This window comes from Clavibacter capsici, assembly GCF_001280205.1.
Taxonomy (GTDB): Bacteria; Actinomycetota; Actinomycetes; order Actinomycetales; family Microbacteriaceae; genus Clavibacter; species Clavibacter capsici.
Window position 1 is genome coordinate 1,929,290 of the sequence record NZ_CP012573.1, and the last position, 111,672, is coordinate 2,040,961.

110 protein-coding genes, 1 tRNA gene and 1 pseudogene (2 of these 112 only partly in view) are annotated in these 111,672 nt (G+C 73.9%); 49 read left to right on the top strand and 63 right to left on the bottom strand.

All coding sequences use genetic code 11. The features are described 5' to 3' along the window. The 7 genes from AES38_RS09050 to AES38_RS09080 form a co-directional block, all read right to left on the bottom strand. Positions 1-721: the 5' portion of a UDP-N-acetylmuramoyl-tripeptide--D-alanyl-D-alanine ligase gene (locus AES38_RS09050; protein WP_053774685.1), read on the bottom strand. The gene continues 689 nt to the left of window position 1, outside the view; only the first 721 of its 1,410 coding nucleotides appear in the window; its start codon is at positions 719-721; its stop codon lies off the left edge, out of view. Between the two features lies 1 nt (position 722). Next, positions 723-2,267, bottom strand: coding sequence for a Mur ligase family protein (locus AES38_RS09055; protein ID WP_053774686.1), 1,545 nt, complete (start codon positions 2,265-2,267; stop codon positions 723-725). A gap of 12 nt (positions 2,268-2,279) precedes the next feature. Beyond that, positions 2,280-4,061, bottom strand: a complete 1,782-nt coding sequence (locus AES38_RS09060; protein WP_053774687.1) for a peptidoglycan D,D-transpeptidase FtsI family protein — start codon at positions 4,059-4,061, stop codon at positions 2,280-2,282. A gap of 91 nt (positions 4,062-4,152) precedes the next feature. Further along, positions 4,153-4,827, bottom strand: a complete 675-nt coding sequence (gene ftsL, locus AES38_RS09065; protein WP_053774688.1) for a cell division protein FtsL — start codon at positions 4,825-4,827, stop codon at positions 4,153-4,155. Then, a complete protein-coding gene (gene rsmH, locus AES38_RS09070) occupies positions 4,824-5,780 on the bottom strand; it encodes a 16S rRNA (cytosine(1402)-N(4))-methyltransferase RsmH (protein WP_053774689.1) in 957 nt (318 codons plus the stop codon). The genes ftsL and rsmH overlap by 4 nt, the downstream gene beginning before the upstream one ends. A 103-nt stretch (positions 5,781-5,883) precedes the next feature. Beyond that, positions 5,884-6,315 (bottom strand): division/cell wall cluster transcriptional repressor MraZ, encoded by a 432-nt coding sequence (mraZ, locus tag AES38_RS09075; RefSeq protein WP_012038555.1) that lies wholly within the window; start codon positions 6,313-6,315, stop codon positions 5,884-5,886. A gap of 339 nt (positions 6,316-6,654) precedes the next feature. Beyond that, positions 6,655-7,050 carry an SCO2097 family morphological protein gene (locus tag AES38_RS09080; RefSeq protein WP_053774690.1) on the bottom strand — a complete coding sequence of 132 codons (396 nt, stop codon included), beginning with the start codon at positions 7,048-7,050 and terminating at the stop codon, positions 6,655-6,657. A gap of 77 nt (positions 7,051-7,127) precedes the next feature. Here AES38_RS09080 and AES38_RS09085 point away from each other — a divergent pair, with 77 nt between their 5' ends. Beyond that, positions 7,128-8,249 carry a polyprenyl synthetase family protein gene (locus AES38_RS09085; protein ID WP_053774691.1) on the top strand — a complete coding sequence of 374 codons (1,122 nt, stop codon included), beginning with the start codon at positions 7,128-7,130 and terminating at the stop codon, positions 8,247-8,249. Positions 8,250-8,309: 60 nt separating this feature from the next. Here the strand turns inward: AES38_RS09085 and AES38_RS09090 are convergent, their stop codons facing one another. Next, positions 8,310-8,651, bottom strand: a complete 342-nt coding sequence (locus AES38_RS09090) for an Rv2175c family DNA-binding protein (protein ID WP_043675644.1) — start codon at positions 8,649-8,651, stop codon at positions 8,310-8,312. 220 nt (positions 8,652-8,871) lie between these two features. On the opposite strand from AES38_RS09090, the gene AES38_RS09095 reads away from it, so the two are divergent. Both AES38_RS09095 and pknB read left to right on the top strand, forming a co-directional pair. Continuing rightward, positions 8,872-10,161: a lytic transglycosylase gene (locus tag AES38_RS09095; protein ID WP_053774692.1), complete on the top strand. Its 1,290-nt coding sequence runs from the start codon at positions 8,872-8,874 to the stop codon at positions 10,159-10,161. An 82-nt stretch (positions 10,162-10,243) separates the two neighbouring features. Beyond that, a complete protein-coding gene (gene pknB, locus AES38_RS09100; protein WP_053774693.1) occupies positions 10,244-12,193 on the top strand; it encodes a Stk1 family PASTA domain-containing Ser/Thr kinase in 1,950 nt (649 codons plus the stop codon). Positions 12,194-12,281: 88 nt separating this feature from the next. Here pknB and AES38_RS09105 read toward each other — a convergent pair whose 3' ends face one another. The 3 genes from AES38_RS09105 to AES38_RS09115 all read right to left on the bottom strand — a co-directional run bounded on the left by AES38_RS09105 (position 12,282) and on the right by AES38_RS09115 (position 15,441). Then, entirely contained in the window at positions 12,282-13,652 is a 1,371-nt protein-coding gene (locus AES38_RS09105; RefSeq protein ID WP_053774694.1) for a class II 3-deoxy-7-phosphoheptulonate synthase, read from the bottom strand. A 59-nt stretch (positions 13,653-13,711) separates the two neighbouring features. Further along, positions 13,712-14,401 (bottom strand): lysophospholipid acyltransferase family protein, encoded by a 690-nt coding sequence (locus AES38_RS09110; protein WP_053774695.1) that lies wholly within the window; start codon positions 14,399-14,401, stop codon positions 13,712-13,714. 74 nt (positions 14,402-14,475) lie between these two features. After that, entirely contained in the window at positions 14,476-15,441 is a 966-nt protein-coding gene (locus AES38_RS09115) for an ROK family glucokinase (RefSeq protein WP_053774696.1), read from the bottom strand. Positions 15,442-15,574: 133 nt separating this feature from the next. Between AES38_RS09115 and AES38_RS09120 the strand changes: the two genes are divergently transcribed. Then, positions 15,575-17,401, top strand: coding sequence for an AMP-dependent synthetase/ligase (locus tag AES38_RS09120; RefSeq protein WP_053774697.1), 1,827 nt, complete (start codon positions 15,575-15,577; stop codon positions 17,399-17,401). Positions 17,402-17,444: 43 nt separating this feature from the next. Here AES38_RS09120 and AES38_RS09125 read toward each other — a convergent pair whose 3' ends face one another. From AES38_RS09125 to AES38_RS09135, 3 genes are read right to left on the bottom strand one after another with little or no spacing between them, the layout of a single operon-like run. Further along, positions 17,445-17,936, bottom strand: a complete 492-nt coding sequence (locus AES38_RS09125; protein ID WP_043586449.1) for a peptide deformylase — start codon at positions 17,934-17,936, stop codon at positions 17,445-17,447. A gap of 31 nt (positions 17,937-17,967) precedes the next feature. After that, entirely contained in the window at positions 17,968-19,440 is a 1,473-nt protein-coding gene (locus AES38_RS09130; RefSeq protein ID WP_053774698.1) for a mycothione reductase, read from the bottom strand. Positions 19,441-19,455: 15 nt separating this feature from the next. Further along, positions 19,456-22,857, bottom strand: coding sequence for a pyruvate carboxylase (locus tag AES38_RS09135; RefSeq protein ID WP_053774699.1), 3,402 nt, complete (start codon positions 22,855-22,857; stop codon positions 19,456-19,458). A 79-nt stretch (positions 22,858-22,936) separates the two neighbouring features. On the opposite strand from AES38_RS09135, the gene AES38_RS09140 reads away from it, so the two are divergent. Further along, positions 22,937-23,749: a ParA family protein gene (locus AES38_RS09140; RefSeq protein WP_043675618.1), complete on the top strand. Its 813-nt coding sequence runs from the start codon at positions 22,937-22,939 to the stop codon at positions 23,747-23,749. Between the two features lie 96 nt (positions 23,750-23,845). On the opposite strand, the gene AES38_RS09145 is transcribed toward AES38_RS09140, so the two are convergent. The 4 genes from AES38_RS09145 to AES38_RS09160 form a co-directional block, all read right to left on the bottom strand. After that, entirely contained in the window at positions 23,846-24,388 is a 543-nt protein-coding gene (locus tag AES38_RS09145) for a MerR family transcriptional regulator (RefSeq protein ID WP_012038569.1), read from the bottom strand. 265 nt (positions 24,389-24,653) lie between these two features. Further along, entirely contained in the window at positions 24,654-25,355 is a 702-nt protein-coding gene (ftsR, locus tag AES38_RS09150; RefSeq protein WP_053774700.1) for a transcriptional regulator FtsR, read from the bottom strand. Beyond that, complete coding sequence (locus tag AES38_RS09155; RefSeq protein WP_043675612.1) at positions 25,355-25,837, bottom strand: FHA domain-containing protein; 483 nt, start codon at positions 25,835-25,837, stop codon at positions 25,355-25,357. The genes ftsR and AES38_RS09155 overlap by 1 nt, the downstream gene beginning before the upstream one ends. A gap of 87 nt (positions 25,838-25,924) precedes the next feature. After that, positions 25,925-27,313: a cation:dicarboxylate symporter family transporter gene (locus AES38_RS09160; protein WP_053774701.1), complete on the bottom strand. Its 1,389-nt coding sequence runs from the start codon at positions 27,311-27,313 to the stop codon at positions 25,925-25,927. A gap of 142 nt (positions 27,314-27,455) precedes the next feature. Here AES38_RS09160 and AES38_RS09165 point away from each other — a divergent pair, with 142 nt between their 5' ends. The 5 genes and pseudogenes from AES38_RS09165 to AES38_RS09185 all read left to right on the top strand — a co-directional run bounded on the left by AES38_RS09165 (position 27,456) and on the right by AES38_RS09185 (position 32,153). Beyond that, the gene (locus tag AES38_RS09165; protein ID WP_053774702.1) at positions 27,456-29,174 is read left to right on the top strand and encodes a sensor histidine kinase; all 1,719 of its coding nucleotides are present in this window, start codon (positions 27,456-27,458) and stop codon (positions 29,172-29,174) included. Next, complete coding sequence (locus AES38_RS09170; protein ID WP_053774703.1) at positions 29,171-29,884, top strand: response regulator; 714 nt, start codon at positions 29,171-29,173, stop codon at positions 29,882-29,884. Before AES38_RS09165 ends, AES38_RS09170 begins: the two co-directional genes overlap by 4 nt. A 93-nt stretch (positions 29,885-29,977) precedes the next feature. Then, entirely contained in the window at positions 29,978-31,024 is a 1,047-nt protein-coding gene (locus tag AES38_RS09175; protein ID WP_053774704.1) for a M4 family metallopeptidase, read from the top strand. 12 nt (positions 31,025-31,036) lie between these two features. Next, positions 31,037-31,297, top strand: coding sequence for a protealysin inhibitor emfourin (locus AES38_RS09180; protein ID WP_371259394.1), 261 nt, complete (start codon positions 31,037-31,039; stop codon positions 31,295-31,297). Further along, positions 31,294-32,153: pseudogene (locus AES38_RS09185) on the top strand (DUF3097 domain-containing protein). The gene AES38_RS09180 and the pseudogene AES38_RS09185 overlap by 4 nt, the downstream one beginning before the upstream one ends. A gap of 10 nt (positions 32,154-32,163) precedes the next feature. On the opposite strand, the gene AES38_RS09190 reads toward AES38_RS09185, so the two are convergent. Continuing rightward, positions 32,164-33,237, bottom strand: a complete 1,074-nt coding sequence (locus AES38_RS09190) for a substrate-binding domain-containing protein (RefSeq protein ID WP_053775749.1) — start codon at positions 33,235-33,237, stop codon at positions 32,164-32,166. Between the two features lie 112 nt (positions 33,238-33,349). Between AES38_RS09190 and AES38_RS09195 the strand changes: the two genes are divergently transcribed. Genes AES38_RS09195 through AES38_RS09215 form a run of 5 tightly spaced genes read left to right on the top strand, consistent with a single transcriptional unit; the run spans position 33,350 to position 39,083 of the window. After that, a complete protein-coding gene (locus AES38_RS09195; RefSeq protein ID WP_244629147.1) occupies positions 33,350-34,558 on the top strand; it encodes an extracellular solute-binding protein in 1,209 nt (402 codons plus the stop codon). Then, positions 34,555-35,508, top strand: a complete 954-nt coding sequence (locus AES38_RS09200; protein WP_053774706.1) for an ABC transporter permease — start codon at positions 34,555-34,557, stop codon at positions 35,506-35,508. The genes AES38_RS09195 and AES38_RS09200 overlap by 4 nt, the downstream gene beginning before the upstream one ends. Further along, positions 35,508-36,323: an ABC transporter permease gene (locus tag AES38_RS09205; RefSeq protein ID WP_053774707.1), complete on the top strand. Its 816-nt coding sequence runs from the start codon at positions 35,508-35,510 to the stop codon at positions 36,321-36,323. The genes AES38_RS09200 and AES38_RS09205 overlap by 1 nt, the downstream gene beginning before the upstream one ends. 7 nt (positions 36,324-36,330) lie before the next feature. Then, on the top strand, positions 36,331-37,488 hold the full coding sequence (locus AES38_RS09210) for an ABC transporter ATP-binding protein (protein WP_053774708.1): 1,158 nt from the start codon (positions 36,331-36,333) through the stop codon (positions 37,486-37,488). Beyond that, positions 37,485-39,083, top strand: a complete 1,599-nt coding sequence (locus AES38_RS09215) for an inositol monophosphatase family protein (RefSeq protein WP_053774709.1) — start codon at positions 37,485-37,487, stop codon at positions 39,081-39,083. Before AES38_RS09210 ends, AES38_RS09215 begins: the two co-directional genes overlap by 4 nt. On the opposite strand, the gene AES38_RS09220 is transcribed toward AES38_RS09215, so the two are convergent. Continuing rightward, positions 39,080-40,036 carry an NUDIX domain-containing protein gene (locus AES38_RS09220; RefSeq protein ID WP_053774710.1) on the bottom strand — a complete coding sequence of 319 codons (957 nt, stop codon included), beginning with the start codon at positions 40,034-40,036 and terminating at the stop codon, positions 39,080-39,082. The genes AES38_RS09215 and AES38_RS09220 overlap by 4 nt on opposite strands. A gap of 40 nt (positions 40,037-40,076) precedes the next feature. Here AES38_RS09220 and AES38_RS09225 point away from each other — a divergent pair, with 40 nt between their 5' ends. Next, a complete protein-coding gene (locus AES38_RS09225; protein ID WP_053774711.1) occupies positions 40,077-40,556 on the top strand; it encodes a hypothetical protein in 480 nt (159 codons plus the stop codon). Positions 40,557-40,596: 40 nt separating this feature from the next. Here AES38_RS09225 and AES38_RS09230 read toward each other — a convergent pair whose 3' ends face one another. Further along, complete coding sequence (locus AES38_RS09230; RefSeq protein WP_072174690.1) at positions 40,597-41,604, bottom strand: NADP-dependent oxidoreductase; 1,008 nt, start codon at positions 41,602-41,604, stop codon at positions 40,597-40,599. Positions 41,605-41,720: 116 nt separating this feature from the next. Here AES38_RS09230 and AES38_RS09235 point away from each other — a divergent pair, with 116 nt between their 5' ends. Both AES38_RS09235 and AES38_RS09240 read left to right on the top strand, forming a co-directional pair. Then, positions 41,721-42,482 (top strand): Pr6Pr family membrane protein, encoded by a 762-nt coding sequence (locus AES38_RS09235; RefSeq protein ID WP_072174630.1) that lies wholly within the window; start codon positions 41,721-41,723, stop codon positions 42,480-42,482. Positions 42,483-42,529: 47 nt separating this feature from the next. Then, positions 42,530-43,276, top strand: a complete 747-nt coding sequence (locus AES38_RS09240) for a hypothetical protein (protein ID WP_053774713.1) — start codon at positions 42,530-42,532, stop codon at positions 43,274-43,276. On the opposite strand, the gene AES38_RS09245 is transcribed toward AES38_RS09240, so the two are convergent. Next, positions 43,273-44,781, bottom strand: a complete 1,509-nt coding sequence (locus AES38_RS09245; RefSeq protein WP_053774714.1) for a flavin monoamine oxidase family protein — start codon at positions 44,779-44,781, stop codon at positions 43,273-43,275. The two genes, AES38_RS09240 and AES38_RS09245, sit on opposite strands and share 4 nt — an antisense overlap. 43 nt (positions 44,782-44,824) lie before the next feature. On the opposite strand from AES38_RS09245, the gene AES38_RS09250 reads away from it, so the two are divergent. After that, positions 44,825-45,244 (top strand): RNA-binding S4 domain-containing protein, encoded by a 420-nt coding sequence (locus AES38_RS09250; RefSeq protein WP_053774715.1) that lies wholly within the window; start codon positions 44,825-44,827, stop codon positions 45,242-45,244. Positions 45,245-45,262: 18 nt separating this feature from the next. On the opposite strand, the gene AES38_RS09255 is transcribed toward AES38_RS09250, so the two are convergent. Further along, positions 45,263-46,213, bottom strand: a complete 951-nt coding sequence (locus AES38_RS09255; RefSeq protein WP_053774716.1) for a hypothetical protein — start codon at positions 46,211-46,213, stop codon at positions 45,263-45,265. 91 nt (positions 46,214-46,304) lie between these two features. On the opposite strand from AES38_RS09255, the gene AES38_RS09260 reads away from it, so the two are divergent. Both AES38_RS09260 and AES38_RS09265 read left to right on the top strand, forming a co-directional pair. After that, complete coding sequence (locus AES38_RS09260) at positions 46,305-46,739, top strand: hypothetical protein (protein WP_053774717.1); 435 nt, start codon at positions 46,305-46,307, stop codon at positions 46,737-46,739. Between the two features lie 69 nt (positions 46,740-46,808). Beyond that, entirely contained in the window at positions 46,809-47,066 is a 258-nt protein-coding gene (locus AES38_RS09265) for a hypothetical protein (protein ID WP_043674957.1), read from the top strand. Between the two features lie 84 nt (positions 47,067-47,150). On the opposite strand, the gene AES38_RS09270 is transcribed toward AES38_RS09265, so the two are convergent. The 3 genes from AES38_RS09270 to AES38_RS09280 form a co-directional block, all read right to left on the bottom strand. Beyond that, positions 47,151-48,131, bottom strand: a complete 981-nt coding sequence (locus AES38_RS09270; RefSeq protein WP_053774718.1) for a DnaJ domain-containing protein — start codon at positions 48,129-48,131, stop codon at positions 47,151-47,153. After that, the gene (locus AES38_RS09275; RefSeq protein ID WP_053774719.1) at positions 48,128-49,795 is read right to left on the bottom strand and encodes a stealth family protein; all 1,668 of its coding nucleotides are present in this window, start codon (positions 49,793-49,795) and stop codon (positions 48,128-48,130) included. The genes AES38_RS09270 and AES38_RS09275 overlap by 4 nt, the downstream gene beginning before the upstream one ends. 138 nt (positions 49,796-49,933) lie before the next feature. Further along, complete coding sequence (locus AES38_RS09280; protein WP_053774720.1) at positions 49,934-50,647, bottom strand: hypothetical protein; 714 nt, start codon at positions 50,645-50,647, stop codon at positions 49,934-49,936. 177 nt (positions 50,648-50,824) lie between these two features. Here AES38_RS09280 and AES38_RS09285 point away from each other — a divergent pair, with 177 nt between their 5' ends. After that, positions 50,825-51,736: an FAD binding domain-containing protein gene (locus AES38_RS09285; RefSeq protein ID WP_053774721.1), complete on the top strand. Its 912-nt coding sequence runs from the start codon at positions 50,825-50,827 to the stop codon at positions 51,734-51,736. Beyond that, entirely contained in the window at positions 51,733-54,573 is a 2,841-nt protein-coding gene (locus AES38_RS09290; protein ID WP_053774722.1) for a molybdopterin-dependent oxidoreductase, read from the top strand. The genes AES38_RS09285 and AES38_RS09290 overlap by 4 nt, the downstream gene beginning before the upstream one ends. A gap of 12 nt (positions 54,574-54,585) precedes the next feature. Here AES38_RS09290 and AES38_RS09295 read toward each other — a convergent pair whose 3' ends face one another. Beyond that, positions 54,586-55,869 carry an APC family permease gene (locus AES38_RS09295; protein ID WP_053774723.1) on the bottom strand — a complete coding sequence of 428 codons (1,284 nt, stop codon included), beginning with the start codon at positions 55,867-55,869 and terminating at the stop codon, positions 54,586-54,588. Continuing rightward, positions 55,866-56,972 (bottom strand): XdhC family protein, encoded by a 1,107-nt coding sequence (locus AES38_RS09300; protein WP_053774724.1) that lies wholly within the window; start codon positions 56,970-56,972, stop codon positions 55,866-55,868. The genes AES38_RS09295 and AES38_RS09300 overlap by 4 nt, the downstream gene beginning before the upstream one ends. A 188-nt stretch (positions 56,973-57,160) precedes the next feature. Between AES38_RS09300 and AES38_RS09305 the strand changes: the two genes are divergently transcribed. From AES38_RS09305 to AES38_RS09320, 5 genes are all read left to right on the top strand, one after another. Next, complete coding sequence (locus AES38_RS09305) at positions 57,161-57,793, top strand: hypothetical protein (protein WP_053774725.1); 633 nt, start codon at positions 57,161-57,163, stop codon at positions 57,791-57,793. Positions 57,794-57,882: 89 nt separating this feature from the next. Next, positions 57,883-58,038 (top strand): hypothetical protein, encoded by a 156-nt coding sequence (locus AES38_RS15840; RefSeq protein ID WP_157883519.1) that lies wholly within the window; start codon positions 57,883-57,885, stop codon positions 58,036-58,038. A gap of 18 nt (positions 58,039-58,056) precedes the next feature. Beyond that, positions 58,057-58,470, top strand: a complete 414-nt coding sequence (locus AES38_RS09310; protein WP_053774726.1) for a hypothetical protein — start codon at positions 58,057-58,059, stop codon at positions 58,468-58,470. Then, positions 58,467-59,066 (top strand): hypothetical protein, encoded by a 600-nt coding sequence (locus AES38_RS09315; protein WP_053774727.1) that lies wholly within the window; start codon positions 58,467-58,469, stop codon positions 59,064-59,066. Before AES38_RS09310 ends, AES38_RS09315 begins: the two co-directional genes overlap by 4 nt. A 197-nt stretch (positions 59,067-59,263) precedes the next feature. Then, entirely contained in the window at positions 59,264-60,745 is a 1,482-nt protein-coding gene (locus AES38_RS09320) for an amidohydrolase family protein (RefSeq protein WP_210768423.1), read from the top strand. Positions 60,746-60,757: 12 nt separating this feature from the next. On the opposite strand, the gene AES38_RS09325 is transcribed toward AES38_RS09320, so the two are convergent. Further along, positions 60,758-61,567, bottom strand: coding sequence for a phosphatase PAP2 family protein (locus tag AES38_RS09325; protein WP_157883520.1), 810 nt, complete (start codon positions 61,565-61,567; stop codon positions 60,758-60,760). Then, positions 61,564-61,932 (bottom strand): hypothetical protein, encoded by a 369-nt coding sequence (locus tag AES38_RS09330; protein ID WP_053774728.1) that lies wholly within the window; start codon positions 61,930-61,932, stop codon positions 61,564-61,566. The genes AES38_RS09325 and AES38_RS09330 overlap by 4 nt, the downstream gene beginning before the upstream one ends. 56 nt (positions 61,933-61,988) lie before the next feature. On the opposite strand from AES38_RS09330, the gene AES38_RS09335 reads away from it, so the two are divergent. Next, positions 61,989-62,612 carry a nucleotidyltransferase family protein gene (locus tag AES38_RS09335; protein ID WP_053774729.1) on the top strand — a complete coding sequence of 208 codons (624 nt, stop codon included), beginning with the start codon at positions 61,989-61,991 and terminating at the stop codon, positions 62,610-62,612. Positions 62,613-62,619: 7 nt separating this feature from the next. Here the strand turns inward: AES38_RS09335 and AES38_RS09340 are convergent, their stop codons facing one another. The 3 genes from AES38_RS09340 to AES38_RS09350 all read right to left on the bottom strand — a co-directional run bounded on the left by AES38_RS09340 (position 62,620) and on the right by AES38_RS09350 (position 65,819). Further along, a complete protein-coding gene (locus tag AES38_RS09340) occupies positions 62,620-63,339 on the bottom strand; it encodes a hypothetical protein (RefSeq protein WP_053774730.1) in 720 nt (239 codons plus the stop codon). A gap of 138 nt (positions 63,340-63,477) precedes the next feature. Further along, positions 63,478-64,011: an iron-sulfur cluster scaffold-like protein gene (locus tag AES38_RS09345; RefSeq protein ID WP_053774731.1), complete on the bottom strand. Its 534-nt coding sequence runs from the start codon at positions 64,009-64,011 to the stop codon at positions 63,478-63,480. Further along, positions 64,008-65,819, bottom strand: a complete 1,812-nt coding sequence (locus AES38_RS09350; protein ID WP_053774732.1) for a gamma-glutamyltransferase family protein — start codon at positions 65,817-65,819, stop codon at positions 64,008-64,010. Before AES38_RS09350 ends, AES38_RS09345 begins: the two co-directional genes overlap by 4 nt. A gap of 99 nt (positions 65,820-65,918) precedes the next feature. Between AES38_RS09350 and AES38_RS09355 the strand changes: the two genes are divergently transcribed. The 5 genes from AES38_RS09355 (at position 65,919) to AES38_RS09375 (ending at position 70,597) form a co-directional block, all read left to right on the top strand. Further along, the gene (locus AES38_RS09355; RefSeq protein ID WP_053774733.1) at positions 65,919-67,358 is read left to right on the top strand and encodes an MFS transporter; all 1,440 of its coding nucleotides are present in this window, start codon (positions 65,919-65,921) and stop codon (positions 67,356-67,358) included. A 96-nt stretch (positions 67,359-67,454) separates the two neighbouring features. Next, positions 67,455-68,483, top strand: a complete 1,029-nt coding sequence (locus AES38_RS09360) for an LLM class flavin-dependent oxidoreductase (RefSeq protein WP_053774734.1) — start codon at positions 67,455-67,457, stop codon at positions 68,481-68,483. A gap of 133 nt (positions 68,484-68,616) precedes the next feature. Continuing rightward, on the top strand, positions 68,617-69,456 hold the full coding sequence (locus AES38_RS09365) for an SGNH/GDSL hydrolase family protein (RefSeq protein WP_072174631.1): 840 nt from the start codon (positions 68,617-68,619) through the stop codon (positions 69,454-69,456). After that, positions 69,453-70,145, top strand: a complete 693-nt coding sequence (locus AES38_RS09370) for an NAD(P)H-hydrate epimerase (protein WP_053774735.1) — start codon at positions 69,453-69,455, stop codon at positions 70,143-70,145. Before AES38_RS09365 ends, AES38_RS09370 begins: the two co-directional genes overlap by 4 nt. Before the next feature lie 155 nt (positions 70,146-70,300). After that, positions 70,301-70,597, top strand: a complete 297-nt coding sequence (locus AES38_RS09375) for a hypothetical protein (protein ID WP_053774736.1) — start codon at positions 70,301-70,303, stop codon at positions 70,595-70,597. Between the two features lie 91 nt (positions 70,598-70,688). Here the strand turns inward: AES38_RS09375 and AES38_RS09380 are convergent, their stop codons facing one another. From AES38_RS09380 to AES38_RS09395, 4 genes are all read right to left on the bottom strand, one after another. Further along, on the bottom strand, positions 70,689-71,717 hold the full coding sequence (locus AES38_RS09380) for an NADPH:quinone reductase (protein WP_053774737.1): 1,029 nt from the start codon (positions 71,715-71,717) through the stop codon (positions 70,689-70,691). 40 nt (positions 71,718-71,757) lie between these two features. Then, positions 71,758-73,326: an amidohydrolase gene (locus AES38_RS09385; protein ID WP_053774738.1), complete on the bottom strand. Its 1,569-nt coding sequence runs from the start codon at positions 73,324-73,326 to the stop codon at positions 71,758-71,760. Then, the gene (locus AES38_RS09390; protein WP_053774739.1) at positions 73,323-73,991 is read right to left on the bottom strand and encodes an FMN-binding negative transcriptional regulator; all 669 of its coding nucleotides are present in this window, start codon (positions 73,989-73,991) and stop codon (positions 73,323-73,325) included. The genes AES38_RS09385 and AES38_RS09390 overlap by 4 nt, the downstream gene beginning before the upstream one ends. A gap of 124 nt (positions 73,992-74,115) precedes the next feature. Continuing rightward, on the bottom strand, positions 74,116-75,831 hold the full coding sequence (locus tag AES38_RS09395; RefSeq protein WP_053774740.1) for an AMP-binding protein: 1,716 nt from the start codon (positions 75,829-75,831) through the stop codon (positions 74,116-74,118). Positions 75,832-75,955: 124 nt separating this feature from the next. Here AES38_RS09395 and AES38_RS09400 point away from each other — a divergent pair, with 124 nt between their 5' ends. Further along, positions 75,956-76,792 (top strand): alpha/beta fold hydrolase, encoded by an 837-nt coding sequence (locus tag AES38_RS09400; RefSeq protein WP_053774741.1) that lies wholly within the window; start codon positions 75,956-75,958, stop codon positions 76,790-76,792. 40 nt (positions 76,793-76,832) lie between these two features. Here the strand turns inward: AES38_RS09400 and AES38_RS09405 are convergent, their stop codons facing one another. Continuing rightward, positions 76,833-77,180 carry a LysR family transcriptional regulator gene (locus AES38_RS09405; RefSeq protein ID WP_053774742.1) on the bottom strand — a complete coding sequence of 116 codons (348 nt, stop codon included), beginning with the start codon at positions 77,178-77,180 and terminating at the stop codon, positions 76,833-76,835. 118 nt (positions 77,181-77,298) lie between these two features. Here AES38_RS09405 and AES38_RS09410 point away from each other — a divergent pair, with 118 nt between their 5' ends. From AES38_RS09410 to AES38_RS09425, 4 genes are all read left to right on the top strand, one after another. Beyond that, entirely contained in the window at positions 77,299-77,919 is a 621-nt protein-coding gene (locus AES38_RS09410; protein ID WP_053774743.1) for a (deoxy)nucleoside triphosphate pyrophosphohydrolase, read from the top strand. A gap of 186 nt (positions 77,920-78,105) precedes the next feature. Continuing rightward, positions 78,106-79,011 carry a dienelactone hydrolase family protein gene (locus AES38_RS09415; protein ID WP_053774744.1) on the top strand — a complete coding sequence of 302 codons (906 nt, stop codon included), beginning with the start codon at positions 78,106-78,108 and terminating at the stop codon, positions 79,009-79,011. A gap of 247 nt (positions 79,012-79,258) precedes the next feature. Continuing rightward, complete coding sequence (locus tag AES38_RS09420; protein WP_244629149.1) at positions 79,259-80,698, top strand: threonine/serine exporter family protein; 1,440 nt, start codon at positions 79,259-79,261, stop codon at positions 80,696-80,698. 110 nt (positions 80,699-80,808) lie between these two features. Further along, positions 80,809-82,044: an amidohydrolase gene (locus AES38_RS09425; RefSeq protein ID WP_053774746.1), complete on the top strand. Its 1,236-nt coding sequence runs from the start codon at positions 80,809-80,811 to the stop codon at positions 82,042-82,044. 73 nt (positions 82,045-82,117) lie between these two features. Here AES38_RS09425 and AES38_RS09430 read toward each other — a convergent pair whose 3' ends face one another. After that, positions 82,118-82,609: a DoxX family protein gene (locus tag AES38_RS09430; protein ID WP_053774747.1), complete on the bottom strand. Its 492-nt coding sequence runs from the start codon at positions 82,607-82,609 to the stop codon at positions 82,118-82,120. A 133-nt stretch (positions 82,610-82,742) separates the two neighbouring features. Here AES38_RS09430 and AES38_RS09435 point away from each other — a divergent pair, with 133 nt between their 5' ends. After that, positions 82,743-83,744 (top strand): trypsin-like serine peptidase, encoded by a 1,002-nt coding sequence (locus AES38_RS09435; protein ID WP_053774748.1) that lies wholly within the window; start codon positions 82,743-82,745, stop codon positions 83,742-83,744. Positions 83,745-83,819: 75 nt separating this feature from the next. Here the strand turns inward: AES38_RS09435 and AES38_RS09440 are convergent, their stop codons facing one another. From AES38_RS09440 to AES38_RS09455, 4 genes are all read right to left on the bottom strand, one after another. Continuing rightward, positions 83,820-84,953, bottom strand: coding sequence for a hypothetical protein (locus AES38_RS09440; protein ID WP_053774749.1), 1,134 nt, complete (start codon positions 84,951-84,953; stop codon positions 83,820-83,822). Further along, the gene (locus AES38_RS09445) at positions 84,950-86,113 is read right to left on the bottom strand and encodes a hypothetical protein (protein WP_053774750.1); all 1,164 of its coding nucleotides are present in this window, start codon (positions 86,111-86,113) and stop codon (positions 84,950-84,952) included. The genes AES38_RS09440 and AES38_RS09445 overlap by 4 nt, the downstream gene beginning before the upstream one ends. 135 nt (positions 86,114-86,248) lie before the next feature. After that, the gene (locus AES38_RS09450) at positions 86,249-87,487 is read right to left on the bottom strand and encodes an acyl-CoA dehydrogenase family protein (protein ID WP_053774751.1); all 1,239 of its coding nucleotides are present in this window, start codon (positions 87,485-87,487) and stop codon (positions 86,249-86,251) included. Continuing rightward, positions 87,484-88,854 carry an LLM class flavin-dependent oxidoreductase gene (locus AES38_RS09455; protein WP_053774752.1) on the bottom strand — a complete coding sequence of 457 codons (1,371 nt, stop codon included), beginning with the start codon at positions 88,852-88,854 and terminating at the stop codon, positions 87,484-87,486. Before AES38_RS09455 ends, AES38_RS09450 begins: the two co-directional genes overlap by 4 nt. A gap of 267 nt (positions 88,855-89,121) precedes the next feature. Between AES38_RS09455 and AES38_RS09460 the strand changes: the two genes are divergently transcribed. The 4 genes from AES38_RS09460 to AES38_RS09475 all read left to right on the top strand — a co-directional run bounded on the left by AES38_RS09460 (position 89,122) and on the right by AES38_RS09475 (position 93,529). Beyond that, positions 89,122-90,102, top strand: a complete 981-nt coding sequence (locus tag AES38_RS09460; protein WP_053774753.1) for a trypsin-like serine peptidase — start codon at positions 89,122-89,124, stop codon at positions 90,100-90,102. A 43-nt stretch (positions 90,103-90,145) separates the two neighbouring features. Continuing rightward, on the top strand, positions 90,146-91,183 hold the full coding sequence (locus AES38_RS09465) for a trypsin-like serine peptidase (protein ID WP_053774754.1): 1,038 nt from the start codon (positions 90,146-90,148) through the stop codon (positions 91,181-91,183). A 255-nt stretch (positions 91,184-91,438) separates the two neighbouring features. After that, positions 91,439-92,908, top strand: a complete 1,470-nt coding sequence (locus tag AES38_RS09470; RefSeq protein ID WP_053774755.1) for an MFS transporter — start codon at positions 91,439-91,441, stop codon at positions 92,906-92,908. A gap of 126 nt (positions 92,909-93,034) precedes the next feature. Next, positions 93,035-93,529 carry a GNAT family N-acetyltransferase gene (locus AES38_RS09475; protein ID WP_053774756.1) on the top strand — a complete coding sequence of 165 codons (495 nt, stop codon included), beginning with the start codon at positions 93,035-93,037 and terminating at the stop codon, positions 93,527-93,529. A gap of 39 nt (positions 93,530-93,568) precedes the next feature. On the opposite strand, the gene AES38_RS09480 is transcribed toward AES38_RS09475, so the two are convergent. The 3 genes from AES38_RS09480 to AES38_RS09490 all read right to left on the bottom strand — a co-directional run bounded on the left by AES38_RS09480 (position 93,569) and on the right by AES38_RS09490 (position 95,819). Next, a complete protein-coding gene (locus AES38_RS09480; protein WP_053774757.1) occupies positions 93,569-94,861 on the bottom strand; it encodes a PASTA domain-containing protein in 1,293 nt (430 codons plus the stop codon). Between the two features lie 168 nt (positions 94,862-95,029). Beyond that, positions 95,030-95,236, bottom strand: coding sequence for a hypothetical protein (locus AES38_RS09485; RefSeq protein ID WP_053774758.1), 207 nt, complete (start codon positions 95,234-95,236; stop codon positions 95,030-95,032). A gap of 118 nt (positions 95,237-95,354) precedes the next feature. Then, a complete protein-coding gene (locus tag AES38_RS09490) occupies positions 95,355-95,819 on the bottom strand; it encodes a very short patch repair endonuclease (protein ID WP_053774759.1) in 465 nt (154 codons plus the stop codon). A gap of 348 nt (positions 95,820-96,167) precedes the next feature. Here AES38_RS09490 and AES38_RS09495 point away from each other — a divergent pair, with 348 nt between their 5' ends. Beyond that, positions 96,168-96,818: a hypothetical protein gene (locus tag AES38_RS09495; protein ID WP_053774760.1), complete on the top strand. Its 651-nt coding sequence runs from the start codon at positions 96,168-96,170 to the stop codon at positions 96,816-96,818. Positions 96,819-96,822: 4 nt separating this feature from the next. On the opposite strand, the gene AES38_RS09500 is transcribed toward AES38_RS09495, so the two are convergent. The 10 genes from AES38_RS09500 to AES38_RS09545 form a co-directional block, all read right to left on the bottom strand. Then, positions 96,823-97,665, bottom strand: coding sequence for a phage major capsid protein (locus AES38_RS09500; protein WP_053774761.1), 843 nt, complete (start codon positions 97,663-97,665; stop codon positions 96,823-96,825). A gap of 122 nt (positions 97,666-97,787) precedes the next feature. Further along, positions 97,788-98,231 carry a hypothetical protein gene (locus AES38_RS09505; RefSeq protein ID WP_053774762.1) on the bottom strand — a complete coding sequence of 148 codons (444 nt, stop codon included), beginning with the start codon at positions 98,229-98,231 and terminating at the stop codon, positions 97,788-97,790. Next, positions 98,224-98,886 carry a hypothetical protein gene (locus AES38_RS09510; RefSeq protein ID WP_157883521.1) on the bottom strand — a complete coding sequence of 221 codons (663 nt, stop codon included), beginning with the start codon at positions 98,884-98,886 and terminating at the stop codon, positions 98,224-98,226. Before AES38_RS09510 ends, AES38_RS09505 begins: the two co-directional genes overlap by 8 nt. A 26-nt stretch (positions 98,887-98,912) precedes the next feature. After that, positions 98,913-99,662 carry a terminase large subunit domain-containing protein gene (locus tag AES38_RS09515; RefSeq protein WP_053774764.1) on the bottom strand — a complete coding sequence of 250 codons (750 nt, stop codon included), beginning with the start codon at positions 99,660-99,662 and terminating at the stop codon, positions 98,913-98,915. Beyond that, positions 99,659-100,150: a hypothetical protein gene (locus tag AES38_RS09520; RefSeq protein WP_053774765.1), complete on the bottom strand. Its 492-nt coding sequence runs from the start codon at positions 100,148-100,150 to the stop codon at positions 99,659-99,661. Before AES38_RS09520 ends, AES38_RS09515 begins: the two co-directional genes overlap by 4 nt. Next, positions 100,143-100,403: a hypothetical protein gene (locus AES38_RS09525; RefSeq protein ID WP_053774766.1), complete on the bottom strand. Its 261-nt coding sequence runs from the start codon at positions 100,401-100,403 to the stop codon at positions 100,143-100,145. Before AES38_RS09525 ends, AES38_RS09520 begins: the two co-directional genes overlap by 8 nt. Next, entirely contained in the window at positions 100,400-100,738 is a 339-nt protein-coding gene (locus AES38_RS09530) for a hypothetical protein (RefSeq protein ID WP_053774767.1), read from the bottom strand. Before AES38_RS09530 ends, AES38_RS09525 begins: the two co-directional genes overlap by 4 nt. A 68-nt stretch (positions 100,739-100,806) precedes the next feature. Further along, on the bottom strand, positions 100,807-101,811 hold the full coding sequence (locus AES38_RS09535; protein ID WP_053774768.1) for an AAA family ATPase: 1,005 nt from the start codon (positions 101,809-101,811) through the stop codon (positions 100,807-100,809). Beyond that, positions 101,808-102,146 (bottom strand): hypothetical protein, encoded by a 339-nt coding sequence (locus AES38_RS15845; RefSeq protein ID WP_053774769.1) that lies wholly within the window; start codon positions 102,144-102,146, stop codon positions 101,808-101,810. Before AES38_RS15845 ends, AES38_RS09535 begins: the two co-directional genes overlap by 4 nt. A 3-nt stretch (positions 102,147-102,149) precedes the next feature. Beyond that, positions 102,150-102,374 (bottom strand): helix-turn-helix domain-containing protein, encoded by a 225-nt coding sequence (locus tag AES38_RS09545; protein WP_218917137.1) that lies wholly within the window; start codon positions 102,372-102,374, stop codon positions 102,150-102,152. 175 nt (positions 102,375-102,549) lie between these two features. Here AES38_RS09545 and AES38_RS09550 point away from each other — a divergent pair, with 175 nt between their 5' ends. From AES38_RS09550 to AES38_RS09560, 3 genes are read left to right on the top strand one after another with little or no spacing between them, the layout of a single operon-like run. Continuing rightward, entirely contained in the window at positions 102,550-103,167 is a 618-nt protein-coding gene (locus AES38_RS09550) for a helix-turn-helix domain-containing protein (protein WP_053774770.1), read from the top strand. Next, complete coding sequence (locus AES38_RS09555) at positions 103,160-103,435, top strand: hypothetical protein (RefSeq protein ID WP_053774771.1); 276 nt, start codon at positions 103,160-103,162, stop codon at positions 103,433-103,435. Before AES38_RS09550 ends, AES38_RS09555 begins: the two co-directional genes overlap by 8 nt. Further along, a complete protein-coding gene (locus AES38_RS09560) occupies positions 103,428-104,690 on the top strand; it encodes a tyrosine-type recombinase/integrase (RefSeq protein WP_053774772.1) in 1,263 nt (420 codons plus the stop codon). The genes AES38_RS09555 and AES38_RS09560 overlap by 8 nt, the downstream gene beginning before the upstream one ends. Before the next feature lie 27 nt (positions 104,691-104,717). Here AES38_RS09560 and AES38_RS09565 read toward each other — a convergent pair. Together AES38_RS09565 and AES38_RS09570 are read right to left on the bottom strand one after the other, a co-directional pair. Then, positions 104,718-104,791 (bottom strand) — tRNA-Pro (locus tag AES38_RS09565). Positions 104,792-104,875: 84 nt separating this feature from the next. Continuing rightward, complete coding sequence (locus AES38_RS09570; protein WP_053774773.1) at positions 104,876-105,412, bottom strand: hypothetical protein; 537 nt, start codon at positions 105,410-105,412, stop codon at positions 104,876-104,878. Between the two features lie 331 nt (positions 105,413-105,743). On the opposite strand from AES38_RS09570, the gene AES38_RS09575 reads away from it, so the two are divergent. Next, positions 105,744-107,081: an acyl-CoA dehydrogenase family protein gene (locus AES38_RS09575; RefSeq protein WP_210768424.1), complete on the top strand. Its 1,338-nt coding sequence runs from the start codon at positions 105,744-105,746 to the stop codon at positions 107,079-107,081. A gap of 81 nt (positions 107,082-107,162) precedes the next feature. On the opposite strand, the gene der is transcribed toward AES38_RS09575, so the two are convergent. The 5 genes in view from der to scpB are tightly spaced (at most 39 nt apart) and all read right to left on the bottom strand, a layout consistent with a single transcriptional unit that may run on beyond the window. Continuing rightward, positions 107,163-108,671: a ribosome biogenesis GTPase Der gene (gene der / locus AES38_RS09580; RefSeq protein WP_053774774.1), complete on the bottom strand. Its 1,509-nt coding sequence runs from the start codon at positions 108,669-108,671 to the stop codon at positions 107,163-107,165. A 39-nt stretch (positions 108,672-108,710) separates the two neighbouring features. Continuing rightward, positions 108,711-109,439: a (d)CMP kinase gene (gene cmk, locus AES38_RS09585; protein WP_244629150.1), complete on the bottom strand. Its 729-nt coding sequence runs from the start codon at positions 109,437-109,439 to the stop codon at positions 108,711-108,713. Then, the gene (locus AES38_RS09590) at positions 109,436-110,554 is read right to left on the bottom strand and encodes a prephenate dehydrogenase (protein ID WP_053774775.1); all 1,119 of its coding nucleotides are present in this window, start codon (positions 110,552-110,554) and stop codon (positions 109,436-109,438) included. Before AES38_RS09590 ends, cmk begins: the two co-directional genes overlap by 4 nt. Continuing rightward, entirely contained in the window at positions 110,551-111,411 is an 861-nt protein-coding gene (locus AES38_RS09595) for a pseudouridine synthase (protein ID WP_053774776.1), read from the bottom strand. Before AES38_RS09595 ends, AES38_RS09590 begins: the two co-directional genes overlap by 4 nt. Next, on the bottom strand, positions 111,395-111,672 hold the 3' portion of the coding sequence (gene scpB / locus AES38_RS09600) for an SMC-Scp complex subunit ScpB (RefSeq protein WP_053774777.1). Its footprint extends 331 nt past the window's final position; only the last 278 of its 609 coding nucleotides appear in the window; its start codon lies off the right edge, out of view; its stop codon occupies positions 111,395-111,397. The genes AES38_RS09595 and scpB overlap by 17 nt, the downstream gene beginning before the upstream one ends.

The window sequence follows — 111,672 nt, forward strand, 5'->3', positions numbered from 1 at the left end:
TCTTGTCGCTCATGGACGAGACCCGCGGGTCGTCGGCGTTGAGCACGGCCGTGTCCTCGGGCAGGAGGTCCTTGACCATCTCGGTCTTGGTGACGAGCGTCTGCTCGATGCCGCCGAAGCCGCCCGCGTGCGCGAGGCCCACGGTGAGGACGATGCCCACGTCCGGCTTCGCCATGCGGATGAGCCGCGTGATCTCGCCGAGCCCGCTCGCGCCCATCTCGGCCACGAGGAAGCGCGTCGTGCGCGTGACCTTGAGCATGGTGAGCGGCGCGCCGACCTCGTTGTTGAACGACGCGACGGGCGAGACCGTCTCGCCCTGCGTCTCGAGGATCGCGTGCAGCAGGTTCTTGGTGGTGGTCTTGCCGTTGGATCCGGTGACCGCGACCATGCGCAGGTCGCCGAGCGCGCGCACCCGGGCCACGACCTCGTGCGCCAGCCGGCCGAGCGCATCCACCACGTCGGGCACGAGCACCTGCGGCACCGGGAGGTCGAGCTCGCGCTCGACGAGGAGCAGGGCGGCGCCCGCCTCGACGGCCTTCGGCGCGAACAGGTGCCCGTCGGTCTCCTCGCCGGGCTTGGCGACGAAGATCCCGCCGGGCGCGATGAGGCGGCTGTCGGTGTCGACCGCGCCGTCGACGACGGTCTGCGCGGTGGCGTCGCCGCGCAGCAGGAGGCGGCCGTCGACCGCCTCGGCGATCTCGGCGAGGGTGAGGGCGATCATGTCAGCTCCAGCCTGCGTCGCGGAGGGCCGCGCGCGCGTCGTCACGGGCGGAGAACGGGATCTTGCGCCCGGCCACCTCGTGGTAGTCCTCGTGCCCGGGTCCGGCGACGAGGATGGTGTCCCCCTCGCCGACCAGCGACACCGCCGTGCGGATCGCGGTGGCGGGGTCGGGCACCTCGTGGATCTCGCGGTCGGGGACCGCGGCCCGCGCACCCGCGATGAGCGAGGCCCGGATCGACGCCGGGTCCTCGTAGCGCGGGTGGTAGTCCGTGATGACCACGACGTCGGCGAGCCGGGCCGCGATGGCGCCCATCTCGGCCCGCTTCGTGGTGTCGCGGTCGCCGTCGGCACCGAAGACCATGACGAGCCTCCCCGGCGTGAACGGGCGCAGCGCCTGCAGCGTCTGCTCGAACGCGTCGGGCGTGTGGCCGTAGTCGACGAAGAAGAGGGGACCCGTCTCGCCCGACACGCGCTCGGCGCGGCCGGGGATGTAGGCCTGGATCCCGCCGTCGCGGTCGAGCACGTGCGCCACCGCGTCGAGGTCGTAGCCGGACTCGACGAGCATGACGATGGCGAGCCCCGCGTTGGCGGCCATGAACCAGCCGGGCACGGGCACGCGCGAGACGAGCACGCGGTTGTCCGGGCCCTCGAGGCGGAAGCCCGTGGAGTCCGGCGTCTGCTCGAGCACCGTGACGGTCCAGTCAGCCTCGACGCCGGGCTTCGAGGCGATCGTGGTCATCGGGATCCGCGACCCCTCGACGATGCGCTGGCCCCACTCCGTGTCGAGCGACACGACGCCGCGGCGCGCGCGGTCGGGGTCGAAGAACGCGGCCTTGGCCTCGAAGTACTCCTCGAAGTCGGCGTAGTCGTCCAGGTGGTCGTGGCTCAGGTTGATGAAGGCCGCCACGTCGAACACGAGGCCGTCGACACGGTGGCGCGACAGCGCCTGCGCCGACACCTCGATCGTGACCGCGCGGACCTCGGCCTCGCGCATGCGCGCGAGGAGCGCGTGCAGCTCGCTCGCCTCGGGCGTGGTGAGGCGGCTCGTGATGCTCTCCTCGCCGATGCGGCGCTCGGCCGTGGAGGTGAGGCCCGTGACGACACCGAGCTGGCGGAGCAGGCCGTCGAGCAGGTAGACCACGCTCGTCTTGCCGTTGGTGCCCGTGACGCCGTAGAGCGTCGCCGGGTTCTCCTCCGAGCGGTGGACCCATGCGGCGACGTCGCCGAGGGCCGCGCGCGGGTCGGGGGTGAGGATCACGGGCAGCCCGGACGCCTGCGCGTCGGCGAGGCCGTCGGGGTCGGTGAGGACCGCGACCGCGCCGCTCTCCGCGGCGGCCGCGGCGAAGCGGGCGCCGTGCGCACGCGCACCGCGCAGACCCACGTAGAGGTCGCCCGGCTGCACGTCGTCCGAGGAGAGGGTGACGCCCGTGACCTCCACGTCGTCCACGTCGCCGACGACGTCGAGCGCGAAGTCGCGCACGAGGCCGGACAGCGACCGTGCGACGGGATGCTCGGGGCGGAGGGCGGGAGTGGCAGGGGAGGTCATCGCCCTCATCTCTCAGTAGGTCGTCGGGAGGTTCGGGGACGGCACGCTGGAGGGCGGGACCCGGTAGGTCTTCAGGACCTGGGACATGATCTTCTGGAAGACCGGCGCCGCGGCCGCCGAGGACTTCATGGTATCCGGATTGGCCAGGCTGATCGACACGACGTACTGGGGGTCCTCGGCCGGCGCGAGCCCGGCGATCGACACCAGGTAGTTCTTGCCGTACTTGCCGTCGGCCTCCGCCACCTGCGCGGTGCCGGACTTCGCGGCGACCCGGTAGCCCGGGATCGTGAGGTCCTTGGAGAGGTGGCCGTCGGTGACGACCGTCTCGAGCATGTTGACGGTCGTGTCCGCCGCCTGCGGGGAGATGACCTGCGTGCCCGTGGTGTCCGGCTGGTCCGTCATGGTGCCGTCCGCGGCCTTGCAGCCGGAGACGAGCGACAGCGGCAGCTTCACGCCGTGGTTGCCGATGGTCTGGTAGATGCTCGCGACCTGCAGCGCCGTGGTCGTGAGGCCCTGGCCGAACATGGTCGCGTAGTTGGTCTGCGGGTCCCACTCCTGCCACGGGCGCACGAGGCCGCTGCTCTCGCCGGGGAAGTCGATGGCCGTCTTCTCGCCGACGCCGAACGCCTTGAGGTAGTCGTAGCGGTCCGAGGCGGGCAGGCGCTCGCCCAGCGCGGAGATGCCCGTGTTGGAGGAGTCCATGAGCACGCCCGCGAGCGTGAAGTGCAGGTCGGGGTGCACGTAGCTGTCGCTGAGCTTCACGTCCGGTCGCGTGAACGTGTAGGGCGCGACGACGCGGCTGGAGGCGTCCGCCTTGCCCGAGTCGACGAGCGCCGCGGCGGTCACGGCCTTGAGCGTGGATCCCGGCTCGAACGGCGACCCGAAGGCCCGGCTCCCCCGGTCGGCGGGCTTCGTCGCCGAGACGTCGTTGGGATCCACGGACGGGTACTCGGCGACCGCGAGCACCTTGCCCGTCTTCACCTCGACGATCGTCGCGTGCCCGTAGTCGGCGCCGACCTTCACGGCCTGCTCGGCCACCGCGGTCTGCGCGAAGTACTCGAGGTCGGTGTCGATGTTGGTCATCACGTCGCTGCCGTCCACGGCCTTCTGCTGCGTGACCGTGCTGCCGGCGATCGGCACGCCGTCGGCGCCCCGCTCGTACGTCTGCGCGCCGTCCTGGGCGGCGAGGCACGAGTCGTACTCCTGCTCGAGGCCGGCCTTGATCGTCCCGTCGCCGGCGATGTAGCCGAGGATGCTGCCCGCGATCTGCCCGTTGGGGTACGTGCGGCTCGACACGGCCTGGAAGTAGATCCACGGGATCTTCAGGTCGCGGATGGCGAGGTAGGCGTCGGCGTCGACGCCCTTCGTCACGTAGGCGAACAGCGACTTCGGGTCCTTGGCGAGCGCCCCCGTGATGAGCCCGTCGATCTCCTCGGGCTTCTGCCCGGTGATGGCGCCGAGCTGCGACTCGGCCTCGGCGAGCGACACGGCCTGCTTGGCGGGCTTGCCGTCGTCGCCGGTCACCGTCCGCGTGAAGTCGCCGGCCTTGGACGGGTCCATCGTCACGTCGTAGCGGAGGACGCTGCCGGCGAGGACCTTGCCCTGGGCGTCGTAGATGCTGCCGCGCACGCCCGGGAGGGTCTGCGAGATCGCCCGCTTGCCGAGCGCCGCCTCGTTGAGCTCGGTGGCCTGCACGACCTGGATGTCGATGAGCTTCACGACGAACACCCCGATGACGGCGAGGATCGCGATGAGCGAGAAGGCGATGCGCCGTCGGTTCGAGATCGTGGTCACTCGGGGGTTCCTCTCGGGGCCTGCGGGGCGGTGCGGTGCTCGGTCGGAGCGGTGTCCGGCGTCGGTCGCGTCCCCGTCACGGGGAGCACGATCAGCGGGTCTGCGGGGTCGGGATCGACGTGGCCGACGCTAGCCCGGAGGCCGGGCTGGGCGCGGGAGGCGCGCTCGGGGTGCCGGCCGTCACGCCGCCCGCCGCCTCGGCCGAGCCGGGGATGGCGGATCCGGGGTCGGTCGTCGCCGCCCCGTCCTGCGCTGTCGCGGCCTCCAGGGCCGCCGCGCGCTTGGCCGGGTCGCTCTCCACGGTCAGCGGCACGCCCGTGAGGAGCGCGTTGCCGATGAGGGTGTCGGCGGTGAGCGCCGTGGTCGCGCCGTCCTTCGCCTGGGGGGTGCCCTGGATGGTGCCGTCGAGCGAGAGGAAGGAGGGCGACGCGCTGGCGACCATGCCGAGCGCCTGGGCGTTGCGCGCCAGGTTCTGCGGCGACGACAGCCGGTCGACGTCCTCGGTCAGCGACTGGTGCGTGCGGTCGAGCTCCCTCTGCTGCTGCTGGAGGGACTGGATCGCGTACGCGCCGTCCGACAGCCCGATCGAGAGCAGGAGCTGCGCGAGGAGCACGGTGAACAGCCCGCCGACGACGATGAGCGCGTAGACCGTGCGCGGTCGCGCGCGACGCTGTCCGCGCGTGGCGACGACCTCGATGTGGCGGGTGGCGGGCTCGGCGGACGGCCGGATCCGGGGACGCGCGGTCGCGCGTGCTGCATCGGTCATGCGTGTCGCCTCCTGGCTCGTTCGGCGGCGCGCAACCGGACGGATGCGGCGCGGGGGTTCTGGGCGATCTCGTGCTGGTCCGCGAGCTCGGCGCCCCGGACGAGGAGCTTCAGCTCGGGTCGGTGCTCGGGCAGCTCGACGGGGAGCCCCACGGGTGCGGTGCTCGTGGACCGGGCGCGCAGCTCGCGCTTGACGATGCGGTCCTCGAGCGACTGGTACGACTCGACGACCACGCGGCCGCCGACGGCCAGCCGGTCGATCGCGGCCGGCATGGCTCGGGCGAGCACGCTGAGCTCCTGGTTGACCTCGATGCGCAGCGCCTGGAAGACGCGCTTGGCCGGGTGCCCGGCGCGCTGCACCGCCGCGGGCGTCGCCTGCTGGATGATCTCCACCAGTCGCGCCGACGTCGTGATGGGCTCGACCTCACGCGCCTGGACGATGCGGCTGGCGTAGCGCGGGGCGAGCTTCTCCTCGCCGTAGTCGTAGAAGATCCGGCGCAGCTCGAGCTCGTCGTACTCCGCGACCACCTGCGCGGCGGTGAGTCCGGCGGTGCCGTCCATGCGCATGTCGAGCGGCGCGTCCTGCGAGTAGGAGAAGCCGCGCTCCACCCGGTCGAGCTGGAGGGACGAGACGCCCAGGTCGAAGAACACGCCCTGGACCTCGCCGATGCCGAGGCCATCGAGCGCGCGCCCGATGCCGTCGTAGACGGTGTGCACGAGGTGCACCCGGTCGCCGAAGCGCGCGAGCCGCTCCCCCGCGATGGCGAGGGCGTCGGGGTCGCGGTCGAGGCCGACGAGGCGCAGCCCGGGGAGCGCGTCGAGGAACGCCTCCGAGTGGCCGGCCATCCCGAGGGTGGCGTCGACCAGCACGGCGCCCTCGCCCTGGAGGGCGGGGGCGAGCAGCTCGAGGCAGCGCTCCAGGAGCACGGGGGTGTGGATGTCGTCGATGGCCATGGCGACCCGATGCCCTGTCCGCGGCTCCTGATCCCCATCCGTCCCGACCTGCCACCGGGGAAGTGCGGCAGGGCGTCGGACGGCTGGGAGTCAGGGGCCGGGGTCAGAACAGTCCGGGGATCACCTCCTCCGCGGTGTCGGCGAACGCGCTCTCGTTGGCGGTCAGGTACTCGTCCCACGTGCCGGCATCCCAGATCTCGACGCGGCTGCCCGCGCCGATGACCGCGAGCTCGCGGTCCAGGCCCGCGTAGGTGCGGAGCGCCTGCGGGATCGTGATGCGGTGCTGCTTGTCCGGCGTCTCGGCGTTCGCCCCGGACAGGAAGACGCGCATGTAGTCGCGGGCCTGCTTGCTCGCGAGCGGCGCCTGCCGCATGCGGTCGTGCAGCTCCTCGAACTCGCGCGTCGTGAAGACGTAGATGCAGCGGTCCTGACCGCGCGTCATCACGACGCCGCCCTCGAGCTCGTCGCGGAACTTCGCGGGGAGGATGAGCCGCCCCTTGTCGTCGAGACGAGGCGAGTGGGTGCCGAGGAACACACCGACACCCCCTGTCTCTCCGGCCGTGGTTCAGGACTTGCTCCACTTTACTCCACAGCCCTCCACCCACCGCTAGGAGGCGCGGGTTAATTCCCCGTGCGCGGCCCCCGATCCCCGTGGCCATGCGGCCTGGCATGCGGGGAGGGATGTGGAGGGGATCACGTCCACCGGCGCGCCGCGGGGACGCAGAAGCGCCCTCCGGGTGATCCGAGGACCATCCGGAGGGCGCCGGGGAGGGATGGGGAGCGGCGGCGGAGACGACGGAAGGGGCCGATCCCGGTTCGGGATCGGCCCCTTCGGGTCGAGTGGAGGGCGGTGGAGAGCCGCCTCAGCGGGTGGTCAGTCCTGACCGCCCTGGCGCTTCTCCCACCGCTCGTTGATGCGGTCCATGAAGGAGGACGTCGAGGCGGGGCGCTTGCCCGTCCCGCGACCGGTGGCACGGGATCCGCTCGGGGCGGACGCGTCGACGACGGTGCCCCGCGGGCTGAAGACGAAGAGCGCTCCGACGATCATGACCGCGAAGCCGAGGACGCCGATGATGGCCAGCTTGGTGATGACGCCGGCCGCCAGCGCGGCGATGCCGAGCACGATGACGAGAACCCCGACGACGACCATGGTGTAGTTGGGTCTGCTGCGGCGGCCGCTGACGGTCGCCACAAAGTCTGCGTCGTTGTGATAGAGGCTTCGCTCCATCTCCTCCAGCAGGCGCTGCTCTTGCTCGGAAAGCGGCATCATGTTCCCCTCAGGCTCGGGACGACGCGTTGGTGTTCACCTGTGGATTCTAGCTCCCTGCCCCTGGCTAGGCTAGGCGGGTGCCCGAAAGCGACCGCCTCGTCAGCCACGTCCAGACCCGCCTCGACGACTTCCTGACGACGCAGGCGGCGGGACTCCGGGAGATCAGCCCGGATCTTGTGCCCATCCACGAGTTCTCCTCGGATCTGCTGAGAGGCGGGAAGCGGTTCCGCGCGCAGTTCTGCTACTGGGGCTGGCGCTCCGTCATCGACCTCGAGCCGTCCCCTGCCGGGCGCCCCCAGGGCGAGGAGCGGCCGGGCTACCGCGCCGTCGTCGGGGTGGCCGCGGGACTCGAGATCTTCCACGCCGCGGCGCTCGTGCACGACGACATCATCGACCGCTCCGACACCCGGCGCGGGCGACCCGCCGCCCACCGCCGGCTCGAGCAGCTGCACGCGGCGAGCGGCTGGGGCGGATCCTCGGCGGGCTTCGGCGAGGCCGGAGCCATCCTGCTGGGCGATCTGCTCCTCGGCTGGAGCGACGAGCTCCTCATCGACTCGCTCCTGGCGCTGGCGGACGGCTCCTCCGCGCGGGCCGCCCGCGCCGAGCTCGCCACCATGCGCACGCAGGTGACGCTCGGCCAGTACCTCGACGTGCTCGAGGAGGTCGCGTGGCCCACCGTGCCCGAGGACGACACCCTCGCGCGCGCCCACAACGTGATCGTCTACAAGTCGGCCAAGTACAGCATCGAGGCCCCGCTGGTGGTCGGTGCGAGCCTCGCGGGCGCCTCCCCCGAGCAGGTCGCGGCCCTCCGAGCGGTGGGCCTCCCCCTCGGGATCGCGTTCCAGCTGCGCGACGACGTGCTCGGGGTCTTCGGCGACAGCGAGGTGACGGGCAAGCCCAGCGGCGACGACCTCCGCGAGGGGAAGCGCACCGTGCTCATCGCCCTCGCCCGACGGCGGCTGCCGGACGGCGTGCGGCGCACCGTGGACGCGCTGCTGGGCGACCCGGACCTGGACGACGAGCAGATCCGTGCGCTCCAGTCGATCCTGCGCGAGAGCGGCGCCCTCGACGAGGTCGAGGGCATGATCGCCCGCCATGTCCGGGAGTCGCTCACGGCCCTGCGCGAGGCGCCGATCGGCGCGCGAGCGCGGAACCAGCTCGAGCTGCTCGTCGACAGCGTCACGCGACGCGTCACCTGATCCCGGCGGTCCGCCCCGTCCAGGAGCGCGGCGCGAGCGCGCGACGCGACCGGGGACGGGTCAGGCGCTCGCCTGCGCCACGCGCCGCACCTCGGCCTTGCGACCGGCGAGGAGGGCGTCGACGGGTGCGGCACCGAGGCTGGGCTCCTCCGTGAGGAGCCACTCCATGGCCTCGTCGTCCGTGAAGCCGTTGTCCCCGAGCACGATGATCGTGCCCCGGAGCTCCGACAGCGGCTCGCCGTCGCGCAGGAACACGGCCGGCACCTTGAGCACGCCGTCGAGGCGCACGGCCAGCAGGCGCCGGTCCTCGATGAGGCGTCGCACCCGGCTGACGGTGAGACCCAGGAGGTCGACGAGATCGGGGACGGTCAACCACTCACGGTCGGCATAGGGCTCGTTCACGTCTCACATGCTGGCACGTCCCGGAGCGGGCACGGCGCGCGCCACCCCGAGACCACCGCGGGACGGGTGACGGCGGTGGATCCGGCTGCCTATCCGCCGAAGACGCGTGTCGCTGTTCACTCCAGTCACATCCGTCACTTATGTGCGCTTTGCTCCACCTGCGTGTTAACGTGGAACACCTGCATCAGGGAATCGTGCACGACGGCCGGAGTAGACCAACATGCCCATGACCGAACCCACCCCTCCTCGCGACCCCAGCCGGTCCTCGGACACCTCGACCGGACGCTCGTCCACCCGCCGCTCGAAGGCGCTCCTCGCGACCATGCCGATCGTGCTGGTCGGCTCGCTCGCGGTGAGCCTCGGCATGGCGACGCCGGCGGAGGCCGCTCCCGTGAAGCGGGTGCCGAAGGCCAAGTCGGGCCCCACCCAGACCAAGCTCCCCCGCGTCGCGGCACCCGCCGTCGCGTCGACAGCCGCCGCGTCGACGGCCGCGCCCACCGTCGCCGCACCGGCGACGTACGTGGTCGAGCAGGGCGACACGGTCTCCGGCATCGCCGGCCGCTTCGGCATCTCCACCGCCTCGGTGCTCGCGCAGAACGGCCTCGGCTGGAAGACCACCATCTTCCCCGGGCAGACGCTGACCCTCGGAGGGTCGGGCTCGGCCCAGGCCGCCGCCCCCGCCGCGTCGTCGGGCTCCGGCTCGAGCTACACCGTCGTCGCGGGCGACACGGTCTCCGGCATCGCGGGCAAGCACGGCGTCTCCACGTCGGCCGTGCTGCAGGCGAACGGCCTCCAGGCGACCACCACGATCTTCCCCGGCGAGAAGCTGACCATCCCGGGCGCCTCCGCATCCGCCGCTCCCGCCGCTCCCGCGGTGCCGGCCAGCGCCTCCCCCGCCGCCAAGCAGGGCCTCTCCGGCACGTACACGATCGAGACCGGCGACACGCTGCACAGCATCGCCCAGGCCTCCGGCGTGACGGTCCAGGACCTCCTGAACGCCAACGGCCTCAACTGGTCGAGCATCATCTACGCGGGCAGCAGGCTGACCATCCCGCACGCCTCCACCTCGGTGGTGCAGGTCGCGTCGCTCAGCGGCACGACGATCATGACCGACGAGATGCGCGCCAACGCGCGGGTCATCGTCTCGGAGGGGCGCAAGGCGGGGGTCAGCGACTACGGCCTGGTCATCGCGCTCGCGACGGCGGCGCAGGAGTCCACGCTCCGCAACCTCGACTGGGGCGACCGCGACTCCATCGGCCTGTTCCAGCAGCGCCCGAGCCAGGGCTGGGGCCAGCCCGCCGACCTCCACGACCCGGTCTACGCGTCGCGGGCGTTCTTCGGCGGCAGCGTCAACCCGAACCCCGGCGCCACGCGCGGTCTCCTCGACATCCCCGGCTGGAAGTCGATGACCGTCACGCAGGCGGCGCAGGCCGTGCAGTACTCGGCCTACCCGGACGCGTACGCGAAGTGGGAGGCGTCCGCCTGGGCGTGGCTCGACGAGATCGGCTGACGCCCATCCGCGTGCGCACCCGCGCGACGGCGCACCGGTGTGCCGGGGAGGCCGCGGCACCGGCGATCCCTAGAATCGTCCAGTGACCTCCAGCCCGACCGACCCCATGATCGGCCGTCTCCTCGACGGCAGGTACCAGGTCAGGTCCCGCATCGCGCGCGGGGGCATGGCGACCGTGTACGTCGCCACCGACCTGCGCCTGGAGCGTCGCGTGGCCGTCAAGGTCATGCACGGGCACCTCGCGGACGACAGCGCGTTCCGCGACCGGTTCATCCAGGAGGCGCGCTCGGCCGCGCGGCTGGCGCACCCCAACGTCGTCAACGTCTTCGACCAGGGGCAGGACTCCGACATGGCATACCTCGTCATGGAGTACCTGCCCGGGATGACGCTGCGCGAGCTGCTGCAGGAGTACGAGCGGCTGACGCCCGAGCAGACCCTCGACATCCTCGAGGCCGTGCTCTCCGGGCTCGCCGCCGCCCACAAGGCCGGCATCGTCCACCGCGACCTCAAGCCGGAGAACGTCCTGCTCGCCGACGACGGGCGCATCAAGATCGGCGACTTCGGCCTGGCGCGCGCCGTCAGCGCCAACACGGCGACCGGGCAGGCGCTGCTCGGCACGATCGCGTACCTGTCCCCCGAGCTCGTCACCCGCGGCATCGCCGACACCCGCAGCGACATCTACGCGGTCGGGATCATGATGTACGAGATGCTCGCCGGGGAGCAGCCCTTCAAGGGCGAGCAGCCGATGCAGATCGCGTACCAGCACGCGAACGACCAGGTGCCGACCCCCAGCACCGCGAACGCGTCCGTGCCCGTCGAGCTCGACGAGCTCGTGCTCTGGGCCACCGCCCGGGATCCCGAGCAGCGCCCCCGCGACGCACGAGCCCTCCTCGACGAGCTCTACGCGGTGCAGAACCGGCTCGACGCCCGGTCCGGCGACCCCGCGCCGCTCCAGCGGACGGTGGTCTTCCCGAGCGCGCCCGCGCTGCCCCCGGTCACGACCGGCGAGACGCAGGTCGTCGGCGGTCCTCCCGTCATGACGCGGCAGGAACCCGAGCACGCGGAGCCGGAGTCCGTCACGGCCCTCGCCGCCGCCGGACAGCGCCGCCGCGCGCGCGGCTGGGTGCTCGCGCTCCTCATCGTGATGCTCGCCGCCCTCGCCGGCGGCACCGGCTGGTACTACGGCCAGGGGCCCGGCGCCCGCGTGCCCGTCCCGCGGGTGGCGGAGATGGCGGTGGATGACGCGGCGGGCACGCTGCAGGGCCAGGGGTTCGTGGTCGCGCGCGCCGAGGAGCCGAGCGTCGACGTCGCGGTCGGGCACGTCACGCGCAGCGTCCCGGCGTCCGGCACGCCCGTCGACCAGGGATCCACCGTCACCCTCTACGCGTCCACCGGGCCGCAGCTCCTGGACGTGCCCGACGTGGTCGGCAGCACGGAGGGCGACGCGCGCACACGGCTCGAGGGCGTGCCCTTCGTCGTGCAGGAGGCGACCATCCGGCAGTACGGCGACGCGGAGCAGGGGACGGTCGTCCAGGTGCTGGACGCGTCCGGCGCGCCGATCGGCGCCCAGTACCCGGAGCAGCAGCCGGTGACCCTGGTGGTCGCCGCCGGCCGGATCCCCGACGTCCACGGCCGCTCGGTGGACCAGGCCGTGGCCGCGCTCGCGCAGGCCGGCCTCGTGGGCGAGCCCGGCAAGCAGAGCTTCAGCGACGACGTGGACAAGGGGGAGGTCATCTCGGTCTACCCCCTGGACCAGAACCCCGTCCGCTCGGGCCTCGACGGCGCGCCCGGCAGCAAGGTGGGCCTCGAGGTCTCGAAGGGGCCCGACCTCGTCGCCGTCCCCGGTGTCGTCGGGCTGACGCGCGACGAGGCGAAGGCGAAGCTCGACGCGGCCGGCTTCAAGTACGCGTACTCGGCGTTCTGGGACGCGCTGCCCAACAGCATCACGCGGGTGGCCTCCGCGAGCCCCGAGGCCGACGCGCTCGCCCGGCGCGGGTCGACGGTCAACCTCGGCATCACCGCCTCCGGCTGAGACGGCTCGCGCAGCCGCCGGCGCGCCCACCGGAGACGACGATGCCCCGCGGTCCTCGAGGACCGCGGGGCATCGTCGTCGGAGCGGGTCAGCCGCGGGCGGCGGCGAGCTCCTCCGCGACGAGGAACGCGAGCTCGAGGCTCTGCATGTGGTTGAGGCGCGGGTCGCACAGGGACTCGTAGCGCGTGGCGAGCGTGGCCTCGTCGATGTGCTCGGATCCGCCGAGGCACTCGGTGACGTCGTCGCCGGTGAGCTCGATGTGGATCCCGCCCGGGTGCGTGCCGGCGGCGCGGTGCGCCTGGAAGAAGCCCTGCACCTCGTCGACCACGTCGTCGAAGCGCCGGGTCTTGTAGCCCGTGGGCGTGGTGAGCCCGTTGCCGTGCATCGGGTCGGTGACCCATAGCGGGTTCGCGTCGGACGCCTTCACGGCCTCGAGCAGGGGCGGCAGCGCGTCGCGGATCTTCCCGGCGCCCATGCGCGTGATGAAGGTGAGGCGTCCGGGCTCCCGCTCCGGGTCGAGCTTCTCGATGAGCTCGTGCACCGTCTCGGGCGTCGTCGACGGGCCGAGCTTCACGCCCAGCGGGTTGCGGACGCGCGAGAGGAAGTCGACGTGCGCGCCGTCGAGGTCGCGCGTGCGCTCCCCGATCCAGATGAAGTGCGCCGAGGTGTTGTACGGCGTGCCCGTGCGCGAGTCGATGCGGGTCATGGGCCGCTCGTAGTCCATGAGCAGGCCCTCGTGGCCGGTGTAGAACTCGACGCGCTTGAGGTCGTCGAAGTCGGCGCCGGCGGCCTCCATGAACTTGATGGCGCGGTCGATGTCGCGGGCCAGCTGCTCGTAGCGCTGGTTGGCCGGGTTCGCGGCGAAGCCCTTGTTCCAGCTGTGCACCTCGCGGAGGTCGGCGAAGCCGCCCTGCGTGAACGCGCGGATGAGGTTCAGCGTGGAGGCCGCCGTGTGGTACCCCTTCACGAGGCGCGCGGGATCCGCCGCACGGGACTCGGGCGTGAAGTCGTACCCGTTGACGATGTCGCCCCGGTACGCGGGCAGTGTGAGGTCGCCGCGCGTCTCGGAGTCGCTCGAACGGGGCTTGGCGAACTGGCCGGCCATGCGCCCCATCTTCACGACGGGCATGGCCGCGCCGTAGGTGAGGACCACGGCCATCTGCAGCACGGTCTTGACGCGGTTGCGGATCGCGTCGGCCGTCGCGCCCGCGAAGGTCTCGGCGCAGTCGCCGCCCTGCAGGAGGAACGCGCGACCGTCCGCGGCGGCGGCGAGACGGGAGCGCAGCAGGTCGACCTCGCCCGCGAACACCAGCGGCGGCAGCAGCGCGATCTCGGCGGAGGCGGCGTGGACGGCCGCGGCGTCCGGCCACTGCGGCTGCTGCTTGACCTCGAGCGTGCGCCAGTGGTCGAGTCCCGCGAGGACGTCGGGGTGGGCGGGGACGAGGTGCTCAGATGCCACGGTGGGATCCCGGTTCGTGTCGTGCGCGAGGTGCGCGGTGGAGGCGGTGCGGGAGACGGTCAGCGGGCCGCGCTCGCGCGCTTCTCCTTGACCGAGGTCGCATAGACGTCGACGTACTCCTGGCCGCTCAGCCTCGAGAGCTCGTACATGATCTCGTCGGTGATGGAGCGGAGGATGAAGCGGTCTCCCTCGAGGCCGGCGAACCTACTGAAATCTAGCGGCTCGCCGATGACCACACCAATCCGGCGGACCTTGGGGATGCGGGTGCCGATGGGCATGACCTTCTCGGTGTCGATCATCGCGATCGGGACGACCGGGACCTCGCCCTCGAGGATCATGCGGGCCACGCCCGTGCGGCCGCGGTACATCTTGCCGTCGGGGCTGCGGGTGCCCTCGGGGTAGATGCCGAGCATGCGCCCCTCGGCGAGCACGCGGAGGCCCGTGTTGAGCGAGGCCTCCGACGCCTTGCCGCCCGAGCGGTCGATGGGGAGCATCCCCGTGGCGGTGAAGAACATCTTCGTGGCCCAGCCCTTGAGGCCCGTGCCCGTGAAGTAGTCGCTCTTCGCGAGGAAGACGAGGTTGCGGTCGACCAGCAGCGGGAGGAACACCGAGTCGATGAACGAGAGGTGGTTGCTCGCGAGGATCACGCCGCCCTTGGCGGGGATGTTCTCGAGGCCCGTGACCCAGGGGCGGAAGGTGCTCCGCAGGAGGGGTCCGGCGACCAGGTTCTTCATGAACCAGTAGAACATCGGGTGGCCACCTTCCGGGCGGGGTCGGGATCCAGCATAGCCAGCGGAGCCGCTGGCGCCCGGCAGGCGCGGGGTCAGGCCCCGTGGCGCAGGGCGGCCGCGTGGAGCCGGGCGAGGTCCGCGGCGCCCACGACGCCGGCGTCGTTGACGAGCTCGGCGATGCGGAACTCCGGCTCGGGGTGGTAGCCGCGTGCGGGCAGGTGCGCGACGTACGCCTCGCGGATGGGGTCGAGCAGCAGGTCGCCGGCCTGGGCGACGCCGCCGCCGATCACGAACATCTGCGGGTCGAGGATGGCGCCGATGCTCGCGGCGGCCTCCCCCAGCCAGCCGCCGAGGCGACGGAGGGCGAGGAGCGCTCCGGGGTCGCCGGCCTGGATGAGGTCGCTGACGTCGTGACCGGTGAGCGTACCCACCTCCCGGCGGCGGGCCGCGAGGCCCTCGCCGTGCGTGCCGCCCAGGTCGGCGAGCTCGTCGGCGGTGCGCAGGAGCGCGCGGCCGGATCCGTACTGCTCGATGCAGCCGCGGGCGCCGCAGCCGCAGGGCAGGCCGTCGGGCACGACGCGCATGTGGCCGAGCTCGGCACCCGCGCCGAAGCCGCCGCGGAAGAGCCGGTCGTCCGCCACGATGGCGCCGCCCACGCCCGTGCCGATGGTGAGGGTGACCATGTCGCTGACCAGGCGGCCCGCGCCGTAGCGGAACTCGGCCCAGCCCGCGGCGTTCGCGTCGTTCTCGATGACGATGGGCAGGTCGATCCGGCCGCGCAGCTTCTCGCGCACCGGCTCGTTGCGCCAGTTGATGTTCGGGGCGTAGTAGACGGTGGACTGCGCGGCGTCGATGAAGCCGGCGGCCGCGACGCCGACCGCGACCACGTCGGGGTGCTGCGCGCGGAGCCGCGCGACCATGCCGACGACCGCCTCGACGATCGCCTCCGGGCTGCTGGCCTCGGTGGGCGTCCGCTCCTCGGCGGCGATGACGCCGAGCTCGTCGACCACCGCTCCCGCGATCTTGGTCCCGCCGATGTCGATCCCTATTGCATGCACTCCGCGGGCCCTTCCTCATCGTCTCGCCCGTCGATCCTACTGACGTGCCCGACGCCCCCGACCGGGGACGAGCGCCCGGCGACCGCGCGACGTTACTCTGGGAGCATCCATTTCCGGTACCGAGGGAGTTGCCGTGGAACAGCACACCATGCCCGCCGTCGTCGAGGCCAGACCCGACGACAACATCACCGACGTCCTGGTGCACCGCGTGAGGACGAGCCCCGACGCTCCGCTGTTCTCGCTGCCGGACGGGGACGGGGGCTGGAGCGACGTCACGGCGTCCGAGTTCCACCGGCAGGTCATCGCGCTGGCCAAGGGGCTCGTCGCGTCGGGGATCCAGCCGGGCGACCGGATCGGCATGATGTGCCGCACGCGCTACGAGTGGACGCTCGTCGACTTCGCCGTCTTCTTCGCCGGCGCCGTGCTCGTGCCCGTCTACGAGACCTCCTCCCCCGGCCAGGTGCACTGGAACATGCAGGACTCCGGCAGCGTCGCCGTGATCCTGGAGTCCGCCGAGCACTTCTCCCGCTTCGACGAGGTCCACCCGGAGCTGCCGGCCGTGCACCACGTGTGGCAGATCGACCTCGGCGACCTCGACAAGCTCGCCGAGCAGGGCGTCGACGTGCCGGACGCCGAGATCGAGAGGCGGCGGAACCTCGCGGTCGGCTCCGACATGGCGACCCTGATCTACACGTCCGGCACCACCGGGCGCCCCAAGGGCTGCATCCTCACGCACGCGAACTTCGTCGAGCTCGCGCGGAACGCCGAGGTCGCGATGGAGGAGGTCGTGCAGGTGGGCGCCTCGACGCTGCTGTTCATCACCACGGCGCACGTCTTCGCGCGCTTCATCTCGATCCTCAACGTGCAGGCCGGCGTGAAGACCGGGCACCAGGCCGACACGACGCAGCTGCTGCCCGCGCTCGCGTCGTTCCGCCCGACCTTCCTCCTCGCGGTGCCGCGCGTGTTCGAGAAGGTCTACAACTCCTCGGAGCAGAAGGCGGAGGGCGCCGGCCGCGGCAAGGTCTTCCGGAAGGCCGCCGAGGTCGCCCACGCGCACTCGGTGGCGGTCGACGCCGGCAGGGTGCCGTTCGCGCTGAAGGCGCAGTACAAGCTGTTCGACGCGCTCGTGTACTCGAAGATCCGGCAGGCGATGGGCGGACGCGTGCGGTACGCCGTGAGCGGATCCGCGCCCCTCGGGCTCCGCCTCGGCCACTTCTACCGGTCCCTGGGCCTCACGATCCTCGAGGGCTACGGCCTCACGGAGACGACGGCGCCGGTGAGCGTGAACCTCGTGAAGGGCTTCCGGATCGGCACGGTGGGACCCGCGCTGCCCGGCGTCTCCACCCGGATCACCGACGACGGCGAGATCGAGGTCAAGGGCGTCAACGTCTTCGACGGCTACTGGCAGGACGAGGAGGCCACCGCGGCCGTCTTCGACGACGGCTGGTTCCGCACGGGCGACCTGGGCAGGTACGACGCCGACGGCTACCTCACGATCACGGGCCGGAAGAAGGAGATCATCGTCACCGCCGGCGGCAAGAACGTCGCGCCGGCCGCGCTCGAGGACCCCATCCGCGCGAACCCGCTCGTCGGGCAGGTCGTGGTGGCGGGCGACCGGCGGCCGTTCATCTCGGCGCTCATCACGCTGGATCCGGAGATGCTCAAGGTCTGGCTGGGGAACAACGGGCAGGACCCCGCGATGACGCTCGAGCAGGCGTCGCAGAACCCGGCCGTGCTCGCCGAGGTGCAGCGCGCCGTCGACGCGGCCAACGCGACGGTGTCGCGCGCGGAGTCGATCCGGAAGTTCGTCGTGCTGCCGGTGGAGCTCACGGAGGCGGCCGGGCACCTGACGCCGAAGCTCAGCATCAAGCGCCAGGTGGTGCTCGAGGCCTTCGCCGACGTGATCACGCGGATCTACGAGGCGGCGCCGACCACCGAGGGGCACTCGCTGGTCCACTGATCCCGACGGTCGGCCCGCGCGAGCGCGCGGGCCGACGTCGTGCTCAGAACCAGTCGGACTCGCGCACCTGCTTCATGGCCTCGCGGCGCCGCTGCTTGTCGAGCCGGTCGAGGTAGACGAGGCCGTCGAGGTGGTCGACCTCGTGCTGGAAGGCCTGCGCGAGCACGCCCGTGCCCTCGATGCGGACGGGCTTCCCGTCGAGGTCGAGCCCCGAGATGACGGCCTCGGGGTGGCGCATGGTCGGGAACCAGAGGCCCGGGACCGAGAGGCACCCCTCGTCGACGAGCACGGCCTCGCCGCGGAGCTCCTCGATCACGGGGTTCAGGACGTAGCCGAACGCCGGGCCCACGTTGTAGCTGAAGGCACGGAGGTTGACGCCGATCTGCGCGGCCGCCACCCCGGCGCGGCCGTCGGGGCGCACGCTGTCGAGGAGGTCCTCGACCAGGGCGCGGACGCCCTCGTCGATCTCGTGGATCTCCGACGAGACGGTCTTCAGCACCGGATCGCCGAACAGGCGGATCTGTCGTTCAGTCATTCTCTGCTTCCGTGGGTGGTGGGGCGGCGGGTCAGGATCGACCGGCCCCCTCGGGCGCGACGCCTCCCCCATTCTCCCGTGCCCAGTCGGCCACCGCGGACTCGGCGCTGAGCAGCGCGTTCTCGACGACCTCGGTGACGGCCGGGTGCGGCCAGTACTGCGCCCGCGCGAGGCCGGTGACGCGGTGGCCGAGGCTCGCGGCCGTGAGCAGCGGCTGGATGAGCGCGGCCGAGTCCGAGCCGATGATGTGCGCGCCGAGGATCGTGCCGCCGTCGCGCGGATCCACGACGAGCTTGCAGAAGGACGTCGTGTCCTCGAGCGCCCAGCCCCAGGCCGTGGACGAGTACGGCTGCTCGATCGTGACCACGGGACCCGCCTCGCGCGCCTCCGCCTCCGTGAGCCCGAACGAGCCGATCTGCGGGCGCGAGAACACGGCCTGCGGCACCGGGCCCGGCGCTCCGCCGACGAGGTCGTCCGGGTGCAGCAGGTTGTGCTGCACGACGCGGGCCTGGTGGTTGGCCACGTGCTTGAGCTGGTGGTCGGAGCTGATGTCGCCGAGCGCGAAGACGCCGGGCACGGGCTCGCCGTCCGCGAGCACGCGCTGCTGCGCGTCGACGACGATGCGGCCGTCCGCGTGCAGGTCGTAGCCGGCGTTCGCGACCGCGAGCGTGTCCGTGTTCGGCACGCGGCCGAGCGCCACGAGCACGGCCTCCGTCTCGACCAGGTGGCCGGACGCGAGGCGCGAGCGGAGCACGTCGCCGTCGCGCTCGATCTCCTCCACCTCGCAGTCGGTGATGACGTCCCACTGCGTGCGCGCGAGCGTCGTGAAGCGCGTGGAGACGTCCTGGTCGAGGTTGCCGAGGAGGTGCGCGGAGCGGGCGACCTGCGTCACGTGCACGCCGAGGTGGCTGAAGACGTGCGCGAACTCCGCGGCCACGTAGCCGCCGCCCACGATGAGCAGCGAGGCGGGCAGCGCGGCGATGCGCATGATCGAGTCGGAGTCGTGGATGTCCGGGTCCGGCGCGTAGACCGCGGGCAGCGGGCGCGGACGCGAGCCGGCCGCCAGCACGATGCGGTCGGCGGTGATGCGCTGGCCGCTCGCGGACACGAGGACGCCCGGCGCCTCGAACCCCACGCTCTCGCGCAGCAGCGTGACGTTCTCGGAGCCGCTCTCGCGCCACTCGCGGCCGCCCTCGCTGATGGCGTCGATGCGCCCGAAGACGCGGGCGCTGATGGCCGGCCAGTCGACGGCGTCCACCGACGCCCGGATGCCGAGGGCCGCGCCGTCGCGGGTCTCCGCGGCGACGTCGGCCACGTGCACGAGCATCTTGGTGGGGATGCACCCCGCGTTGAGGCACGTGCCGCCGAAGTGCGCGCCGTCGTCGACGAGGAGCACGCGCTGGTCGGCGAAGCGCTCGTCGACGATGGAGTTGCCGGATCCGCCGCCCACGACCACGAGGTCGTAGTGCTCGTCCTGCTGCGGGTCCTGGTCCGTGGGGGTCATCCGGTGGCTCTTCTCTCAGTTCTCGACGACCACGAGCAGGTCGCCCGCGTCGACCTGCTGGGTGGTGGGGACGGCGAGGCGCGCGACGCGGCCCGCGACGGGCGAGGTGATGGCCGCCTCCATCTTCATCGCCTCGATCGACGCGACCGGCTGGCCGGCGGCGACGACCGCGCCCTCCTCGACCTTGAGGGTCACCACGCCCGAGAACGGCGCGGACACGTGGCCCGGCTTCGCGGGGTCGCCCTTCTCGGCCGCGACGGCGGTGACCGCGATGCCGCGGTCGCGCACGAAGACGGGACGCAGCTGTCCGTTCATGACGACCATGACGGTGCGCATGCCCGACGCGTCCGCCTCGCCGACGGCCTCGAGCCCGATGAGCACCTCGACGCCCCGCCCGATGCGGACAACGTGCTCCTGGCCCGGCCGCAGGCCGTGCAGGTAGTCCTCGGTGTCGAGCACGGACAGGTCGCCGAAGAGCTCGCGGATGGTCTCGAACTGCTCGGTGGGCTGCGGGAACAGGAGGCGGTTGAGCGTGTGCCGCCGGGCGGCGCCGGGGACCTCGAGCGCCCGCCGGTCGTCGTCGGACAGCGGCGTCACGCCGATGCGCACGTCGCGGCCCTGGAGGACGCGCGTGCGGAACGGCTCCGGCCAGCCGCCCGGGAGGTCGCCCAGCTCCCCCGCCATGAAGCCGACGACGGAGTCGGGGATGTCGTAGTCCTGCGGGTTCCGCTCGAAGTCGGCCGGGTCGGCCTTCGCGGCGGCGAGCTGGAGCGCGAGGTCGCCGACGACCTTCGACGACGGGGTGACCTTCGGGATCCGGCCGAGGATCCGGTCGGCCGCGGCGTACATGTCCTCGATGAGCTCGAAGTCGTCGGCGAGCCCGAGGGCGATGGCCTGCTGGCGCAGGTTCGAGAGCTGCCCGCCCGGGATCTCGTGCCGGTACACGCGGCCCGTGGGGCCCGCGAGCCCGGACTCGAACGGGCGGTAGAGGCGGCGCACCGCCTCCCAGTACGGCTCGAGGTCGCTCACCGCGTCCAACGAGAGGCCGGTGTCGCGCTCGGTGTCGGCGAGGGCCGCGACGAGCGCGGAGGCGGATGGCTGGCTCGTGGTGCCCGACATGGGCGCGCTCGCGACGTCGACCGCGTCCGCGCCCGCGCGGCTCGCGGCGAGCAGCGTCGCGAGCTGGCCGCCCGCGGTGTCGTGCGTGTGCACGTGCACCGGCAGGTCGAACTCGCGGCGGAGGGCGGTGACGAGGAGCTCGGCGGCGGCCGGGCGCAGGAGCCCGGCCATGTCCTTGATCGCGAGGACGTGCGCGCCGGCGGCCACGCTGCGCTCCGCGAGGCCCAGGTAGTGGTCGAGCGTGTAGAGGTCCTCGGCCGGATCCAGCAGGTTGCCCGTGTAGCAGAGGGCGACCTCGGCGACGGTGGTGCCGGTGGCGAGCACGGCGTCGATGGCCGGGCGCATCCGCTCGACGTCGTTGAGCGCGTCGAAGATGCGGAAGACGTCGACGCCCGTGGCGGCCGCCTCCTGCACGAACGCGTCGGTGACCTCCGTCGGGTACGGCGTGTAGCCGACGGTGTTCGCGCCGCGCAGGAGCATCTGGATCGCGACGTTCGGCAGCGCCTCGCGGAGCGACGCGAGCCGCTCCCACGGGTCCTCCCCGAGGAAGCGGAGCGCCACGTCGTAGGTGGCGCCGCCCCAGGCCTCGACCGAGAGGAGCTCGGGCGTCGTGCGGGCGACGTACGGGGCGACGGCCACGAGGTCGCGGGTGCGGACGCGCGTGGCGAGCAGCGACTGGTGGGCGTCGCGGAACGTCGTGTCGGTCACGGCGAGGGCCGTCTGCGCGCGCAGCGCCTCCGCGAAGCCGCGCGGGCCGAGCTCGAGCAGGCGCTGTCGGGATCCCGCGGGCGCCGGCACCCGGAGGTCGACGTCGGGCAGCTTGTCGACGGGGCGGACGACGGCGGTGCGCGGTCCGTTCGGCTGGTTGACCGTGACGTCGGCGAGCCAGTTGAGGATCCGCGTGCCCCGGTCCTTCGAGACGTTGCTGCGCACGAGGCCCGGTCGCTCGTCGATGAAGGAGGTGCTGAGGTCGCCCGCCTGGAACGCCGGGTCGTCGAGCACCGCCTGCAGGAACGGGATGTTCGTGGAGACGCCGCGGATCCGGAACTCGGCGAGGGCGCGCTTGGCCCGGGTGACGGCGGCAGGGAAGTCGCGGCCGCGGCACGTGAGCTTCGCGAGCATGGAGTCGAAGTGGGGGCTGATCTGCGCGCCGGTGGCGACCGTGCCGCCGTCGATGCGGATCCCGCCGCCGCCCGGCGACCGGTAGGTGGTGATCTTGCCGGTGTCGGGCCGGAAGCCCTGCGCCGGGTCCTCCGTCGTGATGCGGCACTGGAGCGCGGCGCCGTGCAGCACGATGTCGTCCTGCGCGAGCCCCAGGTCGGCGAGGCTCTCCCCCGCGGCGATGCGCATCTGCGACTGCACGAGGTCGACGTCCGTGACCTCCTCGGTCACCGTGTGCTCGACCTGGATGCGCGGGTTCATCTCGATGAAGACGTGCTGCCCGGCGCGCGGCCCCTCCGTGTCGAGCAGGAACTCCACCGTGCCGGCGTTGACGTAGCCGATGCTCCGGGCGAACGCGACGGCGTGCGCGTGCATGGCGTCGCGGATCGCCGGGTCGAGGCCGGGCGCCGGCGCGATCTCCACGACCTTCTGGTGCCGGCGCTGCACGGAGCAGTCGCGCTCGAAGAGGTGGACGGTCTCGCCGGTGGCGTCCGCGAGGATCTGCACCTCGATGTGCCGGGGCCGGAGCACCGCCTGCTCGAGGAACATGGTCGGGTCGCCGAACGCGCTGTCCGCCTCGCGCATGGCGGCCCGCAGCGCGTCCTCGAGGTCCTCCGCGCGCTCGACGCGGCGCATGCCCCGGCCGCCGCCGCCCGCGACGGCCTTGGCGAAGATCGGGAAGCCGATGTCCTCGGCCTGGCGGAGGAGGAGCTCGACGTCCGTCGACGGCGGGGTCGACGCGAGCACGGGCACTCCCGCCGCGGTCGCGTGCTCCTTCGCGGTGACCTTGTTGCCCGCCATCTCCAGCACGTCCGACCCGGGGCCGATGAAGGCGATGCCGTTCTCGGCGGCCGCACGCGCCAGGCCCGGGTTCTCCGACAGGAATCCGTACCCCGGGTAGATCGCGTCCGCGCCCGACTCCTTCGCCACGCGGATGATCTCGTCGACGTCGAGGTAGGCCCGGACCGGGTGCCCCTCCTCCCCGATGCGGTAGGCCTCGTCGGCCTTCAGGCGGTGCAGGGAGTGCCGGTCCTCGTGCGGGTACACCGCCACCGTGCGGGCTCCCAGCTCGACGGCGGCGCGGAACGCGCGGATCGCGATCTCCCCGCGGTTGGCGACCAGGATCTTCTCGAACATGGCGGGGCCTCTCGTCGGATGGGGCTCGGGCACCCCCGCGTTTAGGTCTTCCCAGAGTATCGACGGTAGCCTCTCCCTCGTGCATGTACTGAGCGTCAGCTCCCTCAAGGGGGGCGTGGGCAAGACCACAGTGACCCTGGGACTGGCGTCCGCCGCCTTCTCCCGCGGCTTGAGGACCCTCGTGGTCGATCTCGACCCGCAAGCCGACGTGTCCACGGGCATGGACATCCAGGTCGCCGGCCACCTCAACGTCGCCGACGTCCTCGCCTCCCCCAAGGAGAAGATCGTCCGCGCGGCCATCGCGCCGAGCGGCTGGACCAAGGGCCGCACGGGCACCATCGACGTCATGATCGGCAGCCCGTCCGCCATCAACTTCGACGGCCCGCACCCGAGCATCCGCGACATCTGGAAGCTCGAGGAGGCGCTCGCCAACGTCGAGGCCGACTACGACCTCGTCCTCATCGACTGCGCCCCGTCGCTCAACGCCCTCACGCGCACCGCGTGGGCGGCCAGCGACCGCGTCACGGTCGTCACCGAGCCCGGCCTCTTCTCCGTCGCCGCCGCGGACCGGGCGCTCCGCGCGATCGAGGAGATCCGCCGCGGCCTCTCCCCGCGCCTCCAGCCCCTCGGCATCATCGTCAACCGCGCCCGCGTGCAGTCGCTCGAGCACCAGTTCCGCATCAAGGAGCTCCGCGACATGTTCGGCCCGCTCGTGCTGAGCCCGCAGCTGCCCGAGCGCACGTCGCTCCAGCAGGCGCAGGGCGCCGCCAAGCCGCTGCACGTGTGGCCCGGCGAGAGCGCGCAGGAGATGGCGCGCAACTTCGACCAGCTGCTGGAGCGCATCATGCGCACCGCGAAGATCGGCGACTACGCGGAGAACGCCACGCGCTGATCCGATCGCACGCACGCACGCCGCTCCTCCTCGAGGGGCGGCGTCCGTCGTCCCGGGCCCGGCCCGACGAGGGACGGGCGCTGCGGGGGTTCGGGCCTAGGAGGCCTTGACGGCGCGACGGGCGGCGAGCTCGTCCGTGGGGTCGACGGTCTGGGTGTCGATCTCGACGAGGGAGTGCTCGACCTCGCGGAGGACCTTGCCGACGGCGATGCCGAACACGCCCTGGCCGCGGCTCACGAGGTCGATGACCTCGTCGTTGCTGGTGCAGAGGTAGACGCTGGCGCCGTCGCTCATGAGCGTGGTCTGCGCGAGGTCGACGACGCCGGACTCGCGGAGCTGGTTCACGGCGGTGCGGATCTGCTGCAGGGAGATGCCGGTGTCGAGGAGGCGCTTCACGAGCTTGAGGACCAGGATGTCCCGGAAGCCGTAGAGGCGCTGCGTGCCGGAGCCGGAGGCGCCGCGGACGGTGGGCTCCACGAGGCCGGTGCGGGCCCAGTAGTCGAGCTGGCGGTAGGTGATCCCCGCGGCCCGGGCGGCGACGGCGCCGCGGTAGCCCGCGCTCGCGTCCATCTCCGGGAGGCCGTCGGTGAACAGCAGGCCGAGGTCGTAGCGCCCGGAGTCCGGGGTGGAGTCGCTCATCGTTCTGCCTTCCACCCCACAGCGCTCGCCCCGGTGGGGGTCGTGGGCTGCTCGGGTCGGTTCGTCGGGATCGTGTTCTCACGGTAGCGGGGCCCGCGGGCCCGATCAACGACATCCGGCGGAAGCGCCCGGCGTGTCGTCCCGGCCCTCCCTCGCGCCCCCGTGAGGGGTGCTCGTGGACCGGTCCCGGCGGGTCCCTCCGACGTGCGGACGGCCCCGTGCGGGCACGTCAGTCTACGGGTCGGGCCCGTCGTCGCGAGCGCCCTCAGGACGAGAGCCGGCCGAGCGCCGAGCGGATGAGGCTCCCCCGCACGACCTCGAGCTGCGTGGCGATCTCCCGCGCGAGCTCGGCCGCGTGGGCCCGGCTCGAGGCGTCGCGGCGGCGCGACACCGGCACGAGGGCCGACTCGATGAGGCTGAGCTCGCGCTCCGCCGCCTGGCGGAAGCCGCGGAGGTGGCGCGGCTCGATGCCGGTGCGCTGCAGCTCGACGAGAGCGCGCATCACCTGCACGGCCTCCTCGCCGTAGACCTCCGCGGGCATGAGCACGCCCGCGGTGATGGCGTCGCCGAGCAGCGGCGCGGTCGCGCCGGACTCGCGCACGAGCTCCGCGCGGCTGTAGCGCCGCTCCTGGTCGAGCATGGAGGTGGGCGGCGTCGTGGCCGCGCCGGGGAGCGCGGGCGACAGGCCGGCGTCGAGGTCGCGGAGGTAGGCGCGGATGACCTTCAGCGGCAGGTAGTGGTCGCGCTGCATCCCGAGGACGGTGCGGAGGCGCTCCACGTCGGCGGGGCTGAACTTGCGGTAGCCGGACTCCGTGCGGGACGGCTGCACGAGTCCCTGCTCCTCGAGGAAGCGGAGCTTGCTGTTCGTGAGATCGGGGAACTCCGGCGTGAGGCGCGCGAGCACCTGCCCGATGCTGAGGAGACCGGGGGTGCGGGCTGGCGTCGACCGGGCGGCGGACGCCGGCACTACTCGATCGTCCGGCCGGCGAGGTCGGCGCGCGAGGCGTAGAACGTGAGGCGGAACTTGCCCACCTGCACCTCGGCACCGTCCTGCAGGAGCGCCGTGTCGATGCGGACGCCGTCGAAGTAGGTGCCGTTGAGCGAGCCGAGGTCCTTGACCTGGAACGACGTGCCCTGTCGGACGAACTCCGCGTGACGGCGGGAGACGGTGACGTCGTCGAGGAAGATGTCGGCGTCGGGGTGACGGCCGGCGACCGTGACGTCGGCATCGAGGAGGAAGCGCGCCCCCTGGTTCGGGCCGCGGCGGACGACGAGGAGGGCGGAGCCCGAGGGGAGCGCCGTGACAGCGTCCTTCTCCTCGGCCGAGACGGCGTTGTCGAGGCCCGCGAGCGCGGCGCCGAGCTCGTCGCGGAAGGTGGCCGTGGTGTCCGTGCTCGTGTACTGCTCGGGCACGCGCGTGGCGCCGTGACCCTCTTCGCGTCCATCCATGGTCGTACCTCCTGTGACCTGACAGCGTAACGGATCGGACACGGCCGGGACCACGCCCGGATCCGCCCGGGCGTGGTCCCGCCGCGGTCAGCGGGCGGTGGCGCGCGGCGGCTCGTCGCCGAACCCGGCCGAGCGCGTGACGTCCGCCTCGAGGGCCTCGGCGGGCGTCGCCTGCTCGGCCTCGTGCTCGGTGCCCATGCTCTTCTCGTCGAACGGGTCGCCGCCGCCGAGGACGAGGGCGACCCGGTCGGCGTCGATGCCGCGCGTCCACGTGCCGATGAGGAGCGTGGCGACCGCGTTGCCGGTGAAGTTCGTGAGGGCGCGCGCCTCCGACATGAAGCGGTCGATGCCGACGATGAGGCCGACGCCGTCCACGAGGTCGGGGCGGTGCGACTGCAGGCCGCCCGCGAGGGTCGCGAGGCCGGCGCCCGTGACGCCCGCGGCGCCCTTCGACGCGATGATCATGAACACCAGCAGCGAGACCTGCTCGCCGAGCGCCAGGGGGCTGCCGAGCGCGCTGGCGATGAACAGCGACGCCATCGTCAGGTAGATGGCCGTGCCGTCGAGGTTGAACGAGTAGCCCGTGGGGACCGTGATGCCGACGACGGGCTTCGAGACGCCGACGTGCTCCATCTTCGCGATGAGCCGGGGCAGCGCGACCTCGGACGAGGACGTCGACACGATGAGCAGGTACTCGCGGCCGAGGTAGCGCATGAGCTTGAAGATGCTGACCCGCGCGACGAACCACAGCAGGGTGCCGAGCACCACGACGATGAAGAGCGCGCAGGTGATGTAGAAGCCGATCATGAGGGTCGCGAGGCTGATGACCGCCTGGAACCCGGTGGCGCCGACGACCGCGGCGATGGCGCCGAACGCACCGAGCGGGGCGACCCACATCACCATGCTGAGGATGCGGAACACGAGGATCTGGATGTTGCGGATCCCCTCGAGCACCGGCTCGCCGCGCTTGCCGAGCTGCTGCAGCGCGAAGCCCACGAGGAGCGCGACGAAGAGGGTCTGCAGGATGCTGCCCGAGGTGAGCGACGACAGCAGCGACGTGGGGATGATCGAGAGGAGGAAGTCCTTCTCGTCGGTCGCCTCCGTCGAACCCTCCGGCGCGCGCAGGCCGCTGAGGTCGAGGCCCTCGCCCGGGTGGATGAGGTTGCCGACGAGGAGGCCGATCGCGAGGGCGAACGTCGACATGACGATGAAGTAGAGGAGCGCGAGCCCGCCCACCCGGCCGACCGTGGCGGCCTTCGCGACCGAGCCGACGCCGAGGACGATGGTGCAGAAGATGATGGGGGCGATCATCATCTTGATGAGCGCGACGAACGCGTCGCCGATCGGCTTCAGGGCCACGCCCGTCTCGGGGGCGACGAGGCCGACGGTGACGCCGAGGAGCACCGCGACGATGACCGCGATGTAGAGGTAGTGCTGCCGGTCCAGGCGGCGGAGCGCGGCGATGGGGTTGGTCATGGGACGTCCTTGTCTCGTGAGCGGCGCCGACGCCGGGGGTGCGGCAGACGGTCCTCGACAGGATGTCCCACGCGCGGGGTGCGACCGGCGTTGTGTTCATAATGTTCCTGCCGGGGTGACGGTGCGGAGGCGGGGAGGCAGCATGGCGCGACGCGCGCTCGCCGACCGCATCCGCCGCCGGCGCCCGGGGCTCCCGCGCGGGATCGCCGCGCGTCTGCTCGTGGTCCAGCTCGCGGTCCTGCTGCTGGTCGCCGTCGTCGCGACGGCGGCGCTGTGGGCGGACTCGCGCCAGCGCGCCGAGCAGGCCGCGGCCGACCGCAGCCTCGCCGTCGCGACGACCGTGGCCGACTCGCCGCGCGTGGCCGAGGGGCTCGCGTCCGCGGATCCCACGGGCGCGCTCCTCGCCTACTCGCTCGACGTGACGCGCGACACCGGCGTCGACTTCGTCACGATCATGGACCGCGACACCGTGCGCGTCACCCACCCCGACCCGGACGAGATCGGCCGCAGGTACCTCGGCACCACGGGGCCCGCGCTCGCCGGGCGGTCGCTGACCGAGACGTTCACGGGCACGCTCGGGCCGAGCGTCCGCGCGGTGGTGCCGGTGCGGAACGCGGACGGCGGCATCGTAGGGCTGGTCGCGGCCGGGGTCACCGTCGACCGCGTCACCGGCGTGCTCGTCGCGCGCCTCCCCGGGCTCGTCGGCACGGTCGGGGCGCTGGCGCTCCTGCTCGCGGCCGGGGCCGTGCTCCTCAGCCGGTCGCTCGAGCGCACGACGTGGGGCCTCGGGCCCGAGGAGATGGCGCGCATGCTCGCGTACTACGAGTCGGTGCTGCACTCGGTCGGCGAGGGCATCGTGCTCGTCGACCGCGACCGACGGCTCGTGCTCCACAACGACCAGGCGGCGGAGCTGCTCGACCTCGACCTGGATCCGGCAGCGGGGCCCGTCGAGGTCGCCGAGCTCGGGCTGCCCGACGCGATCGAGCGGCTGCTGGCGTCGGGGACGACGGCCGACGAGGTCGTGCACCTGCCGTCCGGGCGCGTGCTCGTCGTCACGCAGCGGCCCGCGCTGCCCACGGGCCGCACCGGGATCGCGGCCCGGCTCGGCACGGTGACGACGCTGCGGGACCGGACGGAGGTCCAGCGCCTGTCGGGCGAGCTGGCGACCCTCCGGACGCTCGCCGACGCGATGCGCGCGCAGACCCACGAGTTCGCGAACCGGCTGCACACCATCGTCTCGCTCATCGAGCTGGAGCGGCCGCGCGAGGCCCTGGCGCTCGCGACGGCGGAGCTGGAGACCGACAGGCGCGCCTCCGAGGGCGGGCTGGCGGAGGAGGCGGATCCCGTGGTGCGGGCCCTCGTGCGCGGGAAGGCCGCGCAGGCCGCCGAGCGCGGCGTCGAGCTGACCGTGCGCGTCGCCGACGGGACGGGCGACCCCGGCGTGCCCGCGCCGGAGCTCGTGACGATCGTGGGCAACCTCGTCGACAACGCCATCGACGCCGCCGCCGACCCCTCCGTCGCGACCGCGCGCGGCGACGACCGCGGGCGCGTCGAGCTGTCGCTGTCGCGCACCGCGCAGGGCGCGCTCGTCATCGAGGTGGCGGACGACGGCCCGGGGGTGGATCCCGCGGTGCGGCCGCACGTGCTGGACTTCGGGGTGACCACCAAGACGGGCGACGACGGGCCGCGCGGCGTGGGCCTCGCGCTCGTGGCGCGCTCGGCCGCGCGGCTGGGCGGCCTCGTCGAGGTGGGCGATGCGGAGGCGCGGCTGGGCGGCGCGCGCGTCCGGGTCGAGCTGCCGGCGGATCCCGCCGGGTCGGCCGACGACGCGGACGCCCGTGCCCGCGGGGTGCGCGCGTGATCCGCGTCCTGGTCGTCGACGACGACGTGCTGACCGCGGAGGCGCACGCCCTCTACGTGGGGCGGCTCGACGGCTTCGAGGTGGCCGCCGTCGCGCACACCGGCGGCGAGGCGCTGCGGCTGGTGGCGGAGGCCGGGCCCGAGGGGATCGACCTCGTCCTCCTCGACATGACCCTGCCCGACCTGCACGGCCTCGAGGTCTGCCGGCGGCTGCGGGCCGCGGGACGCGCGACCGACGTCGTCGCCGTGACCGCCGTGCGCGACCAGGCCGTGGTGCGCAGCTCCGTGACGGCGGGCATCGTCCAGTACCTCATCAAGCCGTTCACCTTCGCGGCCTTCGCGGAGAAGATGGCGGCGTACGTCGGCTACCGCGAGGGCCTCGGCGCGGGCAGCGGCAGCACCACGCAGCTGCAGGTGGACCGGGCGCTCGCGGCGCTGCGCTCCCCCGCGTCCGACGCCCGGCTGCCCAAGGGCATGTCGGCGGAGACGCTCGACCTCGTGCGCGGGATCGCGCGGGGCGACGGGGCGCCGGCCCGCGACGCGGACGGCGCCGAGGGCGTCTCCGCCGCCGAGGTCTCCGGCGCGCTCGACGTGTCGCGCGTCACCGCGCGCCGCTACCTCGAGTACCTCGCCGACGTCGGCCAGGTGGAGCGGGTGCCGCGCTACGGGACGCCCGGCCGACCCGAGCTCGGCTACCGCTGGACGAGCTGACGCACCGTACGGCACGGGCACCCCGCGCGCGACCCCCGGGGCGGATCCGCCCGCTCCGGTGACGATGTCGCCGCCCCGTGCGAGTCTCGGAGCATGAGACGCACGATCCTCCCGCCGTACCTGCTGACCCGCCTCGCCGAGGCCGACCCCGAGCGCATGTCCGCCGCGCGGCAGGCCGCCCGCCGCGCCCTCCGCGACCAGGGGCCCCTCATCCACGACCGGCGCGGACCCGGTGCCGCGCCCGACGAGGCGGCGCTCCGGGAGCGCGACCCGTCGGGGATCCACCGCACGATCTCGGACGCGGCGAACCGCGAGGAGCTGCCCGGCCGCACGGTGCGCGTCGAGGGCGCGCCCGACACGGGCGACGCGGAGGTGGACGAGGCGTACGCCGGGCTCGGCGCCACCTACTCCCTCTTCTCCGAGGTCTACGGGCGGGAGTCGCTCGACGACCGCGGCCTGCCGCTGCTCGCGACCGTGCACTACGGCGAGGAGTACGACAACGCGTTCTGGGACGGCACGCGCATGGTCTTCGGCGACGGCGACGGCGAGGTGTTCGCGCCGTTCACGCGCTCGCTCACGGTCATCGGGCACGAGCTGACCCACGGGGTCACCGAGCTCACGCTCGGGCTCGTCTACCAGGGGCAGTCGGGCGCGCTCAACGAGTCGATCTCCGACGTGTTCGGCGTGCTCGTGGAGCAGCACTCTCTCGGCCAGACGGCGGACGAGGCCACCTGGCTCGTCGGCGCGGAGCTGTTCCTCGACCGCTCCACGGGCGTCGCGCTGCGCTCGATGCGCGCGCCCGGCACCGCCTACGACGACGACGTGCTCGGGAAGGACCCGCAGCCCGGGCACATGGACGACTACGTGGAGACCCGGGAGGACAACGGCGGCGTCCACATCAACTCCGGGATCCCGAACCGCGCCTTCTTCCTCGCCGCCACGGCCATCGGGGGCGAGGCGTGGGAGGGCGCGGGCCGCGTCTGGTACGACGTGATCGAGACCGGCGCCGTGCGCGCCGACGCCGACTTCCGGACGTTCGCACGGGCCACGATCGAGGCCGCGTCGGCGCGGTACGGTGGGGGCGCGTCCGAGGTCGCCGCGGTCCAGGCGGCGTGGGAGGGCGTCGGGATCGAGGTCTAGGTGGAGATCGCCGTGTCGCGCACGGGCGGGATGGCGGGCATGACCCGCACCTGGTCGGTGCGCGTGGACGACGACGCGTCCGAGTGGGGCGACCTCGTCGACGCCTGCCCGTGGGACGAGCCCGCCGTGCCCACGCCCGGCGCCGACCGCTTCGTCTACCTCGTGCGGGCGGGCGACCGCGAGGCGCGCCTCGGCGAGGCCGCCGTCGACGGGCCGTGGCGTCGGCTCGTCGACCGGGTGCGGGACGCGTCCCGTGAGAGCCTCGGAGGATGACGCCGCCTCCCTCCGCCGACGACCGCTACGGACACGACGTGCTCGCCGCCGGCTGGCGCGGGCCCGCGAAGGCGAGGCCCCGCCCGCAGGATGCTACGCGCGACCTCGTGGTCGAGGAGCTGTCCACCGGGTTCTGCGGCGCGATCGTGCGCGTCGAGTCGGGCATGGTCGTGCTCGAGGACTACAAGCGCACGCAGCGCACGTTCCCGCTCGGCGGGTCCTTCCTGCTCGAGGGCGAGCCCGTCGCGCTGCGCGTCCCCCGCGCCGCTCCCGCCGGCCCGCGCGCACCGCGTCCGGGTCGCTCGCGGTCGCCGACCGGCAGGCGCGCGTGGCCCTGCCCAGCCGGATCTTCGTGGAGGGCCGGCACGACGCCGAGCTCGTGGAGAAGGTGTGGGGCGAGGACCTCCGCATCGAGGGCGTGGTCGTCGAGTACCTCGAGGGCGTCGACCACCTCGACGAGGAGCTCGACCGGTTCCGGCCCGGGAAGGGCCGCCGCGTCGGCGTGCTCGTCGACCACCTCGTGCCCGGATCCAAGGAGAGCCGCATCGCCGAGGCCGTCGCCCGCGGGCCGCACCGGGCGCACGCGCTCGTCGTCGGCCACCCCTACGTCGACGTGTGGCAGTCGGTGAAGCCCGCGCGGCTGGGCCTCCGCGAGTGGCCGGTGATCCCCCGGAACGTGGAGTGGAAGCACGGCATCTGCGCCGCGCTCGGCTGGCCGCACGCCGAGCAGGCCGACATCGCGCGCGCCTGGCAGCGGATCCTCGGCCAGGTGCGCTCGTACCAGGACCTCGAGCCCGCGCTCCTCGGCCGCGTCGAGCAGCTCATCGACTTCGTCACGGATCCCGCCGGCCGCTAGCCGCGCGGGCTCACGCGGGCGCGGCCGCCGTCTCGCCGAGCCGCACGTGCACGGGCAGCAGCACGTCCGCCGGCGCCCGGCCGGCGAGCAGCTCGCCCACCATCCGACCGGCGTGGACCCCGCGGTCGTGCAGCGGCTGCTCGACGGTCGTGAGACGCCGCTCGAGCCACGGCAGGTGCGCGCCGTCGAAGCCCGTGACCGTGAGGTCCTCCGGCACGCGCAGGCCCCGGGCCGCGGCGGCGCGGATGGCGCTCGCGGCGAGCATGTCGTTCTGGGCGAGGATCGCCGTCGGCCGCGACGGCAGGTCGAGCAGCACGCCGGCGGCGGCCTCCCCCGCCTCCAGGTCGCGCCCGCCCGCCTCGACGCGGACGGCGTCGGGGAACACGCTGCGCGCGGCGCGGAGCCGCTCGCGGATGGTGCGGTTGACGATCTCCTCGAGGTCGCGCCCGACCGGGATCACGGGTCCCGGCGGGCCGTCCTCCTCGATGCGCGTGGTGCGCATCAGCACGCCCACGCGACGGTGGCCGAGGGCGCGCACGTGCCGGGCCAGCTCGCCCATGCCGCGCGCGTCGTCGATGTCGACCACGGCCACGCCCTCCCCGTGCGGGCCCTCGACGCCGACCATGGGGATCCGGCGGGCGCGCAGGCCCGGCAGGAGCGCGTCCACCTCCTCGCCGCGGGTGAGGAACACGACGGCGTCGACGGGCATGCCCTCGAGCAGCGGCGCGGATCCGGCGCGCGGCTCGCGACGCCCCGGCAGCAGCAGCTGCCCCACGTCGAGCTCGTCGAGCGCCTCGCTGAGGCCCGCCATGGTCGCGAGCGCGACCGGGCTCTGGAACGCCCGCCGGATGCTGCCGGCCACGACGACGCCGACGATGCCGGACCGGCCGCTCTTCAGGGAGCGGGCGGTGGGATCCGGCCCCGCGTAGCCGATGCTGGCCGCGGCGCGCAGGATCCGGGCGCGCGTGGCCGGCGTGATCGATCCGGTGCTGCGATACGCGAGCGACGCCGTGGAGGTGGAGACGCCCGCGAGGGCGGCCACGTCGGCGAGGGTCACGGAGGTGCGGGGCGGGTGGCTCCTCATGCGGATCACCCTATTGAGGCCCTGGCGGCCGCCGCGCGCGTTCGTCGCCGGGGAGCCCGATCGCCATGCCCCGTTCACCCCGGCGCCACCGCCGCCCCTCACCATCGAAACGATGCGATCCGCATCGCTCCCCCAGCAGAAGGACACCCGAACAGTGATCCCCCGCCGTCACCTCCTCGCCCTCGCCGCCGCCGCGTCCGCCGCGGTCGCGCTCGCCGGCTGCGCTCCCACCACGAGCACGCAGGCCCAGGCCCAGAACCACGCCGTCACCGACGCCTCGGGCAGCGCCCGCGTCTTCATCTCCGGTGACACCAACGTCAAGGCCCTCTGGGACGACGGGATCATCCCCGCGTTCGAGAAGGCGAACCCCGGCGCGTCCGTCACCACGACGCTCGACCTCCACGGCGAGCACGACGCCCAGACCATGGCCACGCTCACGAGCTCGGTGCAGGGCGGATCCGACCCCGGCTACGACCTCATCGACGCGGGCTTCACCGCGGCGGCCGGCACCGGGGGGCTCCTCGCGCCCGTCTCGGCCGACACCATCCCGAACCTCGCGACCGTGCCCGACGCGACCGTGCAGTCCGGCGGCGGCTTCGGGATCCCCTACCGCGCCTCCTCCGTGCTCCTCGCCTACGACTCCACGAAGGTGACCGACCCGCCCAAGACGCTCTCCGACCTGCTCTCCTGGATCCAGGCCAACCCGGGCCAGTTCGCCTACAACTCCCCCTCCACCGGCGGATCCGGCGCGGCCTTCGTCACGACCGTCCTCGACACCCACCTCGACGACGCCACGCGCGAGAAGATGACGACCGGCTACGACCAGTCGCTCGAGGGCGCGTGGGACGCGGGCTTCGACCAGCTCAAGGGCCTGAACGCCTCCATGTACCAGGGCGGCGTCTACCCGAACGGCAACAACCAGGTGCTCGACCTCCTCGGCACGGGCGCCATCGAGATGGCCCCCGTCTGGAGCGACCAGGTCATCACGGCGCAGAAGTCGGGCACGCTGCCCGTGACCGTCAAGTACGCGCAGATCTCCGACCCGGCGTTCACGGGCCACGCGTCCTTCCTCGGGATCCCGAAGACGGCCGAGCACGCGGACGTCGCGCAGAAGCTCGCCGACTACGTGCTCTCCGCGGAGGGCCAGGGCATCATCGCCAGCACCATCGCGGGCTACCCCGTCATCTCGCTCGACCAGGTGCCCGCGGACCTGAAGGACCAGTTCGCCTCGGCCGACCCGTCCACGCTCCGCCCCGGCTACTACAGCCAGATGGCGTCGGACATGTCGAACCTCTGGGACCAGAAGGTCCCCGGCCAGTGACGTCCGTCCGGACGGCGGCCCCCGCCGCCCGGGCCGTCAGCGCGCGGCGGGTCTCCCCCGAGACCCGCCGCGCCGGCGTCGGCCTGGCGCTCGCCCTCCCGCCCGCGCTGCTGCTCGCGTTCTTCGTCGGGATCCCCGTCGTGCTCGCGATCGGCTTCAGCCTCGGCCACACGGGCGGCCTCAACAGGACCATCGCCACCATCGGCCTCGGCACGCGCACCGCGACGAGCTGGTGGGGCACCCTCGACGCCTACGTCGACGTGTTCGGCGACCCGCGCTTCCTCCGCGACCTGGGCGTCACGGTGCTCGTGACCGTGCTCTCCACCGCGATCGTCATCGCCCTCTCGCTCGCGATCGCGCTCAACCTCCGCCTGCGCGGCGGACGGCTGGCGTCGGTCTTCGCCGGGCTCGCGATCGTGCCGCTGTTCATCCCCGTCGTCATCGCGTCGTGGGCGATCCTCACCTTCTACTCGGGCGACGGCTTCGTCCGCACGGTCTTCGCGCTCCTCGGCCTCGACGGGCCGACGTGGGGCTACACGACGGTCGCGGTCGTCATCGGATCCGTGTGGACGAGCCTCCCGTTCGCCACGCTCATGGCGACCTCCGGCGTGCAGGGCATCCCCGACGCCATGATCGAGGCCGCGCGAGACGCGGGCGCCTCGACGTGGGCCATCGTCACGCGGGTGCTCGTGCCGCTCGCCGCGATCCCGCTCGTGATCGCGACGACGTTCACGGCGATCGGCGTCCTCGGCTCCTTCACGGTGCCGTACTTCACGGGGCCGAACGCGCCCAGCATGCTCGGCGTCGACATCTCGAAGTACTTCACGGGCTTCAACCACCCGCAGCAGTCGATCGTGATGGCGGTCGTGGTGTTCGTGCTCGCGTCGGGGATCGCGTTCCTCTACGTGCGCGCCAACTTCCGCTCCGCGAAGAAGGAGGGCCGGGTCTGATGCGCGCGCTCCTCTCCGCCCGCGGGTGGATGCAGGCGGCCCTGTTCGCGGTCGTCGCCGTCTTCATCCTCGGCCCGCTCCTGTGGCTCGCCGCGCACGCGTTCGCGACGAGCTGGGACTACCCGAGCCTCGTCCCCGCCGGGCTCACGCTGCACTGGTGGTCCGTCGTGTTCGAGGACGCGGAGCTCGCCGCCGCCGTCCGCAACTCGCTGTACTTCGCGCCCATCACGGTGCTCGTCTCGGCGCTCGTCTGCCTGCCGGCCGCCTACGCGTTCTCGCGCTTCTCGTTCCCCGGCCGGCGGATCCTGCTGGTCGGCCTGTTCGCCACCAACGCGTTCCCCAAGATGGGCCTCTTCGTCTCGATGGCGTCGCTGTTCTACGGGCTGCACCTCATGAACACGGTCACGGGCATCGTCATCGTGCAGCTCATCGGCACGGTCGTGTTCATGACGTGGATCCCGGCCGCCGCGTTCAGCGCCGTGCCGCGCTCCCTCGAGGAGGCCGCGCGCGACGCCGGCGCCGGACGCGTGCGCACCTTCCTGCACGTGACCCTGCCGCTCGCGCTGCCGGGGATCCTCGTGGCCGTGCTCATGTCCTTCCTCGCCGCGTTCGACGAGGCGCAGGGCACCTACCTCGTGGGTGCGCCCGTCTACATGACGATGCCGACCGAGATGTACTCGCTCGTCCTCAACCACCCGAAGCAGGTCGCCGCCGTGTTCGCGATCCTCCTCTCCGTCCCCTCCGTCGCCCTCCTCCTGCTCGCCCGCCGCCACATCATGGGCGGGCGTCTGGCCGAGGGCTTCCAGATCCGTTAGGCCGGCCATGACCGCATCCGCTCCCTCCCCCACCACCGTCGCGCCGTCGCGCGCCGACGACGGCACCGCGACCGCCCCGGCGTCCGGGCTCGTCGTCGCCGGGCTCTCCAAGGACCTCGGCGGCCGCACCATCGTCGACGACCTCCACCTCGACGTCGCGCGCGGCGAGCTCGTCGCGCTCCTCGGCCCCTCCGGCTGCGGCAAGACCACGACGCTCCGCATGATCGCCGGCTTCCTCGAGCCCGACCGCGGATCCGTCGTCATCGGCGGCCGCGACGTCACCGCGTCCGGCCCCGACAAGCGGCCGAGCGCGATGGTGTTCCAGAACTACGCGCTCTGGCCGCACCTCACGGTGTTCAAGAACGTGGCGTTCCCGCTGACGCTCCGGAAGCTGCCGAAGGACGAGGTCGCCCGCCGCGTGATGGCCGCGCTCGAGACCGTGAACCTCGCGCACCACGCCCACTCGCGTCCCGCGCACATCTCCGGCGGGGAGCAGCAGCGCGCCGCGCTCGCCCGCGCCATCGTGCAGGAGCCCGACCTGCTGCTCCTCGACGAGCCGCTGTCGAACCTGGACGCGAAGCTGCGCGTGAAGGTGCGCGAGGAGATCCGCGACATCCAGCAGCGGCTCGGGATCACGACCGTCATGGTCACGCACGACCAGGACGAGGCGCTCGCGATCTCCGACCGCGTCGCCGTGATGCACCAGGGGCGCATCGAGCAGCTCTCGGCCCCGACGGAGCTGTACGCGCGGCCCCGGACCCTCGTGGTGGCGTCGTTCATCGGCAGCATGAACCTGCTGCCGGCGCCGCGGCTGCCCGGTGCCGGGCCCGACGCGCTCGGCGCCGCCGCCCCCGCGGCGTTCGTCCCGACCTCCGCCGACCGGGACGTCTGGGCCGTCCGGCCCGAGGACGTCGCCTACGCGCCGCGCGAGGACCGGCCGGAGGCCGCCGCGGTCGCCGTGGCGGTCCGCCGCGTCCTCCCGCACGGCCACTTCCAGGAGCTCGTGCTCGACGCGGGCGGCGTGGAGGTCCGCGCGGTCGTCACCGGATCCGCGCCCGCCGTCGGCGAGGCTGGCACCGTGACGCTCCGGGACGTGCGGCACTACCGCGACGGGATCCTGGTCGACGAGCGCGCCGCGCCCGCCGCCGTGGACGCCGTCCGATGACCGCCGCGACCGCCCACCGCGGCGACTCCTCCCGGCACCGCGAGAACACGCTCGCCGCCATCCGATCCGCGGCCGAGGCCGGCGCCCGGACGGTCGAGGTGGACGTGCACGTGACGCGCGACGGCGCCGTCGTCCTCCTCCACGACGACACGCTCGAGCGCCTCTGGGGCGTCGACGTGCGTATCGCCGACGTGGACCTCGCCGACGCGCGGGCGCTCGGCGGCGGCGACCTCCGGATCCCGCTCCTCGCCGACGCCCTCGAGCTGCTCGCCGGCACCGACGTGGAGCTCGTGATCGACATGGCGTCCGGGGATCCGGCCGCCGCGGCCCACGCGGTCGTCGCGTCCGCGCCGCGCGCGCCCCGGGTCGCCTGGTGCGGGCACCTCGACGGCATGCGCCTCATCCGCGAGCTCGACCCGTCCGCGGCGATCTGGCTGCCGTGGGCCGACGTCCGGCCGCCCACCGCGGACGACCTGGCCGAGCTCCGGCCGGCCGTCGTCAACATGCCGCACCTCCTCGTCGGGCCCGCGCTCGTGGACGCGGTGCACGCGCTGGGCGCGCAGGTGGCCGCCTGGACCGTGGACGAGCCCGCGCAGATGGAGTGGCTCGCGTCGATCGGCGTGGACGCGATCACCACGAACCAGCTGCCGACGCTCCTCGACGTGCTCGCGCGCCGCGCCGCGGATCCGGCCGCAGCCGACGCCCGCGCGACCTCCCCCGACGCCGAACGCGCCCGTGCCCGCTCGGCGGCGCGCGCGCTCGCCGAGCGCGCCGTGCACCACGTGCGCTCCCACGCGGTCGGCACCGTGACGACGAAGGCGAACCCCGCCGACCACGTCACGGAGATCGACCGGGCCGTCGAGCGCGACGTGCGCGCGGTCGTCGCGGCGCAGTTCCCGCACCACGTGCTCGTCGGGGAGGAGTACGGCGGCGAGGCCGTGCCCGGCCGGCCGTGCTGGTACCTCGACCCCGTCGACGGCACCGCGAACCTCGCGAACGGCGTGCCGTGGACGAGCTTCTCGCTCGCCCTCGTCGTGGACGGCGACCCCGTGGTGGGCGTCGTCGCGGATCCCTGGCGCGGCACGGTCGTCGAGGCCGCGGCGGGCCGCGGGGCCTGGTCCGCCGGCGCGCGCCTCGACCTCGCGGCCGCCCCGGGCGGCGTGCACGCGCCCGACGCGGATCCCCTCCGCGGCCGGATGGTGAGCACCGAGCTCGCGGGCCACGCGCCGTGGCCGGGCATGCTGCCGCTCCTCGACGCGCTCGCGGCGCGGTACTGCACGCTGCGGATCATGGGATCCGGCACGCTCACGGTCGCCGGCATCGCGCTCGGCCACGGCGCGGGCGCGGTCATCGGCTCGTTCGGGCCCGTCGACCACCTCGCGGCCACGCTGATCGTGCGCGAGGCGGGCGGCGTGGTGCTCGACGCGGACGGCGAGGACACGCTGTTCCCGGCGTCGGGCGGCGTGCTCGCTGCGCGCGACCGGCCGACCGCGCTGGCCCTGCACGCGCTCTGGCGCGCGGGCATCGTCGAGGCGGCCTCCGCGGTGCTCCCGGCGGGCGCGACGGCGGCGTCGGTCCCCGCTCCGGCGGCCTAGCCCGCGTCGCGGTCCGTGCGCGCGTCGAGCAGCGCACGGATCCGGCCGGGGCCCAGCACGCGCGCGCCGAGTCCCTCGACCCGGTCGGCGAGCCCGCGGTCGGCCGTCACCACGACGACCTCGCGGCCCGCGGCCCGGGCCTCGGCCACGACGCGCACGACCTCGCCGTCGCCGTCCGCGGGCGCCGGGACCACCGCCACCCCGGGCGCACGGAGCGTCGGCGGCGCGTCCTCGCCGACGGATCCCGCGGGCAGGGACGCGTCGCGTGCCCGCCCCTCCACCACGGCCACGACGTCCGGCCAGCGCACGGCGCCCGGCAGGCCGAGGTCGGCGGCGGGCAGGCCGTCGCGGGCCAGCAGGTCGAGCTCGGCGAGGAGGCGGGAGGTGGATCCGGCGCGGTCGCGCCACCAGCCGTCCGGCCGGGAGCCGAGCAGGTTCGCGACGTCGACCACGAGCGTCACCTCGCGCGCGAGCTCCGCGCGCAGCATGGGCCAGGATCCCCCGAAGCCCGGGTGCAGCGGCAGCCCCGACACCTCCTCGACGGGCACCCAGCGCAGCTCGATGCTCTCGGCGTCGGCGACGCGCGGCTCGAAGGGGCGGATGGTGCGCGCGGTGACGGTGGCGTAGCTCCAGAAGCCGAGGTCGAGGACGGTGGCGAGCACCGGCCGGATCCCGGCGGACGGCACCCCCGCCTCCTCGGCCGCCTCGCGCGCGGCGCCGTCGACCGCGGACTCGCCCGCGTGCCGCGCCCCGCCCGGCAGGCCCCACGTGCCGCCGTGGTGGCTCCACGCGACGCGGTGCTGCAGCAGCACGCCGCGATCCGGGTCGTGCACGAGGAGGCCCGCGGCGCCGAACGCGCCCCAGAAGCGCTGGCCGTCGGGGCCCTCGACCCACGCGTCCCCGCTGTCGCGATGCGCGCCGCGCGGGGGCTCGGGCGGGAGCGGGTCGGTCATGGATCCACCATCTCACGCGCGCCTTCGATAGCGTCGGGGCATGTCGTGCATCAGGTTCACCACCGCCGCGCAGCTCGAGGCCCTGCACCGGACCGCGCCCGCCGTCCTCACCGCGGAGCAGGCCGCCGCGCTGCATCCCGCGCCCGAGGTCACGCCCAGCAAGATCCGCCGCCTGCGCCTGCTCTCCGAGCACCGCGACCCGAAGGTGCGCGAGAGCGTCGCCAGCAGCCTGCACGCGCCGCTCGACGTGCAGCGGGCGCTCGCGCGGGACGCCGACGAGGGGGTCCGCGCGTGCCTCGCCCGCAACCCGCACGCGCCGGCGGCCGTGCTCACGATGCTGGTGGGCGACACCTCCGAGCGCGTGCGCTCCTGGCTCGCCGTGAACGACGCGACGCCACAGGCCGCCGTCGCGATGCTCGAGTGCGACGAGTCCCCCGCCGTGCGCGACCTCCTGCGCTGGCGCGAGGCGCACATCGAGGCGCCGGCCGAGCCGGAGCCCTCCGAGGTCGTCGCCCGCTGATCGCGGGGCGCCGGCCCCGGCGGGCGTCACCGGATGCGGGTCAGGCCCGCCCCTCCGCCACGTCGCGCGCCTTCGCCGTGCTGCGGCGGTCGCCCGGGTAGTGCACGGGCCGCATGCCGAGCACGATCTTGCCGCGCGCGTGGCGGCGCTCCAGGTCGTCGAACGCGTCCTGCACCTCGGCCAGCGGGTAGTAGCCGGAGACGAGCACGTCGACCTCGCGCTTGGCCGCGAGCTCGGCGACGGTCGCGAGCGTGCGCGACCGGTGCACGTCGTCCTCGTCGACGGGCGGCAGCACCGCCTCGAGCTCCAGCTCGCGGCGGTCGTCGCTCGAGCTGAAGCGCTTGCCGGCGACGCCGAGCTCCTCCGCGACGGCCTCGCCGCCGCCGAAGTTGTCGATGAAGCCCTGCACGCCGTTCGGCGCGGCCGCGCGGATCCGCTCGGCCAGGCCGTCGCCGTAGACGACCGGGGTGACGCCCACCTGGCGCAGGTAGTCGAAGTTCCGCTCGCCGCACGTGCCGATCACCCGGGCGCCGCGCCGCATCGCGAGCTGCGCCTGGATGCTGCCGACGCCGCCGGCCGCCGCCGTGACGACGAGCGTGTCGCCCTCGCCGATGGCGACGGCGTGCAGCACGTCGTGCGCGACGAGGCCCGCGAGGAAGAGGCCGCCCGCGACCTCCCACGGGAGCTGCGCGGGCTTCAGGACGACGTTGCCCGCGGGCACGACCACGTGCGTCGCGTGCGCCGCCATGACCGTGTGGCCGAGGACGTCCTGCCCCTTGCGGAACCGGGTCACGCCCTCGCCGACGGCCGCGATGCAGCCGGCGAAGTCGCTGCCCTGCCCGTTCGGGAAGGACGTCGGCACCTCGTCGGGGAACCGCCCCTGCCGGATGTAGGCCTCGATGTGGTTGATGCCCGCCGCGAAGACCTCGACGAGGACCTCGCCGGGCCCGGGCGACGGGCGCGGCACGTCGACGACCTCGAGGACGTCGACGCCGCCGAATGACCCGAACTGCACCTGCTGGCTGGTGGATCGCGATGAAGGGCTCATGCGCGTCATCCTGCCGCGCGAGCCCGCGACGCGCGAGGACACGGAGGGGATCGTGAGACCTCGTTCGTAGACTGGAGCACGCGGGGGTGCAGGGAGTCGGCCGCGAACGGAGTCACGTGCAGAGGATCCTCGGTGCCGTGCGCCTGGTCGCCGCGCTGGTGGCCGTCGTCGCGCTCGTCGGGGACTTCGACTACGTGCAGGGCTTCACGACCTTCGCCGCCGAGAACTGGTTCAGCTACTTCACCACCCAGAGCGCCATGGCCGGCGTCGTCGTCCTCGCCGCGTCGGGCGTGCACGCGCTCCGCGGCGGCGTCGAGCCGCCGCTCATGGCGGCCGTCCGCGCCGTGGTGACCAGCTACGTGGTCGTGTCCGGCGTGGTCTTCGGCCTCATCGTGCTGGAGTCGAGCTCGCAGGCGTACTACGTCGAGGTGCCGTGGTCGAGCCGCCTGCTGCACTTCGTGCTCCCCGCGTACGCGCTCCTCGACTGGACCCTCGCGCCCGGCCGCCCGCGCGTGACCTGGAAGGCCGTGGGCTGGGCGATGCTGTTCCCCGTCCTGTGGTGCGCGTTCACGGAGGTCCGCGGCCCGCGCGTCGGCTGGTACCCCTACTTCTTCCTCGACCCCGCGCAGGTGGGCGTGCCGCTCGGGATCGCGGCGTGGCTCGCGCTCGTGGCGGGCGTGCTGGCGGGCGTGACGGCCGTCGTGGTGGCGCTCAGCCGCGTCCGACCCGCGATCGCCGTGCCACGCGGACGGGCGCACCGGGACCATCGGGCGACGGACGCGGCGACGTCCGAGGACGGGGCGCAGCGCCTGTCCGCGCACGCATCGCCATCGACGCCGACGCCGACGCCGCGCGAGACGGCGCCCGCCGAGCGCTGAGATCCCGCGTCCGTGACGCGCGGACGCCGGCGTGCGAGCCTGGGTGCATGACCGCCGCCGACGCTCCCCGCCCGCCGGAGGACGACTCCCGTCCCGCCCTCGCGCTGCGCTGGCCCTCCGTGATGACGCGCGACGGGGATCCGGAGGCCGCGGTCGTCGACGTGGTGAACGTCGGGGCCGCGCGGTGGATCCCCCGGGACGGCGACGCCTTCCTCGCGTTCGGCGCGTTCACGGAGCCCCACGCCCCCGTCCCCCGCATCGCCTTCGCCTTCGCGGGCGGACCGCGGGGCGCGGTGGCGCTGGACCCCGGCGACCGCACGCGCGTGCGGGTCGCGATCCCGGACGGCGACTGGGCGGAGCTGCGCCCCGGGCCGCACGACCTCCACGCCGCGCTCGTCGGCCCGCACGCGCGGCGGCCCGACCCCCTCCGCGTCAGCGTCACGGCCGAGGCGGTCGCGCGACGCCGGGCCGCCACCGCCGCCACCCGGGGCGGTCCCCCGACGGAGGAGGACCTGCGCCGGTCGTACGACGCGCGCATCGCGTGGCTGCGGACGCTCGTCGCGGCCGCCGACGCGCGCGAGCCCCTCGTCGCGGAGCTCGCCGGCGTCGCGTCCCGGGAGGACGCGGTGGGTCGGATCCGCACGCTGCTCGACCTCGACTCGGAGCACGCGCAGCTGCTCCTGCACACGCAGCTGCAAGACCTCACGCCGTACGCCGCGCAGGGGACCCGGCGCGAGATCGCGGACGCCGTGCTGCGGCGGGACGCGCTCCCGCCGGCGTCGGATCCGGACTAGGGCGTCGGCGTCGCGCCGGGCTCGTCCGTGGGCGTCGCGGTCGGGCCAGGCGTCGTGAGGAGCTCGGGATCCATGAAGGGCACGAGCGTGCGCAGCGCGGCCGCCCGCAGCGCCTGGTCGTCCAGGGCCGCGACCCGCTCCGCGGCGGCCGCGCCGACCTCGGCCATGAGCACGGGCTCGCCCGAGACGGGCATGAGGTTGTACCAGCGCGTGAAGCTGCCGCCCGCGTCGTAGGAGGTCCAGACGGTGGCCGTGGTCGACCAGAACGGCTCGGCGAAGCGCATCCAGATCCGGTCGGCGCGGCCGGGGCCGAGCGCGCGGAGGGCGGCCTCGTGCGACGACGGCAGCGCCGGGTCGAACGCGATCGCGCCCTCCTGCAGGACGCCGAGCGGCACGGTGACGACGACGCGGTCCGCCGAGAGCGACTCGCCGGAGCCGAGCCGCAGGCCCACCCGGCCGTTGCCGTACGCGATGCGCGAGACGGTGGACTCCCGCAGCACGTCGATGTCCTGGTCGCGCAGCAGGTGCTGCACGAGGCCCGCGAACCCGCCCGTGACGGCGACGTTGCCGACGGGCGCCGGCTCGTCGAGGCCGTGCGCGGCGGAGAGCTCGTCGGGCGCGGCGCCGTGGGCGATCGCGACGTCGGTGGCGAGCAGCGCGGCGAGGGAGGCGGCGGGCGACGCGGCTCCGCCCTCCGTGCTGAGGGCGTCGCCGCCCGTCGCGTGGAGGCCCGCCGCGAGGCTGACCGCGCCGGGCTCCGCGAGGGCGTGGGCGCGCGCGGCAGCTATCGCGTCGGATCCCGCGCTCGACGGGTCCAGGACCCGGCCGTCGGGGCCCCGGTGCTCGGCGACGAGCGCCAGGCCGTAGCGGGAGATGCCCGCCGCCCGGACGGCGTCGCGGAGGACGTCGTCGTGGTCGGCCGCGAGCCACAGCGCGCCGAGCTCGGCGGGATGCGGCCACCCGGTGCCGCCCACGCCGCCGGCCGCGCGGATCCGGCCGCCGAGGTCGGCACGGGCCTCGACGAGGACGACGTCGTGGCCCGCGTCGCGGAGGGCGCGCGCGGCGGCGGTGCCCGCGATGCCCGCGCCGATGACCGCGACGCGCTCGGAGCCGGCGCCCGCGCGATCCACCTCGGCCGCCGCGCGGAGACCCGAGGCGTACGCGCCCGCGACCGTGCCCGGGCGGTCGGCGCTCGTGGCCTCGCCGGCGAAGAACACGCGCTCCGACAGGGGGCGCGCGAGGGCCTCGCGGTCGGCGCTCGTGGCGCCGGGGCGGAGGAAGCTGCCGGAGCCGCGGGCGAAGGGATCCCCCGCCCAGTCGGACCGCGCGAACGCGACCGGCTGCGGGAGGCCGGCGACGCCGGCGGTGGGCGTGGGAGTCGGCGTCGCGGAGGGCGTGGCCGTGGGGGTCGCGGGGCTGGGCGTCGTCCGCGTGCACGCCGCGAGGCCGAGGAGCGAGAGTCCCGACGCGGACGCGGTGAGGAAGGTGCGGCGGGAGATCGACATGCTCGGGCCAGCGTACCGGGGAGCCGTCGCCTAGGGTCGGAGCATGCCCTCCGACGCCGAGCCGACCGTCGACGCCGGCGCGCAGGCCGCCGTCCGCGTGGACAGCTGGCTCTGGGCCGTGCGCGTCTACAAGACGCGGTCGCAGGCGACGGCCGCGTGCCGGGCCGGGCACGTGCGGGTCGCCGACGAGCGCGTCAAGGCGTCGCAGTCGGTGCGACCGGGCGACGAGGTGCGGGTGCGGATCGCGGGCGCCGACCGGATCCTCGTGGTGCGCCGCACGCTCGTGAAGCGCGTGGGCCCCGCGGTCGCCGCGGAGGCGATGACCGACCTCACTCCCCCGCCGCCGCCGCGCGACGCCGCGCCCGCGACGGTCGTCCGCGACCGGGGCGCGGGGCGTCCGACGAAGCGCGACCGGCGCGAGATCGAGCGGCTGCGCGACCCCGAGGGGATCCGCGGGCGCTGACGGCGTCCGCCGCCGCCCCTACAGCCCGGCGGCGGCCGCGCGGCGCGCGTGCGCGAGCTCCGCGAGGATCCGCGCCCGGAGCGCGTTCGACCGCTCCGCGAACCCGCGCTGCTCCGCCGCGTACCGGGCCTTGCCGGCGGGCTCCTCGATCCGCACGGCCTCGAGGCCGAGCCCCGACACGTCGTACGGGCTCGCGCGCATGTCGAGCGAGCGGATGTCGCGGGCCAGCTCGAACGCGTCGAGCAGCACCTCGCCGGCCAACAGCGGGCCGAGCTTGGTGGCCCACTTGTAGACGTCCATGCCCGCGTGCAGGCAGCCGGGCTGCTCGAGGTCGGGCTGCGTCTCGCGGGTGGGCGCGAGCGAGTTCCGCGGCACGGCCTCGGGCGTGAAGAAGCGGAAGGCGTCGATGTGCGTGCAGGCGAGCCTGTGCGACTCGACGACGTCGTCGGTGGCGGCGGACCCGAGGCGCAGCGGCAGCCGCTCGTGGCGCTGCTCGCCGGGCCCGACCCGGTAGACCATCGCCCACTCGTGCAGGCCGAAGCAGGAGAAGCGGCCGGGGCGCGAGGCGGTGCGGCCGAGGATCCGCTCGACGAAGGAGGCGGTGGATCCGCGCGCCGCGAGGTAGGCGGACGCGTCGACCCGGATGCCGTCGTCGTCGGCCACGTACCAGCGCCAGGCCGCGCGCTCCTCGCCGGCCGCGCCCCGGAGCACGACGCCCGCGCCCGGGTGCCAGCGGCGCAGCAGCGACGGCTTGTGCGGGTAGTAGGTGAAGAGGAAGTCGTCGACCTCGTGGGTGCGGCCGGCGAGGCGGCGCTCGCGGAAGCCCGCGGAGAAGGCGTCGGCGCGCTCCGCATGGCGGGCGGCCCGGTCGCGCCAGGCGGCGGGATCCAGGACCACGGGCAGGGCGCGCGCCCCGCCGCCGGTCGCCGGCGCCGCCGGGGAAGGCGCGGGGTCGGCGGCGATGGTCATCCGTCGAGGCTACCCGCGGGACCGGCCCGGATCCGCCCCGCGGCGCGGGAGTCCGGGCCCGCCGGGGCCCCCGCCCCGTTAGCATGGGCGCATGGATGACGACTCCCTCTTCACGCCTCCCGGCGTCGCCGGCTACACGATCACCGAGATCGTCGAGAGCGAGTCGGGTGGCGAGCCCCTCTTCGTCTCCGCGATCCACCTCGACGGCGAGCACGTCGCCAACTGGATCTCCACCGATCTCGACGAGGACGACGGCATCGTCGCCGACCTCGACCACGCGTTCGGCGGCCCGGCCACCGACCGCATGTTCCGCCAGGCCGCGGCGATCTTCCCGGACGCCGTGCTGTCGGAGATCCTCCCCGAGCTCGTCAGCTTCCTCTGGGTCGTGGCCGACGTCGCGGGCGTCGCCGACGACCAGGACCTCGACTTCGAGGCCGCCATCCGCGTCGTCGCGGCCGAGGGCGACCTCGACGCGCAGGACCGCGACCTCCTCGGCCGGCTCGACAGCCTCAAGCGCATCGACTGACCCTCCCCCGCAGCATCCCCGGAGCCCCGCCCGCCTGACGCGCGCGGGGCTCCGGCGTACGGTCGGATGATGAGCGACTCCGACATCGATCCCCTGTCCACCGTCCAGGGCGCCCCCGGCGTCACGCAGGACATGCCCGGCGAAGCCGACTCCGACGCGAGCGTCGGCGGCACGGTGCCCGACGGCGAGAGCATCCAGCACGTCGACGACGACGAGGCGCCCGGCGACGGCGGGCTCTCGAGCGGCGGCGACTCCCTCGGCTCCGACGAGGACGCGGCCGACACGGGTGCGGGCACGGGCGACGCGCCCACCGACCTGCCCGCCTGATCTCCCCGCACCGCACGAGGGCCCGCCGCGACGACCGCGGCGGGCCCTCGTCACGCGCGGCGCCGGCGCGGTGCGGCGTCGGACTCAGCCCGCGTCGGGCCCCAGCAGCGTCAGCCGCTCGCGGAGGAGCGCGCGGACGGCGTAGGGATCCGCGACGCTGAGCCGCCCCTCCTCCGAGACACCGTCGCGCAGCACGAGCGGCAGGACGGATCGGCGGACGACGAGCGCCCCACGGTTGCGCCCGCGCTCCACGCGCTCGACCGGCTGCGCGAGCGCGTCGTCCGGCACGACCACCACGGCGGCCGCGAAGCGCACGCCCGCCGAGGCCGCGAGGGAGCGCGCCGTGCCGACCAGCCACGCGACGGGCGCGTCGCCGGGCGCGAACGCGCCGTCGGGATCCGGCACCACCGGCTGCAGCTCCCCGCGGACGAGCTGCACGGCCTGGCCCCAGTCCTCGGAGCTGAGCGCGAAGAGGCCCGCGGGCGCCAGCACGACGTGGTCGACCTTGCCCTGCCCGGCGAGCGGACGCACGTCGTGGAAGATCGTCGCGCCCATGCCGAGCGACGCCGCGGCGCGCGCGGTCGCCTCCTCGGCGAGGGCCTTGGCCAGCAGCCAGCGGATCTCCCGCGGGGCGCGGCGCACGAGCTCGGGCGACCAGGGATCCACCCCGAGGTCGCCGCCGGGGGCGACGCCCTGCCACTCGGCGACGCGGTCGACGTAGTGGGCGCGGGCGAGCGCGCCGGCGACGCCGTGCACGGTCGCGCCGAGGCGGGTGCCGGATCCGGGCGCGGGCGCGTAGCCGGCGTCGTCCGGGCCGAGGGCGTCGTCGTCCGACGCCGCCGCGCGGCCCTGCCCGCGGTCGTAGCGGGCGCGGTCGTCGGGATCCCCCACGAGCTCCCATGCGCGCTGCACCGCGTGGAACAGGTGCGCCTCGCCGCCCGTGTCCGGGTGGGTGGCGCGGACGAGCCGGCGGTACGCGGCGCGGAGGGCGGCGGTGTCGGCCGCGGGATCCACGCCCAGCACCTCGTACGGGGTGCGGTCGGCGGGGCTCCCCGCGCGGCTCACTCCGCCGGGGTGGCCGGCGCCGCGGACGCGGCGGCCCGGTCGGCGACCTCCGCCTCCCAGGGCGCCGGGATGCCGTAGTAGCGCTCCAGGAAGTCCTGCACGCGCTCCTGGCGCTCGTCGGCCGGGACCTCGGGGAACGAGCCGTCGTTGAGGCAGAAGAAGTCCTGCGAGCGGCGCTTGAGGAGGCCGGGCAGCAGGTCGAGGCCCGCGCGCGACGTGGTGTCGACGTAGGTGACCTTGGCGCTCTCCTGCTGCACGGCCCGCGCGGTCATCTGCGCGTAGTAGTGGTACAGCGAGTTCGTGACCGAGATGTCGGTGCTGGAGCGGAAGCGGCTGAGCTGCGTGCGGTGGAAGTCCTCCGCGAACTCCCGCTCGAGCTCGAGCAGCACGCTCTTGCGCAGCGGCGTGGCCGCGTGCTCCAGGTGGCGGGTGATGAGGCGGCCGAAGCGGTCCATGAGCAGGCGCCGGTTGACGCGTGCCGAGTTCTCGAAGCCGCTGCGGTCGGAGTCGTTGTCGCCCAGGCCGATGCGCGTGGACGCCTCGATGAACTTGGTGATCCCGCCGGGCGAGAAGAACATGCCCGGCTGCACGGGGCGGCCGAAGAACATGTCGTCGTTCGAGTAGAGGAAGTGCTCGCTGAGCCCCGGGATGTGCTGCAGCTGCGACTCGACGGCCTGCGAGTTGTGCGTGGGCAGGGCGGCGGGATCCGTGAAGAACTCCTCGCTGCGCACGAACGTGACGCCCGGGTGGTCGGCGAGCCAGGCCGGCTTCGGGGAGTCGGTGACGATGAAGATCCGCCGCACCCACGGCGCGAAGAGGTAGACGGAGCGCAGCGCGTACTTGAGCTCGTCGATCTGGCGGAAGCGGGCCTCGGAGTCGTCGCCCTCGCCGACCACGACGTCCTTCATGCGCTCGGCGCGGCGCTTCTGGAACTCGGGGTCGTTGCCGTCGACCCAGGAGAAGACCATGTCGATGTCGAAGGTGATGTCGGACGCCTGCGCGTCGAACATGCCGCGGAGCGTCTTCCACTCGTGGCCGTACATCTCGACCGTGGTCGGCACGACCTCGGCGGCGGGCAGGATCTCGCGCGTGAGCGAGTTCTCGACCGGCCAGACGATGGTCTCGCCCTCGAAGCGGAAGAACTGCAGCTCGACCGCGGTGGAGGCGCCGTACGCGAGGAGGCCGACCGGCTCGATCCGCGGGCGGTAGAGGCGGAAGATGCCGGCGTCGGGGTTGTCGGTGAGGCGGCCGTCGGCCACGAGCAGCGGCGGGCGGCGGCGGCCGTCGACGGTCTTCGCGTAGAGCGGCTCGTCGGCGCACGCGGCCACGAGGGCGCGCACCACGGTGTCGCGGTTCTGCACGTCGATGGCGATGACGGGGCGCTCGTCGTTGCCGCGGATCAGCCAGAAGTCGATGCCGGTCGCGAGCAGCGCGTCGCGGATGAAGAGGAGGTCGGTCACGAGCGCCTGGTGCGGCGTGAGCGTGCGGTTGACCAGGGTCGCGAGGCCCTTGCGGATGACGACGTCGGGCCGGTGGTGCGTGGTGGGCCACGTGGCGGGGGCGGGCGCGACCGCGTCGTCCTGGCGGGAGTACTCCTCCTCGCTGGTGGCCGGATCGACCGTCGGCTCGAGCGCTACGTTGAACTGCCGTGCGCTGCCCGCCATGGATCATCCCCTTGGTGCTTCTCGTGTGCTGATGGATGCGCCTGGCCCGGACGGGTGGCGACGGACCATCCTATCGAGCGACGGGGCGCGCCCCCGGTCGGGGGCGGCCGGCGGGTGCCGCGGCCAGCGTGCCTCGGGTCATCCCTCGACGTCGGCCGCGGGGAGGGCGTCGACCTCCCAGACCACCGGGGACTCGAGGAACGGGTGGGTGGCGGGATCCGGTGCCTCGAGGATCGTGCGCGGGACGTCGTGCCAGCGCAGCTCCGCGAGCTCCTGGCCGACGGGGACCGCGTAGACGACGCACTCCATCCGCTCCTCGACGTCGTGGCCGTCCTCCAGGCGCAGGTCGGGGACCTCGTAGGGGCACTCGGCGTCGTCGGAGATGCCGCCGAGCTGGCGCTGGATGATGTCGACCTCGGTGCCGTCGGCGAGGAACGGGCGGAGGACGGGGCCGTTCTGCGGGCCGCGCTGGCCCTCGAGCCAGCGGGTCTGGACGAACGCGAAGTACGGGGTGCGGTCGGCGAACCGGGTGCCGTCCTCGTAGCCCGACCAGTAGGTGGGCTGGCCCTCGGCGACGCCCAGCAGGGTCGTGGCGATCACGCCCTCCGTCCCGCCGGCCTGGTCGGCGCTCGGCAGGGCGACCACCTCGCCCGCGGCGACGCGCTGGCCGGGGGTCGCCGTCGGCGCCTGGGCGGGGTCGATCGTCACGGCGTCGAACGGCGCGGCGGGCGGGCCGTCGGGGCCGAAGGAGCAGCCCGCGAGGAGCAGGGACGCGGCGAGCGCGGATCCGGTCGCGACGAGCGCGGCGCGGCGGCGGGGACGGGCGGCGTGGGCGGTGGTGCGGATGGTCATGGTCTCCCCGGGGTCTCCCCCCGAGCGTGGCAGCCCGGCCGCGAACGCGGCAAGTCGGGGGCGCGCTGGCGGGGGCGGGCGCGGGCGGATGCGAGGATCGCTGTCACACGCCCACGCACGACCGCGGTCCCCCTGGCGGATCCGCGGCCGTCGACCGGGACGCCCGGGAGGAGACCCATGGACCAGCCGACCGTCCGCTCCGTCGTGCCCGCCCGGACGCGCGACGACCTCGCCGCCCTCGGGCCGACCGTGGCGGCGCTGGCCGGCGGATCCGGCGTCTTCGCCGAGCCGCACCCGCACCTCACCGGGCTCGTCGACCTGCACGCGCTCGGCTGGGCTCCGCTCGTCGTGACGGACGCCGGGCTCGAGATCGCCGCGACGTGCACCATCGCCGAGGTCGCCGGGATCCGGCCGCGCGACGGCTGGCTCGCGCATCCGCTCTTCCTCCAGGCGTGCACGGCGCTGTTCGGGTCGACGAAGATCTGGCGGGTCGCGACCGTGGGCGGCAACATCTGCTCGGCGCTCCCCGCCGGGCCGATGACCTCGCTCGCGTCCGCCCTCGATGCGGAGGCGCTCGTCTGGCGGGCCGCGACGTCCGACGCCGCAGCCCACGACGAGCGGATGCCCGTGGCCGAGCTCGTGACCGGCGACCGCACGACTGCGCTGCGTCCCGGCGACGTGCTGCGCTCGATCCACGTGCCGGCGGCGTCGCTGCGCGCGCGGACGGCCTTCCGCAAGATCGCGCTGTCGCCCATCGGCCGGTCCGGCTCCGTGGTGATCGGGCGGCTCGACGAGGACGGCGCGTTCGCGCTCACCGTGACCGGGGCGACGCTCCGGCCCGAGCAGCTGCGCTACCCGTCGCTGCCCGCGGGCGCGGCGCTCGCGGACGACGTGCGGGGGATCGGATCCTGGTTCACCGACGCGCACGGGGCCGCCGACTGGCGCCGGGCCGTCAGCGCGCTGCTGGCGGAGGAGATCCGCGCGGAGCTGGCGGGCGACCCGTCGGGCGCGGGCGACGGACCGGCCTCCGGCGAGCGCGGCACCCCGCCCGGGGCCGCCGCCACGACGACGGCGGGAGCGCGCGCGTGAGCATGACGGTGGACGGACGCGAGATCCCCGGCGAGCCCGCACCGGGTCAGAGCCTGCGCACCTGGCTCCGCGAGCACGAGGTGTTCAGCGTGAAGAAGGGCTGCGACTCGGGCGACTGCGGGGCGTGCGCCGTGCTCCTCGACGGGGAGGCCGTGCACGCGTGCATCCTGCCGGCGTTCCGGGCCCAGGGGCGCGCGATCACGACGGCGGCGGGCCTCGGGACCCCGGGCGACCTGCACCCGGTGCAGGAGCGCTTCGTCGCGGCGGCCGGCTTCCAGTGCGGGTTCTGCACGCCCGGCATGGTGGTGACGGCGTCGACGCTGGAGGACGACCAGCTGGACGACCTGCCGCGCCTGATGAAGAGCAGCCTCTGCCGGTGCACGGGGTACCGGGCGATCGACGAGGCGATCCGCGGCGAGCACGGCGGCGCCGACCACGCCCACGGGGACGGCTGCGGCGGATCCCGGCCCGAGGGCCTCGGCCCGGTGCGGGCGACGGGATCCACGACCGCCGAGCGCGCGCAGACCGGCCGTGTCGGCACGTCGCTGCACGCCCCCGCGAGCGAGCGCGTGGTCAGCGGCCTCGAGCCGTACACGCTCGACGTCGCGGTCCCCGGCCTCCTGCACGCGAGCCTGGTGCGCAGCCCCCACCCGCACGCGCGCATCCTCGCCATCGACGCGTCCGCGGCGCTCGCGCTCCCCGGTGTCCACGCGGTGCTCACCCACCACGACTCCCCCGCCACGCTCTACTCGTCCGCGCGCCACGAGGACCGCTTCGACGACCCCGACGACAGCCGCGTCTTCGACGACGTCGTGCGGTTCCGCGGCCAGCGCGTGGCCGCCGTGATCGCGGACGACGTCGGCATCGCGGAAGCCGCCGTGCGCCTGGTGCGCGTCGAGTACGAGGTCCTGCCCGCGGTGCACGATCCCGAGGAGGCCCGGCGTCCGGGCGCGCCGCTCGTGCACGGCGACAAGGACGCGGCCGTCTCCCGGCTCGCCGACCCGCAGCGCAACATCGTCGCGGAGATGCACGGCGAGCACGGCGATGTCGCGGCGGGCCTCGCCCGGGCCGACGAGGTCGTGTCGGGCACGTGGTCCACGCAGCGCGTCGCGCACACGCATCTCGAGACGCACGCGACCGTCGGCTGGATGGAGGAGGGCCGCCTCGTCCTCCGCACCAGCTCGCAGGTGCCGTTCCTCGTGCAGCGCGAGATCTGCCGGCTGTTCGAGCTCGCGCCGGAGGAGGTGCGCGTCTTCACGGCGCGCGTGGGCGGCGGGTTCGGCGGCAAGCAGGAGATCCTCACGGAGGACGTCGTGGCGCTCGCCGTGCTGGCGACCGGCCGCCCGGTGCAGCTGGAGTTCACGCGCTCCGACGAGTTCACGCTCTCCCCCGCCCGGCACCCGATGCGCGTGGGCGTCACGGTCGGCGCCACCTCCGACGGCGTCCTCACGGCGCTCGCGGTCGACGTGCTCAGCGACACGGGCGCGTACGGCAACCACGGCCCGGGTGTCATGTTCCACGGCTGCAACGAGTCGATCACCCTGTACCGCGCGCCCGCCAAGCGGGTGGACGCGCAGAGCGTCTACACGAACAACCTCCCCTCGGGCGCGTTCCGGGGCTACGGCCTGGGGCAGGTGGTCTTCGCGATCGAGTCCGCGCTCGACGAGCTGGCGCGGCGCCTCGGCGTCTCGGGCTTCGAGATCCGGCGCCGGAACGCCGTCGTGCCGGGCGACCCGCTGATCATCACGCACGCCGAGGGCCCGGACCTCGGCTTCGGCGGCAGCTACGGCCTCGACCAGTGCCTCGACCTCGCCGAGCAGGCCCTCGCCGACGGCGGCGGGGATCCCGTGCCGCCCGGCGACCGCTGGCTCGTGGGCGAGGGCATGGCGGCCGCGATGATCGCGACCATGCCGCCGCGCGGGCACTTCGCCGACGTGACCGTCGCGCTGGCCGCCGACGGCGTCGTGACGGTGTCGGTCGGCACCGCGGAGTTCGGCAACGGCACCACCACGGTGCACGCGCAGCTCGCCGCGACCGCGCTGGGGACGACGCCCGACCGGATCCGCATCCGCCAGTCCGACACCGACGTCACCCGCTACGACACGGGCGCCTTCGGCTCCGCGGGGACGGTCGTCGCGGGCAAGGCCGTGCACCGGGCCGCCACGGCGCTCGCCGACCTGCTGCGCGAGGCCGCGTCGGCGCGCACGGGGATCCCCGGCGCCGCCTTCGCGCTCACGCCCGACGCGCTCGTCGCGGGCGACGTCTCCCTCCCCGTCGCCGAGCTGGTGGGCCCCGACGGCCTCGCCTCGGAGGCGCACGAGGACGGCGCGCTCCGCTCCCTCGCGTTCAACGTGCACGCGTTCCGGGTGGCGGTGGATCCCGCGACCGGCGAGATCCGCATCCTCCGCTCCGTGCAGGCCGTGGACGCGGGCACCGTCATCAACCCGGCGCAGCTGCGCGGTCAGGTGGAGGGCGGGACGGCGCAGGCGCTCGGCACGGCCATGCACGAGGAGGTCGTGCACGACGGCGAGGGGCGGATCCTCACCGACGTGCTGCGGAACTACCACATCCCGCAGCTCGCCGACCTGCCCGTCACCGAGGTGCTGTTCGCGGACACGCACGACGACCTCGGGCCGCTCGGCGCGAAGTCGATGAGCGAGGCGCCGTACAACCCGGTCGCGCCCGCGCTCGCGAACGCGGTGCGCGACGCCATCGGCATCCGGCCGCACGACCTGCCGATGTCGCGCGACCGGGTGTGGCGGCTCCTCCACGGCGGCGGCCCGCAGCCGCGGTTCGACAGCCCGACGACGCTCGGGGAGCGCGGGACGCGGGAGTAGCGGGGACGGCGATCAGGCGGCGGCCCGGCGCCGACGGGCCCGCACGACCGCGCGCCCCACCACGCCGGCCAGCAGCACCCCGATCCCGACCGCGATGGACGTCACGGGCAGCGTCGCCACGAGCACCAGGCAACCGACGACGCCGAGCACCTGGAGCGCCTTCGGGTAGCGCCGGTCGGCGCGCTCCTGGGTGAAGGCGGCGGCGTTGGCGACCACGTAGTAGAGCAGGACGCCGAAGGACGAGAAGCCGACGACGCCGCGGAGGTCCACCGTGAGCACGAGCGCCACGACGACCACGGCGACCGCGATCTCGGCCCGCTGCGGCACCCGGTACCGCGGGTGCACGACGGCTAGCGCCAGCGGCAGGTCGCCCTCGCGGGCCATCGCGAGCGACGTGCGCCCGATCCCGGCGAGGAGCGCCAGCAGCGCCCCGAGACAGGCCGCGGCCGCCCCGATCCCGACGACGGGCACCGCCCACGCCCAGCCCGCGTCGCGCACGACGTCGGCCAGCGGCGCGGTGGATCCGCCGAGCCGCGCCTCCCCGAGCACCCCGAGGAGCGTCACGGCCACCAGCGCGTAGACGACGAGGGCGCCGCCGAGCGCGAGGAGGATCGCGCGCGGGATGGTGCGGGCGGGATCCCGCACCTCCTCCCCCATGGTCGCGATGCGCGCGTAGCCCGCGAAGGCGAAGAACAGCAGGCCGGCGGACTGGAGGACGCCGTAGGGGGTCGTGTCGACGACGCCCGCGACGGGTCCGGCGGCGGCTCCCAGCCCGCCCTCGACGAGGCCGGCCACGAGCACGAGGGCGATGACCGCGAGGACCACCGTGATGATCACGCGCGCGAGCCGGGCCGTGCGGGTCACTCCGAGGCAGCCGACGACCGCCAGGGCCGTCACGGCGAGCGCGGCGACGGGCCGCTGCCAGGCCGCCGGCACCGCGTACGCGGCGAACGTGAGGGCCATGGCGGCGCAGCTCGCGGTCTTGCCGATGACGAACGACCAGCCCGCGAGGAAGCCCGGCCACTCGCCCAGCCGCTCCCGGCCGTAGAGGTACGAGCCGCCGGACGACGGGTAGCGGGCGGCGAGCTGGGCGGACGCGGTGGCGTTGCAGAACGCGACGACGGCCGCGATCGCGAGGCCGACGAGGAGGCCGCCGCCTGCCGCGCGGGCGGCGGCGGGCATGACGGCGAAGATCCCGGCGCCGATCATCGCGCCGAGCCCGAGCACCGTGGCGTCGAGCAGGCCGAGGCGGCGCGCGAGGCCGGGCGGGGCGGCGGGCGTGGGCACGGTGGTCATGGGCTCTCCCGGTGGATGGGTCCGGCGGTCGTGGTCAGCGGGGCGCCGTCGGTGCCGGCGCGCGCGGCGAGCACCTCGGCGAGGATCGAGACGGCCGTCTCCTGCGGTGTGCTCGCGCCGATGTCGAGCCCGATGGGCGACCGCAGGCGCGCGAGCTCGTCGCCGGTCAGCCCCTCCGCGACGAGCAGCGCCCGGCGGCGCACGTCGGTGGCGCGGGATCCCATCGCCCCCACGAACGCGACCGGCAGCCGGAGGGCCTCCACCAGGAGCGGCACGTCGAAGCGGTCGTCGTGGGTGAGCACGCAGATCACGGTGCGGGCGTCCACCTCGGTCCGGGCCAGGTACTCGTCGGGCCACTCGGCGACGACCTCGTGCGCCGACGGGAAGCGCGCGCGGGTCGCGAAGGCGGGCCGGGCGTCGCACACCGTGACGCGGTAGCCGAGGAGCGCCCCCGCGTCGGCGAGGGCGGCGGAGAAGTCGACGGCGCCGAAGACGAGCAGCCGGGGCGGCGGGGCGGCGACGAGGTGCAGCACGCGCGCGGGGCCGTCGGCGCAGTCGACCTCCGTCGTGCCCGAGCGTCCCGAGGCGAGGCGCGCGGCGAGCTCGGCGCGGATCCGCCGGGCGGGGTCGGCGCCGAGCGCTGCGTCGGCCGCGGGGTCGGGTGCGGCGGTGATCCACGTGCCGACGGCCGGCCCCTCGGGCACGAGCGCGAGGGAGGCGGCGCGGCCGGCGCGGGCGTCCTCGAGCGCGGTGCGTACGGCGGCGGGGATCGGCGACCGCGCGGCGCCGGCGGGGGCCAGCTCCACGACGACCACGCCGATCCGCCCGCCGCACATGAGGCCCACCTGGAACGCGTCGTCGTCGCTGACCCCGAACGACGTGAGCACCGGCGCGCCGTCGGCCAGCACCCCGGCCGCGACCTCGACGACCGCGCCCTCGACGCAGCCGCCGGAGATCGATCCGATGACCCGGCCCGCGTCATCGACCGCCATCGCGGTGCCCGCCGTCCGCGGCGCGCTGCCGAGCACGTCCGTGACGCACGCGACGGCGAGGCGTCGGCCGTCCGCGAGGGCGTCGAGCACCTCGGCGGCGATCTCGAGCACGGCACCTCCGGGACGGGGAGCGCCGGCGGGCGGGCGCGGGACGGGCGGGGACGGCGGCGGCCCGCGGGATCGCGATGGTACCGCCCGCGTCAAGCCTGCCACGGCCCCTGCGTAGGGTGGGACGCGGATGCCGGGGGGATCCTCCTCCGGTGTCGCGCGCCGCATCCGGCGCCGCCAGAGGGGGACCCATGACGTCGACCGCGCCCGACCGACCGCAGCCGCTGTTCCGGCGGATCCGCCGCGCGTGGGCCGACGCGCCGTTCGTCGTGCCGGCGCTCACGTTCGCGGTCCTGCTCTTCGCGTGGCTGTGGGCGCTCGACCTCGATCAGCCCGCGCCGTCCGCCGGGACGCTCGTAGTGCGCGTGGTGGTCGCCCTCGCAGCCGGCGCCGCCATGGCGGGCGCGCGGCGCCTCACCCGCGTGTACCACCCGGGGTCGCCCCGCGAGGTCGACGTGTCCGAGGCCGCGGAGGACGGCGAGCTCCCGCCGGGTGCGGATCCGACCGCGTGGCAGGACGCGCTCGATCGGCGGCGTCGGCAGATCCGCCAGGAGGCGTGGGGCGTGCCGGTCGTGCTCGTGCTGGTGGTCGGGCTGGCGTTCCTCGCTCCGCGCGCGAGCGAGGCCCTGCCCGTGGCGTACATCGCCTTCCTCGCCCTGTTCGTCCCCTACGCCGCGTCGCTGATCGTGTCGCGACAGCGGCGCCTGGACTGCGTGGACGCCCTGCTCGTCCCGCTCCAGGAGCGGGCCCGGGCAGACGAGGAGCGCCGCGCCGCCTGGGCGCCGCCCGCCCCCGAGGACCGCATTCCGCCGGCTGCTGGATAGGGTCGTGTCGCAGCGTCGACGGATGCGGCGCCCCGCACCCGAGGAGAGACCATGACGCACCGCGCCCGCCCTGACGCCGCCCCCGCCTCGTGAAGCGGCTGCAGGAGCGCATCGAGCGTGCGTCGCTCGGCGGCGTCTTCCTCATCGTCACCGCCGTCTACTTCGTGCTCCGCACGGTCCTCGACCTCGCCATCACGGGCGAGGGCCTGTCCGTGCCCGGCATCATCACGCGCTTCATCGGATAGCTCCTGTTCGGCGGCGTCATGGTCGCCGTCATCGCCTGGCAGCGCCGGCGAAGCGGCGGAGCGTCGACCTCGGCCGACATCACGGCCGCCATCCGGACCGGGAAGGCGCCGCTCGCGGCCGACCCCGCCGTCTGGATCCCCGCCCTCGAGTGGCGGCGCGGCCAGTTCCGCCGGAGCGTGTGGCTGACGCCGCTCGTCTTCCTCGTCTTCATCGCCATGGGCGTCGTGCTCGTCGTGCTGGACCCCGGCAGCCCCGTCGGCTGGCTGGCGATCGTCGTGCTCGCCGGCCTCGCGATCGGCGTCGTCCTCCAGGCGCGGCGCGCACTGCCGCGCATCGAGGCTCTCCTCCGTCAGATGCGCGAGCGCGAGGGGGCAGCCACGGCGTCGCCGTCCGTCCCGTCCGCGCCCCCTCCAGGTGGTGCCTCCGCGTGACGTCCCCGCCCGAGGAGTCGTCGTCCCGTGGCGGCCCGCACGGCCGATGGCGCCGGCTCCGCCGCGGCTGGCTCGCGGGTCCGGTCGTGCTGCTCGTCCTGCCCCTCGCGATCGGGTACGTCATCGCGCACTCGCTCCTCGACCTGTCCGTCGGGAACGACGCCCTGCGCCCGGAGCGCCTGGTCACGCGCCTCGTGTTCGCGGCCCTCGGTGCGGTGGTCCTGGCAGTCGTGATCCGGCGCATGCGATCCCGTCCGGGGGCGGGGCCCGACGGGCTGGAACTGACCGAGGCCGTCGAGGACGGCCGACTGCCCGCGGGAGCCGACCTCGAGGCCTGGACGGGCGCCCTGCTCCGCCGCCGCGCGACCGTGGAGGCCGAGGTCGCCCGGACCCAGCTGCTGATGGGCGGCGCGCTCGTGGTCGGCGGCGTCGTGTGGGGCGCGCTCGGCGGGCCGTGGGTCGTGTGGCTCGCGGTCGGCGCCCTCTCCGCCATCCTCGTGGCGCTCCGGGCGGCAGCCCCCCGGCGCCTCGCCCGCATCGACGCCCTCCTCATGCCCCTGCTCGACGCGGAGGACGAAGCCGGGTCCAGGACCTGAGCCGGGACCGACGCCGGTGACGGTTCCCTGGGTGACGCCGCGTGTCGGCGCGCGCGGCTCCGTCCGTCCGCTGGATGCGACCATCATGATGAGGGCCCTCCGGCCGGGCTGCCCGCGGGGCGCCGACCGCGCGTCGAGGCGCCTCCATCGGGTGCGGCCTCTCCTCCGTCCCGCATCCGCCGAGCGAACGGATCCGCATGAGCGATCACCGCGCCACGAGCACCGCCCGTCCCACCCCCACCGCCTCTCGCGCTGTCGATCCCAGCACCCCCGCCCGCCGCGCCGTCCACCGCGGCCACGTCCTCCACATCACGGGATCGCCGCTCGTCCAGGACGCCCGCCGCCACCTCGTCTCCGTGCCCGACGGCGCGCTCGCGGTCGACGACGCCGGCCGCATCGCCTGGGTCGGCCCGTTCCGCGAGCTGCCCGCCGCGTTCGCCGACGCCCCCGTGCACGGCGACGCGTCCGACTTCCTCATCCCCGGCTTCGTCGACGCGCACGTGCACTTCCCGCAGACCTACACGACGAGCGCGCACGGCGGCGGCCAGCTCCTGGAATGGCTCGACTCGTGCGTCTTCCCGTCCGAGGCGCGGCTCGAGGACGAGGGCTTCGCGCGCATGATCGCCGCCGACTTCACCCGCCGGCGCATCATGGCGGGCACGACGAGCGCGCTGGTGTTCGGATCCGCCTTCCCGCACGCGCAGGACGCCCTGTTCGAGGCCTCCCGCGACGCCGGCCTGCGGCTCGTGAGCGGCCGCGGGATCCAGACGGTCGGCTCCGGCCCCGCGGCGCCGCTCCTCACCTCGGAGGAGGACGCGATCGCGCTCTCGTGCGCGGAGATCGACCGCTGGCACGCCGTCGACACGGGCGACGCGACGACCGCCATGCTCCAGGTCGCGATCGTGCCGCGCTTCAGCCTGTCCGTCACGCCGACGACGCTCCGCGGCCTCGGCGAGCTGTACGACGTGGCGCGCGGCGAGGGCGTGCACTTCCACTCGCACCTCAACGAGAACGACCGGCCGGGCACGGGCGAGATCGCCGCGGTCCGGCAGGTCTACGGCACCGACACCTACCTCGACACCTACGACGGCCGGTTCCTGCCCGGTTCGGAGCGCGGCGGATCCAGCCTCCTCGGCCGCCGCAGCGTGTTCGCCCACGCGGTGCACTGCCAGGACTCCGAGCTCGCCCGCCTCGCCGAGACCGGCAGCAGCATCGCGCACTGCCCGACGTCGCAGCAGTTCCTCGGCTCCGGCACCATGCCGTGGCGGCGCACGGTCGCGTCGGGCGTGAACGTGGCGATCGGATCCGACGTGGGCGCCGGCGACGAGTGGCTCGTCTCCCGCGTGCTCAACGACGCGTTCAAGGTGCACCTGTCGGAGCCGGGCGACGCGGGCGTGGAGATCGACGCCGCCGAGCTGCTGTTCACCGGGACCCTGGCCGGTGCGCGAGCCCTCGACATGGAGGACCGCTACGGCAACCTCGACGTGGGCAAGGACGCCGACTTCCTGACGATTCGGCCGGACCTCTGGGAGCCGCTCGCCCTCACGCTCGCCCACGGGATCCGCGCGGACGACGCCGCGCGCGCGACCGACCAGATCCTCTTCACCCTGCTGATGGGCCTCCGCGAGCCGGCCATCGCGGCCGTGCACGTGCAGGGGCGGCGGGTGTCGGCGGGCTGACGTCGCCCGGGATCACGCGCCGCGGTCGTCGCGCTCGCGCTCGCGCGCCTCCAGCAGCCGCAGCCGGAGCCGGTGCGCCATGACGACGAGGGCGAGCCACGCGAGCGCGAGCAGCCAGCCGGCGAGGACGTCGGTGAGCCAGTGGTGGCCGAGGTAGACGCGGCTGAGGCTCACGGAGGCCGCGAACGCGATGGCGACGACGTAGGTGAGCACGCGCGTGGATCGCCGCAGCTGCCGGAGGACCAGCAGGTACGCGACGATCCCGGCGACCACGCTCGCGTTGAGCGTGTGGCCGGACGGGAACGACGGCGACGTCTCGTAGGGCGGGACGGCGTCGGCGCGCGGCGGCCGGTCGCGGCCGACGAGGTCCTTGCCGACCTCGGTCATGAGCAGGGATCCGGCGCCCGCGGTGAGGCCGAGCACGACCGGCACCCACTGGCGCCGGCGGATCGCGAGCAGCACGATCACCGCCACGCCCACGATCGGCACGGCGTAGACGCCGGCGGCCTCGGTGAAGACGGTGACGGCGGTGTCGAGCCATGGCGAGCGGACGTCCATGGCGAGGTGCAGCGCGGGCTCGTCGAGGAGGGCGACGCTGTCGTCGTCGATCACGGCGACGTAGAGGCCCGCGAACAGGCTCGACGCGGCGGTGATGACGAGGAGGCCCAGGATCAGGAACGCGGCGAAGGTGCTCGTCGGGCCGACCCGGGTCGCGACGCCGGACGCGGTACGGACGACGCGGCCGGGCGGGCGCGTTCGGGGACGAGGCGGGGGCAGGCGGTCGCCGGTGGAGGCGATGCGGGGGCCGGCGGGCCGGCTCACCCGTGGACGAGCGCGGACGACGGCACGCGGTCACGCTGGCGCACGGCGGCCGAGATGAGGCCGACGACTCCCGCGACGAGGCCGACGACGAAGGTGGCGACGCCGCCGAGGACGCCCATCACGACGATCCCGAACGTGCTGACGCCCTCGTCGAGGTAGCCGACGCGGGTCTGCGCGGCCCAGGTCGCCAGGATCGCGAGGCCCAGCGCGAGCACGAGGGCCACCACCGTGCAGCCGACGATGTACCAGCCCCACCCGGCGCCGCGGGACCTGGCGACGGCGAGGACGACGGCGACGAGGATCGCGAGCACGGGCACGCCGAGCGACAGGGTGAGGGCGAGCGCGGAGGCGGAGTCGGGATCCATGGATCGAGCGTAGGCCGCGCGGCTGGGTGCGGCGAGGGCGCTCGTAGCATGGGCGGATGGCGGGATCACGGGGCGCGGACGACGACGAGCGCTCGACCAGGCGGATCGCGGGCGTCGTGCTCGCCGCGGGCGCCGGCACCCGCTTCGGCGGTCCCAAGGCCCTCGCGACGCATCCCGACGGCACGCCGTGGCTCACGACCGCGATCCGCGCGCTCGCCGACGCGGGCTGCTCCCCCGTGCTCGTCGTGCTCGGCGCATCCGCCCACGAGGCCGCGGTGCTGCTCGGCACGCTCCCCGAGTCGGCCGACGCCGTCGTCGTGCGTGCCGACGACTGGGCCGACGGCATGTCGGCCTCCCTGCGTGCGGCGCTCCGGGCGGCCGCGGCGCTGGATCCCCCGCCCGTCGCGCTCGCCGTCGCCCCGGTCGACGTACCCGACCTCGACGCGGCCACGGTGCGCCGCGTCCTCGACGCCGCGCCGGTGGATCCCATGACCCTGCGCCAGGCGGTCTTCCGCGGCCGCCCCGGGCACCCCGCGCTGATCGGCCGAGACCACTGGGCCCCGCTCGCCGACGAGGTGCACGGCGACGCGGGCGCCCGCGCCTACCTGGCCGCGCGCGATGCCCACCTCGTCGAGGCGGCCGATCTCAGCACGGGCGCTGACCACGACCGGCACCCGTGAGCGGCCCTCAGGAGTTCGACTCCGAGCGAGCGCCCGAGCCGTCGACGACCAGGTCGAGGTAGGGATAGGAGCTCGCGATCCCGCTCACCGCGTTCGCGAAGCAGCGGAGCCGCGCCTTCGCCGGGCCGGGTGCCGACCCGTTGCGCGCCTTCACCACGTCGAACTCCTGCAGCGCGCACGAGCCCCCGTATGCCTGGATGTCCCAGTCGGAGATCTCGTCGATGCCCGCCGCGGCCGCCGAGCGGTAGTAGGAGGCGCGGAACTGCAAGGTGAGCGTCGGGGTGTCGCTGATGACGAGGCAGTGCGAGTGTTCCGTCACCCCGGCGCCGGTGTACCGGGAGCAGCCCTGGATGTCGTCGGGGCGGACGACGGCGCCCGGATCCGGCGTCTCGAGCGCCGTCGCGATGAAGGATCCGTCGGCGTAGCGGGAGACCTCGTACGCCAGGCCATCGTGGACGACGGTGTCGGCCGAGGTCGGAGCGGCCCCGGTGGCCGCGTCGAAGGGGCGTCCGTGCTCGGCCGCGTCGAGGAGCCCCGGACGGAGGCCCTCGGGCACGTCGAAGTCGACGAGGCGCTGCGCGATGCGGGCACGGTCGCCGGCGGAGACCGCGCCCGGAGCGGGAGCTGCAAGCTCCGCGCCCGGAGCGGCGGAGGCCGGCGCCGCGGCCCCGCCGAGGGCGAGCGTGCCGATGGTCAGGATGGACAGGGTCGTGCGCGAGATCCGCATGGTTCCTCCGATGCCGAGCGACCGCGTCCGTCGCGGCTCACGCGAGCATCATGCAGCGACTGCGCCCAGGACACGGAGGATCGCGCACAGGACGCATTGATCAGACGCGGTGGGCCGGCTGCCCGCACGGATGCCGCCTCAGCGCGCGAGCGCCTCCTCCAGCGCGTGCCACGCGAGGAGCGCGCACGTGCCGCGGAGCGGGTAGCGACCCGAGTCCGCGAGGGCGAAGGCGTCGCCGAGGCGGTCCTCCGCGCCGGGCCGGAGCTCGTGGGAGCGGATCAGCGCGCGCAGCTCGACGACGAGGGCCGAGGCCTCCGCGGCCGTGCGCCCCTCGACGAGCTCGGCGAGCATCGACGCGGACGCCTGCGACACCGTGCAGCCGCGGCCGTGCCAGCGGACGGCGATGCGCCAGGCGGGATCCACGAGCGCGCCCGTCGAGCCGGTCGAATGCGCGGGATCCACCGCGAGCACCCGGAGGTCGACGACGTCCCCGCACGTCGCGTTCCGCTGCTCGGACGCGCCGAGCACGGCGCCGACCGCGGGCGTCGCCGCGTCCGGTTCCGCGACGAACCGACCGGGTGCCGACGCCGCCCGCAGCGCCGCATCGCTCCCGACCCGCCGCCGGGCGTGGTCGGCGATGAGCGCCGACGCGATCTGCCGGTCGAGCGTCATCGCCCGACCGCGTAGCCCTGCGCCCCGCGCGGGTTCGCGGCGGCGCCCAGCAGGCCCGTGGCGGGATCCCGCGTCACGGCGGACAGCCGCCCCAGAGTCCAGTCCCCCGCGACCTCCACCTCGTGCCCGCGGGCCCGCAGGTCGGCGATCACGTCGTCACCCACGCGGCCCTCGACCACGAGGCCGCCGGGCGTCCAGGTGCGCGGCCAGAAGGACCCGGGGACGCTCGTCGTGTGGAACGTCGGCGCATCCACCGCCTGCTGCGGGCTGAAGCCGCCGACGATCGTGCGCAGCAGGTAGGGCAGCTGCCACTGGTCCTGCTGGTCGCCGCCGGGCGAGCCGAGCGCCTCCACGGGCTCGCCGTCGCGCGTGATCAGCGTGGGCGTCAGCGTCGTGCGCGGCCGGCGCCCCGGCACGAGCGACGACGGTCCGCCGGGCTCGAGCCACGTCATCTGCAGGCGCGTGCCGAGGCAGAAGCCGAGAGCGGGGATGAACGGCGACGACTGGAGCCAGCCGCCGGAGGGCGTGGCGGAGATCATGTTGCCCCAACGGTCGACGATGTCGAGGTGGCAGGTGTCGCCGCGGGTCTCCCCCGTGCGGGAGACGGTGGGCTCGCCCGTTCCGCCGGCGGACGCGGGCGCGTCGCCCTCGACCACGAGCGGCGGCTGGAAGGGCGCCACGCCGTCGATGCGTCCGGGCCGCAGCTCGTGCGACGCCTCGTCCGTGATGAGCGCGCGCCGCTCGGCCGCGTACTCGGCCGACAGCAGCACGTCGAGGGGCGCGCCGCCCGGCACCGCGTCGCCGTAGTACGCCTCGCGGTCGGCCAGCGCCAGCTTCTGCGCCTCGATGATGCGGTGGATACCCGCCGCGGTCGCCGGGTCGATCTCCTCGTCCGAGTACCCGTCGAGGATCATGAGCGCCTGCAGCAGCGCCGGCCCCTGGCCCCAGGCGTCGGTCTTCCAGATGCGCAGGCCGCGGAACTCGATCGAGACGGCGTCCTCCCACGAGGCGCGGGAGGACGCGAGGTCCTCCGCGGCGAGGAGCCCGGAGTGGTCGGCGCCGGTGGAGTGCCGGTGCGGATCCTGCACGCTCGCGACCATCTCCTCGGCGACGAAGCCCTCCGCCCAGACCGTGCGCGCGGCCTCGATGCGGTCCTCGCGCGTCGCGTCCTGTCCCGCGGCGGCCGACGCCTCCGACAGGATCCGCTCCATGGCGGACGCCCACGCGGGGTTCCGCACGAGCGATCCGGCGGCGGGCGCCTCGCCGTCCGGCATCCAGAACCCGGCGGACGCCGACCAGTGCTCGCGGAACAGGTCGGCGACGCCCGCGATGGTGCGGCGCACGCTCTCGAGCACGGGGTGCCCGTCGCGCGCGTAGCCGATGGCGAACGCCCACACGTCGGCGAGCTCCCACGTGCCGTGGTCGCGCAGCAGGAGCAGCCACGCGTCCACCGCGGCGGGCACGGCGGCGGCCAGGGCGCCCGCGCCGGGCACGCGGTCGAGGCCCTCCTCGCGGAAGCGCTCGGGCGTCGCGGCGGCGGGCGCGGATCCCTGTCCCATGAGCAGCTTCGGCGCCGCCTCCCCCGCGACGTGCACCACGGCGGTCATGTCGCCGCCCGGCCCGTTGAGGTGCGGCTCGACGACGTGCAGCACGAACGCGCTGGCGACCGCCGCGTCGAAGGCGTTGCCGCCGCGCTCGAGCACGGCCTGTCCGGTGCCGGAGGCGAGCCAGTGGGTGGAGGCGCTCATGCCGAACGTGCCGCGGAGCGTGGGGCGGGTGGTGAAGGCGTCGGGGGCGCGGAACGTCACGGGGGTCCTTCCGGTGGGGGTCCCAGTCGACCACACGGATCGCGCGTCGGGGGAATGCCGACGTCCTCACGCTCGTTCACCGTTCGACCCGGGAGGCTCATGACTGACACCAGCGGCGTCGGATTCCGATCCGAGCGCGGCCCGATCCTCATCGCCCTGATGATGACGACGGGCCTCGTGGCCATCGACTCGACCATCCTCGCCACGGCGGTGCCGTCCATCGTGGACGACCTCGGCGGCTTCGCCTCGTTCCCGTGGCTGTTCTCCATCTACCTGCTCGCGCAGGCCGTGTCGGTGCCGCTGTACGCGAAGCTCGCCGACACCGTGGGCCGCAAGCCGATCATCCTCATCGGCATCGGGCTCTTCCTCGTGGGGTCCGTGCTGTGCGGCGTCGCGTGGAGCATGCCCGCCCTCATCGCGGCCCGCGCGATCCAGGGCCTCGGCGCGGGTGCGGTGGCGCCCATGGCCATCACGATCGCGGGCGACATCTACACGGTCGCCGAGCGCGCCAAGACCCAGGGCTACCTCGCGAGCGTCTGGGCGGTCTCCAGCGTGGTGGGCCCGACGCTCGGCGGCGTCTTCTCCGAGTTCACGACCTGGCGCTGGATCTTCTTCGTCAACGTGCCGCTGTGCCTCGTCGCCGGCTGGATGATCGTCCGCCGCTTCCACGAGTCCATCGAGCGCACGCGGCACCGCGTCGACTACGCCGGCGCCGCGCTGCTCACGGTGGGCCTCAGCCTCCTGATCCTCGCCGTGCTCGAGGGCGGCCAGGCATGGGCGTGGGACTCCGTGCCGAGCGTCGGCGCCTTCGCCGTCGGCGCCGTGTTGATCGTCGCGTTCCTGCTGGTCGAGCGCCGGGCCGCCGAGCCCGTCCTCCCGCTCTGGGTGTTCTCCCGCCGCCTCCTCCTCACGACGACGCTCGTGTCGCTCGGCGTCGGCGCGATCCTCATCGGCCTCACCTCCTACGTGCCCACCTACCTCGAGGGCTCGATCGGCGTCACGCCGCTCGTCTCGGGCCTCGCGCTCGCGGCGCTCACGATCGGCTGGCCGATCTCCGCGTCGCTGTCGGGCCGCCTGTACCTCCGCATCGGCTTCCGCCGCACGGTGCTCATCGGCATGGCGCTCACGATCGTGGGCACCGGATCCATCGCGCTGCTCGCCGCGACGCCCACGCTCGCGGGGATCGCGGCCGGCTGCTTCGTGGTGGGCCTGGGGCTCGGCCTCGTCGCGACGCCCAGCCTCATCGGCGCCCAGTCGAGCGTCGGGTGGGGCGAGCGCGGCGTCGTCACGGGCGCGAACCTCTTCGCCCGCTCGATCGGCAGCGCGGTGGGCGTCGCCGTCTTCGGCGCGATCGCCAACGCGATCTTCGCCGCCTCGGACGGCGGCCAGCGGGATCCCGACGCCGTGATCGCCGCGTCCGGCGCCGTGTTCCTCGCGGTCGGCGTGTGCGCGCTCGCGACGGTCGCCGCGGGCCTGCTGATGCCGGAGTCGCGCGTCGAGGACACCGAGATCACGCGCGCCCAGCCCGTCGTCGGCTGACCCGCTTCACCTCCCGCCCGATTCGCGGGAATGCCGATCCCACCCCTACAGTTGACCCAGATGCATACGTTCGCATGGATAGGGAAGCAGGGCAGCATGGCGCAGGAGATCGAGCTCGGACTGGACACGTTCGGCGACGTCACGGTCGGACCGGACGGCCGCGAGCTGCCCTACGCCGAGGTGATCCGCAACGTGGTCGCCGAGGGCGTCCTCGCCGACCAGGTCGGCATCGACTTCATCGGCCTGGGCGAGCACCACCGCGACGACTACGCGATCTCCTCCCCCGAGGTCGCGCTCGCCGCCATCGCCGCGAGGACGGAGCGCATCCGCCTCGGATCCGCCGTCACGGTCCTCAGCTCCGACGACCCGGTGCGCGTCTTCCAGCGCTTCGCCACGCTCGACGCCGTGTCGGACGGCCGCGCGGAGGTCATCCTCGGCCGCGGCTCGTTCACCGAGTCGTTCCCGCTGTTCGGCTACGAGCTGAGCGACTACGAGCGCCTCTTCGAGGAGAAGCTCGGCCTGTTCGCCGAGCTGGTGAAGGAGACGCCCGTCACCTGGAGCGGCTCGACGCGCGCCGGCCTCACGGAGCACGACGTGTTCCCGAAGACCGCGAACGGGATAAAGACCTGGGTCGGCGTCGGCGGCAGCCCCGAGTCGGTCGTGCGCGCCGCGCGTCACGGCTTCCCGCTCATGCTCGCGATCATCGGCGGCGAGCCGCACCGCTTCGCGCCCTACGCCGACCTGTTCGCGCGCGCCCTCGACCAGCTCGAGCAGCCGCGCCTGCCCGTCGGGATCCACTCGCCCGGCTACGTCGGCGAGACCGACGCCGAGGCCCGCGAGGCCTTCTTCCCCGACTACCAGGTGATGCACGCCCGCATCGGCAAGGACCGCGGCTGGCCGCCCCTCGCCCGCGCGTCGTACGAGCAGGAGATCGAGCACGGGTCGCTGTACGTGGGATCCCCCGAGACGGTCGCCCGCAAGATCGCCGCGACGCTCAAGGCCGTCGGCGCCACGCGCTTCGACCTCAAGTACAGCGCGGGCCCGTTCTCGCACGAGCGCATGATGGGCGGCATCGAGCGCTACGGCTCGATCGTGGCGCCGATGGTGCGCGACATCCTGGCCTGATCGGCCTCGTCCGCCCCGTCCTCCTCGTCCGCGGCGCGTAGACGTGGGGGCGGTTGGTGGAGGGCGTCGCCCGCGCGGGATATCCTGCGAACGTCCCCGCTCGGGGGCATCGCGACGGATGGGACGGGCTGCGATGACCGGCGCTCCGCCCCCCTCCGCCGACGCGGGTCGCGCCGCCGACCCGGATCGCGCCGCCGACCAGGGTCGCGCCGCCGACGCGCGCACCCGACGGGACGGATCGTCCGGCGCCTCGGGGCTGTCCGCGGGCCCGCTCGCGTCGCTCCGGTCCGCCACGCTCGGGCGGCTGCAGTACCGCGTGCTCTACCGCGAGATGCGCCGCGCGACGTTCCCCCGCGACTCCCCCACCGGGTCGCTGCCGGGCCCGGATCCCTACGGCCTCGCGGTCGTGGGCGAGGGCACGGCCGTCGGCTACCAGACCGTGTCGCACGACCTGGGCGTCGCCGGCCAGGTGGCGCACAAGCTCGCCGTGCGCACCGGCCGCGGCGTGTTCTGGTCCGTCCAGTCGTTCCCCGACTTCACCGTGCGCTCCTGGCGCGCGGGCCTCGACGCGTTCCCGGCCTGGGCGAGCACCGACGTCGCGGTGCTCGCGCTCGGCATCGGCGACGCCATCCGCTTCACGCCCACGCCGCTCTGGGAGTCGCTGCTCCGCGCGTGCATCGTCGAGATGCAGGCGCGGATGCCCGCGGGCGCCCTCGTGCTCGTGACGGAGGTCCCGCCGCTGGAGGTCTCGCCCGTCACGCCGGCGCTCATCGCCGGCCCGGTCGGCCGCCACGCCGACACCCTGAACCGCAGCACGCGCCGCGTGACGGAGGGCATCGACCGCGCCGCCAGCGTGCCGTTCCCGGCCTGGCGGATCCCCGAGTTCACGGCGCCGGACCCGGAGGACACCCTCTACGGGCGCGTCTACCGCGCGTGGGCGGAGCTCCTGGTCGACCGGATCGCGCCCGCGTGACGGCTCCCGGTTCCCTCGCCGACGGCTACGCGGCCGACGACATCCGCGCCGCCGAGGCGCCGCTGCTCGCGGCCGGGGCGCAGCTGATGCGGGTCGCCGCCGCCGGGCTCGCGCGCGCCTGCCGGACGGAGGCGCCCGCGGGCGCGGTGCTCGTGCTCGTCGGCGCGGGGAACAACGGCGGCGACGCCCTGCTCGCCGCCGCCGAGCTCGCCCGCGAGGGTCGCGAGGTGCGCGTCATCCGCACGGCGTCGCGCGTCCACGAGGGCGGCGCGGCCCGGGCCGCCGAGGCGGGCGTCCGCATCACCGCGTCGGACGACCTCGACGACGACGCGGTGGCGGCGCTCGGCCGCGCGTCCGCGCTCGTCGTCGACGGGATCCTCGGCATCGGCACGACCGCGAGCCCGGCCCTCCGCGGCGAGGCGCGGCGCGTGGTCGCCGCCCTGCTGCCGGTGGTGGCCGCCGACCACGGGCCGCGGGTCGTGGCGTGCGACATCCCGAGCGGCGTCGGCTGGGACGACGGCGCGGTCCCGGATCCGACCGTGCTGCCCGCCGACGTCACCGTCACGTTCGGCGCGGGCAAGGCCGGCCTCCTGCTCGGCCCCGGGCGCGCGCTCGCGGGCCGCGTGGTGCTCGTCGACGTGGGCCTCGACCTCTCCTCCACGTCCCCGCTGGTCCGCGCCGACGCCTGACGACGCGCCCGGGACGTCCCGTGTCCTCGATAGCGCCGACTTCATCCGACGCTCTCGCCGCGTCAGGGTGGATGCAGGCCGACCGGCCCGTCGAAGGGGGACGACACCATGCACGTGCACGCCAGGACTCGCCACGCACCACCTCGGGGGACGGCATGACCGCCCCGCTCGCGCTCGCCGTCGTGAACGCGGCGATCATGGCGGGCGTCGCGCTCGCGGGGGCGCGGACGCCGCGTTGGCTGCACGTGTCGTCGTGGCTGCTGCTCGCCTGGTCGCTCGTGGTGCTGGCGCTGCACCTCGTCGCCGAGGCGTGGGGCATCCCGTCGAACGCGCTCGCGATCGCGTTCCTCGTCTCCACCTGCCTGAACGCGAGCGCGCTGGCCCCGGTGATCATGCAGGGGCTCCTCGCGCGGCCGCCGCGCTCGCGCCGCCGGGTGACCCGCACGGAGTAGCGCGCCGGGGTCGCACGGTCCGGACGCGCGGATGGCCGCATCGCACGAGGCGATGCGGCCATCCGCATGTCGGGCCGGGTGCGGCCCGGGATCAGGCGGGCGTCACGTCGATGAGCACCTTGCCGGTCACGCCGTCCTCGACCGCCTGGTGGGCGTCCGCCGTGGCCTCGAGCGCGAAGCGGGTGATCGGCAGGCCCGCCTCCTCGCCGACGGGCAGGGCGCCGTCGATGAGCGCCAGGTGGATGTCCGCGCGAGCGGCGTCGAGCGCCTCCTGGCCCACCGTGTAGAGCAGCAGGAACTGGTAGCGCAGGTTCTTCACGAAGCTGTCGACGACGGGCAGCGTGACGGTGTCGCCGCCGTTGTTCGCGTACACCGCGACGGACGCGCGGTTCTTCGCCACCGCCTGGTTGAGCTCGGCGTTCTGCGCGGGCGCGACCTCCACGACCAGGTCGACGCCGTCGGGCGCGATGGACCGGATCTCCGCCACCGCGTCGCCGTGCTTGTAGTCCACGACGTGCTGCGCGCCGGCGGCCGTCGCGAGGGCGCCCTTCTCCGGCGAGCTGACCGTGGTGATCACGGTGGCGCCGGCCCAGCGCGCGAGCTGGATGGCCGCGTGGCCGACCGCGCCCGCGCCGCCGGCGACGAGCACGTGCTTCCCGGCGAGGGCGCCGGGCGCGAGGCGCGACGGGCCGTCCTCGGAGACGGTGAGGGCGCGGTGCGCGGTGACGGCCGGCACGCCGAGGCTCGCGCCGAGGTCGAAGGAGAGGCCGTCGGGCAGGGGCGCGACGCGGGCGACGGGCAGGACCGTCTTCTCCTGCGCGGTGCCGGTGGGGCGGCCGTGGGCGGCCAGCATGATCCAGACGCGGTCGCCGACGGCGAGGTCGGTGACGTCGGGGCCGACGGCGTCGATGACGCCCGCGCCGTCCTGGTTCGGGACGACCTCGGGGAACGGGAGCTCCTGGCCGGGCGATCCGCCGTCGCGCGACTTCCAGTCGGTGGGGTTCACGCCGGAGACGACGACGCGGACGCGCACCTCACCGGGGCCGGGGGCGGCCTCGTCGCGGTCGACGGGCTGCAGGACGTCGGGGGAACCGGTGCGGGTGTAGGTGATCGCTCTCATGCTGGGCTCAACGCCCCGGGCCGGTGCGGTGTTCCTGCCGTCAGCCCCCGAGCGTGTCGTGCGTGAACCGGCCGCCGAGGAGGGTGGCGGAGACGCGCATCGCCCGGAGGTCGTCGGGTGTCGTCGTGTCGGCGAGCGGATCCGCGTCCACGATCGCGAGGTCGGCCCGCTCCCCCGGCGCCACGCGCGTGCGCACGGAGGCGTCGAGCGCGGCGGCCCGGTCGATGGCCTGCTCGGGGTGCCACGGCTCGCGGCCGTCGCGGGCGCGGCCGACGGCGGCGGACATGGTGGCCCACGGATCCAGCGGCGCGACGGGCGCGTCGGAGCCGAGCGCGAGGCGCGTGCCCGCGGCGCGGAGGTCGGCGAGGGCGAAGGCGCGGCCCGTGCGGCCGGCCCAGTAGACGTCGGCGACGTCGCGGTCGTCCATCGCGTGCTCGGGCTGCACGCTCGCGACGACGCCGAGCGCGGCGAACCGGGCGACGTCCTCGCGCGTGAGCAGCTGGGCGTGCTCGATGGATCCCGCGATGCCGTCCGCGTCGCGGTGCGCGCCCCGGGTCTCCCGCTCGAGGGCGGCGAACGCGTCGAGGGCGAGCCGGTTGGCGTGGTCGCCGATGGCGTGGATCGCGGGTCGCAGCCCCTGGCGCACGGCCCGCGACATCAGCCCGCGCAGCTCCTCCGGCGGCACCGAGAGCGTGCCGCACGCGCCGCCGTGCGCTCCGCCGCCCTGGCCGTCGACGTCGGGGTACGGGTCGAAGCAGTACGCGGTGCGGGTGTTGAGGGATCCGTCGGTGACGACCTTCGCGGGCCCCACGCGCACGAGGCCGCCGGTGCCGTCGAGCAGGTCGCCGGTCCGGAGGCCCTCGGCGCGCGCCCGGTCGAGGTGCTGCGGCCAGACGCCGCACTCCACCCGGAGCGCGTCGTGGCCGAGGGCGGCGAGCCGGCGCCAGCGCTCGGGGTTCCAGTCGATCTCGAGGTCGACCACGCCGACGACCCCGCGGCGGGCGGCGTCGCGCGCGACCCGCACGGCCCGCGCGTCGAGCGACGACGCGTCGCCCTCCTCCACGCGGTACATGAAGTCGAAGCAGTCGTCCTCGCGCAGGAGGCCGGTGGGGTGGTCGCCGTAGCCGTGCGGCGCGAGGGCCGCGGAGCTCGCCCAGCAGCAGTGCAGGTCGCCGCTGACGAGGAGCACCGGGGTGTCGCCCGCGACCGCGTCGAGGAGGTCCTTCGTGGGGAGGTCGGGCCAGAGGCCGTCGCGGAAGCCGTAGCCGACGAGCGCCTCGGGAGCGCCGGCGGCGTCGCGGGTCACGGTGCCGGAGGAGGCGGCCTCGCGCGCCCGGAGCGCGTCCCGCACGAGCGCGACCGCCTCCGCGGCGGACGCGACGCGGGAGAGGTCGAGACGGCGCGACACCTTGGTCCACTGCGTGAAGTGCACGTGGTTGTCCCAGAGTCCCGGGATGACGTACCGGCCGTCGAGGGCGCGCGTCTCGGCGCCGGCGGCGTCGGCGGATCCCGCGGGCCCGACGGACGCGATCGCCCCGTCGCGCACGAGCACGTCGACGGGCGCGGCGGATCCGGGCAGGCGTCCGCCCGCGAGCAGCAGCGCGGTCACTCGGGTCCGCCGGCGGTCGTGGTGTCCGCGCGCGCCGCTGCCCGCCGCATCTCCGCGGCGAGCGCCGCGTTCGGGTACTCCGCGCCGTGCTCCAGCGCGTCGAGCACGCGCTCGACGACGTGCGGCGGCTTGTTCTGGCTGAGCTTCGCCTTGGCGACGAAGTGCGTCACGACGAGCCGGAGGCCCACGGTGCCCGCGCTGATCCGGGCGGCGTACGCCGCGTCGGCCGCCGTGCCCTCCATGCGACGCGGCTCCGGCATGCGGTCCTCGAAGCGGTCCACCAGCTGCCCGAGCACGCGCAGGTTCTCCTCGGGGCCCAGGATCTCGACCCGGCAGGTCAGGTGCGCGCTGATGTGGTTCCAGGTGGGCACGGCCGGATCGGCGTCGTACCAGCCGGGCGAGACGTAGCCGTGCGGGCCCTGCACGATGACGAGCACCTCGCCGTCGGCGCCGTCGCGCTGGCCGAGCTCGTGGATCCGCTCGTCCGGGCGGCCGACGTGGGTGAGGAGCACGAGGCCGTCGCGGTCGGGATCCAGCAGCACCGGGTAGTGCGAGGCGACGAGCCCCGCGCCCGTGCCGCTCACGATCGTGGCCCACGGGTTCTCGTCGACGAGGCGGCGGATCTCGCCCTCGTCCTCGAGCGCGAACGACGGGTTCTCCCTCACCGGGCGGCCCGCCGCGGCTCGAGGGCGGACGGGGACGCGAGGGGCATGACGGGATGCTACCGGCCGCCGGGCCCGCATCCGGTCCGCGCCGGGCGGGTCGCCGACGCGGCCCTGACGGCGTGCGTCAGCGGGCCCGCAAGCCCGGGAACTGGTCGTCCCGCCACTCCCCGTCGAGCCGCTCGCCGGCGTCCGCCGCCGCCACTTCGCGCTGGCGCAGCTCGACCCGGCGGATCTTCCCCGACGCGGTCTTCGGCAGCTCGCCGAACTCCACCCGCCGCACGCGCATGAACGCGGGGCAGCGCTCGCGCGCGTGCCTGAGCACGGCGAGCGCGGTGCCCTCGTCGGGCTCCCACCCGGCGGCGAGGTGCACGTACGCCTTCGCGACGTTGAGCCGCACGGGATCCGGCGCGCCCACGACCGCGGCCTCCGCGACCGCGGGGTGCTCGATCAGCACGCTCTCGACCTCGAACGGCGAGATCTTGTAGTCCGAGGACTTGAAGATGTCGTCGGTGCGGCCGACGAAGGTGATGGATCCGTCGGCGTCGCGCCGCGCGACGTCGCCCGTGTGGAAGAACCCGTCCCGCAGGGACTCCGCCGTGCGCGCCTCGTCGCCGAGGTAGCCGGCCATCAGGTTCACGGGCCGGGTGGTGAGGTCGAGGCAGATCTCGCCCTCGTCGGCGGGCTCGCCGGTCACGGGATCCACGAGCACGAGGTCGACGCCCGGCAGCGCGGTGCCCATCGACCCCGGCACGACGGCGTCGCCGGGCGCGTTCGCGACGATGGCGGTGGTCTCCGTCTGGCCGTAGCCGTCGCGGATCACGAGCCCCCACCACTCCTCGATGCGCGCGATGACCTCGGGGTTGAGCGGCTCGCCCGCGGACATGATCTCGCGCAGCCTCCCCGGCCGCTCCCGGATCCCGGCCTGGATGAGCATGCGCCACACGGTCGGCGGCGCGCAGAACGTGGTGACCTCCGCGCGGGCGAGCTGCTCCACGAGCACGTGAGCGTCGAACCGCGCGTAGTCGTGCACGAAGACGGTGGCCTCGGCGATCCACGGGGCGAAGAAGCAGCTCCACGCGTGCTTGCCCCAGCCGGGCGAGCTGATGGCGAGGTGCACGTCGCCCGGCTGGAGGCCCAGCCAGTAGGTGGTCGTCAGATGCCCGACCGGGTACGACGTGTGGGTGTGCACGACCATCTTCGGCTTGCTCGTGGTGCCCGAGGTGAAGTAGACGAGCGCGGGATCCGTGGACGCGACCTCGACGCCCACCCGGTCGGCGGGCGCGTGGTCGGCGTCGCGGTAGTCGGTCCAGCCGTCCGCCGCGGGTGCGTCGTCGGTCGCGCCGATCGCGATGCGCAGGAAGCCGCCCGGCACCTCGTCGAGCACGTCCGTGTGCGCGGCGTCGGCGATCACGGCGCGCACGCCCGCGCGCTCCACCCGGTCGGCGAGGTCCGCGGATCCGAGCACGGTCGAGGTGGGCAGGATCACGGCGCCCGCCTTCATGATCGCGAGCATCGTCTCCCACAGCTCCACCCGGTTGCCCAGCATGAGCATCACGTGGTCGCCCTTCCGCACGCCGAGCCCGACGAGCCAGGTGGCGACGCGGTCGGAGCGCGTGGCCATCTCGTCGAAGGTCACGCTCCGCTCGGAGCCGTCGCCCGCCACGACCCGCAGCGCGACGCGGTCGTTCCCCCGGGCGATCCCATCGAACCAGTCGACGGCCCAGTTGAAGGCGTCGCCGACGTCCGGCCACCGGAAGCGCTCCACCGCAGATGTCCGGTCGGTGCGCATCTCCTGGAGGAGGTCACGGGCGGCGCGGTAGGAGGAGTTGGCTGGGGTCATGGGTCCATCCTGCTGCCCGCGCCGCGGTGTCGGGCACAGGGGATCCGGAGACCGCACCGCACGACCGTCGGCTCCGAAGCATTTCTGTAGTGCACGAACTCATCACTGAGGGAAGGACGACCGCATGACCGAGATCACCGCCCACCACGGGCTCCTGAAGGACACCAACCTGCACGTCGACGACACCGGGGGCTCCGGCCGACCCGTGGTCCTCATCCACGGCTGGCCGCTCTCCGGCGAGTCCTGGAAGAAGCAGGTCCCCGCGTTCGAGGCCGCCGGCTACCGGGTCATCACGTACGACCGCCGCGGCTTCGGCCGCAGCGACAAGCCGCTCACGGGCTACGACTACGACACGTTCGCGTCGGACCTCGACGCCGTGCTCACCGAGCTCGACCTCCGCGACGTGACCCTCGTCGGGTTCTCGATGGGCGGCGGCGAGATCGCCCGCTACATCGGCACCCGCGGCGAGGAGCGCCTGCACAGCGTCGTCTTCGCGTCCGCCGTGCCGCCGTACCTGGAGAAGACCGACGACAACCCCGACGGCCCGCTCACCAAGGACGCCGCCGCGGAGATGACCGCCGGCCTCACCAAGGACGAGGACTCCTTCTACGACGAGTTCACGACCGGCTTCTACTCCGCGAACGGCGTCCTCAAGGTCACCGAGGCGGAGCGCCAGGAGGCGATCGCGCTCGCGCACCAGTCGAAGAAGCACGCGGCGCTCGCGTCGATGGCCGCGTTCGCGACCACGGACTTCCGCGACGACCTCACGAAGGTCACCGTGCCGACGCTCGTCATCCACGGCGACAGCGACGCGACCGTGCCGTTCGAGGGGTCCGGCGAGCGCACGCACCGCGCCATCGCGGGCTCCGAGCTGCACGTCGTGAAGGACGCCCCGCACGGCGTCACGGTCAGCCACCCCGAGGAGTGGAACCAGGCCGTGCTGGAGTTCCTGAAGAAGTAGGACCCACCACCACGCCGCGGGGGCGCTGATCCGATCCGGGTCAGCGCCCCTGCGTGCGCTTGTACGGCTTCGGCTGGCCCTTGACCACGGGCGCGCGGCCCTGGCCCTTGGAGGCCTTCGCCTTGCCGCCGGCCGGCGGCTTCGGGGCCTCGGGCGGGGTGGACGGCTTCGCCAGCTCCTCGAGGGCCTCCTCGTACGCGAGGCGGCCGGTCTTCGTCAGGCGCGTCTCGGTGCTCTGCGGGTCGAACACGGCCTTGCCGTAGTGCTCCTCGATCGCGCGGATGGAGGAGGCGAGCTTCGCGCGCGAGATGCCGAGCTGATCCGCCGCCTTCGGCAGGTGCAGCACCTCGGCCGCGACCACGAAGTGACGCTGGTGGCTGATCTTCACGAACGGGTGCCTCTCGTCGCGGCGGATGCCGGAGGACCCACGGTACAGGGCGGGTGCGGTCGTCCCGGGCGCGGCCGGTAGCGTCGAGCCGGGCGGACGACCCGGACGGAGGCGCGGCATGGCGGGACTCGAGGTCGTGGCGGCCGTGATGGTCCAGGACGGACGCGCGCTCGCCTGCCGCCGCGCGGCCCACAAGCCGGGCCCGGGGACATGGGAGTTCCCGGGAGGCAAGGTCGAGGCCGGCGAGCGGCCCGAGGCGGCGCTCGCGCGCGAGATCCGCGAGGAGCTCGGCGTCGACGTGACGGTCGGCGCGCTCGTCGACCGCTCCGAGGTGCCCGTGGGCGACCGCGTCATCGACCTCGCCTGCTACCTGGTGGATCCCGTCGGCGCGCTGCCCACGTCGAGCACCGACCACGACGAGCTGCGCTGGGTGCCGCTCGCCGACCTCGGAGAGCTCGACTGGTCCGCGCCGGACCTGCCCGCGGTGCGCCGGCTGGTGCTCCGGGCGCAGCACCCGGATGCTGACTGGGTGATCGACGTGGCCGGTCCGCCCCCGGTCCGCGACCCCGCCCGGGAGGCGCACGCCGCGCGCCTCAGCGAGCTGTCGGCCGGGCACGTGCGCGCCGTCTCGGATCTCCGCGAGGGCGTGCGCGCCGCCCACGCCGCCGGGCTCGACGAGCACCGGATCGCGGCATCGGCGGGGCTGTCACTGGAGGACGTGCGCGCGCTCCTCGGCTGAGCCCGACCGCGGCGATCGCGTCGGACGCACGCGAGCCCGCACCGCATCGCAGGCGCCGATCATCCCCAGGTTCCGCGGCTGGGGACGACCGGACCGCATCCTGCGGCGCGTGCCCCTAACGTCCAGCAGCACCCTGCCTGCGGCGACCGCCCGGGCTCCCGCACACCACGAAGAGAGAGATGACCCATGTCCGTCATGTCCCCCCAGCTCCGCCGCCCCGCGGCCGTCGCCGCCCTCGCGCTCGTCGCGACGCTCGCGATCCCCACCGCCGCGCAGGCCTCCGCGCCCGTCCACCACCGGGCCGCCACGCACACCAGCGCCGCAGCCCACCACCACGCTCCGTTCGCTGTGCGCACCACGGTGGTCCTTCGGACGGCCGTCACGAAGTTCGGCGGCGGCGTCATCTACGCGCCCCAGGACACCGGCAAGCCCGTCCTCGGCGCCGTCGTCATCACGCCCGGCTTCACGGACACGAACGCCAACGAGAAGGAGATGGCCGAGCTCGTCGCCTCCCAGGGCTTCGTGGCCTTCGCCATCGACACGCTGACGACCGACGACCTCCCCGACCTGCGCGCCGCCCAGATGCTCGCGGCGGCCGACTACCTCACCGGCCAGAGCGCGGTGAGGTCCGAGGTCTCCCAGGACGACGTGGGCCTCATCGGCTACTCGTTCGGCGGCGGCGGCACGATGCAGGCCGCCCAGTCGCGCCCGTCCATCAAGGCCGCGATCGGGCTCATGCCGTTCGACTTCCCGCCCGCGACCGACCCGAACGCGATGTACCCGTCGTACCCGAAGATGACGACCCCGACCCTCGTCATCACCGGCCAGAAGGACGACGTCGCCGACCCGAAGGACTTCGGCAAGCCCGCGTACGACTCCATCCCCGCCGGCACGCCGAAGCAGTACCTGGAGCTGGCGGGCATCGGCCACGAGGGCGGCCAGCACGTGCCGAGCGCCACGATCCGGAACGCCGTCACGGCGTTCCTCAAGCGCTACCTCGACGGCAACAGCGCGTACGCGAAGTTCATCTGCCCGGCCCCGAAGGTCGGCGGCCCCATCAGCGCGTCGCTGAGCTCCTGCCCCAAGGGCTGACCCGTCCGCTCGACCCGCGCGGCGTCCGATCCTCCCGGGTCGGGCGCCGCGCGGGCGTGTCCCCCGAGTCCCGCCTAGTGTGGGAGCGATCCACCATCCGCCCCCGCCGCGCGCGGGCCGGCAACCGAACGGAGCGCTGATCGCGCTGAGCACCACCCCGCCTCCCGCGGATCCACGCCGCCCCCGCCGGGACCCCGGTGCCGCCCGTCCGCCGCGCCAGCGCCGCCGCCGCGTCAACCCGCAGGAGATGCGCGACGTCCGCGCGCGCCTCCGCGGCACCATCTACGAGGGCACCGAACCCGCGCACGGCCGCCTCGGCGACCTCTACTCGCCGCGCCAGATCGTCGACTTCTGCCTCGACCTCGGCGAGGTGATGCTCGCCTCCGGCGCCGACGTGCGGGCGGTCGAGATCGCCATCGTCGCCGTCAGCACGAAGTGGAACCTCGCGCCGCTCGAGCTCGACATCACGGGCACGGCCATCACCATCCAGTACGCGCCGCACGAGGGTCCCCCGCTCGTGAAGCTGCGCGTCGTCACCGCCGAGGGCAGCGACCTGCACCGGCTCTCGCTCGTGTACCAGATCGTCGACGAGCTGCTCCACGACGACCGCGACATGACGAGCGCCGTCGACGGCCTCGTCGAGGTGCTCAAGTCGCCGCCGCGCTGGCCGTCGTGGATCACCGACGCGGCCATGGGCCTCTTCGGCGTCTCCGTCTCGCTGCAGGCCGGCGGCTCCCTCGCGGGCGCGATCGGCGCGTTCCTGCTCATGATCGGCGTGATGGTGGTCGGTCGGCAGCTGTCGCGCCGCGGCATCCCGCCGTTCTTCGTCGTCGCCGTGCAGTCGGCGGCCGTCGCCGCGCTCGGCACGCTCGCGATCTGGTCGGGCGTCCTGCCGGCCGGCAGCGCCGCCGCCATGGTCGCGGCGGTGGTGGTGCTGATCCTCCCCCACGTGACGATCGTCACCTGGGCGCAGGACGCCATCTCGGGCTTCCGCGCCATGGCGCTGTCGCGGGCCATGATCATCGTGCTCATCGTCGCGGGCATCGCGGTCGGCATCCCGGGCGGCCTGGCGCTGACCGCGGGCGTGGACATCGAGGTGGATCCCACCGACATCACCCTCCGCGCGCTCCCCCTCTGGATGCTGCTCATCACCACGTTCTTCGCGGCCGGCGCCACCGGGATCACGCAGGGCGCCAACGCGCGCGTCATGCCCGTCGCCATCGGGGTCGCGCTCGTCGGCACGGTGTCGCTCTGGCTCCTCAAGGCCGCCGGCGTCCCGCTCCTGGCGGCGACGTTCCTCGTCGCGACCCTGCTGGGCGCCCTGGGGACGGTGGTCGCCGCGCGTGTCCGGGTGTCGGCCACGGCGATCGCGGTGCCCGCCTTCTGCGGATCCCTCCTCCCGTCGCTCGCGGTCGCGTCGGCGCTCCTCAACTCGATGGCCGGTACCTCGGGCGCGACGGGCGCGTTCGTCGGCGCGATGGCCACCACCCTCGCGATCGGCGCGGGCCTGGTGCTCGGCAGCCTCCTCGCGACACCGCAGGCCCGCCGTCACCTCCGCCGCCGCTCCAAGCGCGTGGTGGTGCAGTCGGTGCGGATGGACACCACGCCCATCGGGATCATCCGCGACCCGGCGCTGCTGGATCCGGCGCCCGCCCCCTCGCCCGGCGGCATGACGGACGGCGCCTGACGGCGACCGGGACGTGACCACGGCCGGCGCCGACGCCGCTGAGGGCCGGGCATAGCCTGGAGGGACCCGTCCCCACGAGGGACCCCACCCACCCGCGAGGAGGATCCCCCATGGACGTGCACCCCGGAGTCACCCTGCTGGACGACGACGTGCGGGACGCGCACGAGCTGTTCCGCTCGCTGCACGCGCACCCCGAGCTCTCGATGCAGGAGCACGCGACCGCCGCCGCGATCGAGGCGTACCTGGAGGCGATCGGCGCCGAGACGAGCCGCTGCGGCGGCACCGGCGTCGTCGGGATCCTCCGCAACGGCGACGGCCCGGTCGTCGCGTTCCGGGCCGACACCGACGGCCTCCCCATCCTCGAGGAGACCGGCCTCGCGCATGCTAGCCGCGACACGGGCATCGACCCGTCGGGCACGGAGGTGCCGACGATGCACGGCTGCGGCCACGACTTCCACGTGGCCGCCGCGCTCACCACCGCGCAGGCGCTCGCCGCCAACCGCGACGCGTGGGCCGGCACGGTCGTGTTCGTCTTCCAGCCCGGCGAGGAGACCGGCGAGGGCGCCCGCGCGATGCTCGCCGACGGCCTCTGGGAGCGCGCTCCCCGCCCCGAGGTGATCCTCGGCCAGCACGTCTTCCCGCTCCCCGTCGGCGTGGTCGCCACGCGCGAGGGGGCCTTCATGAGCATGTCCGACTCGTGGCGGGTGACCGTCAAGGGCCGCGGCGCGCACGGCTCGCAGCCGCACAACTCCATCGACCCGATCGTCGCGGCCAGCGCCATCGTGCTGCGCCTGCAGACCGTGGTCGCCCGGGAGATCGACCCGCAGGCCGCGGCCGTCGTGACCGTCGGCACGTTCCAGGCGGGCACGAAGGAGAACATCATCCCCGAGCACGCGGTGCTCGGCCTCAGCATCCGGACCTTCGACCCGGCCGTGCGCGACCGCGTGCTCCCGGCGGTGCGGCGGATCATCCTGGCCGAGGCCGCCGCGAGCGGGGCGCCCGAGCCGGAGATCGAGGAGATCATCTCGTTCCCGCTGAACCGCAACGACCCGGAGGCCACGCGCGGCGTCGTCGCGGCGCTCACGGCGCAGCTCGGCGCCGACCGGGTCGTCGTGTCGCCGCCCATCATGGGCAGCGAGGACTTCGGGATCCTCGGCGAGGCGATCGGCGTGCCCACCGTGTACTGGGCCTTCGGCGGCGTCGAGCCGGAGGCGTTCGGCGGCGAGACCCCGCCGCCCGGCAACCACACCCCGCAGTTCGCGCCGACGATGGAGGGCACCATCGAGACGGGCGTCAGGGCCGCGACGGCCGCCATCCTCTCGCGCGTCGGCGTCACGCGGGCGTAGGGGGCGCCGGACACGCTGATCGCCGGGGCCGTCGTCCTCCCGGTGCTCGGCGCGATCGCCGGGTACGGCGCGGTCAGCGGCGGGCGCGCCTGTTCCGCCAGGCCGACCAGGCGCCCGTGGACCAGAGCGCCCAGATCACGAGGAGCGGCTGGAACACGAGCCGGATGGCGCGCGCCGCGTCGGTCTCCAGGCCGAACGCGGGCGTGCGCGTGACGAGCTGCGAGATGTTGCCCGGGAAGATCGCGACGAAGAACGCCGCCACCACGAGCCCGACCCACACGCGCCAGCGGCCGAGCAGCACGAGCGACAGGCCGAGCAGGATCTCCACCACGCCCGACGCGAGCACCACGAAGTCGGGATCCATCGGCAGCCAGGTCGGCACCTGCGCCTGGAACGACTGCCGTGCGACCGTGAGGTGGCCCGTGCCCGCCATGACCAGCACGACGCCGAGGAGGATCCGGGCCAGGGTGCGCGGGATCGAGCGGCGGCCGCCGTCCGGGGCGATGCGCCGATCCGCCTCCCGCTCGTCGGCGGACGTCGGGCGGGGTGCGGGGCGCGAGGTCATGCCCCCAGTCTGACCGGCCGCGGATGTGCGCGCGGCTGTTCGCCGTCCGCTCGCGGCGGCGCGCCCCGCGGTTACCGTCGGGGACCCGCCCCGCCCTCCCGGCGGGCGGTTCCCCCCGATGGAAAGGCCGTCCATGACGCATCCGCACCGCTCCGCCGCGCGCCTGATCGCCCGCGCCCTCCTGCACCGTCCGGCCCTCGGCGCCGCCGCGGGCCTCGCCGGCCTGCTCGCCCTCACGGCCGTGTCGCCGGCGGCCGCGGCGACGACCGACGACGGGACCCCAGCGCCCACGACCGTGACCCGATCCGCTGCGGACGCGGCCGACGCCGTCGCCTTCTGGACCCCGGAGCGGCTCGCGGGAGCGGCGTCCCCGGTGCTCACGCGGGCCACCGGCACGCCGGGCACCGTCGACGACGTGCCCTCCGCGGACGAGCTCACCACGTCGGCGGCCCGCGAGCAGCGCCGCGCCCGCCCCGTGATCCCGGTCGCCCAGGAGGTGGATCCGGTGCCGCACATCGGCGTGGTCGCCTACGTCGTCGACGGGAAGGAGATGAGCTGCACGGACAACGCCGTCGAGTCCGCGAACGGCCTCACGGTCGCCACCGCGGGCCACTGCGCCTTCCCGGGAAAGGACCCGTCGAAGATGGTCTTCGTGCCCGGCTACGTGAAGGGCCAGCCGTACACCGTGTGGCCGGTCACCTCGGTGACGCTGCCGGCCGGCTGGCGCGAGACGCTGGATCCGGCGCGCGACACCGCGTTCCTCACGGTCGGCAGCCCCGACGGGCGCACGCTCACCGAGGCGGTCGGCGCCTCCCCCGTGGAGTTCCACCAGCCGCGCACGCACTACACGACGGTCATCGGCTACCCCGCCGTGGGCCGGTTCACGGGTGACGCGCCCTTCCTCTGCAGCGGATTCGCGCGCGCCACGCACCTGGAGGGCCAGACCGGCCAGGAGCTCGACTGCGACATGAAGGAGGGCGCGTCCGGCGCGCCGTTCCTCGACGGGTCGGGTCCGGACGCCCGCCAGTACAGCGTGCTGTCCGGCGGACTCGACGAGGAGCCCCTCGTGGTCGCGCCCGTCTGGGACCGCGTCATCGAGGCGGCCTACCGCGTCGCCCAGTCGCGCGTCGGGTGATCCGCGTCGGGTCGCGCGCCGCGTCCGCCGAGGCGCGCGACCCGACGCCGTCCCGGCCGGAGACGTCGCGTGGCGTCAGCCGGACACCAGCACGGCGATCCAGCCCGCGACGAACAGCAGGATCGGCACGCCGAACGCGATGACGCCGCCGAGCGTCGGGGTCATCCGCAGCCGGCGCACCGACCGCGGCCGGGAGGCGCGCGCCGCGTCGGGCAGGCCCAGCGCCTCGACCACCGCGTCGAGGGCGGACGGGTCCTCGGGCCGCTCGATCGGATCCGCCCGCCAACGCTCCCACCGGTCGACCTTCGCCACGAGCGCGGTCGTCGCCTCGATCACGTCGCGCCAGCGCTCGGGGTCGCGCGTCACGACGTCGTCGAAGGAGGTGAGCAGCAGCCGGTCGCCGACGACCTCGACGTCGAGGCCGCGCACGCGGTCGATGAGCAGGGCGAGGATGTCGGGCGTGAAGAGGTAGAGGGCGTCGCGCTCGCTGCCGGCCGGGCAGTACAGCGCGTAGTGGCGGTCGAAGTCGCCCTCGAGCGCCAGGCGCTGCTCCCGCTCCGGCCGCGACATCATCGTCAGCGCGCGGCGGAGGATCCCCCGCCGGGCGATCACGCGGATGTGCGGCATCTCGTGCGCGAGCCGGATCATGGCGTAGCCGCCGAAGCGCGGCGCCCCCTCGCGCCGCCCAGCCGTGACGATCTCGTGGTTGCCGTACTCCACGCCGGGCGCCCGGGTCGGCCGCATCACGCGCGTGAGGTCGAAGTACCGGCGGGCGGATCCGAAGTGCCCGTCCGACATCGGCCCCGGAAGGTACGTCATGCCGTTCGCCTCGGCGAAGCGGACGAGCCGCAGGTGGGCGCGGTAGCCGCCGCGGCGCTCGTGCGAGCGGATCACCCAGCTGCCGAAGACGACCAGCATGATGAGGGGCACCGCGGCGATCAGGGCCTGCCACGACGCCTCGCTGGCGGCGTCGGGGGCACCCTCCTCCAGCGTCTCCGCCATGATCGACGCGAGCAGGACGACCATCAGGGCGCTCACCCCCGCGAGGGAGGTCATGAGCGCGGTGCGCGCCGTCACGCCGATCCCCTCCGCCTCCGGGTGCTCGCGCCGGAACTCCCGGCGGAAGGCGCGGAGGTCGCGTCGGCGGATGCGGTCGGTGAGCGGATCCGTGTCCAGCCGGGCCCGCGTGAGCGCGCGCCTGCGGCTCACGGCAGCGTGGTGATCAGGAAGCCGAGGCCGAGGAAGACCGCGGCGAGCGCGATGAGCAGGAGGAGCCCGAGCGTCGGCCGCATCCGCAGGCGACGACCCGCGGCCGCCACGCCGCGCCGGCGACGACCCCGGCGCCGGGCCTTCCCGGGCTCCGGCACGGCGAGCGCCTCGTCGGACGCCGTGAGCACCGACGCCTCCTCGCCCTCGAGCGACCGCAGCCGGTCGTCGCGCCAGCGCTCCCAGCGGTCGACCTTCGCCATCAGGGCGGCGGTCGCGTCGATCACGTCGCGCCAGCGGTCGGGATCCAGCGTCACCATGTCGGCCGGCGAGCGCAGCAGCAGGCGATCGCCGCGGATCTCCACGTCGAAGCCGCGCACCCGGTCGACGAGCACGGCCATGACGTCCGGCGTGAAGAGGTAGAGGGCGTCGCGCTCGTAGCCGTCGGGGCAGTAGAGCGCGGCGTGCCGGTCGAAGTCGCCCTCGAGCTCGAGGCGCTGGGAGCGCGCGACGTCGATGGTCGGCGTCAGCTCGCGGCGCAGCCGCGTGCGGTTCGAGATCACCTGGATGTGCGGGAGCTCGCGGCGCAGGCCGATCATCGCGTAGCCGCCGTACTGGGTGATGCCGTGGAAGTTCGAGCCCTGGTTCAGCTCGTGGTTGCCGAACTCGACGGGGCGGGCGGTGCGCGGCCGCATGATCCGCGTGAGGTACATGCCGCGCGCCGCGAGCTCGCCCATGTGCGCGTCGGAGAGCGGGCCGGGCGTGTAGCTCAGGCCGTTGACCCGCCCGAAGCGCGTGAGGCGGTAGTGGGCGCGGATCGTGCTGCGGCGGCGGCGGGTGCGGATCAGGTACCAGACGAAGAAGACGCCCGCACCGAACAGGGGCATCGCGAACACGGCCATGCCGAGGGAGTCGCCGCGCGTCTGGGCGTCCTCGGCGATGATCGCGGAGACGCCGCCCCCGAGGAGCAGCAGGCCGCCGAGCGGGAGGGCGAACACGGCGGCGATGCCCATGCCGATCCGGCCGAGGAGGAAAAGCGGGGACACGAGCACCGGGAACCGCGCGCGGAACTCGCGGCGGAACCGACGGAGGTCCGCGCGGTCGATGCGGCCGGTCAGCGGCGTCGTGTCCAGCTGCGGTCGGCTGGGCGCGTGCGTCGTCATGGGTCCCCTCGTCCTCGCGGCGTCGCGGCCGCCCGTCCACCGTACCGAGGGCGGGAGCGGCGACCGGGCGCGTGGACGCCCCCAGCTCGGGCGGCACGGGCGGCACGGCCAGCCCGGGCGGCGCGCCGCGGCGGCTCAGCGCGGGAACGCCGTCGCGCCCACCTTCTCGTAAGCGGCCCACGCGTCGACCGGGCCGCGGCCCGCGACCGCGAACTCGCCGATCGCGCGCGCCTTGTAGATCGCCGGGTTGTGGCTCGCGACGACGCGGGCGTTCCGCCAGTGCCGGTCCAGCGCGCGCTCGCGGAACGTGGCGGACGCTCCCCCGACCTCGAACAGCAGTGTCGCCGCGGCGGGCACCTGGTCGACCGCGTGCACCTGCGCCTGGTAGACCGCGTTCTCCGCCGCGTCGAGCGTCGGCCGGTCGAGCGCCTCGCCCGGAGGGGCGGTCGCGACGGCCGCGTCGAGGCGGGCGGCCGCCGCGAGGGTGGCGGCGCGCACCGTGAAGGCGGTCGTGGAGATCCGGCCGACGACGTCGAGCACCTGCGGGTCGTCTCTGGGGAGCGCGGCGTTCGCGTGGATGTAGGTGCGCGTGCGGCTCCGCACGTACGCGACCGCGTCGCGCTCCACCTCCTCGGCGATCCCCGCCAGCACGGCCACGAGGTGCAGCTGGTAGAAGGCCTGGATGTGGCTCAGCGGCGCCTCGCGGTAGGCCGTGACGGTGACCGGATCCACCTCCACCCCCTCGAAGGTGGTGGTGCCGCTCGCGGTGAGGGTCTGGCCGAACGCGTCCCAGTCGTCGACCGCGGTGACGCCCGGCGCGTCGGTGGGGATCGCGAGGGTCACCCGCTCGACGCCGTCGGGGGCCCGGCGGCCGGCGGCGAGGTAGATCCAGTCGGAGTAGAGCGTGCCGGTGGAGTAGTACTTGGTGCCGTCGAGGAACCAGCGGCCGTCGCGCTCGGTGAGCGTCGTGGAGATGTCGGCGAGCGTGTTGCCGGTCTGCTCGCTCGTGGCGTTGCCGACGATGGCGCCGTCGGCGACGCGGCGGATCCACTCCGCGCGCGCCGGACCGGGCGGCCGGCGCAGCACGAGCTCGACGTAGCCGAAGTGGCCGCGGAGCAGGTGGCCGACGTTCGCGTCGGCGGCCGACAGCTCGACCACGAGCTCGACGAGCTGGGCCAGGGACGCGCCGCGGCCGCCGTCGGCGACGGGCAGGCGGATCGCGCCGAAGCGGGCCGCGCGGAGGAGCGCGACGGCGTCGAAGGCCAGCTGCCGGTCGCGCTCGCGGGCGACGGCGCCCGCGCGGATCCGGTCGAACAGCGGCAGGAACTCGGCCCGCAGGTCGGCGGTCGACGTGCCGGTCGCGGCCTCCGTCACGAGAACGCGCCCCGGTACGCCGCCGCCGGGTGCGACTCGGGCAGCCGGTCGCGACCCGTGAGCTTGTGCCGGAGCGTGCCCGGCTCGTACTCGCGCTGCTGCAGGCCGCGCTCCTGGAGCACGGGCGTGACGTGGTCGACGAAGTCCTCGTAGCTGCCGGGCAGGGTCCAGTTGATGACGTTGATCCCGTCGACGCCCGCCTCCTGCCAGCCCGCGAGCACGTCGGCGATCTGCTCGGGCGTGCCCACGACGCGGCCGCGCAGCTTCGCGGAGAGCCGCGCGAGGTCGGCGATGGTCGGCTCGCGGTCGGGCGACGCCTCGCGCAGCCAGTTGAGGTGGCTCTGCCCCGCCTGCGTCTCGACCTGGCTGAGCGGGGTGGCGGGATCGAGCTGCTCACCCGTCTTCGGGTCGAAGCCGAGGTTGGAGTGCAGGAGGAACCCGTCGGCGGAGAGGTACTCGTCGATCTCCGCCTCGTTGCGCTTCGCCTCCTCCTCCGTACTGCCCGTGATGAAGGACAGGCCGAGCCAGAACGAGAGGTCGTCCGCGCGTCGGCCGGTGTCCACGGCGAGCGCCCGGGTGTCCTCGATGAGGGCGCGGGTCTTCTCCGGGGTCGACGACAGGATGAACTGCGCCTCCGCGTTCCGGGCGGCGAAGCGGCGGCCGACGGGCGAGGATCCGGCCTGGAAGAGCACGGGCGTGCGCTGCGGCGACGGCGACGACAGGTGCGGGCCGGCGACCCTGTAGCGCGGCCCCTCGTGGTCGATGCGGTGGATCCTCGACGCGTCCGAGAACACCCCGCGCTCCTTGTCGCGCTGGAGCGCGTCGTCGTCCCACGAGCCCTCCCACAGCTTGTAGACGACGTCGAGGTACTCGTCCGCCCAGGCGTACCGGGCGTCGTGGTCCTCGAGGCCGTCGTGCCCGAAGTTGCGGGCGGCGCCGTCGAGCGCGCTCGTGACGACGTTCCAGGCGATGCGCCCCTTCGTGATGTGGTCGAGCGTGGAGACCTTGCGCGCGAAGTCGAAGGGGTGCGCCTGCAGCACCGAGCTCGTGAACGCGAAGCCCAGGTGCTCGGTGCTCACGGCGAGCGCGGAGATCAGCACGGACGGGTCGTTGCTCGGGAACTGGAGGCCCTCGCGCGCGTTGACGTCGTAGGCGCCGTCGCCCGGGCCGTAGAGGCCCACCACGTCGGCGAAGAACATCGCGTCGAAGCGGCCGCGCTCGAGGGTCCTCGCGAGGTCCACCCAGAGCTCGACGTCGTCGAACTCGTGCTGCCGGGCGGACGGGTGCCGCCACAGCCCGTGCTGGATGTGGCTGGCGGTGTTCATCACGAACGCGGCGAAGCGGAGCGGGGGCCGGGCGTCGGGCATGGGGGTCCTCTCGTCGGGGTCCCAGCGTCGCACGGGTGGGGAGAAGCGGTCCGGGCGGGCGTAGCGGTCCGTCACACGCGCGCTCGCGGACGGGCTGTGCAGGACCGGCCCGGCTGGCGCACGCCCATCGCTACGGTCGGCGCGAGACCCGGCGGACGCTCGTCGGCCCGGTCCCCCTCGGCACCCCCTCGCACCGCGCACCACCGGCACCGACGCCCGTCCGCGCCGCCTCCGCCCGCCCTCCGCGGCCCCGTCCGAAGGATCACCATGCCCTCCCACCCTGCCCGCACCGCACGCCGGTCCCTCGCCACCGTCGCCGCCCTCGGCCTCACGGCCTCCCTGCTCGGCGTCGCCTCGGCGGCCTCCGCGGCCTCGGTTGACGAGCGCTCCGCTCCCGCCGGTACGACGATCCCCGCGTCCGCACCCGTCGTCGGCTTCTCCGTGTCGAGCGCCGACGCCGCGGCCGCCGTCGCCCGCTGGACGCCGGAGCGCCGCGCCGCCGCGATCGACGCGGACCGCGACCCGGACGGCGCCGCCGGATCCGCCCCCGCCGACGACGCGCTCGCCGCGTCCGCCGCCTCCACGGTACCCGTCGCGGAGCAGGTGGATCCCGTGCCGCACATGGGCCGCCTCTTCGTCCACCGCGACGGCGAGGACTTCAGCTGCAGCGCCAACGTCGTCGAGTCGGCCAACCGGTCGACCATCGCCACCGCGGGCCACTGCCTCACCGTCCGCCAGGAGTTCTCGACCGACATGGTCTTCTACCCGCGCTACGAGGAGGGCTCGCCCTCCCTCGGCGCGTTCCCCGTGGTCGGCGGCAACGTCACGACCGGGTGGTACGAGCGGAACGACGACGACCAGGCCGAGGACACGAGCTTCCTCGCCGTCGCGCACGACGACGAGGGCGACGACGTCCAGAGCGTCGCGGGCGCGTCGCCCGTCCGCTTCTTCGCGCCGGCCGCGCAGGAGGTCAGCATGTACGGCTACCCCGCCGCGGGCCGGTTCGACGGCGGCGAGCTGGAGCGCTGCGCCGGCCTGGGCCACGTGTACACGGACATGCAGATCGACCTCGGCTGCGACATGACCGGCGGCGTCTCCGGCGGCCCGATCCTCGAGGGCGACGGCCCCGACGGCGCGCAGCTCGGCAACGTGGCCGAGCGGGCCCTCGACGGGATGCACAACATCGGGCCGGTCTGGCAGGACGCGGCGCAGTCGGCCTACGAGCTCACGGCCGCGATCTCCGTGTGATCCGGCGCGGGCCCGCCGTCCGCCGGCGCCGTTCCCGCACCCCATGACGCACCACCCGGGCGCGCACACCGTGGGCGCCCCGCACCGCTCCGACACGAACCGAGAGGATCCCCATGCCCCACCGCACCGCTCCCCCGCCCGCCGACGCCTCGCCGCCGTCTCCGCCGTCTGCCTCGGCGCCGCGCTCCTGGGCGCCGCGTCGTCGGCCACCGCCGCCGAGCGCCCGGAGGCCCCCGCCTCGGTGACGCTCGACGCCTCCTCCGCCACGGTCGGCATCCACGTCTCGAGCGCGGACGCCGCCGAGGCCGTCGACTTCTGGACCCCCGAGCGCCGCGCCGCCGCCATCGACGCGGACGCCCCCGCCCCCGCGGACGGCACGTCCGACTCGGGTGCGGTCGCCCCGGACGCCGTGGCGGACTCGGCGCACGCCACGCAGATCGAGCCGATCCCGCACATGGGCCGGATCTTCTACACGCAGGCCGGCAAGGGCTACGCCTGCTCGGCCAACGTCGTCGAGTCGGCGAACCGGTCGACCATCGCCACCGCCGGCCACTGCCTCACCCAGAAGCAGGTCTTCTCCGACCACATCGTCTTCTACCCGGCCTACGACCACGGCGAGTCGCAGTACGGGGCGTGGCCGGTCATCACCGGCTACGTGCCCTCCGGCTGGTACCAGCGGAACGACGACGACCAGGGCGACGACTCGAGCTTCATGGCCGTGAAGCGCGACGACTCCGGCCAGGACGTCCAGTCGGTGGTCGGCGCCTCGCCCGTGCTCTTCGACCAGCCGGGCGCGGAGCACGCGTCCGCGTACGGCTACCCGGCCGCCGGGCGCTTCGACGGCGAGTCGCTGCAGTGGTGCTCGGGTCAGGGCGAGGCCGTGTCGGCCGAGCAGATCGCGCTCCCCTGCGACATGAACGCCGGTACCTCGGGCGGACCCATCCTCGCGGGCGACTTCACCGACTCCCCGCAGTTCGGGAACGTCGCCGAGCGGTACGAGGACGACAGCCACGTGCTCGGCCCGGTGTGGAAGGACGTGGAGCACTCGGCCTACGACCTGACGGCGGCCGTCGCGAACTGACGCGGCGGGTCCGATGCGGAGGCGGTCGGCGGGCATCGTGCTCGCCGGCCGCCTCTCGCGTGTCCGGGCGCCTCTCGCGTGTCCCGCGCGCCTCGACGACGCCCGCCGGTGTGACGCTCCGTGACGGGCCCGCGTTACGCGGCGTGACCGCGGCTCTTCCCCGGGCGGGGGATCACGGGCCACGGTGGGCGGCACCCGAGCGGATCCCCGCTCGCGCCGCTCCCCCTGCACCGCAGCCGCACCGCTGGAGACCCCATGACCACCGCACCGCCCGCCGCATCCGCCGCATCCGCCGCGTCGACCACCCCGCCGCCCTCCGCGCCCTCCGCGCCTGAAGCCCCCGAGGCGCCCGCCGACGTGTCCCGCCGCCGACGCCGCGTGCTCACCGCGTCGTTCATCGGCACCACCGTCGAGTACTACGACTTCTACCTCTACGCCACCGCGTCCGCGCTCGTGTTCGGCAGCCAGTTCTTCCCGAACCAGACGCCCGCGGTCGGCCTCCTCTCGTCGTTCGCCGCGTACGGCGTGGGGTTCCTCGCCCGGCCCATCGGCGGGATCGTCGCCGGGCACCTCGGCGACCGGATCGGCCGCAAGCGCATGCTCGTCTACTCGCTCGTGCTGATGGGCGTCGCCTCGACCCTCATCGGCGTCCTGCCCACCTACGCGACCATCGGCCTCGCGAGCGTCGTCGGCCTCGTCTTCCTGCGGCTCGTGCAGGGCATCGCGGCGGGTGCCGAGTGGGGCGGATCCGCGCTGCTGTCCGTCGAGCACGCCCCCGCCCACCGCCGGGGCCTCTTCGGCGCGTTCACGCAGATGGGATCCGCGGGCGGCATGCTCCTCGCGACCGGCGTCTTCGCCGCCACGCGCTTCGGCCTCGGCGAGGAGGCGTTCCTCGCGTGGGGCTGGCGCCTGCCGTTCCTCCTCAGCGCCGTGCTCGTGGGCGTCGGCCTCGTGATCCGCCTCCGCGTGGAGGACGCCGCCGAGTTCCGCGACATCAAGGAGTCCGGGAAGGTCGAGCGCTTCCCGCTCGGGGTCGTGCTGCGGAGGCACCCGCGCGCCGTGCTGATCACCGCGGGCCTCCGCCTCGTGCAGCCCGCGCTCTACTCGATCCTCACGGTCTACACGCTCTCCTACCTCGCCCAGAAGCGGGGCGACTCGGGTGTCGCGCTCACCTCGGTGCTGATCGTCTCCGCGCTCAGCGTGCTCACCACTCCCCTGTGGGGCTGGATCTCCGACCGCGTCGGCCGCCGCCGCCTCACCATCGCGAGCGCCGCCGGCATCGGGATCCTCATCTGGCCGTTCTTCGCGTTCCTCGACTCCGGCCCGCTGCTGCTCCTGCCGCTCGTCTTCGCGCTCGGCATGAACGTCTTCCACGACTCGATCTACGGACCGCAGGCCGCGTGGTTCGCGGAGCAGTTCCCGACGGGGGTCCGCTACAGCGGCGTCTCGCTGGGGTACCAGGTCGGCAGCATCTTCTCCGTCGGGCTCACGCCGCTGCTCGCGGTGCTGTTCCTGCAGTGGGGCGGCGGATCCCCGTGGATCCTCTGCGCCTACATCGGCCTGTACGCGGTGCTGACGATCGCGGCGGCGCTCGCGGCGAAGGACCCGGCGCGGGAGGCGATCGCGGAGCGGCGCGCTGCCTCGGCCGCCGCCTCACCGGATGACGATGCGCCCGGATCCGTCGCGGTCGAGCTCCGGGAGCGGGAGCGCGCGACGGCGCGGTAGGCGCAGGTGGTGGAGGGGTGGGGCGGGCGCGCCCCACCCCTCGACGCGTCCCGGGTCGTCCGCGCTGACGGCCCGGTCCCGCGCTGGCGGCGCGTCCGCGGCGGACGGCACCCGTATGGTGGCGCCATGACCGCCACGCCGACCGTCCGCCCCGCCGTGCCCGCCGACGCCGAGGGCATCGCCAAGGTCCACATCCGCACCTGGCGCGAGACCTACGCGCACCTGCTGCCGGCGTCGTACCTCGACGGGCTCGACGTCGCGACGCGGGCCGAGGACTGGCGCCGGACGCTCACGGACGGATCCGCCGGGACCCCGCCCTTCGTCGCCCTCGATGACGACCGCATCGTCGGCTTCGCCCTCTCGGGTCCGGCCCGCGACGAGGATCCGCCCCGCCCCTTCCAGCTCTACGCGATCAACGTGGTCGCGTCCGCTCACGGCTCGGGCGCCGGCCAGGCCCTGTTCGACGCGGCCGTCGGCGACTCCCCCTCGTATCTCTGGGCCGCCGACGACAACCCGCGCGCGGAGGCCTTCTACCGGCGGAACGGGTTCGTGCGGGACGGCGGGGTGGAGCGGCGGATGTACCAGGGGGCGGAGATGGTCACGGTGCGGATGGTGCGGTGACGGTGGCCGGGTGACCGATGGGGGCCGTTCGGAACTCGATTACATCTTGTTCCAGTGGAAGTCGCCGTTGTCGTCGGCTCCCTTGCCGCCGCACTTGTAGCTGCGGCCGTTGGACGCCTGCGCGACGACCCCGACCTCGGACGGCGAGCAGTAGGTGCCCGGCCCGACGAGACGCGTCTGCGGAGCGGGTGCCGGAGCCGGAGCGGCGGGTGCCGGCGCAGGAGCCGCCGGAGCGGGGGCAGGGGCGGCGGGCCTAGGTGCCGGAGCGACGGGTGCCGGTGCGGGCGCAGGAGCGACCGTCGGCTCGACCGTGGGGGCCGGGACGGGCGCCAGCAGCGTGAGCGTGACGGTGGATCCGGTGTCGACGCGCGATCCCGGGGTCGGACTCTGCGACTTCACGGTCATGCCGTCGGTGGAGCTCGGCACTTCGCCCGACTCGAGCACGTACTGGACGACGTAGCCGGCCTCGCGGAGGAGCGAGCGGGCATCCGTGGCGCTCTTGGTGCTGACGTCCTCAACGACGTGGACGATCGGCGTGGGCGTCGCGGACGGCGTCGGCGTGGGACTGGGGGTCGGCGACGCGCTCGCGCTGATCGCCTCCGCCTGACTCGGACCAGGCGTCGAAGCGGCGACGGGGACGACGGCGCCCATGACCAGGAGGAGGATCGCCCCGGCCACGGTCGCGCTGCTGCGCGGGCGGGTGGCGAGGGCGGGGATCCAACTGCGGCGGCCGGTGAGCAGCGGGTACAGACCCGTCGCCAGGGCCACCAGGCCCAGGGAGATGAACATGCCGCCGAAGCCGCCCATGGCCGTGATGATGAGCACGGTCAGCGCGACGACGGACGTGACGACCCACGTCGTCGCGGGATGCCGGCTCGGCCGGGTGTCGGAGAGGACGGGTGCCACGGCTATCGGCGCGACCGGCGCCGCGATGGCCTTCCGAGCGGGCCGCGCGGGCGTCGCGACGGGCATCGCGACGGTCGCCGCCGCACGCTCGGCCTTCGCCCGGGCCGCTGCCTCGCGCTCCGCGGCCTTCGCCTGCATGGCCGCCTCGCGCTGCGCGACCTTCGCGGCCCGCTGCTGCTCGGCGACGGCGGCGCGCTCGGCCTGGACCCGCGCGGCCTCCGCGGCGCGAGCGGCCTTCGCCTGGTCGGCCTGCTGCGCGGCGGCGACGGCGGCCAGGGCGGCGGCGCTCGATGCCTCCGGCTGCGGCGCCGCGGGCTGGACCATCGGCGCGACATGCTGCGTCCACGCGGATCCGTCCCAGTAGCGGAGCTGGCCGGATCCGTCGGGGAACCAGCCGGCAGGAGCGGCGGAGGGGACGTCGGGCATGGTGCTCCTCGGGTGCGTGCCGCGACGAAGGGGTAGGCGGCAGGTGGCGTCATCGAGTGACGACGCCTGAGGCTATGAGCGCGCTCTCGCGGGCGTAAGCCCTCGCATGGGGGTGAATGGGCCCCCGGACCACTGGGATCCACCACTGGGGTGACGGGCCGCCTGCCCTCAGTCCTCCCGCTCGCCGATGGCCTGCACGGCGTCGGAGATGGATCCGCCGTGCCGCTTCCGATGCTCCTTCACGTCCGCGGCGGTGATCCCGTCGGGCAACCGGCCGATCCCGACGGGGTCCCCGAGGGTGGCCGGGCCCAGCAGGAACGTCGCGGCGAGCGACGCGAGCAGGAGCAGCGCGCCGATCGCCGTCTCCCCGCGCACCAGAACGCGATGGCCGCGACAGCAGCGGCGATGACCGCGATGGGGACGAGCAGGGATGGTCGCCTGCGGTCGCGAGTGGTGTCGCTGGGCCTCTCGATGTCCTCTTCCCCTTCGATCGTCACGTCCGAGGCCGGGCCGTCCCAGGATGCGAGCTACCGTACGGACCATCAAGCGCGCGCAGCCGTCCCACCGTGGCCACGATCTCGGCCGCCGCCTCCCCCGGGGGCACGTGCTCCCAGAAGCGGAGCACCGTCCACCCCAGATCGCGGAGCAGCGCGGTCACCTCCGCGTCGCGCTCGACGTTGCGTGCGAGCTTCGCGACCCAGTAGTCGGCGTTGGCCTTCGGCAGGTGCAGGTGATCCGGGCAGCTGTGCCAGAAGCACCCGTCGATGAACACGGCGATGCGCTGGCGGGGGAAGGCGATGTCCGCGCGGCTCCTCGACTCCTGCACCAGGCGGTGGTCGACGCGATACCTGAGACCCCGGGCGTGCAGGAGCCGCCGCACGAGGAGCTCGGGCCGTGTGTCCCGTCGCTTGTTCGCGCGCATGGTGCTGCGCGCCGAATCGGACGAGGCCCAGGACATGGTCGGAGGAGACCATGGACGACCGACATCGGTCGGATATGACGAATGCCCCGGCCGGACCCATTGGGTCCTTCCGAGGCATGTCCGTCGGGCTGACAGGATTTGAACCTGCGACCCCTTGACCCCCAGGGATGGGGCTGCCATGTCGGACCATGCTATCCGGTCCCTACTGGTCCCCCTCGCCTGGTGGTTGCGGGGATCCTGAGCGTGTCAGTTCCGGTCGATACCGCCCCGTGTCGAGCAGTGCGCACACACAGGTGCACGCACAGAGCGCCCCTCTTGCTCACGGGAGGGGCGCTCGGGCGTCCGCGCCGCCCCGTGAGGAGTGCAGACGGATAGGGTCGCGGCATGAGCATCGACGCATCCATGCTGGAAGCCACCTGGTGGGGTGTCGCAGCCGCCGGGGTCGCAGGGCTGGGCGGTCTCGCGGTCGGACTCGTCGGCCTCGCCCAGGCCAAGGCTGCTCGCAAGCTGGCCGCGGACGCGAACAAGACCGCGCTGGACGCCGTCGAGGTAGCTCGAGAGGCAAACGCCATCTCCGTCGGAGCCAACGACTTGTCAGCCGAGGCCAACGCGATCTCTCGTCAGACGGCAGATCGGGGCATCGAGGACCACGACGTTCACTGGTACTGCGGGTGGGAGAGCCGCGGCATGTTCATGGTCCGCAATGACGGACGGGACACCGCCTACGACGTTCGGGCCGCGATCACGGTGGAGGGAGAGCAACAGTCCTCCGACTTCCCGCGGCTAGATCCAGGTCAGCGGATCTCGATGATCTTCAAGGAGGCGGCCACGCGAGCCGCGACTTTGGAGCAGGCGCTCGAGCGAAGAGAAGCGAGTCGGAGAACAACCGATCACTTCGGCATGTCCGTGCCAGAGCCGGTCTACATGGACGAGATGGAGACCGCCTTCATCGTCGAGCGCATCCGGTGGAAGTCGGAGCTGGGGACCCCGCAAAAGCACGACAGCAGGTCGCCTCTGGGGCCCCCAAGCCCGTAGACGCCTATGCGGCGGTCTTGATCTTCTGGAACGCGGCCGGCTGCGTGACGCCCCAGGACAGGCGCATCGTCGCCCGGATGGCGGTCCGGTCGCTCGTGAAGTAGGCCGAGCGGTCGATCTGCAGGTCGACGTCGTTGCGGCGCACGATGATGGCGCGCTCCGAGGGGATGCCCCAGACGGTGCCTGCCGTGACACCCGTGGACACGCGCAGCGGGACGCCGAAGATCATGCGGCGCGTCGGGTTTGCGGGGTCCGGCGTGAGCAGGCCGCGCTTGCTCGTCGTGGACTCCTTGAGCCGCGACAGGGCGAGGACGTCAGCCGGGTTGGCGACGAAGGATCCGAGCTGGAGGCCCAGGCCCTCGGCGTTGGCGACGGCCTCCGCGAACGGGTCGAGGTCCGCCCAGGTCGCGGGCTTGGCCACCGCCGTGAAGCCGGTGAGGTTCTCGAGGCCGGCGGGCTGGACGGCGCTCGCGCCCTTGGAGCCGAAGTACGCGAGGTCGATCTTCCGGGCGATGTCGCGGGCGAGGCCCTCACCGACGATGGCGGCGGCGGCCGGCGACGTGTCCGCGGCCAGCTCGTTCGTGATGACGGTCAGACCGGCGATCTTCGCGGGGACGATCACGATGTCGTCGATGGTCGGATCGGACGCGCCGATCTCGGCACCCTCCGCGACCCAGGACGCCGACGGGTCGCCGGTCACGAGCGGGATGTGGGTGCGGGTCGCGTCGGTGTTGATGACGGTGGCGACCTGCATGGCGACGGACGCGCGGTCGACGGGCAGGACGATGAGCTGCTTGATCTCGTCGGGAGAGATCGCGGCGGCGTTGGTCGAAGCGGTGGTGAGCATGGGGGCCTCCTATGGGCGCAGTGAGCTACAGAGTGGTCATGTGCTGACTGCCCGCATGGGGCGAATCCGATAGGGGCGCAAGGCCTCGTGTCACAAACGATACCCTGCGCCCCGACATTGCGCTACCGGATGAGCGACGACCAGGTGGCCGAGGAGCCGCCGCTGAACGACTCGCCACCGGTCAGGGTCACGCCCGGCTTGAACAGGTGCGGGCGCTCGTCCTTCGCCGTCGCCAGCGCCGCGGCGGTCGCGTCCGGGTCCAGCAGCCCGTCCTCGCCCAGCAGGTCCGCGACGCTCGTCTGCGCCACGAGGTCCGGGATGGCCGTGGGCACGACGCCCGCCTCGGCGGCGGCGCGCTCGAACGCGGCACGCTGGAACCCCTGCACGGTCCCGGTCAGGCCGTCGCGCTGCGTCTCCGCCTCGCGCAGGCGGGCACGGACCTTGGCCTCGTCGGCGCGCTTCTCGCGCAGCATCGCGGCGAGGCGGTCGGCCGGCAGCTGGGCCAGCTGGTCGTCCTCCACCTCGGGGGTCTCGGTCGTCGTCTCGGCGGCGGGGGCATCAGACATCGGTGGTCTCCTTCATCAGGTCGTGCGCGGACTCGATCACGGCAGGTCTGCCGATCGTGTTGGGCTGGAACACGGCGAGCGCCAACGCGCTCACGAGGTCCCCGTGCCCCTCCCCGGCCTTCCGCTGCACCTCGAAGGTGTCGCGGCCGGCCGCGGAAATCTTCTGGCGGAAGCTGGTCAGCTCCCGCTCGAGCTGGTCACCGAGCACCAGCCCCTTGGCGATGCGCAGCGTCCCCGTCTGGAGGCGCACCTGGATGGCCGCCAGCAGGTCCCGCTTCGGGACGTTCCAGCCGTGGCGCTTGAGGCCGCCGGTCGCCGTCACCGCGATGGGCGGGCAGACACCGAACGGGTCCGTGTTCCACTCCGCGTACACCATGTCCCGCACTGCGCGGCCGACACCGGACCCGTCCAGCAGCAGCATGGCGTCGATCATCGACGGCCGGCGCATCAGCCCGGCCACATCACCCACCACGACGTCGTAGGGCGTCTGGAGCTCCCACCGCGTTAAGTGGCGGACGTGCAGCTCCTCACGCACCTGCGGGCCGAAGGTCTCCGGCTGACGCCAGAACTGGCCCAGCGACACCATCGGCGGCAGCACCAGCACACGCTCCACCACAGCCAGCGCCGAGTTGTCCTGCCCCTGCCCGAGGTCCAAGCCCACAGTCATGCATCCAGTAGTCATCACAGCTCCAGAGGTCGAACGGTCGAAGAGAACGCGGCACGGACCATCTCCGCGCCGAACAGCTGCGAGTCGGTGTCCCCGAACTCGCACAGGTAGTCAGAGGCGAACGTGAACGAGCCCAACGCCGCCCGCACCTCCGCGATGCGCTCCGGCGTGTACTGGTCCGACTCGTGCACGGTCACCTTGTGCCGCTCCCACGCGTTCACCGGATCCTCGTGCAGCTCGAAGAACCACCCCCGCCGGCCCCACGGGGTGCTCAGAGCCACGATCTGCCCCGAGCTGGCCACCATCGGCAAGCACGACGCGAACACGTCATCCTCGACACGCGACGCCTCATCGATGATGAGCAGCTCCACGCCCGAGAACCCCCGGATACCGCCCTCACTGCCCGGCAGGGACACGATGCGCGACCCGTTCGCCAGAGCCAGCTCCGCGCTGTTCGACTTCGCCGCCCGCGGCTGCTCACCCATGCCCCGGTACAACGTCGCCACCCGGCCCAGCTGCTCATCCGACTGCCGCTGCGTCGGAGACACGATCAGCACCAGACAGCCCGGCCGGTAGACCGCACGGTGCAGCGCCCGATAGCCGACCGTCGTGGACTTCCCCACCTGGCGGGCACACAGCACCAGCGCACGAGAGGCCCGCGAGCGCAGCAGGTCCGCCTGCCACGGCTCCGGCTCCAGCCCCAGCCCGCCCGCGAACACCGCGGGATCCAGAGCAGCGGCCAGATCCTCAGCCAGGCCGGTCATGCCTCCGCCTGCAACGCACGGGCCACGGCGGCAGCAGCATCCGGGTACGGGGTCAGGGCACCCAGCAGGCGGCCCCGGATCTCCCCCCACTCCGGCGACGTCGACACGTTGAGGATCTGCACCTGCGGGCGCTCGTCCAACTCCCCGGTCAGCTTGGCCAGCAGCTCCACCAGGCCCCGCAGCTCACGGACAGCGGCAAGAGACACGCCGGCTTGGCCGTCCGCCGTCGCCGCCTCGAGGATCCCGGAGGCTCGGGTGTAGAGATCCTCGACCCGGTCGATGGCCTTCACTGCCCCCGCGGTCTCCCGCTTGGCGGCCACCGCCTTGAGGGACGGGGACAGGTGGGAGTCCCGGTGCCGGCGCACGGCGTCACGTGAGAACGACCCGTAATGCTCGGCTACCGCCACGTTCGACTTGCCGCCGGCCATGTCGGCCTCGATGTCTGCACGGTCGGGGTGCTGGCAGATGAGGCACCGGGACTCACCCACCGCGCACCTCCTCGCGCTGCGCGGTCATCTCGGCCACCTGCGCGCGCAGCTGCCTGGACTCCACCCGGTAGTAGGCGGCCTCATCCTGGAGGGCCTGCACGTAGCGGTAGATCGGGCTGTGCAGCGAGGGGATGTTGTCCCGCAGCATGCCGGTGGCGATGGCGTAGTTCCTGAGCAGGGCCTTCCGGCGGGTCACCGGGTTGCCGTCCCCTGCGCGCGCTTCGGCGCGGTCGGCCCCCTGATCCTGTGTCAAGAGCCCTCCCCCACATCCCCGTCATTCCGGGCTTCTTCCTCCGGTGTGTGCTGCGTGGTCACAGTCGGATCCACCCGCGCGCGCTTCCGCGGGGATCGTGCGCGGATAGGAGCCTCTGTCCCCGGCCGGTCGGGGTTGATGCGCTGTTCTGCTTTCCACACCGCTCGTGCCTGGTTACGCGTGAAGCCCTTGTAGCGGGGGTCGTCGGGGTCGGGCCGGTTGGGGTCGAGGAAGTCCTGGTACTTCTTCTGGTCGCGCAGCATCGCCTTGATGGCTGCGAGCTGGTCGCCGTTGTGCTTGGCGAGGTAGTGAGCGAAGGGGGGCGGCTGGTCCATGACAGTCCTTTGGTCGGTGTTGCGACGGGGTGTTGGGGTGTTGGGAGTGTTGCTGTGTTGGGATCGACTCAGTCGGGGCTTGTAACACTTTCAACACATGTAACAGGGGGTATAGGGAGGGGGCCATAGAGGCCTCGGGCGAGCTGTTGGATGCGGTTGGCGCGGGCGAGTCGTGACAGGTAGGTCGCGATCTGCTCGGGCCCGATGTTGACGAGCAGGGCGAGGTCGCGGGCCTTGATGCCTTCGGGGTGGTCCTGGAGCTTGGTGACGATCTCGGCGGAGCGGTCGTTGAGGTTGGCCGTGGCTCGCGTGGTCTGGGCGCTGCGGGCGGCGGTAGTGAGGTCGTCGCCGTCGAGGGTCCACCGGCCGGCGTCATCGAGGCGCATCTGGTACTCGCCTTCGGCTGCGTCGCGACTGGTGACGCGGAGGGTGGCGGTGGGGGTGTTCCGTTCCCGGGTGATGGCGAGGATGCTGTCGGCCGCTCCAGCGAGTCCCTGCGTGCCGGACACGGAGTCGAGGAAGTCGGTGGAGTCGGCCTTGCGGGTGTGATGGACGACCACCACGGATCCACCGGGCACGCTGTCAGCAGCAGCCTTGAGGAGTCCGGCGATCCGGTAGTCGCGCTCGTAGCTGGTCTCCCCCGAGTTGGCGGACGGCATGACCTTGCCGAGGGTGTCGAGGATCACGAGCGGGTTGGCCTCACGGTGACGCTCCATGAACGCGTGCGCTGAAGCGAGCACGTTCTGCGTCTCGATGATGAAGTCCAAGCCCTCGGGGGGCTCGGTGACGCCGAGCGACCGGAGGCGCGACTGGAGGCGCTTCTTGCCGTCCTCGAGGGCGAGGTACAGCACGGGGCGGCGGTCCACGGTGAGGGTGCCGAGCGCGGTCCCTCCGGAGGCGCAGGCCACGGCAACGCCGAGCACGAACCAGGACTTGCCGATCTTCGGGGACGCGACGAGGAGGGAGAGGCCCTGGGGGATGATGCCGGGGATGACGTACTCCAGCGGCGGGAACGTCTGGTCCATGAGCCACTGGGCGCTGAACGCGGAGGTGAGGGGGTCAGGGGTGGTCACCGGGTGGCCTCCCCGAAGAACCGCGCGGCCTCGCGCTGGAAGTGGCCGTCGAGCCGTCGCTGCCGGATGGCGCGCACCTGCTGGGGGGTGTTGAACGCGAGCAGGTAGTAGCGCTCCCGGTCGCTGAGGAGGCATTCGATGGTGGGTCGGAGCGAGTCGCGGCCGGACTGCCAGGCGAACCAGAACAGCTGCGAGAGCGCCGGGGAGAGCTGGTGGACGCCGACGCGCTCCATGAGGAGGTCGGTGCCCAGCTGCTCGAGGTACGCCTCGGCGGCCGGCGGCAGGGTGATGCGCTCGGCGTAGGTCGTTTCCCGGGGCCCGCCCGGTGTGGTCACGGCCTACTCCGTTGCCGCGCTGACGAGCGCGAGGAGCTGAGCGGTGGGCACGAGGATGCGGTGCCCGATCTTGACGGACGGGATCTCGCCGGCACGGACGGCGGCGTACGCGGACTGCCGGCCGATGCCGAGCAGCTCGGCGGCCTCGGTGACGGTGACAGTGAGACGGGTGCGGGCGTCGTCGGCGCTCAGGGCGCGGGCGGGCGGGGAAGCAGGAATGCGGGACACGGGGTCTCCAGATGGCTGAGATCAGCAGTGGAAATCGTGAGCCGGACCCGCCGTGCCTTCGATGCAGATGCCGCCCAGCAGCACCGGGCGCACGATCAGTCTGGCACAAGATGACCCCATGCGCTACCTAATGCCAGCGACACGCGGTACAGTATGCGATAACGGAAGGATCCACATGGCGAGGCAGAGAGCAGCAGGAACTATCGACGCGGAGGACGTGCTGGCGGACCGCATCCGCATGGAGCGGAAGGCGCGCGGGTGGTCGTACGAGCGGCTGGCGGCGCTGATGGCGGAGGCGGGCTGCCCCATCCACCCGACGGCGCTGACCAAGATCGAGCAGGGCAAGCCACGACGACGCATCGTCGTGAACGAGCTGATGGCCCTGGTGCAGGTGTTCGGCGGCACGGTGGACGACTGGCTCCTCGGTGCCGACGCCTCGCGGGTGGACGAGGGCCTGCGGGCGTTCTACGAGGCCGCCACGGCGCTCGAGGGCGTCCGGCGCGAGACCGCCCGCTACGTGAGTGCAGTGGATGACGCACGGGCGCGGATGTCACCGGCCCTGCGCGACCGCATCACGACGACACGGGACGACACCCTGGCCCGGCTCCGCGCCGATGTCGAGACGGACGAGCGCCCCCCGGTGGGTGGCTGGTACGTCGGGGAGTTCTCCGTCCCCCTCACGCTTGCGGCTCGCGACGTCCTCAGCGACGACGAGCTGCTGGACCCCGTGGAGTGGTCTAACTCCACCCGATACGCCGACTGGCAGACCAACGAGAGGAACGACGATGACTGACCCCACCCCTCCCCCGAACTCCGACGAGTTCACCGGACAACTCCGGCAGCTCCGGCCGCACTTCGACGGCATCCGCACCCTGCAGCGGGGCTACGCCATGCACGTTGAGGACGTCGCGCGAGCCCTCCGCGCCGAGCCCTCGGAGGAGTTCGGGGCCGAGTGGCTCGCCATGACGCAGAGCACCGACCCCGATACCCGCCAGATCGTGGCCGACGTCCGAGCCCGGCCCGTCTGGATCGACAAGCACGAGGGGTCCGACCGTGGCTGACGCCGTGACCCGCCGCTGCGGATGTCGGGAGGACGGCAAGCAGCTCGGCGCGCGCTGCCCGCAGCTCACCGACCCCAAGCACGGCACCTGGAGCTTCTACCTGGCCGCCGGAACCGACCCCAAGACGGGGAAGCGGGTGCAGATCCGCAAGGGCGGGTTCAAGACGCGCCAGGCCGCGCAGCAGGCCCGGAACAAGGCCGCCGTGAAGGTGGACGCGGGCACGTACCTCCCACCGACGAAGGAGCGATACGCCCAGTACCTCGAGCGGTGGCTGGCGCGGCACCAGGCGACGGGCGAGGGCCTCAAGGAGACCACCGCGGTGAACTACCGCCGGTACATCGAGGCCGACATCGCGCCGTCCGCGCTCGGCCGGATGAAGCTCGAGGACATCCGCCGGTTCCACGTCTCCGGCCTGGTCGACGACCTCGTGGCCGCCGGCCGCGGAGCCACGACCGTGCGCCGCATCATCGCGGTGGTCCAGGGGTCCCTGCGCGCCGCGTACGACGATCACCTCATCGAGCTGAACCCGGCCGCGGGCGTGAAGCTACCGCGCGTCGAGACCAAGGACTTCGAGCCGTGGAAGCCGGAGCAGGTCGGCCGCTTCCTCGACGTCGCGGGCGAGCACCGGCTGGGGGCCATGTTCGAGCTGGCCATGTTCACGGGCCTGCGCCGAGGTGAGCTGCTCGGGCTCCGCTGGACGGACGTGGACCTCACCCAGCGGCTCCTGGTCGTGCAGAACAACCGCACGCAGGCGGGCGCGGACATCGTGGAGACCTCGCCCAAGACGCGCACCGGCCGCCGCACGGTGGACCTGGGCGACCGGGCCAGCGGCGCGCTCCTCGCGTGGAAGCTCACCCAGCGAGCCGAGGAGGACGTCTGGGGTGACGCCTACGAGCGCAGCGGCTACGTGTTCACCTACGAGGACGGATCACCGCTCAAGCCGCAGTACGCCACGCGCCTGTTCGACAAGCTCCGCGTGCAGGCCGGACTGCCCAAGATGACGTTCCACGGGCAGCGCCACGAGGCCGCGTCGCTGATGATCGACGCTGGGGAGGACCTCGCCATCGTGTCTAAGATCCTCGGGCACAGCTCGGTCAGCGTGACGTCGGACATCTACGCCCACATGCTCGGGTCGGCGTCACGTCGCGCGGTCGAGAATGGCGCGGCCCTCGTGCCCGCTCGGCGGTCTGGTGCACACACACTGCTACACACAGCCCCGGCGGAGGGCATAGAAAAAGCCCCAGCACTCGGCTGAATGCCGACGTACCAGGGCTTTTCTCGGTCGGGCTGACAGGATTTGAACCTGCGACCCCTTGACCCCCAGTCAAGTGCGCTACCAAGCTGCGCCACAGCCCGCTGACCCATCGCTGGGCAACTCGTAGAGCCTACCGCATCAGCGGCACTGCTCCGGCACGTCCGGCGAGGCGGACCGGCACGTGATCAGGCGGCCGCGCCACCCGACGGCCGAGCCGACGACGACCCCGGCGCCGAGCGCGCCACCCGCCCCGGCTTCGGGAAAGCGTCCCGCATGTGGTCGCTCCGCAGGATGTCCGCGACCCCGATGAGCAGCAGCGAGAAGACGATCTGCTCCACGACCATCCAGAGCGGGTAGAGGCCCGGGATCGCGGCGATCACCAGGGTCACGATGGGGAAGATCTGGCTGAAGAGGCGGAGGCGCGAGTACGCCCACCAGTAGCCGGCCGAGGCGCGCCAGGCGAAGTAGTAGAGCGTGATGGTCATCGCGAGCACCACGAAGGAGCGGAACCAGACGGCGGGCGCTACGGCGATGCCGTCGGAGGCGAGGGTCAGGGCGATGGCCACCGCGGTCGCGCCGACGGCGGTCTCGGCGACGAGGATCCACTGGATCCAGCGGAAGGCCCGGGTCGTGAACGGGTGGTCGCGCATGTCCTCGGCGATGACGTGGCCCGCCTGGCGGCCGGCCGCGATGCGATCGAGACGGCTGAGCAGCTGGTCCACCGGGGCGATCCTCTCGTGTCTCGGGAGCGGGCGTCGGATGCGCCCGGATCAGGGTACGACGCGACGCCGCCCGCCCGCCGGGAACGAGCCGGGCTGCGCGGGACGGACACGTCAGCGTCCCCTCATCTCGCGGCCGGGGAACGGGTGCGACCCGGCCCCGAGACGCGCGCCGACGCCCCACCCGCTCTCCCGCATGACACCCCGTGACGCCCCGCGTCGTCACACCCCGCAACCCCGCGTCACACCCCTCGCCAGCCCGCCGAACCCGCCCCTACCGTGGCCCCACCGCGAGGCGCGGCACCGGTCGCGCCCCTTCACGAGAGGACAGGACATGACCCTGATCGACCGCGAGCCCCGACCCGCATCCGGCTCCCCCGCATCCACCGCGAGCCCCGCGGACGCGACCGCGCACGCGCACGCCGACCGCCCGCGCCCCGCTCCCCTCGGCGACGCCCCCGTCGACCGATGGAAGGGCGCGCCCCGCCCCACGACCCCGGCCGCGTGGATCGCCCGCGCCCGCGAGGTCGCCGACATCCTCGCCGTCGACCAGGTCGAGCGCGACCGCGCCGGCGCGAGCCCGCACCAGGAGGTGGCGCTCCTCAAGCACGCCGGCCTCGTCACGCTGCTCGGGCCCGCGGAGCACGGCGGCGGCGGGCAGACCTGGGACACGGCGTACAAGGTGATCCGCGCGGTCGCCCGCGGCGACGGATCCATCGGCCAGCTCCTCGGCTACCACTACCTCTGGGCGTGGGCGGCGCGCCTCGTCGCGACCGACGAGCAGATCGAGGCCGTCGAGAAGCTCGCCACCACCGGGAACCTCCTCTTCGGCGGCGCCGTGAACCCGCGCGACTCCGACCTCGTCATCCGCGAGGACGGCGACGAGCTCGTCTTCTCGGGCCGGAAGTCGTTCTCGACGGGCGGCGTCGTCTCCGACCTCACGGTGCTCGAGGGCGTGCTCGAGGGCACCGAAAGCCACGTCTTCGCGATCGTGCCGACCGACCAGCCCGGCATCGTCTTCGGCCACGACTGGGACAGCCTCGGGCAGCGGCTCACGGAGTCGGGCTCGGTGGAGATCCGCGACGTGCGGGTGCCGTGGGCGGACGCGGCCGGCTTCGTCGACAGGGTGTTCCAGCCGCTCGTCTACGGCACGCTCAACGTGCCGGCGATCCAGCTGGTGTTCGCGAACTTCTACCAGGGCATCGCGGAGGGGGCGCTCGAGACGGCCGCGGCCTACACGCGGAGCACCACGCGCGCCTGGCCGTACGGCGGCGACGACAAGGAGCGCGCGACCGACGAGTGGTACGTGCTCGAGGGCTACGGCCAGCTGCAGTCGAAGGTGTGGGCGTCGGAGGCGCTGCTGGATCGGGTGGGCGCCGAGATCAGCGCCGTGCTGCACGCGCCGCGCGAGAAGCTCACGGAACGCAAGCGCGGGGAGATCGCCGTGCGGGTGGCGGCGGCCAAGGCGCGCATCGCGGAGGACGGGCTGGAGGTCGGCACGCGGATCCTCGAGCTCACGGGCGCCCGCGCCTCGTCCTCGAAGGCCGGGCTCGACATCTTCTGGCGGAACCTGCGCACGCACACGCTGCACGACCCGATCCCCTACAAGCGACGCGAGGTCGGCCGGCACGTGCTGCTCGGCGAGATCCCGGAGCCGACCTGGTACACGTGATCCCCGCCCCCGAGACGACGGACGGCGCCGACCCGAGAAGGGATCGACGCCGTCCGTCGTGCTGCACGCGGTCAGGAAGAGCTAGCGCTTCCGCTTCTCCCGCACGCGCATGTTGACGATGATCGGGCTGCCCTCGAAGCCGTAGATCTCCCGCAGGCGACGCTGGATGTAGCGACGGTACTGCGGGTCGAGGTACCCGGTCGTGAAGAGCACGAATGTCGGCGGCCGGCTCGAGGCCTGCGTGCCGAAGAGGATGCGCGGCTGCTTGCCGCCGCGCACGGGGTGCGGGTGCGCCGCGGTGAGCTCGGCGAGGAACGCGTTGAACTTGCCCGTCGCGATGCGGGTGTCCCACGACTCCAGCGCCGTCTCGAGCGCCGGCACGAGCTTCTCCATGTGGCGGCCGGTGCGCGCCGAGATGTTGACGCGAGGCGCCCACGACACGTGCGCGAGGTCGGTCTCGATCTCGCGCTCGAGGTAGCGGCGGCGCTCGTCGTCGAGGAGGTCCCACTTGTTGAACGCCAGCACGAGCGCGCGGCCCGACTCGAGCACCAGCTCGATGATGCGGATGTCCTGCTCGCTGATGACCTCGGAGACGTCGATCATGACGACCGCGACCTCCGCCTTCTCCAGCGCCGCGCTCGTCCGGAGCGACGCGTAGAAGTCGGCGCCCTGGGCGAGGTGCATGCGGCGGCGGATGCCGGCGGTGTCGACGAAGCGCCACACCTTGCCGGCGATCTCGACCTGCTCGTCGACGGGATCCCGCGTGGTGCCGGCGAGCTCGTTGACGACCACGCGCTCCTCGCCCGCGGCCTTGTTGAGCAGGCTCGACTTGCCGACGTTAGGGCGGCCGAGGATCGCGACGCGGCGGGGACCGCCGACCTCCTCCTTGGCGACCTTGGAGACGAGCGGCAGGGTCGTGAGCACGAGGTCGAGGAGGTCCGCGACGCCGCGGCCGTGCAGCGCGGACACGGGGTGCGGCTCGCCGAGGCCGAGCGACCACAGCGAGGCGGCGTTCGGCTCCTGGCGCGCGTCGTCGACCTTGTTGGCCGCGAGCAGCACGGGCTTCTTGGTCTTGCGGAGCAGGCGGACGACGTGCTCGTCCGTGCTCGTGGCGCCCACGTTCGCGTCGACGACGAAGAGCACGGCGTCGGCGAGGTCCATCGCGATCTCGGCCTGCATGGCCACGGACGCGTTGATGCCCTTGGCGTCCGGCTCCCACCCGCCGGTGTCGACGAGCGTGAACCAGCGGCCCGCGTGCTCGGCCTTGTACGAGACGCGGTCGCGCGTGACGCCGGGGGTGTCCTCGACGACGGCCTCGCGGCGGCCGAGGATCCGGTTGATGAGCGCCGACTTGCCCACGTTCGGGCGGCCGACGACCGCGAGCACGGGCAGCGCCGGCAGGTACGTGACCTGGTCGGGGTCGTCCGTCGCGGTCTCGAGGACCTCGAGGTCCTCGTCGTCGAGCTCGTAGTCGGCGAGCCCGGCCCGGAGCGCCTGCGCGCGCTGGGCGGCCAGCTCCTCGTCGATGCTCGACAGGCGCTCGGAGAGCCCGCTGTCGAGCTCGGGGAAGTCGTCGTCGTGATCAGCCATGTTGTCCTCTAGCGTGTCGGCCCGTCACCGGGCCGCGCCTCAATCTGTTCGTGCGTGTACGAGATCGACCACCGCCTGGACGGTCTGGTCGAAGTCGATGTCCGTGGAGTCGATGGTGGTCACACCATCTGCGGCGTTCATGAAGTCGACGACCTGCGAGTCGGCCCGATCCCGGGAGGCGAGCGATTCGCCGACCGCGGCTGCCGACTGGGTCGACGTCTCCGCGGAACGCCTGCTCATCCTAGCTTCCGGGGAGGCCGTGAGGAGAATGCGCACCTGGGCGTCCGGCGCGACGACCGTCGTGATGTCGCGGCCCTCGACCACGATGCCCGGCTTGTCGCTCGACGCCATGAGCGAGCGGAACAGCTCCACCATGTAGTGCCGCACCTCGGGCACGCGCGCCACGCGGCTCACGACGGCGGAGACGCGGGGCTCCCGGATGGCCTCGGTGACGTCGGTGCCGCGGACGCTCACGCGCGTCTCCTCGGGGTCGATCGCGATGTCGTAGTCGAAGCCCTCGATGAGGCTCGTGACGGTGGCGGGATCCTCGGTGTCGACGCCGCTCTCCAGCGCGAACCAGCTGAGCGCGCGGTAGGCGGCGCCCGTGTCCTGGTAGTCGAAGCCGAGGGCGCGCGCGGCGGCGCGGCTCACGCTCGACTTGCCGCTGCCGGCGGGGCCGTCGACGGCGACGACCGTGCGGTTGAGCGTGGCGTCCACGAGGAGGGCGTCCTCCAGCGGGTCGGGTGCGGGCGTCGTGTCTCCGGTCATCCGGCGATCCTCCAGTTCCGTTCTTCCAGCCGCGCGACCAGGCGGTCGCGGGCCTCGGGCAGCACGGCGATCTCGACGAGACCGACCTGCGCGCCCTGGGAGTGCTCGAGGCGCAGGTCCTCGATGCTGACGTCGGCGGCGCCGACGTCGGAGATCAGCGCGGCGAGCTGGCCGGGCCGGTCGTCGATCATCACGGTGAGGGCGGCGAAGCGGCGGTCCTGGCCGTGCTTGCCGGGGATCCGGGCGACGCCCGCGTTGCCCGCGTGGATCCGCTCGGCCACCCGGAGGCGGGCCCCCTGCGCGTCGACGTCGTCGAGCGCCTCGATCACCTCGTCGAGGTCGGTGCGCATGGCGCGGAGGATCGGGACGATGCGGGAGGCGTTCGCGCCGAGGATCTGCACCCACAGGGCGGCGTCGCTCGACGCGATGCGCGTGGTGTCCCGCAGCCCCTGCCCGGAGAGGCCGAGCGCCGACGCGTCGCCATCGGTCAGCCGCGACGCCAGCAGGCTCGCGACGATCTGCGGCACGTGCGAGACGAGCGCCACCGAGGCGTCGTGCTCCTCCGCGGTCATCTCGATGGGCACGGCGCCGAGGTCGAGGATCAGCTGCTCGACGGGCGCGCCCGCGGCGTACGTGATGCCGTCGTGGCCCGCGATGACCCAGGGCCGGCCGAGGAAGAGGTCGCCGGTCGCGGCGACGGGACCGCCGCGCTCGCGCCCGGCGAGCGGGTGGGAGCCGAGGTAGCGGGAGAGGTCGGCGCCCATCGCGGCGAGCTCGGCGAGCGGCGCGGCCTTCACGCTGGCCACGTCGGTGACGAGCGCGTCCGGGTGCGCGGCGAGCTCGGCGGCGGCGACGCGCGCGGTCACGTCCGGCGGCACGCACACGACGACCAGCGACGGCCGGTCGGGCGCGGCGTCGATGTCGGCGATGCGCCCCGCGCCCATGTCCGCGGCGAGGCGGAGGGTCGTCGGCGACGCGTCGGCGAGCACCACGTCGACGCCGCGGGCGCGGAGGCCGAGCGCGATGCTCGTCCCGAGGAGCCCCGTGCCGACGATGCGGACGGTGCCCTGCACGCGCGTGTCGGTCGCCTGCACGACGCCGGCGGCCTCGCTCACTCGCCGTCCTCGCGGTCGACGTCCCCCTGCGCGTCGGCGGCGGCGCCGGCGCCCTGCGGGGTCGCGGGTCCGGCCTGCGCGCGGGCCTCGCGCGAGATGGTGAGGAGCTGGCCGAGCTCGTCCGAGGTGAGGTCGCGCACGCGGCCGACGCCCAGGGATCCGAGGTGCAGCGGCCCGAACTGGCGGCGCACGAGCTCCTCCACCGGGTGGCCGACCTCGTCGAGCATGCGGCGCACGATGCGGTTGCGGCCCGAGTGCAGGGTGATCTCCACGAGCGTCTGGTCGCCGCCGCCCGAGAGGATGCGCGCACGATCCGCCTGGATCGGCCCGTCCTCGAGGTCGACGCCCTGCGTGAGGCGCTGGATCGTCTGCGGCGTGACGCGGCCCGTGACCTTCGCGATGTACGTCTTGAGCACCCCGAACGACGGGTGCGCGAGCACGTGCGCCAGGTCGCCGTCGTTGGTGAGGATCAGCAGCCCGCTCGTCTCCGCGTCGAGGCGGCCGACGTTGAACAGGCGCTCCTCGAACTCGTCCGTGAACTCGCGGAGGTCGGGGCGGCCTCGCTCGTCGCGCAGGGACGAGTAGATCCCGACGGGCTTGTTCAGCATGAGGTAGCGCTTGGAGGTGTCGAGCTGCACGGCGCGGTCGTCGACCGCGACCTCGTCCACGTCGGGGTCGATGCGGCGGCCGGGCTCGGTGACGACCTCGCCGTTCACGGTGACGCGGCCCGCGGCGATCATGTCCTCGCAGACGCGGCGGCTGGCGACGCCGGCGGCGGCCATCACCTTCTGCAGGCGGACGCCGGCGACGGGCTCGTCGGGGTTCCCGGCGTGCGGGCGATCAGAGGAGGGGGTCATGGAAGCCTTCCGCCCCGTCGGGGAGCAACGGGGAGATCGGGGGGAGCTCGTCGAGCGAGTTGATGCCGAGCTGCGTGAGCAGGTGGTCTGTCGTACCGTAATGGATCGCGCCGGTCTCGCCGTCGGTGAAGACCTCGGTCACGAGGCCCCGGGCGAGCAGCGTCCGCACCACCGAGTCGACGTTCACGGCGCGGATCGCGGCGACCTGGCTGCGGCTGATCGGCTGCTTGTACGCGATCACCGCGAGCGTCTCGAGGGCCG

Bases quoted from the DNA above. Each gene is read 5' to 3' on its own strand.
- AES38_RS09220 (WP_053774710.1), bottom strand. From the start codon at position 40,036: ATGACCGACCCGCTCCCGCCCGAGCCCCCGCGCGGCGCGCATCGCGAC.
- rsmH (WP_053774689.1), bottom strand. From the start codon at position 5,780: ATGGCCATCGACGACATCCACACCCCCGTGCTCCTGGAGCGCTGCCTC.
- AES38_RS09265 (WP_043674957.1), top strand. From the start codon at position 46,809: ATGAGCGACTCCGACATCGATCCCCTGTCCACCGTCCAGGGCGCCCCC.
- AES38_RS09360 (WP_053774734.1), top strand. From the start codon at position 67,455: ATGGCGCAGGAGATCGAGCTCGGACTGGACACGTTCGGCGACGTCACG.
- AES38_RS09480 (WP_053774757.1), bottom strand. From the start codon at position 94,861: ATGCCCGACGTCCCCTCCGCCGCTCCTGCCGGCTGGTTCCCCGACGGA.
- cmk (WP_244629150.1), bottom strand. From the start codon at position 109,439: ATGACCGGAGACACGACGCCCGCACCCGACCCGCTGGAGGACGCCCTC.
- AES38_RS09410 (WP_053774743.1), top strand. From the start codon at position 77,299: ATGGCGGGACTCGAGGTCGTGGCGGCCGTGATGGTCCAGGACGGACGC.
- AES38_RS09245 (WP_053774714.1), bottom strand. From the start codon at position 44,781: ATGTCGATCTCCCGCCGCACCTTCCTCACCGCGTCCGCGTCGGGACTC.
- AES38_RS09335 (WP_053774729.1), top strand. From the start codon at position 61,989: ATGGCGGGATCACGGGGCGCGGACGACGACGAGCGCTCGACCAGGCGG.
- AES38_RS09445 (WP_053774750.1), bottom strand. From the start codon at position 86,113: ATGACGACGCACGCGCCCAGCCGACCGCAGCTGGACACGACGCCGCTG.
- AES38_RS09475 (WP_053774756.1), top strand. From the start codon at position 93,035: ATGACCGCCACGCCGACCGTCCGCCCCGCCGTGCCCGCCGACGCCGAG.
- AES38_RS09550 (WP_053774770.1), top strand. From the start codon at position 102,550: ATGGCGAGGCAGAGAGCAGCAGGAACTATCGACGCGGAGGACGTGCTG.
- AES38_RS09160 (WP_053774701.1), bottom strand. From the start codon at position 27,313: ATGACCAACCCCATCGCCGCGCTCCGCCGCCTGGACCGGCAGCACTAC.
- AES38_RS09310 (WP_053774726.1), top strand. From the start codon at position 58,057: ATGGTCGCCGTCATCGCCTGGCAGCGCCGGCGAAGCGGCGGAGCGTCG.
- AES38_RS09260 (WP_053774717.1), top strand. From the start codon at position 46,305: ATGGATGACGACTCCCTCTTCACGCCTCCCGGCGTCGCCGGCTACACG.
- AES38_RS09455 (WP_053774752.1), bottom strand. From the start codon at position 88,854: ATGCCCGACGCCCGGCCCCCGCTCCGCTTCGCCGCGTTCGTGATGAAC.
- AES38_RS09470 (WP_053774755.1), top strand. From the start codon at position 91,439: ATGACCACCGCACCGCCCGCCGCATCCGCCGCATCCGCCGCGTCGACC.
- AES38_RS09285 (WP_053774721.1), top strand. From the start codon at position 50,825: ATGGACCAGCCGACCGTCCGCTCCGTCGTGCCCGCCCGGACGCGCGAC.
- AES38_RS09495 (WP_053774760.1), top strand. From the start codon at position 96,168: ATGAGCATCGACGCATCCATGCTGGAAGCCACCTGGTGGGGTGTCGCA.
- AES38_RS09395 (WP_053774740.1), bottom strand. From the start codon at position 75,831: ATGACCCCAGCCAACTCCTCCTACCGCGCCGCCCGTGACCTCCTCCAG.
- AES38_RS09355 (WP_053774733.1), top strand. From the start codon at position 65,919: ATGACTGACACCAGCGGCGTCGGATTCCGATCCGAGCGCGGCCCGATC.
- AES38_RS09375 (WP_053774736.1), top strand. From the start codon at position 70,301: ATGACCGCCCCGCTCGCGCTCGCCGTCGTGAACGCGGCGATCATGGCG.
- AES38_RS09095 (WP_053774692.1), top strand. From the start codon at position 8,872: ATGCCCATGACCGAACCCACCCCTCCTCGCGACCCCAGCCGGTCCTCG.
- AES38_RS09205 (WP_053774707.1), top strand. From the start codon at position 35,508: ATGCGCGCGCTCCTCTCCGCCCGCGGGTGGATGCAGGCGGCCCTGTTC.
- AES38_RS09380 (WP_053774737.1), bottom strand. From the start codon at position 71,717: ATGAGAGCGATCACCTACACCCGCACCGGTTCCCCCGACGTCCTGCAG.
- AES38_RS09575 (WP_210768424.1), top strand. From the start codon at position 105,744: ATGACCCTGATCGACCGCGAGCCCCGACCCGCATCCGGCTCCCCCGCA.
- AES38_RS09080 (WP_053774690.1), bottom strand. From the start codon at position 7,050: ATGATGCCGCTTTCCGAGCAAGAGCAGCGCCTGCTGGAGGAGATGGAG.
- AES38_RS09425 (WP_053774746.1), top strand. From the start codon at position 80,809: ATGGACGTGCACCCCGGAGTCACCCTGCTGGACGACGACGTGCGGGAC.
- AES38_RS09240 (WP_053774713.1), top strand. From the start codon at position 42,530: ATGACCGCCGCCGACGCTCCCCGCCCGCCGGAGGACGACTCCCGTCCC.
- AES38_RS09145 (WP_012038569.1), bottom strand. From the start codon at position 24,388: ATGAGCGACTCCACCCCGGACTCCGGGCGCTACGACCTCGGCCTGCTG.
- AES38_RS09400 (WP_053774741.1), top strand. From the start codon at position 75,956: ATGACCGAGATCACCGCCCACCACGGGCTCCTGAAGGACACCAACCTG.
- AES38_RS09255 (WP_053774716.1), bottom strand. From the start codon at position 46,213: ATGACCATCGCCGCCGACCCCGCGCCTTCCCCGGCGGCGCCGGCGACC.
- AES38_RS09275 (WP_053774719.1), bottom strand. From the start codon at position 49,795: ATGGCGGGCAGCGCACGGCAGTTCAACGTAGCGCTCGAGCCGACGGTC.
- der (WP_053774774.1), bottom strand. From the start codon at position 108,671: ATGGCTGATCACGACGACGACTTCCCCGAGCTCGACAGCGGGCTCTCC.
- AES38_RS09340 (WP_053774730.1), bottom strand. From the start codon at position 63,339: ATGCGGATCTCGCGCACGACCCTGTCCATCCTGACCATCGGCACGCTC.
- AES38_RS09430 (WP_053774747.1), bottom strand. From the start codon at position 82,609: ATGACCTCGCGCCCCGCACCCCGCCCGACGTCCGCCGACGAGCGGGAG.
- AES38_RS09515 (WP_053774764.1), bottom strand. From the start codon at position 99,662: ATGACCGGCCTGGCTGAGGATCTGGCCGCTGCTCTGGATCCCGCGGTG.
- AES38_RS09330 (WP_053774728.1), bottom strand. From the start codon at position 61,932: ATGGATCCCGACTCCGCCTCCGCGCTCGCCCTCACCCTGTCGCTCGGC.
- AES38_RS09460 (WP_053774753.1), top strand. From the start codon at position 89,122: ATGCCCTCCCACCCTGCCCGCACCGCACGCCGGTCCCTCGCCACCGTC.
- AES38_RS09415 (WP_053774744.1), top strand. From the start codon at position 78,106: ATGTCCGTCATGTCCCCCCAGCTCCGCCGCCCCGCGGCCGTCGCCGCC.
- AES38_RS09490 (WP_053774759.1), bottom strand. From the start codon at position 95,819: ATGTCCTGGGCCTCGTCCGATTCGGCGCGCAGCACCATGCGCGCGAAC.
- ftsL (WP_053774688.1), bottom strand. From the start codon at position 4,827: ATGACCGATGCAGCACGCGCGACCGCGCGTCCCCGGATCCGGCCGTCC.
- AES38_RS09280 (WP_053774720.1), bottom strand. From the start codon at position 50,647: ATGACCATCCGCACCACCGCCCACGCCGCCCGTCCCCGCCGCCGCGCC.
- AES38_RS09190 (WP_053775749.1), bottom strand. From the start codon at position 33,237: ATGAGGAGCCACCCGCCCCGCACCTCCGTGACCCTCGCCGACGTGGCC.
- AES38_RS09130 (WP_053774698.1), bottom strand. From the start codon at position 19,440: ATGACCCCCACGGACCAGGACCCGCAGCAGGACGAGCACTACGACCTC.
- AES38_RS09210 (WP_053774708.1), top strand. From the start codon at position 36,331: ATGACCGCATCCGCTCCCTCCCCCACCACCGTCGCGCCGTCGCGCGCC.
- AES38_RS09420 (WP_244629149.1), top strand. From the start codon at position 79,259: ATGCGCGACGTCCGCGCGCGCCTCCGCGGCACCATCTACGAGGGCACC.
- AES38_RS09110 (WP_053774695.1), bottom strand. From the start codon at position 14,401: ATGTTCTACTGGTTCATGAAGAACCTGGTCGCCGGACCCCTCCTGCGG.
- AES38_RS09320 (WP_210768423.1), top strand. From the start codon at position 59,264: ATGAGCGATCACCGCGCCACGAGCACCGCCCGTCCCACCCCCACCGCC.
- AES38_RS09165 (WP_053774702.1), top strand. From the start codon at position 27,456: ATGGCGCGACGCGCGCTCGCCGACCGCATCCGCCGCCGGCGCCCGGGG.
- AES38_RS09505 (WP_053774762.1), bottom strand. From the start codon at position 98,231: ATGTCTGATGCCCCCGCCGCCGAGACGACGACCGAGACCCCCGAGGTG.
- AES38_RS09175 (WP_053774704.1), top strand. From the start codon at position 29,978: ATGAGACGCACGATCCTCCCGCCGTACCTGCTGACCCGCCTCGCCGAG.
- AES38_RS09530 (WP_053774767.1), bottom strand. From the start codon at position 100,738: ATGGACCAGCCGCCCCCCTTCGCTCACTACCTCGCCAAGCACAACGGC.
- AES38_RS09195 (WP_244629147.1), top strand. From the start codon at position 33,350: ATGCGATCCGCATCGCTCCCCCAGCAGAAGGACACCCGAACAGTGATC.
- AES38_RS09305 (WP_053774725.1), top strand. From the start codon at position 57,161: ATGACGTCGACCGCGCCCGACCGACCGCAGCCGCTGTTCCGGCGGATC.
- AES38_RS09555 (WP_053774771.1), top strand. From the start codon at position 103,160: ATGACTGACCCCACCCCTCCCCCGAACTCCGACGAGTTCACCGGACAA.
- AES38_RS09435 (WP_053774748.1), top strand. From the start codon at position 82,743: ATGACGCATCCGCACCGCTCCGCCGCGCGCCTGATCGCCCGCGCCCTC.
- AES38_RS09365 (WP_072174631.1), top strand. From the start codon at position 68,617: ATGACCGGCGCTCCGCCCCCCTCCGCCGACGCGGGTCGCGCCGCCGAC.
- AES38_RS09155 (WP_043675612.1), bottom strand. From the start codon at position 25,837: ATGGATGGACGCGAAGAGGGTCACGGCGCCACGCGCGTGCCCGAGCAG.
- AES38_RS09500 (WP_053774761.1), bottom strand. From the start codon at position 97,665: ATGCTCACCACCGCTTCGACCAACGCCGCCGCGATCTCTCCCGACGAG.
- AES38_RS09125 (WP_043586449.1), bottom strand. From the start codon at position 17,936: ATGACTGAACGACAGATCCGCCTGTTCGGCGATCCGGTGCTGAAGACC.
- AES38_RS09055 (WP_053774686.1), bottom strand. From the start codon at position 2,267: ATGACCTCCCCTGCCACTCCCGCCCTCCGCCCCGAGCATCCCGTCGCA.
- AES38_RS09215 (WP_053774709.1), top strand. From the start codon at position 37,485: ATGACCGCCGCGACCGCCCACCGCGGCGACTCCTCCCGGCACCGCGAG.
- AES38_RS09465 (WP_053774754.1), top strand. From the start codon at position 90,146: ATGACGCACCACCCGGGCGCGCACACCGTGGGCGCCCCGCACCGCTCC.
- AES38_RS09225 (WP_053774711.1), top strand. From the start codon at position 40,077: ATGTCGTGCATCAGGTTCACCACCGCCGCGCAGCTCGAGGCCCTGCAC.
- AES38_RS09230 (WP_072174690.1), bottom strand. From the start codon at position 41,604: ATGAGCCCTTCATCGCGATCCACCAGCCAGCAGGTGCAGTTCGGGTCA.
- AES38_RS09250 (WP_053774715.1), top strand. From the start codon at position 44,825: ATGCCCTCCGACGCCGAGCCGACCGTCGACGCCGGCGCGCAGGCCGCC.
- AES38_RS09345 (WP_053774731.1), bottom strand. From the start codon at position 64,011: ATGACGCTCGACCGGCAGATCGCGTCGGCGCTCATCGCCGACCACGCC.
- AES38_RS09135 (WP_053774699.1), bottom strand. From the start codon at position 22,857: ATGTTCGAGAAGATCCTGGTCGCCAACCGCGGGGAGATCGCGATCCGC.
- AES38_RS09295 (WP_053774723.1), bottom strand. From the start codon at position 55,869: ATGACCACCGTGCCCACGCCCGCCGCCCCGCCCGGCCTCGCGCGCCGC.
- AES38_RS09595 (WP_053774776.1), bottom strand. From the start codon at position 111,411: ATGACCCCCTCCTCTGATCGCCCGCACGCCGGGAACCCCGACGAGCCC.